The 93475-nt window shown below is 64.9% G+C and carries 95 protein-coding genes, 2 tRNA genes, 1 other RNA gene and 1 pseudogene; 48 read left to right on the top strand and 51 right to left on the bottom strand.

Features of this window, described 5'->3' with window-relative positions; all coding sequences use genetic code 11:
* Positions 1-101 precede the first annotated feature (101 nt).
* Together ACP16H_RS20340 and ACP16H_RS20335 are read right to left on the bottom strand one after the other, a co-directional pair.
* Positions 102-401, bottom strand: coding sequence for a GNAT family N-acetyltransferase (locus ACP16H_RS20340; protein ID WP_425072728.1), 300 nt, complete (start codon positions 399-401; stop codon positions 102-104).
* Between the two features lie 15 nt (positions 402-416).
* A complete protein-coding gene (locus ACP16H_RS20335) occupies positions 417-593 on the bottom strand; it encodes a hypothetical protein (protein ID WP_425072475.1) in 177 nt (58 codons plus the stop codon).
* Positions 594-670: 77 nt separating this feature from the next.
* On the opposite strand from ACP16H_RS20335, the gene ACP16H_RS20330 reads away from it, so the two are divergent.
* Positions 671-874, top strand: coding sequence for a DUF6324 family protein (locus ACP16H_RS20330; RefSeq protein ID WP_425072474.1), 204 nt, complete (start codon positions 671-673; stop codon positions 872-874).
* 423 nt (positions 875-1297) lie between these two features.
* On the opposite strand, the gene ACP16H_RS20325 is transcribed toward ACP16H_RS20330, so the two are convergent.
* Positions 1298-1744, bottom strand: a complete 447-nt coding sequence (locus ACP16H_RS20325; protein ID WP_425074071.1) for an MmcB family DNA repair protein — start codon at positions 1742-1744, stop codon at positions 1298-1300.
* Between the two features lie 140 nt (positions 1745-1884).
* On the opposite strand from ACP16H_RS20325, the gene ACP16H_RS20320 reads away from it, so the two are divergent.
* From ACP16H_RS20320 to ssrS, 3 genes are all read left to right on the top strand, one after another.
* Complete coding sequence (locus tag ACP16H_RS20320; protein ID WP_425074070.1) at positions 1885-3210, top strand: hypothetical protein; 1326 nt, start codon at positions 1885-1887, stop codon at positions 3208-3210.
* Between the two features lie 121 nt (positions 3211-3331).
* Positions 3332-4090, top strand: coding sequence for a hypothetical protein (locus ACP16H_RS20315; RefSeq protein ID WP_425074069.1), 759 nt, complete (start codon positions 3332-3334; stop codon positions 4088-4090).
* 43 nt (positions 4091-4133) lie between these two features.
* Positions 4134-4289, top strand: a non-coding RNA gene (ssrS, locus tag ACP16H_RS20310) — 6S RNA.
* Between the two features lie 263 nt (positions 4290-4552).
* Here the strand turns inward: ssrS and ACP16H_RS20305 are convergent.
* The 8 genes from ACP16H_RS20305 to rlmB form a co-directional block, all read right to left on the bottom strand.
* A complete protein-coding gene (locus ACP16H_RS20305) occupies positions 4553-4873 on the bottom strand; it encodes a hypothetical protein (RefSeq protein ID WP_425074068.1) in 321 nt (106 codons plus the stop codon).
* 418 nt (positions 4874-5291) lie between these two features.
* The gene (nusB, locus tag ACP16H_RS20300) at positions 5292-5789 is read right to left on the bottom strand and encodes a transcription antitermination factor NusB (RefSeq protein WP_425074075.1); all 498 of its coding nucleotides are present in this window, start codon (positions 5787-5789) and stop codon (positions 5292-5294) included.
* Positions 5790-5803: 14 nt separating this feature from the next.
* Positions 5804-6352, bottom strand: coding sequence for a 6,7-dimethyl-8-ribityllumazine synthase (locus ACP16H_RS20295; protein WP_425074067.1), 549 nt, complete (start codon positions 6350-6352; stop codon positions 5804-5806).
* Positions 6352-7479 carry a 3,4-dihydroxy-2-butanone-4-phosphate synthase gene (gene ribB / locus ACP16H_RS20290; RefSeq protein WP_425074066.1) on the bottom strand — a complete coding sequence of 376 codons (1128 nt, stop codon included), beginning with the start codon at positions 7477-7479 and terminating at the stop codon, positions 6352-6354. The genes ACP16H_RS20295 and ribB overlap by 1 nt, the downstream gene beginning before the upstream one ends.
* A 120-nt stretch (positions 7480-7599) precedes the next feature.
* Entirely contained in the window at positions 7600-8421 is an 822-nt protein-coding gene (locus ACP16H_RS20285; RefSeq protein ID WP_425074065.1) for a hypothetical protein, read from the bottom strand.
* A gap of 90 nt (positions 8422-8511) precedes the next feature.
* Positions 8512-8976 (bottom strand): hypothetical protein, encoded by a 465-nt coding sequence (locus ACP16H_RS20280; protein WP_425074064.1) that lies wholly within the window; start codon positions 8974-8976, stop codon positions 8512-8514.
* Positions 8977-9105: 129 nt separating this feature from the next.
* Positions 9106-9408 (bottom strand): hypothetical protein, encoded by a 303-nt coding sequence (locus tag ACP16H_RS20275; protein WP_425074063.1) that lies wholly within the window; start codon positions 9406-9408, stop codon positions 9106-9108.
* 66 nt (positions 9409-9474) lie between these two features.
* The gene (rlmB, locus tag ACP16H_RS20270; protein WP_425074062.1) at positions 9475-10251 is read right to left on the bottom strand and encodes a 23S rRNA (guanosine(2251)-2'-O)-methyltransferase RlmB; all 777 of its coding nucleotides are present in this window, start codon (positions 10249-10251) and stop codon (positions 9475-9477) included.
* Positions 10252-10388: 137 nt separating this feature from the next.
* Between rlmB and ACP16H_RS20265 the strand changes: the two genes are divergently transcribed.
* Both ACP16H_RS20265 and ACP16H_RS20260 read left to right on the top strand, forming a co-directional pair.
* A tRNA-Tyr gene (locus tag ACP16H_RS20265) sits at positions 10389-10472 on the top strand.
* A 210-nt stretch (positions 10473-10682) separates the two neighbouring features.
* Positions 10683-11636: an MBL fold metallo-hydrolase gene (locus ACP16H_RS20260; protein ID WP_425074061.1), complete on the top strand. Its 954-nt coding sequence runs from the start codon at positions 10683-10685 to the stop codon at positions 11634-11636.
* Between the two features lie 16 nt (positions 11637-11652).
* Here ACP16H_RS20260 and ACP16H_RS20255 read toward each other — a convergent pair whose 3' ends face one another.
* The 3 genes from ACP16H_RS20255 to ACP16H_RS20245 are packed head-to-tail and all read right to left on the bottom strand — an operon-like array spanning position 11653 to position 13729.
* On the bottom strand, positions 11653-12441 hold the full coding sequence (locus tag ACP16H_RS20255) for a metal ABC transporter permease (RefSeq protein ID WP_425074060.1): 789 nt from the start codon (positions 12439-12441) through the stop codon (positions 11653-11655).
* Complete coding sequence (locus ACP16H_RS20250) at positions 12441-13253, bottom strand: ATP-binding cassette domain-containing protein (protein WP_425074059.1); 813 nt, start codon at positions 13251-13253, stop codon at positions 12441-12443. Before ACP16H_RS20250 ends, ACP16H_RS20255 begins: the two co-directional genes overlap by 1 nt.
* Entirely contained in the window at positions 13250-13729 is a 480-nt protein-coding gene (locus ACP16H_RS20245; RefSeq protein ID WP_425074058.1) for a Fur family transcriptional regulator, read from the bottom strand. Before ACP16H_RS20245 ends, ACP16H_RS20250 begins: the two co-directional genes overlap by 4 nt.
* A gap of 101 nt (positions 13730-13830) precedes the next feature.
* Here ACP16H_RS20245 and ACP16H_RS20240 point away from each other — a divergent pair, with 101 nt between their 5' ends.
* Positions 13831-14760: a zinc ABC transporter substrate-binding protein gene (locus ACP16H_RS20240; protein WP_425074057.1), complete on the top strand. Its 930-nt coding sequence runs from the start codon at positions 13831-13833 to the stop codon at positions 14758-14760.
* A 45-nt stretch (positions 14761-14805) separates the two neighbouring features.
* On the opposite strand, the gene ACP16H_RS20235 is transcribed toward ACP16H_RS20240, so the two are convergent.
* From ACP16H_RS20235 to ACP16H_RS20155, 17 genes are all read right to left on the bottom strand, one after another.
* Positions 14806-15582, bottom strand: coding sequence for a LamB/YcsF family protein (locus tag ACP16H_RS20235; protein WP_425074056.1), 777 nt, complete (start codon positions 15580-15582; stop codon positions 14806-14808).
* A complete protein-coding gene (locus ACP16H_RS20230; RefSeq protein ID WP_425074055.1) occupies positions 15579-16580 on the bottom strand; it encodes a biotin-dependent carboxyltransferase family protein in 1002 nt (333 codons plus the stop codon). The genes ACP16H_RS20235 and ACP16H_RS20230 overlap by 4 nt, the downstream gene beginning before the upstream one ends.
* Positions 16577-17299, bottom strand: coding sequence for a 5-oxoprolinase subunit B family protein (locus tag ACP16H_RS20225; protein ID WP_425074054.1), 723 nt, complete (start codon positions 17297-17299; stop codon positions 16577-16579). Before ACP16H_RS20225 ends, ACP16H_RS20230 begins: the two co-directional genes overlap by 4 nt.
* A gap of 70 nt (positions 17300-17369) precedes the next feature.
* Positions 17370-18614: an aminotransferase class V-fold PLP-dependent enzyme gene (locus tag ACP16H_RS20220; RefSeq protein WP_425074053.1), complete on the bottom strand. Its 1245-nt coding sequence runs from the start codon at positions 18612-18614 to the stop codon at positions 17370-17372.
* Positions 18615-18850: 236 nt separating this feature from the next.
* On the bottom strand, positions 18851-19045 hold the full coding sequence (locus ACP16H_RS20215) for a DNA gyrase inhibitor YacG (protein WP_425074052.1): 195 nt from the start codon (positions 19043-19045) through the stop codon (positions 18851-18853).
* Positions 19042-20073: a ribonuclease E/G gene (locus tag ACP16H_RS20210; protein ID WP_425074051.1), complete on the bottom strand. Its 1032-nt coding sequence runs from the start codon at positions 20071-20073 to the stop codon at positions 19042-19044. Before ACP16H_RS20210 ends, ACP16H_RS20215 begins: the two co-directional genes overlap by 4 nt.
* Positions 20070-20657 (bottom strand): Maf family protein, encoded by a 588-nt coding sequence (locus tag ACP16H_RS20205; protein ID WP_425074050.1) that lies wholly within the window; start codon positions 20655-20657, stop codon positions 20070-20072. Before ACP16H_RS20205 ends, ACP16H_RS20210 begins: the two co-directional genes overlap by 4 nt.
* A gap of 154 nt (positions 20658-20811) precedes the next feature.
* The gene (gene infA, locus ACP16H_RS20200; protein WP_005978431.1) at positions 20812-21030 is read right to left on the bottom strand and encodes a translation initiation factor IF-1; all 219 of its coding nucleotides are present in this window, start codon (positions 21028-21030) and stop codon (positions 20812-20814) included.
* A 93-nt stretch (positions 21031-21123) separates the two neighbouring features.
* Positions 21124-22005 (bottom strand): carbon-nitrogen hydrolase family protein, encoded by an 882-nt coding sequence (locus ACP16H_RS20195; protein ID WP_425074049.1) that lies wholly within the window; start codon positions 22003-22005, stop codon positions 21124-21126.
* A gap of 3 nt (positions 22006-22008) precedes the next feature.
* Positions 22009-22584 carry a GNAT family N-acetyltransferase gene (locus tag ACP16H_RS20190; protein WP_425074048.1) on the bottom strand — a complete coding sequence of 192 codons (576 nt, stop codon included), beginning with the start codon at positions 22582-22584 and terminating at the stop codon, positions 22009-22011.
* Positions 22581-22976 carry a ketosteroid isomerase-related protein gene (locus ACP16H_RS20185; protein ID WP_425074047.1) on the bottom strand — a complete coding sequence of 132 codons (396 nt, stop codon included), beginning with the start codon at positions 22974-22976 and terminating at the stop codon, positions 22581-22583. The genes ACP16H_RS20190 and ACP16H_RS20185 overlap by 4 nt, the downstream gene beginning before the upstream one ends.
* Before the next feature lie 91 nt (positions 22977-23067).
* Positions 23068-23511 (bottom strand): low molecular weight phosphatase family protein, encoded by a 444-nt coding sequence (locus ACP16H_RS20180; protein WP_425074046.1) that lies wholly within the window; start codon positions 23509-23511, stop codon positions 23068-23070.
* A gap of 1 nt (position 23512) precedes the next feature.
* Complete coding sequence (locus ACP16H_RS20175; RefSeq protein ID WP_425074045.1) at positions 23513-23992, bottom strand: UPF0262 family protein; 480 nt, start codon at positions 23990-23992, stop codon at positions 23513-23515.
* Between the two features lie 175 nt (positions 23993-24167).
* Positions 24168-25475 (bottom strand): histidinol dehydrogenase, encoded by a 1308-nt coding sequence (hisD, locus tag ACP16H_RS20170; RefSeq protein ID WP_425074044.1) that lies wholly within the window; start codon positions 25473-25475, stop codon positions 24168-24170.
* Positions 25476-25664: 189 nt separating this feature from the next.
* Positions 25665-26144, bottom strand: a complete 480-nt coding sequence (locus ACP16H_RS20165; RefSeq protein ID WP_425074043.1) for a DUF2948 family protein — start codon at positions 26142-26144, stop codon at positions 25665-25667.
* Positions 26141-27409, bottom strand: a complete 1269-nt coding sequence (gene murA, locus ACP16H_RS20160; protein ID WP_425074042.1) for a UDP-N-acetylglucosamine 1-carboxyvinyltransferase — start codon at positions 27407-27409, stop codon at positions 26141-26143. Before murA ends, ACP16H_RS20165 begins: the two co-directional genes overlap by 4 nt.
* A gap of 14 nt (positions 27410-27423) precedes the next feature.
* The gene (locus ACP16H_RS20155; RefSeq protein WP_425074041.1) at positions 27424-27630 is read right to left on the bottom strand and encodes a hypothetical protein; all 207 of its coding nucleotides are present in this window, start codon (positions 27628-27630) and stop codon (positions 27424-27426) included.
* A gap of 126 nt (positions 27631-27756) precedes the next feature.
* Between ACP16H_RS20155 and ACP16H_RS20150 the strand changes: the two genes are divergently transcribed.
* Both ACP16H_RS20150 and ACP16H_RS20145 read left to right on the top strand, forming a co-directional pair.
* Positions 27757-27831 (top strand) — tRNA-Thr (locus ACP16H_RS20150).
* A 540-nt stretch (positions 27832-28371) separates the two neighbouring features.
* The gene (locus ACP16H_RS20145) at positions 28372-30933 is read left to right on the top strand and encodes a M10 family metallopeptidase C-terminal domain-containing protein (protein WP_425074040.1); all 2562 of its coding nucleotides are present in this window, start codon (positions 28372-28374) and stop codon (positions 30931-30933) included.
* Between the two features lie 87 nt (positions 30934-31020).
* Here ACP16H_RS20145 and ACP16H_RS20140 read toward each other — a convergent pair whose 3' ends face one another.
* From ACP16H_RS20140 to ACP16H_RS20125, 4 genes are all read right to left on the bottom strand, one after another.
* Complete coding sequence (locus ACP16H_RS20140; protein WP_425074039.1) at positions 31021-32277, bottom strand: aspartate kinase; 1257 nt, start codon at positions 32275-32277, stop codon at positions 31021-31023.
* Positions 32278-32440: 163 nt separating this feature from the next.
* Positions 32441-33085 carry an SDR family NAD(P)-dependent oxidoreductase gene (locus ACP16H_RS20135; protein ID WP_425074038.1) on the bottom strand — a complete coding sequence of 215 codons (645 nt, stop codon included), beginning with the start codon at positions 33083-33085 and terminating at the stop codon, positions 32441-32443.
* Between the two features lie 53 nt (positions 33086-33138).
* Positions 33139-33570: a DUF1178 family protein gene (locus tag ACP16H_RS20130; RefSeq protein ID WP_425074037.1), complete on the bottom strand. Its 432-nt coding sequence runs from the start codon at positions 33568-33570 to the stop codon at positions 33139-33141.
* Between the two features lie 60 nt (positions 33571-33630).
* Positions 33631-34815 (bottom strand): 3-deoxy-D-manno-octulosonic acid transferase, encoded by a 1185-nt coding sequence (locus ACP16H_RS20125; protein ID WP_425074036.1) that lies wholly within the window; start codon positions 34813-34815, stop codon positions 33631-33633.
* A 623-nt stretch (positions 34816-35438) separates the two neighbouring features.
* On the opposite strand from ACP16H_RS20125, the gene ptsP reads away from it, so the two are divergent.
* Positions 35439-37679, top strand: coding sequence for a phosphoenolpyruvate--protein phosphotransferase (ptsP, locus tag ACP16H_RS20120; protein WP_425074035.1), 2241 nt, complete (start codon positions 35439-35441; stop codon positions 37677-37679).
* A gap of 405 nt (positions 37680-38084) precedes the next feature.
* Here ptsP and ACP16H_RS20115 read toward each other — a convergent pair whose 3' ends face one another.
* Positions 38085-38858, bottom strand: a complete 774-nt coding sequence (locus tag ACP16H_RS20115) for an EcsC family protein (RefSeq protein ID WP_425074034.1) — start codon at positions 38856-38858, stop codon at positions 38085-38087.
* Between the two features lie 44 nt (positions 38859-38902).
* Positions 38903-39388 (bottom strand): GNAT family N-acetyltransferase, encoded by a 486-nt coding sequence (locus tag ACP16H_RS20110; RefSeq protein WP_425074033.1) that lies wholly within the window; start codon positions 39386-39388, stop codon positions 38903-38905.
* A gap of 142 nt (positions 39389-39530) precedes the next feature.
* On the opposite strand from ACP16H_RS20110, the gene ACP16H_RS20105 reads away from it, so the two are divergent.
* The gene (locus tag ACP16H_RS20105) at positions 39531-40136 is read left to right on the top strand and encodes a flavin reductase family protein (protein ID WP_425074074.1); all 606 of its coding nucleotides are present in this window, start codon (positions 39531-39533) and stop codon (positions 40134-40136) included.
* 150 nt (positions 40137-40286) lie between these two features.
* Positions 40287-40937: a CatB-related O-acetyltransferase gene (locus ACP16H_RS20100; protein WP_425074032.1), complete on the top strand. Its 651-nt coding sequence runs from the start codon at positions 40287-40289 to the stop codon at positions 40935-40937.
* A 99-nt stretch (positions 40938-41036) separates the two neighbouring features.
* Here the strand turns inward: ACP16H_RS20100 and ACP16H_RS20095 are convergent, their stop codons facing one another.
* On the bottom strand, positions 41037-42641 hold the full coding sequence (locus ACP16H_RS20095) for a SulP family inorganic anion transporter (protein WP_425074031.1): 1605 nt from the start codon (positions 42639-42641) through the stop codon (positions 41037-41039).
* 162 nt (positions 42642-42803) lie between these two features.
* On the opposite strand from ACP16H_RS20095, the gene ACP16H_RS20090 reads away from it, so the two are divergent.
* The 5 genes from ACP16H_RS20090 (at position 42804) to ACP16H_RS20070 (ending at position 46005) form a co-directional block, all read left to right on the top strand.
* Positions 42804-43367 (top strand): hypothetical protein, encoded by a 564-nt coding sequence (locus tag ACP16H_RS20090; RefSeq protein WP_425074030.1) that lies wholly within the window; start codon positions 42804-42806, stop codon positions 43365-43367.
* 84 nt (positions 43368-43451) lie between these two features.
* The gene (locus ACP16H_RS20085) at positions 43452-44321 is read left to right on the top strand and encodes an S-methyl-5'-thioadenosine phosphorylase (RefSeq protein WP_425074029.1); all 870 of its coding nucleotides are present in this window, start codon (positions 43452-43454) and stop codon (positions 44319-44321) included.
* A 1-nt stretch (position 44322) separates the two neighbouring features.
* Positions 44323-44691 (top strand): 5'-methylthioadenosine phosphorylase, encoded by a 369-nt coding sequence (locus tag ACP16H_RS20080; protein ID WP_425074028.1) that lies wholly within the window; start codon positions 44323-44325, stop codon positions 44689-44691.
* Entirely contained in the window at positions 44688-45380 is a 693-nt protein-coding gene (locus tag ACP16H_RS20075) for a DUF2927 domain-containing protein (RefSeq protein WP_425074027.1), read from the top strand. Before ACP16H_RS20080 ends, ACP16H_RS20075 begins: the two co-directional genes overlap by 4 nt.
* A gap of 1 nt (position 45381) precedes the next feature.
* On the top strand, positions 45382-46005 hold the full coding sequence (locus tag ACP16H_RS20070; protein ID WP_425074026.1) for a LysE family translocator: 624 nt from the start codon (positions 45382-45384) through the stop codon (positions 46003-46005).
* A 37-nt stretch (positions 46006-46042) separates the two neighbouring features.
* Here the strand turns inward: ACP16H_RS20070 and ACP16H_RS20065 are convergent, their stop codons facing one another.
* Entirely contained in the window at positions 46043-46231 is a 189-nt protein-coding gene (locus tag ACP16H_RS20065; RefSeq protein ID WP_425074025.1) for a hypothetical protein, read from the bottom strand.
* Between the two features lie 287 nt (positions 46232-46518).
* On the opposite strand from ACP16H_RS20065, the gene ACP16H_RS20060 reads away from it, so the two are divergent.
* Positions 46519-47058, top strand: coding sequence for an adenine phosphoribosyltransferase (locus ACP16H_RS20060; RefSeq protein WP_425074024.1), 540 nt, complete (start codon positions 46519-46521; stop codon positions 47056-47058).
* Positions 47059-47196: 138 nt separating this feature from the next.
* Here ACP16H_RS20060 and ACP16H_RS20055 read toward each other — a convergent pair.
* Together ACP16H_RS20055 and phaZ are read right to left on the bottom strand one after the other, a co-directional pair.
* Positions 47197-48522 (bottom strand): annotated as a pseudogene (locus ACP16H_RS20055) (dicarboxylate/amino acid:cation symporter).
* 287 nt (positions 48523-48809) lie between these two features.
* Complete coding sequence (phaZ, locus tag ACP16H_RS20050; RefSeq protein ID WP_425074023.1) at positions 48810-50081, bottom strand: polyhydroxyalkanoate depolymerase; 1272 nt, start codon at positions 50079-50081, stop codon at positions 48810-48812.
* A 133-nt stretch (positions 50082-50214) separates the two neighbouring features.
* Here phaZ and ACP16H_RS20045 point away from each other — a divergent pair, with 133 nt between their 5' ends.
* On the top strand, positions 50215-52020 hold the full coding sequence (locus ACP16H_RS20045; RefSeq protein ID WP_425074022.1) for a PHA/PHB synthase family protein: 1806 nt from the start codon (positions 50215-50217) through the stop codon (positions 52018-52020).
* 143 nt (positions 52021-52163) lie between these two features.
* Positions 52164-52613, top strand: a complete 450-nt coding sequence (locus tag ACP16H_RS20040) for a phasin family protein (protein WP_425074021.1) — start codon at positions 52164-52166, stop codon at positions 52611-52613.
* A gap of 348 nt (positions 52614-52961) precedes the next feature.
* Here ACP16H_RS20040 and ACP16H_RS20035 read toward each other — a convergent pair whose 3' ends face one another.
* The 5 genes from ACP16H_RS20035 to topA form a co-directional block, all read right to left on the bottom strand.
* The gene (locus tag ACP16H_RS20035; protein ID WP_425074020.1) at positions 52962-55307 is read right to left on the bottom strand and encodes a mechanosensitive ion channel domain-containing protein; all 2346 of its coding nucleotides are present in this window, start codon (positions 55305-55307) and stop codon (positions 52962-52964) included.
* Between the two features lie 204 nt (positions 55308-55511).
* Positions 55512-56135: a CoA transferase subunit B gene (locus ACP16H_RS20030; RefSeq protein WP_425074019.1), complete on the bottom strand. Its 624-nt coding sequence runs from the start codon at positions 56133-56135 to the stop codon at positions 55512-55514.
* On the bottom strand, positions 56135-56839 hold the full coding sequence (locus ACP16H_RS20025) for a CoA transferase subunit A (RefSeq protein ID WP_425074018.1): 705 nt from the start codon (positions 56837-56839) through the stop codon (positions 56135-56137). The genes ACP16H_RS20030 and ACP16H_RS20025 overlap by 1 nt, the downstream gene beginning before the upstream one ends.
* 138 nt (positions 56840-56977) lie before the next feature.
* Positions 56978-57523, bottom strand: coding sequence for a L,D-transpeptidase (locus ACP16H_RS20020; protein ID WP_425074017.1), 546 nt, complete (start codon positions 57521-57523; stop codon positions 56978-56980).
* Between the two features lie 250 nt (positions 57524-57773).
* On the bottom strand, positions 57774-60443 hold the full coding sequence (topA, locus tag ACP16H_RS20015; RefSeq protein ID WP_425074016.1) for a type I DNA topoisomerase: 2670 nt from the start codon (positions 60441-60443) through the stop codon (positions 57774-57776).
* Between the two features lie 164 nt (positions 60444-60607).
* On the opposite strand from topA, the gene ACP16H_RS20010 reads away from it, so the two are divergent.
* On the top strand, positions 60608-61054 hold the full coding sequence (locus ACP16H_RS20010) for a hypothetical protein (protein WP_425074015.1): 447 nt from the start codon (positions 60608-60610) through the stop codon (positions 61052-61054).
* Here the strand turns inward: ACP16H_RS20010 and dprA are convergent.
* The 3 genes from dprA to tldD form a co-directional block, all read right to left on the bottom strand.
* Complete coding sequence (gene dprA, locus ACP16H_RS20005) at positions 61051-62232, bottom strand: DNA-processing protein DprA (protein ID WP_425074073.1); 1182 nt, start codon at positions 62230-62232, stop codon at positions 61051-61053. The genes ACP16H_RS20010 and dprA overlap by 4 nt on opposite strands.
* 177 nt (positions 62233-62409) lie before the next feature.
* Positions 62410-62844, bottom strand: coding sequence for a hypothetical protein (locus ACP16H_RS20000; RefSeq protein WP_425074014.1), 435 nt, complete (start codon positions 62842-62844; stop codon positions 62410-62412).
* Between the two features lie 177 nt (positions 62845-63021).
* Positions 63022-64443 carry a metalloprotease TldD gene (tldD, locus tag ACP16H_RS19995; RefSeq protein WP_425074013.1) on the bottom strand — a complete coding sequence of 474 codons (1422 nt, stop codon included), beginning with the start codon at positions 64441-64443 and terminating at the stop codon, positions 63022-63024.
* Positions 64444-64659: 216 nt separating this feature from the next.
* Here tldD and coxB point away from each other — a divergent pair, with 216 nt between their 5' ends.
* From coxB to ACP16H_RS19930, 13 genes are all read left to right on the top strand, one after another.
* On the top strand, positions 64660-65535 hold the full coding sequence (gene coxB, locus ACP16H_RS19990) for a cytochrome c oxidase subunit II (RefSeq protein ID WP_425074012.1): 876 nt from the start codon (positions 64660-64662) through the stop codon (positions 65533-65535).
* 141 nt (positions 65536-65676) lie between these two features.
* A complete protein-coding gene (gene cyoE / locus ACP16H_RS19985) occupies positions 65677-66609 on the top strand; it encodes a heme o synthase (protein WP_425074011.1) in 933 nt (310 codons plus the stop codon).
* Positions 66609-66806, top strand: a complete 198-nt coding sequence (locus ACP16H_RS19980; RefSeq protein WP_425074010.1) for a hypothetical protein — start codon at positions 66609-66611, stop codon at positions 66804-66806. The genes cyoE and ACP16H_RS19980 overlap by 1 nt, the downstream gene beginning before the upstream one ends.
* Entirely contained in the window at positions 66796-67407 is a 612-nt protein-coding gene (locus ACP16H_RS19975; protein ID WP_425074009.1) for a cytochrome c oxidase assembly protein, read from the top strand. Before ACP16H_RS19980 ends, ACP16H_RS19975 begins: the two co-directional genes overlap by 11 nt.
* Before the next feature lie 21 nt (positions 67408-67428).
* Complete coding sequence (locus tag ACP16H_RS19970) at positions 67429-68265, top strand: cytochrome c oxidase subunit 3 (RefSeq protein WP_425074008.1); 837 nt, start codon at positions 67429-67431, stop codon at positions 68263-68265.
* Between the two features lie 165 nt (positions 68266-68430).
* On the top strand, positions 68431-69204 hold the full coding sequence (locus ACP16H_RS19965) for a DUF4272 domain-containing protein (RefSeq protein WP_425074007.1): 774 nt from the start codon (positions 68431-68433) through the stop codon (positions 69202-69204).
* A gap of 9 nt (positions 69205-69213) precedes the next feature.
* Positions 69214-69891, top strand: a complete 678-nt coding sequence (locus ACP16H_RS19960) for an SURF1 family protein (protein WP_425074006.1) — start codon at positions 69214-69216, stop codon at positions 69889-69891.
* Positions 69891-71279: a threonine synthase gene (thrC, locus tag ACP16H_RS19955; RefSeq protein ID WP_425074005.1), complete on the top strand. Its 1389-nt coding sequence runs from the start codon at positions 69891-69893 to the stop codon at positions 71277-71279. The genes ACP16H_RS19960 and thrC overlap by 1 nt, the downstream gene beginning before the upstream one ends.
* On the top strand, positions 71276-72538 hold the full coding sequence (locus ACP16H_RS19950; protein ID WP_425074004.1) for a M16 family metallopeptidase: 1263 nt from the start codon (positions 71276-71278) through the stop codon (positions 72536-72538). The genes thrC and ACP16H_RS19950 overlap by 4 nt, the downstream gene beginning before the upstream one ends.
* The gene (locus ACP16H_RS19945) at positions 72538-73122 is read left to right on the top strand and encodes a GNAT family N-acetyltransferase (protein WP_425074003.1); all 585 of its coding nucleotides are present in this window, start codon (positions 72538-72540) and stop codon (positions 73120-73122) included. The genes ACP16H_RS19950 and ACP16H_RS19945 overlap by 1 nt, the downstream gene beginning before the upstream one ends.
* Positions 73123-73350: 228 nt before the next feature.
* A complete protein-coding gene (locus tag ACP16H_RS19940; protein WP_425074002.1) occupies positions 73351-74502 on the top strand; it encodes an acyl-CoA dehydrogenase family protein in 1152 nt (383 codons plus the stop codon).
* Between the two features lie 147 nt (positions 74503-74649).
* The gene (locus ACP16H_RS19935) at positions 74650-75474 is read left to right on the top strand and encodes an MBL fold metallo-hydrolase (RefSeq protein ID WP_425074001.1); all 825 of its coding nucleotides are present in this window, start codon (positions 74650-74652) and stop codon (positions 75472-75474) included.
* Positions 75475-75528: 54 nt separating this feature from the next.
* Complete coding sequence (locus ACP16H_RS19930) at positions 75529-76941, top strand: FAD-binding oxidoreductase (protein ID WP_425074000.1); 1413 nt, start codon at positions 75529-75531, stop codon at positions 76939-76941.
* A gap of 148 nt (positions 76942-77089) precedes the next feature.
* On the opposite strand, the gene ACP16H_RS19925 is transcribed toward ACP16H_RS19930, so the two are convergent.
* Positions 77090-77920 carry a lytic transglycosylase domain-containing protein gene (locus ACP16H_RS19925; RefSeq protein ID WP_425074072.1) on the bottom strand — a complete coding sequence of 277 codons (831 nt, stop codon included), beginning with the start codon at positions 77918-77920 and terminating at the stop codon, positions 77090-77092.
* 375 nt (positions 77921-78295) lie between these two features.
* On the opposite strand from ACP16H_RS19925, the gene ACP16H_RS19920 reads away from it, so the two are divergent.
* The 13 genes from ACP16H_RS19920 to ACP16H_RS19860 all read left to right on the top strand — a co-directional run bounded on the left by ACP16H_RS19920 (position 78296) and on the right by ACP16H_RS19860 (position 90998).
* Positions 78296-78538 carry a Flp family type IVb pilin gene (locus ACP16H_RS19920; protein ID WP_425073999.1) on the top strand — a complete coding sequence of 81 codons (243 nt, stop codon included), beginning with the start codon at positions 78296-78298 and terminating at the stop codon, positions 78536-78538.
* 142 nt (positions 78539-78680) lie between these two features.
* A complete protein-coding gene (locus ACP16H_RS19915; protein WP_425073998.1) occupies positions 78681-78887 on the top strand; it encodes a hypothetical protein in 207 nt (68 codons plus the stop codon).
* A 152-nt stretch (positions 78888-79039) separates the two neighbouring features.
* Positions 79040-79894 carry a Flp pilus assembly protein CpaB gene (gene cpaB, locus ACP16H_RS19910; RefSeq protein ID WP_425073997.1) on the top strand — a complete coding sequence of 285 codons (855 nt, stop codon included), beginning with the start codon at positions 79040-79042 and terminating at the stop codon, positions 79892-79894.
* 222 nt (positions 79895-80116) lie between these two features.
* Positions 80117-81541 carry a type II and III secretion system protein family protein gene (locus ACP16H_RS19905; protein WP_425073996.1) on the top strand — a complete coding sequence of 475 codons (1425 nt, stop codon included), beginning with the start codon at positions 80117-80119 and terminating at the stop codon, positions 81539-81541.
* An 8-nt stretch (positions 81542-81549) separates the two neighbouring features.
* Positions 81550-82212, top strand: a complete 663-nt coding sequence (locus ACP16H_RS19900) for an OmpA family protein (protein ID WP_425073995.1) — start codon at positions 81550-81552, stop codon at positions 82210-82212.
* 291 nt (positions 82213-82503) lie between these two features.
* Positions 82504-83754 carry an AAA family ATPase gene (locus ACP16H_RS19895; RefSeq protein WP_425073994.1) on the top strand — a complete coding sequence of 417 codons (1251 nt, stop codon included), beginning with the start codon at positions 82504-82506 and terminating at the stop codon, positions 83752-83754.
* Positions 83755-83774: 20 nt separating this feature from the next.
* Entirely contained in the window at positions 83775-85226 is a 1452-nt protein-coding gene (locus ACP16H_RS19890) for a CpaF family protein (protein WP_425073993.1), read from the top strand.
* A 14-nt stretch (positions 85227-85240) separates the two neighbouring features.
* The gene (locus ACP16H_RS19885; RefSeq protein ID WP_425073992.1) at positions 85241-86206 is read left to right on the top strand and encodes a type II secretion system F family protein; all 966 of its coding nucleotides are present in this window, start codon (positions 85241-85243) and stop codon (positions 86204-86206) included.
* 18 nt (positions 86207-86224) lie between these two features.
* Positions 86225-87199, top strand: a complete 975-nt coding sequence (locus ACP16H_RS19880) for a type II secretion system F family protein (RefSeq protein WP_425073991.1) — start codon at positions 86225-86227, stop codon at positions 87197-87199.
* 156 nt (positions 87200-87355) lie between these two features.
* Positions 87356-87931 carry a tetratricopeptide repeat protein gene (locus ACP16H_RS19875; RefSeq protein WP_425073990.1) on the top strand — a complete coding sequence of 192 codons (576 nt, stop codon included), beginning with the start codon at positions 87356-87358 and terminating at the stop codon, positions 87929-87931.
* A 146-nt stretch (positions 87932-88077) separates the two neighbouring features.
* The gene (locus ACP16H_RS19870) at positions 88078-88932 is read left to right on the top strand and encodes a tetratricopeptide repeat protein (RefSeq protein WP_425073989.1); all 855 of its coding nucleotides are present in this window, start codon (positions 88078-88080) and stop codon (positions 88930-88932) included.
* 6 nt (positions 88933-88938) lie between these two features.
* Positions 88939-89442 (top strand): prepilin peptidase, encoded by a 504-nt coding sequence (locus tag ACP16H_RS19865; RefSeq protein ID WP_425073988.1) that lies wholly within the window; start codon positions 88939-88941, stop codon positions 89440-89442.
* 242 nt (positions 89443-89684) lie between these two features.
* Entirely contained in the window at positions 89685-90998 is a 1314-nt protein-coding gene (locus ACP16H_RS19860; RefSeq protein ID WP_425073987.1) for an ATPase, read from the top strand.
* Positions 90999-91172: 174 nt separating this feature from the next.
* On the opposite strand, the gene ACP16H_RS19855 is transcribed toward ACP16H_RS19860, so the two are convergent.
* Positions 91173-92210, bottom strand: coding sequence for an alpha/beta hydrolase family protein (locus tag ACP16H_RS19855; RefSeq protein WP_425073986.1), 1038 nt, complete (start codon positions 92208-92210; stop codon positions 91173-91175).
* A gap of 177 nt (positions 92211-92387) precedes the next feature.
* On the opposite strand from ACP16H_RS19855, the gene ACP16H_RS19850 reads away from it, so the two are divergent.
* Positions 92388-93422, top strand: coding sequence for a helix-turn-helix domain-containing protein (locus ACP16H_RS19850; RefSeq protein ID WP_425073985.1), 1035 nt, complete (start codon positions 92388-92390; stop codon positions 93420-93422).
* The last annotated feature ends 53 nt before the right edge of the window (positions 93423-93475 follow it).

Below are 93475 nucleotides of genomic sequence, written 5' to 3'. Positions count from 1 at the left end.
CTGATCCACAATCAGGCGCTCTAACCAACTGAGCTAAGGCGGCACTGGCGGCGATTTACAAACTGCGCCGCGGGATTGCAAGCCGTTACATCGGAATTTTTTCACTCCGCCGGGAACAAGTCAAGCTCCCAGCCCTGCTCCACCACCGGCACGCCGAAACTGACCTTCGGTTCGCTGCGCACCAGCTGCCAGCCGGTCGCCTTGTACAGGGCGCAGGCGGCGCGGTGGCTCTCGTGCGTCCACAGCTCCATCCGCCGATAGCCCGCCGCCCGCGCGAATCCCGTGCACTCGGACAACAGCCGCCTGCCCAGCCCCTTGCCCCGCGCCTCGGGCACCAGGAAGAACAGCCGCAGCTTCGCCACCTCCGGCGCGCCGCCCCTGACGCAGAACACCGACCCCAGCCGCTGCCCGTCCTCTCAGGCGATGAAGGACCGCTCGCAGGCCGGGTCATGCCCCGCCGCGAAGCCTTCGAGAATCTCCCGCACCAAGGCGCCGAAACTGGCGTCGAACCCCTCGTCGCGGGCGTAGTCCAGCGCATGGCGGTCCACAAGCCAGTCCAGATCCCCCGGCGCCATCTGCCTGATCGTGATCATCCGCCCTCCGCTTGCAAAACCCTGTCGCCCCGGATACCCCTGCAGGCCATATCCCCGCAAGCATCGGACCAATCGCCATGGGCATCAACGACGAACAGGACATCGAGGCCAACCTGCAAATCGGCCCCACCGACCAAGGCATGGTGCGGCTGTTCATCTTTGCGGGCGACCTGGAAATCCCGATGGACTTCGACCCCGAGGAAGCCGACGACATCGCCGAGGAACTCCGCGCCGCCGCCGAAACCGCGCGCAACATGTCCCAGGGCAAGAAAAAGCGCTGACCGAATTCGCCTGCCTGCGGCAGGTGACCCGTTCGAGGTATGTCGCCCGCCGGCGGCACCCCCCCGTGTGTTTTTTTTCGGTGGCCGGGGCCACGCCACCGGCGCGCGGGCTGCGCCCGCGCGCAATGCCCCCACGGTATCGGCAACCGCCATGCCCTCCGGGGCTGCGGCCGACCAATGCCTTACAGTCACCGTGCAAAACCGCCCGATGCTCAACGGAAGCTTGCCACGCTATGCGCGACGGCGCAGCGCTGCCCCACACCCACCTTTGGTTTTGTCATGCCTTGCATGACAGCGGGGGCTCTGCCCCCACACCCCCGAGGGTATTTGGATCAAGATGAAGGGCAGGAACGCGCCCTGCTTCATCTTGATCCAAATACCCTCGGGGTCCGGGGCAGCGCCCCGGTCCGGCCCTGTCGTGTCTCACCCCCAGTGAAGGCCCGCGCCCGGGTCCCGCAAGGCCTGCAACCGGCGAGCGGCGTGAACGGCGAATTTCTGCAGCATCTTCTTGCGCCGCGCGGGCGTGAGCTTTGTCTCGGGCGACATGCGCAGGATTTCCGCGTCATAGCTGTCGGCGATGATCAGCCCCGTGCCCTCGGGCAGCAGATCTGTCGGAAAGGCCTCGTCCACCGCCCAGAAATAGCGGTCGCACCATTCTAGGTAGCCCTGCCACTTGGCATCGCCCAAGAAATCCGCGCGCGAGGACTTGCATTCGACGACCCACAGCTCGCCCTTGGGTCCCAGCGCCATGACGTCCACCCGCAAACCCCTGTCCGGCACGAATTCCTCGATCACCGCGAACCCGTGCGAGGCAAGGTGACGACAGACGCCCCGCGCAAGCAGCTGGCCGGGCAGAAGCGTGGGGTCCATTGGGGCAACGGGGGGGGCAACGGGCAAATCCATGCTTATTAGTTATGAACGTTACGTGAACAAATGCAACCAGCCCCCCGCGACGGTTGCAAAAACCTGCCGAGACCGCATCTTTCAACAACTGCCATTGCGGAGACACGATGCCATCCGATCCCCTGTACCCGTCCCGTGACGAGTCGCTCGACAGCGCCCGTCAGAACGCCCGCGGCGTGCGTTATGCCCGTGAGCTTGAAGGCCATATCACTTGGCTCGACACCTTCTCCGGCACCGCGCTGGGGGTCCTGTCGGTGGCCTCGGGCATCTACACCTACCTCGGTGTGTCCTCGCTCCTGGACGAGAATGGCGCCATGTCGGTCTTTGCCGCCATCGCCTATTCCACCGCTGTCTCGGTGGGCATCTTCGTCTTCTGGTCCTACCTCATGCGCCTCTTTCCCGCCGTCCGCACCAACCGCGCACGCGGTGGATTGCTGGCCGCCATGGGGCTGGGTTCGCTGGCCATCGTCGCCATGTCGTCGTGGCTGAACGCTGCCGCGCTGGCCGGATCGGCAGCGGTGGAACAGCACCTCGCCAAGACCGTGCAGGACTATCAGGTCGCTTTGGAGCGCGCCCACGAGATCGCCCTGACGGGCCAAGCGCTGGAGCGCGACGTTTCCCGCACCCGCCAGTCCTTCGAGGATCTGTCTCAGCAGGAGGCCGAAGGCTCGCTCTCCGGTCTTGCCGGGCGCGGGGCCGTCTTCCGCGTGCTGCGCCAGAAAGCCGCCGAACTGACCGCGCTGGAAACCCAGATCGCCGCCCAGACGCCGCTGGTCGAGAATGCCTTTACCGAGGGCAACACCATCCTGTCGCGGATGCGTGCCCTCACCGTCGAACCGGGCAATGTCGAGGCGCGCTCGGTCGAATTCTCCGAGGCCGCCGTACGCCTGCAAGGCCTCATCACCCAGTTGCGCCAACTGTCGGTGGCGCCCTTGGTGGAACGCGCCGCGCAGGATCTGGCGGAATCCGTGGTGCTGCCGGAACTGGACAGCTCCACCGCCGCCGGGCGGGCGGACCAGTCGGCGACCATCACCTCTGTGCTCGAAGTCTTGGGCCAACGCGCCGCAACGCTGGAACGCGCTGCGCAGGCCGTGCAATCGCTGGAGCAGCCGACCGACGTGACCTACACGCCGGTCTCCTCTGCCGACGCCGTCATCCTTTATGCACGCAACTTCGTGCCCTCCTGGGCCGGGGCCATCGCCATCGACCTGCTGCCCGCCGTTCTAGTTTTCATCCTCGCGATCACCCATGGCGCGATCCGCAACGGACGCGACGGCAGCGGCATCGAGGACACCATGACGCTGGCCGAACTGCGCGCCGCCGTGGTCGCCCTGCGCGATGTCGAGGGGCTGGCGCACCTGCCGCCCGCCGCCCCCCGCCCGACCATGGACCCGCCCCAAGAGCCCGCGACGCGCCGGGAGGCGGCCGAATGAGGACGTCCGAGGCCTGCACAGAGGGGGCTCTGCCCCCATCGCGCTGGCGCGCGACTCCCCCGCGGTATTTTCGTCAAGATGAAGCCAGGGGCCGCGGCGCCCCGGACCGGCGGAGCGTTGCATGAGCGCGGGTGACCAGAGCGCGCGGCCAATCGCCCGCACCCTCTCTGCCGTCCTGATCTTTCAACTGGGGATCGGCGCGCTGCTGATCCTCGGCGACATGCGCGCCGGGTCGCTGTCGCTGCCCTTCTCCTCCCCCGACGCGCCGCGCCTGTCCGAACCCGTCCGCCCCGGCGACCAGCGCCGCCTCTACCAGCCGACGCGCGACCGCCCGACCGTGCAGCCCGCCCGCGACCCGGGCGATCTGCCCGACCGCCTGACCCTGACCTTCGAGGACGCGCAATGGCGGCTCGAAGGCGCGATCACCCCCGGCGACGCCGCCCGCCTGATCCCGCAGATCGACCGCGCCGATCCGCCCGTGGATACCCTGCTGCTGCAATCCCCCGGAGGCTCCGTCCAGGACGCGCTCGACCTCGGTCGCCACCTGCGCGACCGCGGCATCGCCACCTCCGTGCTCGCGGGCGAGATCTGCTACTCCGCCTGCCCCTACCTCTTTGCCGGCGGCACGACCCGCAGCGCCGAACCCGGCGCCTCCATCGGCGTCCACCAGCATTCCTTCGGCGAGAACACCCTCCTGCCCGCCTTCACCGCCATCGACGACATCCAGCGCGGGCAGGCCGAGGTCATGACCTACCTCGACGACATGGGCCTCGACGTGCGCCTCATGCGCCACGCCCTCGCCACTCCTGCCGACGAAATCTACATCCTCCTCCCCGAAGAACTCGAGCGATACAAATTCGTCACGAAACCCGACAGCTGACCCCTTGCCAGCCGCCCCTGCCCGCCTTACCTCACTCCACGGCGGGTTTCTGTCCTTCGCGTGAACAGGGTACATTCCGGTGGCCTTAAGCAAATCCGAGGGAGCTGGCTCTGACTTGGCCCTGGCCCTGTTACCTGGCGCCCACCTGTATATACAGGTCCTCGGGAATGCAGTCCCACACGGTTGCGATGGTTCCCGCCGCTAAAGCCTGCAGGGCTTTAGCGGCAGCCGGAAAAGTGGCCTTTCCACAGGAAAGGCTCACGACCGGCACCTCTCCATTTCAGAACACGTCTTCAGAACACATCCACCAACTGCACGCCAAAGGGTCGGTGGGGTGAGCACTGGTCCGCCTCAGGCGGCTGACTGTCCGGGGGACAGTCAGAAGTGCGAACGGGCGAAGCCCCGAGCACTTGGCCGCAGGCCAACACTCCAGACCCCGGCCCGACCACGACCCGCCCAAATTCAAACCTTCCGCAGAACGTCTCGCTTCACGGCCTCCGCCGTCACCCGCACCGGCTCCCCGGTCACGCGCGGCTGACGCTTGCCGCCACCCGGAGTGTCATCCTCCGCCATCCGCATGATGGAAATCGCGAACTGCACGCCTGCAAAGACGATCCCGTTGGCAAAGAACAGCATCGCTACCGCGATCCACCCCACGGGCGAGGTGCTCACGAGATGCCAGAGGTTCGCCACGTTGTAGAACAACAGCGCCCCGACAAAGAGCGCCGACAAACCGAACCCGGCCAGCACCTGCACGATGTACAAACGGATCAACTGCGGCATCTCACGCCCTCCATACATTCACCATTCAAGATACATCGCCCCGCACCAAAGACAACCCCGCGCCTTGCCGCACCCGACGGTACACACCTTACCCTAACGAAAGCCAAAGGCGATCCCGTAGGGTGCGTGCTCTGCACGCACCGCGCCCGCGCAAAACCTGCGCGTTAACCGAAACTGACGCAACGTCATCCGAAACAGGTTAACAACCGGCCGGTTTACCCCCGGTTTCCGGCCGGTTCTGCCCTTAACACCCGTTCACACAGCTTGCTGTCCCGGTAACCCGTTGTGCCGAACCCGAAGCCAAAATCTACATCCGGGGCCCCAAAGCAGAGCGCGCGGCGGGTTAACCCCACCGCGCGCTGCGTTAAACCTGCGATCTGTTAACCCAAGGGTTAAAACGCCTCGGGTCTTGCCTCGCTCAGAAAGCTTCCGGCTTCGCCTCTCTGGCCATATGATCCAGCACCGCATTGACGAATTTCGCCTCTTTCCCGTCCGGGAAAAAGGCGCCTGCCACGTCGACATATTCCACGATCACCACCTTCGGCGGCGTGTCCGTCGCGACGAATTCCGCCCCCGCCGCGCGGAACAGCGCGCGCAGAACCGGGTCGATGCGCGCTATGGGCCACTTCGCCACAAGGGCGCGGTCGGTCATCTGGTCGACCTTCGCCTGCCAGCGCACGGCCTCTTCCAACACCTTGGAAAACAACTCCAAATCGCCGTCGATGTATTCGTCGCCCTCTTCGGTCACCATGCCGAAACGGTGGTTGACGAACTCGGCCCGGACCTTGTCCAACCCCTGTTCGCCCACTTCCATCTGGTACAGCGCCTGCACCGCATAGAGCCGCGAGGCCGAGCGCATCTTGCGCTTCTGGTTGCCCGAAAGCACCTTCGGCGACCGCGGTGCCGCGTCTTCCATTCCTGTTTCTTCGGTCATGCAACCGATCCCTTTCCCTCACCGGCCATGAGCGTGTCGTCGCCCATCGGCTTGAAGCCCACGCCCTTGCGTTGGCTTCCGAATTTCCGTGCGATTGCAATCAGATGCAGGGCCGCAGCCGCCGCGCCGCCGCCCTTGTTCTGACCGTCCGAATCGGCGCGCACCGCCGCCTGATCGTAGTTTTCCACCGTGAGGATGCCGTTACCGATGCACAGCCCCTGCAATCCCAACATGGTCAACGCCCGCGACGAGTCATTGCAGACCGTGTCGTAATGCGTTGTTTCTCCACGAATAACGCAGCCCAAGGCGACGTATCCGTCAAAGTTCGACAGCCGCTCGGCGATGCCGATGGCGGTCGGGACCTCCAGCGCGCCGGGCACTTCGATGATCTCGTGCCAACCGCCCACGGCCTCGACCTCGGCGATTGCGCCCTTGACCAGCTGGTCAGCGATGTCCTTGTAGTAGGGCGCGACCACGATGGCGATCTTCACCGGCTTGTCGAATTCGGCACGCGGCAGCGTGTAATGCGTCTCGTTCGATGCCATCAGCCCAGCTCCGATATCTTGCGGGTTTCAACGATTTCAAGGCCATAAGCCTCGAGCCCCACCACCTTGGGCTTGGGCGAATTGGTCAGCAGCACGAGCTGCGACACGCCCAGAGACGACAGGATCTGCGCCCCCAAACCGTATTGCCGCAGGGTCTGCGGTGACACGTCCGCCCCCACGTTCAGCCGCGCCGAGGTGTCGCGCAGCAGCACCACCACGCCGCGCCCTTCGTCGGCCACAGCCTGCATGGCCAAGCGAAATTCATCCGCGCGCCCCTTGGCGCCAGTACCCACAACATCGAGCATCGGGTCCAGCGCGTGCATCCGCACCAGCACCGGGGAGTCACCGGAAACATCGCCTTTTATCAGTACGATATGCTCGTCGCCATGGGTCTCGTCGGTGTAGATCCGCATGGTCCATTCACCGCCGAACTCGGACTGGATGACCTCTTCGGTGCGCACCTTCACGAGGTTGTCGTGCCGGCGGCGATACTTGATGAGGTCGGAAATCGTGCCGATTTTCAGCCCATGCTTCTGGCCAAAGGCGATCAGCTCCGGCAGGCGGGCCATCGTGCCATCGTCGTTAATGACTTCGCAAATGACCCCCGAAGGGTTCAACCCCGCCAACCGCGACACATCCACCGCCGCCTCCGTATGCCCCGCGCGCACCAGCACGCCGCCCCGCTTGGCGCGCAGCGGGAACACATGCCCTGGCGTCGCGATGTCCTGCGGCCCCTTCGAAGCGTCGATGGCCACTTGCACCGTCCGCGCCCGGTCGGCGGCCGAGATGCCCGTGGTCACCCCCTCGCGCGCCTCGATCGAGGTGGTAAAGGCCGTTTCATGACGCGACGAGTTGTTCGTCGACATCAGGGAAAGCCCAAGCTCTTCAATACGTTCCGGCGCCAAAGCCAGGCAGATCAAGCCACGCCCGTACAAAGCCATGAAGTTGATCACATCCGGGGTCGCCCATTGCGCCGGGATCACCAGGTCGCCCTCGTTCTCGCGGTCCTCGTGGTCGACAAGGATGAACATGCGCCCATTGCGGGCATCGTCGACGATCTCCTCGACCGAGGAAATCGCGTCGCGCCAGTTGCGTTCCACCTGGCCTGGGTTCTCGTAATCGATCATGGCGCCTCGCCTCTGTGTCATTCGGCGGGATACGCCAGAGCGGCGGCAAAGGCCAGAGCCTCGACCGCCGCCGTCAACGCGGGCCACGATTTTTCGCAGAAAAATCGCGCCCCCGCGCGATCAGAACAGCACCACGGCCCCTTCGCGGCCCGCATCGGTCGCCGTGTAGGTGCAACTTTGCGCCAGCACCCCGTCCGGACGGTGCAGGGTGATCGTGCCACCTCGGTTGCGCAGCACTCCGTCGTTGCGCGGCACGGTAAAGCGGAACACCTCTCCCGGCGCAACATCGCGCGCCGCCAGGGTAAAGCGCGTGCCGTTGGGTGCCGTCACGGTCCACCCCAGCAGGTTCCAGGTCTGGTCCGAGGTGTTGATGATCTGCAGGAACTCGCGCCCGCCCTCCGGGTTCACCGGGTTGATCATGGCCGCGATGATGTGGAACGGCTCGAGCGCCAGCACATCCCGTCCATCCCCGCCATGCAGGATGTCGGACCCACCCGGGCCGACCAGCGTCTCCTGCAGCTCGCCTGGCAAAAGCGTATCCTGCACGCCCCCCGGCGTCAGGGTGTCCCCGCCGATATCGATGGTGTCCTCGCCGCCTTCGACGATGTCGATCACATGCGCCTTCACGAAGCGCGGAAAGAACGTCCGGATGCCGCGCGCATGGTCCAGCCGGTGCAGGTCCAGCTGATATTCCGCCCCGTTGATCACCGCCATCTTGCCGCTTTCCGTCAGCGCACGGATCAGCCCCAGCGCCATCAGCCCCTCCGGCGAGCAGCCGACGAAGAACCCGCCGATGGGCTTTGTCAGGGTCCGCCCCTGTCCGCCATCGCCGCCCGGCGCGTCCCATTCCATCGACAGCGTCACCACCTCGGGGATCAGAACGCCCTCATGAGGGCGCTCCGCCCTGCCGTAGCGCGGCCCGAGATACAGCAACCGATCCATCCCCGGCACGCCCCCGATCACCGCGCCGCCATCGTCGATCCAGTACTTGTGCCAGTAATGATAGCCGCCGATCTTCGTCGCCCCCGAGGCCTACTCGCCGACAAAGACATGCTCGAAGCCCGACGCCTCCTCCTGTCCGCCCGAGCGCCCGATCTCGAACCAGCATTCCCGGATCTTTGCCGCCATGAACGCGCGCGGCACCGGCACGCCGCCGCGCGTCTCAAGCACCTGCCGCGCCAGTTCCATCACCGGCGTGTCCAGCGCGGCCTCGATGAACCGCGTCTCTTCCTCCAGCTCCTGCGGTCGCAGCACCTCGCGGGCGCGGCGTTCCAGTGCGTAGTTGTTCAGCAACTCATTGCACAGCCGGTAGGTCTGCGCTTTGTGCTCGGGGATGACCACCTCGGCCAGTACCCTGAAATCGCGCGACACCGGGCCGTCCGGCTCATTGACCACGACATAGCCGCGCTTGGGGTCCTTAGGCTCGCCGGGCCGCAGCGCGGGCAGGCCATTGCCCGCCATGTCCGCATCCCAGATCTGTTGATAGACGATATCCACTTTGCAAAACCTCCGGCTGAAAAACCATTTTCGACAACACCGGAAGTATAACGCGACTCACCCCAAGCGCCCAAGCGCTGCCCCGCCTGTCACGAAAGTTTCACAGGCGGCGCCGTCACACCTGCAACGTCAGTCGAATATATCCTCGATCAGGTCGAAGGCCTCGGCCCACAGGTCCTTCTTGCGCTTCTTGCGTTTGCGCAAGGTCGCCTCCAGATGGTCGAGCGGCGAATGCACCGCCCGCCGCTTGCCCTTCTTGCCCTCGCGCACGGGCTGGTGCGCGGCGCGGTCCACCGCATCGTTGCGCAGGTTCTTCAGATCATGCAGCGGCGCGCCACAGGCAGAGCAGGCAAGCTCGTGCCTTGCCTTGTCCAGAACCAGCGCGGCGCGGGTGCCGCAATAACAACAGGTGGCGATTTTCGTGTTTGGCATATGTCCCAAATAGGCGTTCCAACCCGACAATTTCAACCGATGGCACGGGCATTTGCGTAGCCCCCATCAGCCCCGTATGGCGTAAAGCCCCACAGCCGCCGCGTTCGACACGTTGAGCGACCCGAAATCCCGCGCAAAGGGGATCTTCACCAGCAGGTCCACCGTCTCGCGCGTCTTTTCCCGCAGACCCGGCCCCTCGGCCCCCAGCACCAGCGCAATCGGCAGGTGGCGCTTGCCCTCGATCGCCTCGTCGATGGTCACCTCCGCCTCGCCATCCAGACCCAGCACCAGATACCCCATCCCCTGCAAGGCCACGATGGTATCCGCGAGGTTCCTCTCGCGCAGGTAGGGCTGGCGTTCCAGCGCGCCGCTGGCGGTCTTGGCCAGCGCGCCCGTCTCGGGCGCCGAATGGTGCCGCGTCCCGATCACCGCCTGCGCGCCGAACACCTCGGCCGAGCGCAGGATCGCCCCCACGTTATGCGGATCGGTCACGCGGTCCAGCAGCACCAGCCGCAGCGCGCCCTCGCCCGCGATCGCCACGTCATCCAGCCGCCCCCAGTCCAGCGGCTTCACCTCCAGCGCGGCGCCCTGGTGTACCGACTGCGGGTCCAGCGGCGCGGCAAACCGGCGCGGGTCGCTGATCTCGGGCTCGATCCCTGCCTCTGCCACCGCATCGGCCAGTTTCTCGGCGGCATTCGGCGTCAGGATCAGCCGCAGCTTTTCGCGTCGCGGGTTCAGCAGCGCGTCGCGCACGGCGTGATGGCCGAACAGCCAGACGGTCTCTGCCGACGAGGCCTTGCGCGCCTGTTCCTTCTCCACCACCCACTTCGGTTTCTTCGCCATTTGCGGCCCCTTTTGCTCTGGCCCCCCTCTTGCCTGCGACCAGATCGGATTCCAAGAATTTTTCTTGTTGACGCCCCCCGAGGGCGGCTGTAATCAGCGCCCCACGCTCCGAGGCAACACGCTTCGGAACGCACGGTGGGCGACAGGCCGCAAGGTGTGGCAGGGGACTGTAACTCCCTCGCGGAGACGCACGCCTGGTTCGATTCCAGGGTCGCCCACCATCTTCTCTCAGCTTTCAGACTGACTGCAACGATGGTGCTGCCGTGCCTGCCGTTCCCCTGACGCCGACCGCCCTGCGGTTCGCGGAACCACTGTCAGAATCCGTCAGGACAAGCGCCGATGCACATGCCACATGCACAATTGTAGATTGTGAGGGCGCGCGAATCCCGCCACGACTGCCTTCAGGACATGATCCGCAAAAGGAGTCTCTCATGAACAGACGCGCATTCCTCTCCTCCTCCCTTCTGGCCACGCTTGGCGCGGCCTCCGGCCTCCGGGTCGCCCCTGCGCTGGCGCAATCCGGTACGCCGGGCCTTGCCGTCGCGCAAAGCTTCCCCGTCGGTGCCGCCACCGTCACCGCCTTTTCCGACGGCTTCCTGCCGATCACGGCAGATGCGCTGGCAGGCATCACCCCCGAGGACTTCAAGGCCCTCCTTCAGGCCGCCTACATCGACGGCGCTTCAAACCCCACCGGGGTGAACGCCTACATGATCGAGTTGGGCGACCAGCGGGTCATGATCGACACCGGCACCGGCAGCCTGATGGGGCCGGGTTTGGGTCAGCTGGGCGCGAACATGGCGGCCTTTGGCGTCGATCCCGCCAGCATCACCCGCGTCATCGCCACGCACCTGCACCCCGACCATATCGGCGGCGTGTTGATGCCCGATGGCAATCCCTTTGCGCAGGCCGGTCTGGTGGTCAGCCAGCCCGAGATCGACTTCTGGCAGAGTGACGACATGATGAACGGCGCGCCCGAGCAGTTCCGCCCCTTCTTCCAGCAGGCGCGCGACGCGGTCACGGCCTTTGGCGAGCGGGTCGAGGTGGTGGCCGAAGGCGCCGACCTTGGCCAAGGCCTGTCCTTGGTGCCTCTGCCGGGGCACACGATGGGCCACAGCGGTGTGCGGCTGGAATCCGAGGGCCAGAGTCTGCTGATCTGGGGCGACATCGTGCATGTCGCGCCGGTGCAGTTCGCCCGCCCTGACGTGACCATCATGTTCGACGCCGTGCCCGAGATGGCCGCCGAAAGCCGCGCGCGCATCATGGCCGAAGTGGCCGAGGACCGCACCATGGTCGCCGGGATGCACCTGTCCTTCCCGGGCTATGGACACGTCGAGGCCGCGACCGAAGGTTACCGCTTCGTGCCCGCGGCCTATCCCTACGGCTGAATTGGTCGCGCGGGGGTCAGCCCCCGCGCCGCCCCGTCACGACGCTGACGGCAAAGAGCACGGCCGCCGCGCAGACGACGCTTGGCCCGGCGGGCGTGTCCAACACCCAGGCGGCCCAAAGCCCGCCCAGCGCCGCCAGCACACCCAGCGCCGCCGTGCCCGCCAGCATCCCCTCGGGCGTGCGCGACCATGGCCGCGCCGCCGCTGCCGGGATGATCAGGAGCGCACCGATCAGCAGCGCACCCACCACCTTCAGCGCCACGGCCACCACCAGCGCCAAGGCCAGCATCAGGATCAGCCGTTCGCGCCTTGGGTCGATGCCTGCGGCCCATGCCAGATCCTCGGACACGGTGGACGTCACCAGCGCCTGCCAGCGCGACAGGATCAGCGCCGCCACCACCGCGCCGCCGCCCCAGATCACCACAAGGTCCGCCTTGGTCACCGCGAGGATATCGCCGAACAAATAGGTTTCGAGGTCCAGCCGCGGCCCCTGCACAAAGCTCACCGCCACGAGTCCAAAGGCCAGCGCTCCATGCGCCGCCACACCCAGCACCATGTCCGCCCCATGACCACGCCCGGCAAGTCGCGCCACCACCAGCGCCATGACCAGCGCCACCACCAGCGTCCCGGCAAAGATCGGCACCGAGGCGGCCAGCGCCAGCGCCACGCCCAGCACGGCGGCATGGGCCGTGGCATCGCCGAAATAGGCCATCCGCCGCCAGACGACGAACACGCCCAAGGGCGCGGCGGCAAGCGCCGCACCGACCGCTGCCAGCACCGCCCGGACAAGGAAATCATCCAGCATCAGGCGGTCTCCTCATGCTGGTGGTCATGCTGGTGATCGTGCGCGTGGTCATGATCGCAGCCCGCGTCATGCCCCATGTCGTGCCCCGTATCATGCCTGTGCGAATGCTCGTGACGATACAGCGCCAGCGCGCCCCCCGTCCCGGTGCCGAACAGCGCGCGGTATTCCTCCGCCTGCGCCACCACCTCAGGGTGCCCCTCACAGCAGATATGCCCGTTCACACAGACCACCCGGTCCGAGGCGCTCATCACCACATGCAACTCGTGGCTCACCATCAGCACCGCACAGCCAAGGTGGTTCCGCACCTCCTCCAGCCGCTGGTAGAACGCCGCCTGCCCCGGCTGGTCCAGCCCGGTGGTCGGTTCGTCGAGGATCAACAACTCAGGCCGGTCCAGCAACGCCCGCGCCAGAAGCACCCGCTGGAACTGCCCGCCGGACAGCGCCGTCAGCGGACGCTCCTCCAACCCCTCCGCCCCGGCCTCGGCCAGCGCCATATGCCGCGCATCAGCGGACACCCGGCGCGGCAGGTTCAGGAACCGCCCCACGCTCATAGGCATCGACGGGTCCAGCCGCAGCCCCTGCGGCACATAGCCCAACCGTAGCCCCGCCTTGCGCCGCACCCCGCCAGACCGTGCGGGCAAGGCCCCGATCAGCGCCTTCAGCAGCGTCGACTTGCCCGACCCGTTCGGGCCGACCACCGTCACAATCTCGCCCGCCGTGATCGAGAAATCCACGTCGCGCAACACGACCCGCTCACCTTGCGCGACCGTCAGCCCCTGCGCCGCGATCAGCGCCCCGGACGCTGTCGTCACGCGGCGGTGTCCTGGCACGCCGGGCACAGCCCCTCGGCCTCGATCGCCACGCGCTCCACCTCGAACCCCACCTCGCTGGCGATGTTGCGCAGCACGCGTCCGGCACGCCAGGCCGGCGTCTCGGCCACGGTCGAACACTTGCGGCAGATCAGGAAGGTCGGCGCGTGGTCCTCGGTCGGCGCGGCGCAGGCGATGAAGGCATTCAGCCGCTCGATGCGATGCGCAAAGCCATTGGTCACAAGGAAATCCAGCGCCCGGTACGCCACCGGCGGCTGCGATCCCAGCCCTTCCGAGCGCAGAACATCCAGCACCTCGTAGGCCCCCATGGCGCGATGCCGGTCCAGCAGGATCTCCAGCACGCGACGCCGCACCGGCGTCAGCTGCAAACCCTTCTCGCTGCACAGCGTCACCGCCGCCTCGATGCCCTCGTTGATGCACGTCCCGTGATCGTGCGCCTCGAACCCCTTGATCTCCATGCGTGACCGCTCCGTCTTTTTCGACTTGATATGTTATCCTGTAACCCAATACAAGCCCGTAACCAGTTCCAAGACCTGTACACGACCCAAAGGAAACCGCCATGTCCCTGCCGACCCGCGCTGCAACGCTTGCCTGTGCCACCCTCCTCCTTGCCCGCCCCCTGTTCGCCGAGGGCCCGGCCGTGGTGACGGACATTCCTCCGGTGGCGAGCCTTGTGTCAATGGTCGCAGGCGTACAGGACGCCTCCACCGTGCTGCTGCCGCCGGGCACATCGCCCCACGCGCTGTCCCTGAAACCCAGCCAGGCGCGCAGCCTGGCCGAGGCCGCGCTGGTCATCTGGATCGGACCGGAACTCACCCCCGGGCTCGAACACCAGATCGAGGCGCTGGCGCCCGACGCGCAAAGCATCGCGCTGGACGCGGCCCCCGGCACCCTGCGCCTGAACTTCCGCGAAGGCGGGCTGATCGAAAGCGACGACCACGATCATGACCCCGGGCACGAGCACGACGAGGAACCGCCCTTCGACCCGCATCTCTGGCTTGCCCCGGACAATGCCGTGCTCTGGCTCGACGTGATCGCCAGCGCCCTCGCAGAGCGTGACCCGGAAAACGCCGCCACCTACCGCCAGAACGCGACGGACGGTGCCGCGCGCATCCGCACCGCCGAGGAGGCCGCCCGCAGCACCCTCGCCCCGGCGCGGGGCAAGCCGCTCGGCGTGTCGCATGATGCGTTCCAATACGTCGAGCACAGCTTCGGTCTGTCGGTCATCGGCGCCCTGTCGGATGGCGACGATGCCGCCCCCGGTGCCGCGCGCGTCGCGGAACTGCACGACCACTTCGCAGAGGCGACGCCCGCCTGCATCCTCATCGAACCCGGCACCGACCCGGACCTGCTGGCCACCGTGGCAGACCCGTCGATCCCGCGCGCCGAGATCGACGTGCTGGGCAGCGCGCTGCCGCAGGGGGCCGACCTCTACCCGGCCCTGATCGAGGACATTGCAACCCGCATCGCGGCCTGCGTCGGCAACTGAGCAACCCAGGGCACCGCCCCGGTGCCCTTACCCCTCCCCGAACTGTCAGGCGAACACCCCGCGCCGCCCGTCAAAGCGCGCGACGGTGATCCCCGCCGCCTCCAGCCCGGCGCGCACGGCGCGGGCGATCTCCAGCGCCGTCGCGCCGTCGCCGTGCAGGCAGATTGTGTCCACCGCCGCCGGTATCGGCGCGCCACTCTCGGGCAGGATCGCGCCCCCCTGCACCATGCCGACGATGCGCTTCGCGGCGAACTCGGCGTCATGGATCACCGCCCCGGGCAGGGAACGATCCACCAGCGTGGCATCGGCATTATACGCCCGGTCGGCGAATATCTCGCCCGCCCAAAGGCACCCCAGACGCTCCGCCACTCGCTGTTGCGCCGTGGCGGCCAGCACCATGACGATGATCTCCGGCGCGACCTCCAGTGCCGCGCCGTAGCAGGCCTCGGCCAGCGCCTCGTCCTCAGCAGCCATGTTGGCCAGCGCGCCGTGCAGCTTCAGGTGCCGCACCTCGGCTCCAACCGCCCGCGCCATGCCCAGCGCCGCGCCCAACTGGTACTGCACAAGGTGGCGCAGGGTCTTCTCCGGCAGGTGCATCCGCCTGCGGCCAAAGCCCTGAAGGTCGGCAAACCCCGGATGCGCCCCGATGCCAACCCCCTTGTCCGTGGCCAGCCGCATGGTCGTCGCCATCACGTCGGGGTCGCCCGCGTGCATCCCGCAGGCCACGTTGGCCGAGGAGATCACCTCCAACAGCGCCGCGTCCTGCCCCATGACCCATGGGCCAAAGCTTTCGCCCATGTCGGCGTTCAGATCGACCTTCATCGCATCACCTCTCCATCGGTCACGCCGCAGACCAGATCATGGGCCAGCAGGTTCATGTCGCGCGGGTCGCGCACCAGCGGCTGCACCCGCCCCGGAAGGGCCGCGATCTCGGCCCGCATCCCGCGTTCTGCCGCCAGCGCCTCGTCCCGCGTGACGAACCGAAACCGCAGCTCCACCCCCGGCCCCGCCTGCGTCACGCGCGGCAAGTCCGCCGGGATCACCGTGCCGATGCGCGGATAGCCCCCCGTGGTCTGGCATTCCGCCAGCAACACGTAGGGCGCGCCATCGCCGGGGATCTGGATATCGCCGGGCGTGATGACCTCCGACAGGATACGGCCCCCGGCCTCGAGGCCATAGCCCTCCCCCGGTGGCAGCAACCTGACACCCATCCGATTGCCACGCGTGTCGCGCCGGAAGGTTTCCGCGCAGAACCGCGCACGTATCGCCTCGGGGAACACCTCGGTCTGCAAGGACGGCAACACCCGCAGCGTTCCACCGCCAAAGCGGTCGTTGACCTCCAGTCCCATCCCGGTGGCCGCGCCACGATCCTCACCCAGCGCCAGCCTATCCCCAACGGCCAAGGCTCGCCCGATCCCCGCCGCCAGATGGGCACTTTGCGCGCCCAGCACCTCGGGCACATCGAGGCCGCCGCCAAAGGTTACATATCCATAGACGCCACGCGTCGCCCCGCCGATCTCCAGCACCGCGCCCTCGGGCAACAGGTGCGAGGCATTCCAGCGCAGCGCCGCGCCATCGACCGACGCCTGCATCGGAGCGCCCGTCAGCGCCACCCGCGTGGCGCGCCCCATCCGGAACCTCCCGCCCATGCCCGCCATTTCCAGCGCGGCCCCAACGGGCTGCGCCAGCAACGCCGCCCCCTCGGCCAACGCCAGCCGATCCGCCGCGCCCCCGCGTGAGACGCCTTCAGCCAGCAGACCCGGTCGCCCCATGTCCTGCACGGTCACACCGGGGCCCACGTTCAGCACCTCGACGCTCATCCCAGCGCCTCCACCGTCACGCCATCGCCCGGCATCGCCTCATAGGCCTCCCGCGTCACCGAAGGAAAGCGCACCTCGTCCCCCGCCCGCAACAGGAACGGCTCCGCCGCCTCGGGCCGGAACAGCCGCGCCTTGGTCTGTCCCACATGCCGCCAGCCCGTGGGCGTCGTGACCGAGAACAGCACCAGCTGCCGGATCGCCACCACCAGCGCCCCCACCGGCACCTGCGGCGTCAGCGCAGTCTGGCGCGGGATGTCCCAAGCCTCGGACAAGGTTCCCAGATAAGGCTGACCCGGCGCAAAGCCGATGGTCGTCACCCGCACCCGCGCTGTGGACAAGGACTCTGTGGCAGCCTCACAACTCATCCCGGCGGCGGCGGCGGCTTCTGCCAATTGCGGCGCAAGGTCGGTGCCGTAGACTGTCGGGATGGTGACCAGTCGGCGTCCCTCCGGCAGGGCAGCCGCATACCAATCTGCTCCGGCAAGCCGTTGCGCCAATTGGGCGCGCAAGTCCTCGAGCGCCACGCCCAGGGGATCGAACCGGACGTAGGTGGACACCAGCGAAGTCGCACATTCCTCCACCCCGGACGGGCAATCGCGGTCCAGAGCGGCAGCAAAGGCCAGCGCCGCCCGGTTCGCACTCTCCGAGAGGCTGTCACCGAACCGCACCAACAGGCCGTCCAGCCCGACATCGTCTATTCGGGGAAATCCGGATGTCATGACCCGAAAGTGACCACGGTGCGCGCTCCCTGTCCAGTGTCGCGATATTTCGCGAAAAAATCGCGCCCGGTCAGCCCAGCAGCCCCTGTATCACCGACAGGAAACGACGCACTTCGCCGAGGCTGTTGTAATGCGCAAGGCTGACGCGGACACAGCTGCCCTGCCCCAAAGGCGACAGGATATTGCCCGAGTAGTGATCCGCCTTCCGCGTGTGGGTCCGTATGCCTTCGGCGTTCAGCGCGGACACGATGTCGGCGGCGGGCATTGCCTCGGCCCAGAAGCTGACGAGCCCCTCGCGGGCCGGATTGTCCGTGCCGCCCACGATGGTGACACCGGCCAATGCGGCCAGCCCCGGCAGATTGTCCGTGCCATGAATCATGGCACGCGTCAGCGCCGCCTCATGGTCATGGATCGCCCGTCCAGCAGCTTCGATCTGCGCGCGCGGATCGCTTTCACCGCTGACCTGTGCTCCCAGCCACTCGAAATAGCGCACCACATCGGAAAAGGTCGCGTAGGCTCCGGTGTCTCGCGTCCCCAACTCCCAGTGTCCCGAGGGCCCACCGACCAGAGAATCATGCGCCAAAGCCGTCAGTCGATCCGACGCCCAGGCCACGCCGTAGCCATGCCGCGAAAACACCTTGTACGGAGAGATCACGTAGCCATCGACACCGGCGGCAGCCAGATCGATGCCTCCGTGGCAGGCATGCTGGATGCCATCGGCGATGATGTAGGCCTCCGGCGCGACGGCCCGTACCGCCCCGACGATGGCCGGCAGATCCATGCTCATGCCCGTGACGGGAGAAGTGTGCAAAATGGTCACCACAGCCGTCTCCGGGGTGACATTTTGGGCATAGGCCTCGGCCGAGACACGTCCGGTCGCGTCCTCATGCGGGATCAGGACATGCTCGCGTCCCGAGACCTCAGCCCACCGCGCGGCTGCGCTGCGCGAGGCCGGGTGCTCGACAGTGGAGCCAAGGACGTTTCCAGCACCAGCCCCCAGGCACGCATCGCGAATCAGTCGGAACAACAGCTCGGTGCCGCTTTCGCCGAAGACGACCGCGCCGCCTTGGGCATTGAAGAACCGACGCACATCCGCCCGCGCCGTGTCGATCACCTTCACCAGCGCTTGGCTGGCGGGGTTGTCGCGCCCCTGGTTGTCGGGAATGGCGGCAAAGCGCGCCGACGTCTCGACCACGCTCCTCAGCGTCAGGGCGCCGCCGGCGTTTTCAAAGAAGATGCGCGGCCCGGTAAAGGGACAGTCGTCCACATGGGCAAAGCGCGCGCGGATGGCGGAGAGGAGCGTGTCGTCGATCATGAGACGATGCGTATCCTCGCGGCGTTGTCGTGGAAAGAGGCTTTGCGACGAAGATCGGAGCCGACTGCGCATACGGTCATGCCTTGCGGAGCCGTCATCCGAATGCCCTGCGGGAGTTCAGTCGGACGCCCTGCGGGCGTGAGGGGGCGCTGCCCCCGGGCCTTCGGCCCTCCCCCGCGGTATTTGGATCAAGATGAAAGGCAAGGGACGCGCAGCCTTTGCCGCGCGCCACAAGGTCAATGTGGTTTGCGCATCACCTCTTCGAATGCGTCCGCTGCAGCCTGAGCGGCCTCTTCGATGTCGTCCGGATCATCGGACGGGATGGCGTAGCCGCCGCCAAGCCATTTCGCGAGATCGACGTCGGCGCATCGCTTGGAGCAGAAGGGGCGGTATTCCCTGTCGCTCTTGCGCTGGCAGATCGGGCAGCTCACAGTAGCCCCTTGACCGGCACCCGGTCGCGCTTGCGCTGCAGTTCCAGCATCCCGAGGTTGGTCCAGCCGACCACGATCGTCTCCACCCGGTCCTTCTTGAGCGCGGCCTTCAAAGCCTGCTCCACCTGGCGGCGGTCCTTCTTGGGCATGGGTGCCGGGTCCACCACCACCACCCCGCCAAGGCCCCGCAGCCGCAACTGGCGCGGCAGGTCGCGAAACGCGTTCAGCGTCGCCTTCAGCCCCGCCGCAGGCGAGGTATCGTTGCCGGTGTTCACATCCACCGCCACCAGCGCGGTGGTCGGCTCGATCACCATGGATGCGCCGTTGCCCAAGGGAACCACGGGCGATTTCAGCGCCTCCAGCATCTCGTCCACGCCGTGGCGGGCAAAGCTGCCCGGCTGGTCGTCGATCTCTGCCGGGTCGGACCACTCGCGCCAGGCCAGCCCATGCGGCCCCTCGCCATCCACCAGCAGCTCGGCCGCGCCGGTCATATCCGCCAGCACGGCCTTTGACAGTTCTGCCATGGCGATGATGTCCTCGGCGATCTCGTCCTCGGAGGCTCCCGCGCACGACGACCGCAGGATCAGCCCCGCGCCCTCGGGCAGTGCGACCTCGCCCAGCGTGTCATGCACCAGTTCCAGCAGGCTTTCGCGCAGGTCGTCATCCTTGATCTGGCGCGAGACGTTCAGCCCCGGCGCCTCGGGCGTGACGATGGCATAGCGCGACTTGAACAGCAGCTTTGCCGTGACCGGAATCGCCTTGCCCGGTTCGGCAAAGCCCGTCACCTGCACCAGCATCGGCTGGCCGGGGCTGAGGCCCTTGACCTGCCGCAGAAAGGCGCTGCCGTCCGGCGTGTCGAGGAACATGCCGCCCTGCCCCTTCATCGGGCGCTGCGCGATGGCGCGGTACAGGTTGCCCGGACGCGGCTGATCGTCCTCGATGAACAGGTCCTCGAGCCTGCCGTCCACGATCAGCGCGGCGGCCTCGCGGCCATTCCAGGTGTCCAGTGCAATCGTCGAGCCCTTCATGGCGTGTCCTTGTACAGCGGGTAGCCCGCGGCTGTCAGCAAATGCGCGGTCTCGGCCAGCGGCAGGCCGACCACGGCGGTGAATGATCCGGAAATCCACGGAATGAATGCCCCGGCAGGCCCCTGGATGGCATAGCCCCCGGCCTTGCCGCGCCAGTCGCCGCTGGCGAGATAGGCGTTCAGTTCCTCGTTGGACAGCATCTTCATCTTGACCTGGGTGACCACGTCACGTTCCCAGAGCTTGTCGCCCCTTCTGACCGCGACGGCGGTCACGACCCGGTGGCGCCTGCCGGACAGGGCCGTCAGGAAGGCGGCGGCCTCCTTCTCGTCCTCCGGCTTGCCAAGGATGCGGCGGCCCAGCGCCACGGTGGTGTCCGCCGACAGCACGATCTCGTCGTCGCTGGCGGGGATTGCCAGCGCCTTTTCCCGGGCGAGTCGCACGCAATAGGGGCGCGGCAACTCGCCTTTCCGCGGGTCCTCATCGATGTCGGGCGGGCGGATGTCGTCGGCCTCCAGCCCGAGCTGGGCCAGCAATTCGCGGCGGCGCGGGCTGCCGGAACCAAGGATGAGGCGAGGTTTCGTCATGGTCTGCCTTGATCAAGGGGGAGTCGGGGCTCAACCCCGACCTACGCAAAAACGCGCGGATCGAAAAGCCTTTGGCGGGCTCCGGATGCGAAACGTGGACGCCCCGGCCATTCACGGCCAGGGCATCCACGCCAATCCCTTTACGGGGAACCGCTTACTTGAAGCGGTAGTTGATGCGGCCCTTCGTCAGGTCGTAGGGCGTCATCTCGACTTGAACCTTGTCGCCAGCCAGAACACGGATGCGGTTCTTGCGCATCTTGCCTGCCGTATGTGCGATGATCTCATGGCCGTTTTCAAGCTCGACCCGGAACGTCGCATTGGGCAGGAGTTCCTTCACGACACCGGGAAATTCGAGCGTATCTTCCTTGGCCATGGTCTCTCCTTCATTGTCCGCCCCCGCACCGGGGGCAAGGCGAGCTACGATATGGTCCCATCCACCAAGATTTTCAAGTCACATCTTGACAGGTCAGGTTTTCATTTCAGTTAACGGCGCTTTGCCGTCCCGCCCCGCCTGCTCCGCCCAGTGCAGCCGGTTCAGCACGACACCATCGCGCCGCACCTCCTCGACCGCCGCCAGATCGACCTCAGCATAGGTCCAGCCGGGCGCGTTCAGAACGCCCTCCGCGATCACCCCAGTCGACGGAAACCCCCTGTCCGGCGGGCAGAACACGCCGCCCGCGCCGCAATTCGTGTCCACCGCCTCGGACCAATCACAAGCCCCGACGGTGGACGCCATGGCCACCACGCACTGGCTCTCCAACGCCCGCGCCATGGACCCGATGCGCACCCGCCAATAACCTGCCAAAGCCTCCGTACAGGACGGCACCAACAGCAACTGCGCATCCGACACGGCCCGCCCCAGCAGCGGAAACTCCGAATCATAACAGATCAGCACCCCGATCCGCCCCAGCTCTGTCTCCAGCACCCGCAGCGGATCGCCACCGCGCACGCCCCAGTCCTCGCGCTCGAAGCGGGTCATGATCTGCTTGTCCATGACCTCCATCCGCCCGCCCGGCGCAAAGAAGCGCGCCCGGTTCACCGGCAGCCCCTTGCCCACATCGACCGGCGCCGATGCCGCAAGGATATGCACCCCGTAGCGCTCCGCCAACTGCCCGTGCAACGAATCCACATCCCCGATCCGCTCCGACACCGCGCGGATCGAGCCCTGCAAGTCCAGCGCCACCGCGCGCCCGGCCAGCGTCGCCAGCTCCATAGCGCCATACTCCGGGAACACCAGCAACTGCGCGCCCTCGCCCGCCGCCGTGCTGACCCATGACTCGAGCTTTGCCGCGTAAGCCTGCCAATCCGGCAGGAAATCCATGTTATACCCAGCCGTCGCGATCTTCATGGATCAAAGCTCCCGTATCCACGCCTGCAACACATGCGGCGTTTCCTCCGCATCCCCCAAATCGGTCCAGTGAAACACCGCCGTCACGCCCTCGGCCTTCTCATAGCCGCGCTTGCGCCAGAACCCGTCCAGCGGCTGATACCCTTCGGGCCGCAAGGGATGATCCGCAGGCCGCACCACCCCGCAGAACAAGGTATAGCGGAACCCCTGCGCCCGCGCCTCCGCCTCGCGCTGGTCAAAGAACGCATGCCCCAAGCCATGCCCGCGATACTCCGGCAAAAGCACGCTTTCGGCACAGTAGAACACCTGATCCACAGGCGGCAAAACCCCGGTCAGCTGGCTGGCATCCGCATGAGCGGCCAGGGGCATCCCCGTCGCCGCCCCCACGATCCGATCCCCATCGCGCGCGGCGATCAACACCGCGTCGGGGTTCTCGGCATAGCTGCGCAGGTAATTTTCCTCGTACGCGAGATCCCCATCATAAAGATACGGAAACGCCCGAAAAACCGTGATGCGCAGGCGGGCAAGGTCGGGAAGCGCCGCGTCCAGCGCGGCGCCTTGCAGGCGCTCGACCTTCACGAGACCTGCCGGATCCAGTCGGCGAGGTTGTAATAGGTCACGACCCGCGTGATATGCCCGTCCTTCAACGAGAAAAACGACCCCGCAGGCAGGCGGTATGTCTGGCCGCGCGCCTCGGGCAGGCCCGAATCCGTCGCCTTGTAGGTGCCGTTCACGATGAACTCGGCCGCGCCACGGGTGCCTTCGTCGTTGACGAAAACCACCATGTCGGTCAGCTGCTCGCTATAGCAATGATCCATATGTGCAAGGAATTCCCCGAACTTCACCTTGCCCACGCGAATCTGGCCCTCGTTCACGTGATGCTCCACGTCCGGCGACAGGCAGGCCAGCATGGCCTCCGTATCGCCCGCGTTGAAAGCCGCGAAATACCGCTCGATCACCTCTCGTGCCATGGCACCCTCCGTCTGTGTCTGCCCTCCCTTAACCCAAGGAAGGGACAGCCGAAACACCGCCAATGATCGGTATCCGGTCAGCCGTTGCCAGTCAGTCCGTGAACGTGTCCTTCAACCGCTTCACCAGCTGGTCGCGGGTCTGGCGGTAGGCGTTCAGCTTCTGCTCGCGTGTCTCGCCGATGCCCGTGGGGTCCATGATCGGCCAATACTCGATCTTGATGTGGTAATAGCGCGTCAGTTCCAGCGCGCGGCGCTGCGACGCAGGCGAGAGCGTCACCACCAGGTCGAACCCCGACAGCATCTCGCCCATTTCTTCCATTTCTTCGAAGGACCGCGAGCGATGCCGCTCCAGCTCGACTCCGATCTCCTTGCAGGCGGCGATGGCGAATCCGTCGATCTCAAGGTCGTTCATGACGCCCACCGACTGCACGTAGGTCTCGGTCCCGTAGAGCCGCTTCATGATGCCTTCGGCCATGGGGGACCGGACCGCGTTGTGATCGCAGGCAAACAGGATCGATTGCGGCAGTTGGGTCAAGTCATCCCCCGAAGTGGAGCACACAGACCAAGGTGAATAGCCGACGCGCCGTGGCGTCGTCCACCTCTACCTTGCCTTCGAGCCTTTCCTGCAGGATGCGCGCGCCTTCGTTGTGGATGCCCCGGCGGGCCATGTCGATGGTCTCGATCTGGCTGGGGGGCAGTGTTTTCACCGCATCGAAGTAGCTTTTGCAGATTTGAAAGTAGTCCTTCACCACCTGGCGGAAGGGCGACAGCGACAGGTGAAACTCCGCCGCTTTTTCATGACCTTCGGTCGTTACGTCGAACACCAGCCGTTTGTCGCGAATCGACAGGCCCACGTTGTAGGGCCCGGGCGGCACCGTCCGGTCGTCGCGCGCCGGCAGGGTAAAGCTGTTCTCTTCCATCAGGTCGAACATGGCAACGCGCCGTTCCTGCTCGATTTCCGGGGTCGGAGGCGGCAGGTTTGCGTCATCCAGGTCGATATGCGCGATACGTGTCATGGGCGGCCTTTCGCAGCTGCAGCAAAAGTTAACCTTTCGTTAGCAGACTTGGCAAGCATGACGCACGGTACTTTAGGATTGGTATACCGAAGGAGGGGCATGGCGTCGCAACCGCACGGATTGTGCGCGCCATGCTGCACCCGGAAGCGTTGCCGCAACGCAGCAACACCCTGCCTCAGCCCTCGCGATTGAGCTTTTCGAGCCGCGCCGTGACCGACAGCCCGTGGGCCTCGAGGCTTTCGGATTTCGCCAGCACCTCCGCCGCCGGGCCGATGGCCTTCAGCGCCTCGGGCGACATCTTGGCCATGGTGGTGCGCTTGAGGAAATCCATGACGCTCAGGCCCGAGGAGAACCGCGCCGAGCGTGCCGTGGGCAGCACGTGGTTCGGCCCGCCGACGTAGTCGCCGATGGCCTCGGGCGTCCAGCCGCCAAGGAAGATCGCCCCGGCATGCACGCATTTTTCCGCCAGTTCCTCGGGGTTTGCAACGCAAAGTTCGAGGTGCTCGGGCGCAATGCGGTTCGACAGTGTGGCCGCCTCGTCGAGGTCCTTCACCGTGATGATCGACCCGAAATCCCGCCACGACGCCCCCGCGATGGCACGGCGTTCGAGGGTTTCGAGACGCTTGTCCACGGCCTCGGCCACGGCCTTGCCGAAGGCGGCGTCAGTGGTGATCAGGAGGGACTGGGCGCTTTCGTCGTGCTCCGCCTGGCTCATCAGGTCCAGCGCGATCCAGTCGGGATCGTTGTCCGCGTCGGCGATCACGAGGATTTCCGAGGGGCCCGCGATCATGTCGATGCCGACCTTGCCAAAGACCCGGCGCTTCGCGGCGGCGACAAAGGCATTGCCCGGGCCGGTGATCTTGTCCACGGGGGCGATGGTTTCGGTGCCATAGGCCAGAGCGGCAATCGCCTGCGCGCCGCCGATCCGGTAAACCTCGTCCACGCCGGCGATTTTCGCGGCCATCAGGACCAGCGGATTGACCACTCCGTCGGGGGTCGGGACGCAGATCGCCAGACGCCCTACCCCGGCAACCTTGGCCGGGATGGCGTTCATCAGGACCGACGACGGGTAGCTCGCCAGCCCGCCCGGAACGTAGAGGCCTGCGGCGGAGACGGCGGTCCAGCGCCAGCCGAGGGTTGCGCCATCCGGGTCGGTCCAAGAGGCGCCCTCGGGCATCTGGCGGACGTGGTAGGCGCGGATGCGCTCGGCGGCCTGTTCAAGGGCGCGGGCCTCTTCGGCAGGGACGCGGGCGCATTCGGCGTCGATTTCGGCCTCGGAGAAGCGCATGGTGTCGGGGGTCAGCGCCAGGCGGTCGAACTTGGCCGTCAGGGCCAGAACGGCGGCGTCGCCCTTTTCTCGGACGTCCGAAATGATCCCGGCCACCACGTGATCCACGTCCGGGCTGTCCTCGCGCTTGGCGGTCAGGAGGGCGCGGAAATGGGGTTCGAAATCGGCAGAGGCGGTGTCGAGGAAAACGGGCATGGCGGGTCTCCGGTACGGTCGAGGGGTACTTAGCCCGACCGGGGGCGGCGCTCAACCGGGGTTGTGGAGGGATTTAGTCTCGATTCAGGGATTGCCCACAATTAACCCTTACGCGAGGATAACGCGGCAAGGCACAGCCGCACAACCATAACCCCTTGGTTATCCACAGCCCACCCTTGGCGACCCGGCTCAGGCGTCGTGATCCGGCAGCTTGCGCGATGGGGCGACGTAGGGGCGGGTCACGTCGCGCAGACCGACCTCCAGCGCCTCGACCTCGGCGCGCAAAGCGCCGTCCCCGGCCAGCGTCAGGACGACGAAACCGTCCGCGTCATCGCCCGCTTCCCAGCTGACGGCGAGGATTTGCAGCACCGTATTCTTGTCGGACCGGTCCACACCCTGGCTGGAAACTCCCAGCACGTTGTCCACCACCAGCACCGATTGCACGCGCTCGACGGGACGGCCCGAGCGTTTCGCCGCGTCGACGTCTTCCCAGCGGACCCGGTTCACCAGCAGGCCAAGGCGACGTTGCGCCGCCTGCCAGCGGATTTCAGTCACCGGAAGCACCGCGTCCTGCACCAGTGCCGAGATCACCTGCAAATCCTCGGCGTCCAGTGCGCCGAGGTTCAGCGGGCGTTCACCGCCGTCTTCGAAACGGGCATCTTCGGTCATTGGCCCTGAATCCGTTCGATCTTTGCGCCCAGCGCCGAGAGCTTCTGTTCGACGTTCTCGTAGCCGCGATCCAAATGATAGACGCGGTTGACGATGGTTTCGCCCTCGGCGGCGAGGCCTGCGAGGATCAGCGAGACCGACGCCCGCAGGTCCGTCGCCATCACGGGCGCGCCCTTGAGCCGCTCGACGCCATGCACAGTGGCATGACCGCCGTGCACGTCGATACGCGCGCCCATGCGGGTCAGTTCCGGGGCGTGCATGAAGCGGTTTTCAAAGATCTTTTCCTCGAGAACCGAGGTGCCTTCGGCAGTGCACATCAGCGCCATCATCTGCGCCTGCAGGTCGGTGGGGAAGCCCGGGAAGGGTTCGGTCACCACGTCCACCGCTTTTACCCGGCCATTCTTGCGCGCGACGGTCAGGCCGCGCTCGTTTTCCGTCACGGAAATCCCGGCGGCGTCGAGTTTCTCGCAGAAGGCAGCCAGCAGGTCGATGCGGCCGCCAAGGCAGGTCACTTCACCGCCACAGATCGCCGGGGCCAGCATGTAGGTGCCCAGCTCGATGCGGTCAGTCACGACGCCATGGGTCGCGCCGCCGAGACGGTCGACGCCCTGGATGGTGATGGTCGGGGTCCCCTCGCCCTCGATCTGCGCGCCCATGCGGCGCAGGCAGTGGACGAGATCGACGATTTCCGGCTCGCGCGCGGCGTTCTTCAATACAGTCGTGCCCTTGGCCAGCGAGGCGGCCATCAGCGCGTTTTCCGTCGCGCCGACAGAGACGAAGGGGAATTCGAAGGTGCCGCCCTTCAGCCCGCCCGGGGCCTTGGCGTGCACGTAGCCGTCGCGCAGGTCCATTTCCGCGCCCATGGCTTCCATCACCTTCAGGTGCAGGTCGACGGGGCGCGCGCCAATGGCGCAGCCGCCGGGCAGCGAAACCTCGGCATGGCCGTAGCGCGCCAGAAGCGGACCCAGCACGAGGATGGAGGCGCGCATCTTGCGCACGATGTCATATTCGGCGCGCTGCGAGGTCAGGGCGTGCGACGACATGGCGATGACCTTGCCGTCCTGCAACGAGGAGACTTCGCAGCCCAGCGATTGCAGCAGCAGCGTCATTGTGCGGATGTCCGACAGGCGCGGCGCATTGGTCAGCGTCAGCGGTTCCTCGGACAGGAGCGTCGCGGGCATGAGGGTGAGGCAGGCGTTCTTTGCACCTGCGATGTGAATGTCACCGTTCAGCGGGCCGTTGCCCGTCACCAGAATCGAATCCATGCCTGTCCTGCTCCTTACGTCTTGTCGTCACGCGTCCCCGTCGGCCCCGCATCGGATTCGCGGCCAGTCTCGATGGCGGAATCATCTGCGGTTTCACCTCCGGCTGAACGCGCCTTGGCCTGCGCCTTGCGTCGGGCGAGATTCGCCTTCAGCGCGGCTTTGAGCCGGTCTTCGCGTGCGTCGGAAGTGTCCTTTGTGGTCTTGCGGGTGCCTTTGTTCATTGGGCGGATGTACCCTGTTCGGGGGTAGCGGTCCAGTGCATCACAAGAGAGTCGCAGGACAGGAGAATTTTTTCGCCAAACCCCTCTTGCGCCCCCCGAAGTTAGACTCTAGAAGCCCCCCACGGCGCTGCTGTAGCTCAGTGGTAGAGCACTCCCTTGGTAAGGGAGAGGTCGACAGTTCAATCCTGTCCAGCAGCACCATCACCCCCTGAAAGCAAGCAGAATTTCCCCGCGCGGCTGGTAATCTTCCGGTATGCTCCGCGCATTTTGTGTCAAAAACTGTGTCAGAAGTCCTGCTGGCAACCCGTGCCGAGGGTGTGTCACGAAGGTCGGCGGATCACCCCGGATTTCGACGGGGCAGTCCCGCCCGCTCCGTCATGGCAAACGCGCCGGGGTCGGGCTGTTTTGGCTCTGCGGCGGGGTCTCGACGAAAAGCGCAAATTTCGTAGAAGTTTAGCGATTTCGGGGAACGAAAGCGGAAACAGCGCGAACGGGGTGGGAACAGTGTCGCGCGTTGCGAGGCAATGCCACGGAGAGACCGTTTTGTGGTCCTACCTTGCGCGGATTTCACAGCCAATTCGTTGAGCGTCGGCGGCCCTCGCAGCCGCGACCGGTGATGCAAAGCACCCGTGCCGGCACAGGATGTGCCATGCCAGACGATCAGAAGGATCGCAAAGCCCCCTCCCCCTGAGGTGCGCCCCCAAGAGGGGCCTGCGCCGCCCAGCGACAAAGAGCTTCTGCATGTGCCTTCTCTGCCAATCCCGCGATCCGAATGTGACGACTTATGACACGCACCTCGATACCGGGAGCGGATCGGCGGACAGCGTGTCGGCCACCCTGCCGAGTTATTCGCTGGACCAGGTGGGCGAGCAGCTGACGCATGGCTATTGGCAATCCACGGGCCGCGACTGGCGCAAGTTCGATGCGTCTTATGGCGATACGCTGACCTATGACATTTCCGGGCTGGATGCGACGGGGCGGTCCACGGCCTTGCAGGCGTTCGAGGCTTGGAGTGCTGCGACGGGATTGAATTTCGTGGCGAACACATTCGGTTTCGCAGATTTCGTTTTCACCGATCATGACAGCGGGGCGTATTCGTATTCATACCTGCTGGGTCACACCATCACGCAGAGTTACGTGAACGTGCATACGGGGTGGCAGGCGTACGGCGGGTATTACCTGCAAACCTATATCCACGAGATCGGCCATGCCTTGGGATTGGGCCATGGTGGCAATTACAACGGTGCGGCGGATTGGGCGACGGATGCGCATTACCAGCAGGATGGCTGGCATTACACGATCATGTCGTATTTCGCGCAGTGGGAGAACACGTACACCAATGCGACGTACAACTATGTCGGTTCGGCGCAGCTGGGGGACATGGTGGCGATGCATTGGCTGTATGGCACGCCGGACAACGTCAATACCGGGGACACGGTCTATGGCGATGGGACGAACCTGTCGCAGACCGGCATGGACCTGAACACCAGCTGGGCGGTGACGATCTTTGACAGCGCGGGGGTGGATACGATCAACCTGGCCAGTCGCGGGAATGCGCAGCGGCTGGATTTGCGGGGCGAGCAGTTCTCGGACATCAACGGCGAGGTGGGGAACCTGGCGATCATGCGCGGGGCGGTGATCGAGAATGCGTTCACCGGGAATGGGAATGACACGATCACCGGGAACGAGGGGGACAACCACATCGCGTCCGGCGGGGGGAACGACGTGCTGGTGGCGTCCCTGGGGAATGACACGCTGGATGGCGGCGCGGGCGTCGACACGGTACAGCTGGCGGGCAACCACTCCGACTACAGCTTTGGTTTGTCAGGGCAAATCCGATTGTCAGCTGGCAATTCCACCATTGACCTGCTGTCGATCGAGACCCTGAGCTTTGCCGATGGCACGGCCACGCTGGGCTCCTCGGCCGACGGAGCCACCTACAGCTTTACCGCCATTGGTGCTGGCTATATCTCGACCGTGGTGACCTTTGACACGGGCGGCTTGGGCAGCTGGGCGACGCTGACCGACACCTTCGATGCGGGCGGCACTCTACTCACACGGGTCACCCTGCGCGACGATGGCACGAGCGTGACCGAGGATTTCACCGGAAGCGGGTCCGTCGTCGAACTGACCGACGATCAGGGCATCTACGACTGGTCGACCTACAGCCGCACCTATGACGCTTCGGGAGCCTTGGTCAGCAGCACCATGTTGATGGACAACGGGGTAGAGCTGGTGACCAGCTACGCGGACGGCCTGCGGACACAGGTGGTCGCGACGGACACTGCCGACGTGAATGGCTGGGCCAGCTACACCGACACCTACACGGGTGGCCAGCGCACGGCGCAAAGCATGACCTGGGACGACGGGCGCGTGCTGGACACGCTCTACAACAACGGCGTGCGGGTCTCGGCCACCATGACGGATGCCGCAGGGGATTACGCGTGGTCGTCCTATACCGACAGCTTCGACGCTTCGGGCGCACGGACGGGGCAGTCCATGACCATGGACAACGGCCTTGTCATCGAGACCACTTACAGCGGGACAAGCAAGTCGTCGGTCAGCGTCACTGACGGGGCAAACAGCTTCAACTGGGCAAGCTACACGGATAATTTCGACGCGAGCGGCACGCGTACCAGCCAGATCATGACGCTGGACAACGGGCTGGAGATAACCACCCAGTTCACCGCAGGGCAGCGCACGCAGGTGGCCGTCTCGGACGAGGCTGACCTGTTCAGCTGGGCAAGCTACACCGACACCTACGACGCCAGTGGCGCGCGCACGGGGCAATCCATGCTGCTGGACAGCGGTTTACAGATCGACACGGGGTTCGTGGACGGACAGCGCCGGACCGTCAGCATGACGGACACCACCGACAGTTTTGTGTGGCAGAGCACCTCGACCAGCTTCGACGCCACGGGCGCGGTGATCCAACAGGGGTTGCTGCTGGATGACGGCCGTCAGATCATAACTGATTTCAACGCTGGACAGCGCACCCAGACCAGCGTGACCGATACGGCTGATGTCTTCGGTTGGGACAGCTACTCCGACCACTTCGATTTCAACGGAGCGCGAGTGCAGCAGGTTCTGACCCTGGATAGCGGGATGGAGATCGACACCCATTACTACGCGACAGGCATACGTAGCTCGGTCACCGTTACCGATGGCGGCGAGGATTTCTTCTGGTCCAGCTACACGACCAGCTATGATACCTCTGGTCATGCGACGCAACGCGTGCTGGTGCTGGACAATGGATCGGAGATCACGACCCATTACGCCGAACCGGACTACGGGCTGATCTGACACCTATCAGCCGATCAGAAATGAAAAAGGCGGCCTTTGAGGGCCGCCCTTGTCGTTCCGCCAAGTCATTCCGCCAGTCTGAAAGGCTTATGCCTTGTCGAGCTCGAAGGCATCGTGCAGCGCCTGCACCGCCAGTTCCATGTACTTGCGTTCGATCAGGACCGAGATCTTGATTTCCGAGGTGGTGATGACCTGAATGTTGATGTTCTCGTCCGACAGGACCTTGAACATCTTGGCCGCAACACCGGCAGCCGAACGCATACCGATGCCAACCACGGACACCTTGGCCACGTTGGTTTCAGCGGCGAGGCTGTCGTACTTCAGCACGCCCGCTTCCTGCGCGTCGGCCAGCGCCTTCTCGGCGCGTTTCACCTGGTTCACCGGGCAAGAGAACGTCATGTCGGTGACGCCGCCCGCGTGGCCCTTGTAGTTTTCCTCGGACACGTTCTGCACGATCATGTCGACGTTCACGCCCGCATCCGCCAGCGTGCCAAAGATCGCCGCGGCGATGCCGGGGCGGTCCTCGATGGTGACGAGGGTCATCTTGGCCTCGTCCCGCGAATAGGCCACACCGGCCACAACCTTGGATTCCATGATATCCTCCTCGTCGCAGACCAGCGTGCCGGCCTCGTCGGATTGTTCCTCAAAGCTGGACAGGACGCGCAGCTTCACCTTGTAACGCATGGCCAGCTCGACCGAGCGGGTCTGCAGCACCTTGGCCCCCAGCGAGGCCAGTTCCAGCATTTCCTCGAAGGAGATGCGGTCCAGCTTGCGCGCCTTGTCACAGATGCGCGGGTCGGTGGTGTAGACCCCGTCCACATCCGTGTAGATGTCGCAGCGCTCGGCCCCGAAGGCTGCGGCAAAGGCCACGGCGGTGGTGTCGGAGCCGCCCCGGCCCAGCGTGGTGATGCGGCCCTCGGGCGAGATGCCCTGAAAGCCCGCGACCACCGCGACGCGCATGCCCTCACCGAATTTGGCGGTGATGTTCTCGGTCGGGATTTCCTCGATGCGGGCATTGGCGTGGGCGCCGGTGGTGATCAGCGGCACCTGCCAGCCCTGCCAGCTGCGCGCAGGCACGTCCATTTCCTGAAGCGTCAGCGCCATGAGGCCCGCGGTCACGTTCTCGCCCGACGACACCACGGCGTCATATTCGCGGGCGTCGAACAGCGGCGAGGTTTCCTCGACGAAGCCGACGAGCTTGTTGGTTTCCCCGGACATGGCCGAGACGATGACGATGACGTCATAGCCCTTCGCCACCTCGACACCGACGCGCTTTGCGGCGCGACGGATGCGGTCCAGCGTGGCGACGGACGTGCCGCCGAATTTCATCACGAGAACGGGCATGATTTGCCTTTCCTTGGGTCGCGTGCGCCTTTACGCCGCTGGATGCGCTTGCGCAAGGGTCATTGCGGATGGCTCGCGGGTTTCGCGTGGCCTGTGGCGACGCGACGGACCGAGGGCTTCATCCACAGAGCCTCGGAACCGCTTTCGCAAGGAAAAGCGGCGTTCAGAACGGATGAGGGCGACCATCCCACGTCAGGAAACACCCGGTCGTATCCAGCGAAAGCTCGTCGATGCGCTGCATCAATCCCCGTGCGGCTTCGACCGGCGTGATCTCGGCGGCTTGCCCGCCCATGTCAGTTTGGACCCACCCCGGATGATAAACGCCTACGGCGATGCCCAGCCCCTTGAGATCAGCGGCAAGGTTGCGACCGAGGTTCAGCGCCGCCGCCTTGGATGCACGATAGATATAGCTACCGCCCGGCGCGCGTTCGTCCGACGCCATCTGGGAGCTGATGATCGCGATGCGTGGAGCGTCGGACAGTTGCAAATTGGGCAGCAGGCTCTGCACGGTGAGGAAAACCCCGGTGACGTTGACCGCGAAGCTGTCCGCCCACATCTGCATCGGGTAGCCGTCGGCGAGGCTCTGCCCTTTGTCGAGGTAGACACCGGCGTTGCAGACCACCGCATCCAGCGCCTGCCCCTCCAGTCGTAACGCCAAGGCACGGTGCGACGCCGGATCGGTGACCTCCAGTTCGGCATATTCCGGGTGGTTGCGGGCGGTGGCGGTCACCTCGTCCCCGCGGGTGCGGAATGCCTTGTCCATGGCCGCGCCAACGCCCCGGTTTGCTCCGGTGATGAGTACCCTCATGATCTGTCTCCCTGTTGCAGGGGACTATAGGCGCTGATGCCTGAAGGGAAAGGTCAGTTGCTTTTGCGCGTGGGTGTGAAAGGCAAGGGAGCGATGGGAATGCCGTCCTCGACAAGCGCCTTCGCCTCTTCGACCTTGGCTTCGCCCCAAATGGACCGCTCGGGTGCTTCGCCCAGATGCATCTTGCGCGCTTCCTGCGCAAAATTACCGCCGACGTAGTCCGAATTCTTCTCGACGTGCTCCTTGAGCGCCGCGAGGGCCTGCTCTGCCGGGTGTCTGGGCGTCTCTGTCAGCGGACGCGAGCGTGGCGCGTCAACGTCCCCATGGCTCACACGCGGAGCCATCAATGCCTTCTCGACCGTGGTCGAGCCGCAAACGACGCAGGCCACATGCCCTGCGGACTGCAGCTTGTCGTAGGCCGAGGCCGATTGGAACCAACTGTCGAACGTGTGGCCTTCGGCGCATTTCAAGGCGTATTGGATCATCCCCACCCCTTTGGAAGATCACTGTAGAATAAGCATATTAACGGCCCGTTCAAGCGGTGCTCAGCCTTTGTCGAGCACGCGCAGCACCGCGTCGCACACGGCATCCAGATTGGTGTCGGGCCGCAGAACGGCCTGTGCCGTCCGGCCCGCCTGAACCTGCCGGGTCTCGTCCGCGAGCGCAGACAGTGCGCCCGCAAGGCTTGCGGCATCGGCAATGCAGAGGGCAGCGTCAGCCTGTTCGAGCCGCGCATAGGCCGCGCGAAAGTTCCGCACATCCGGCCCATGAATGAGCGAGGCACCGTACGCCGCTGGCTCATATGGTGTGTGACCGCCGCGATCGGTCAGCGTTCCGCCGACAAAAACACGGCCGCAGGCGGCGTACCAAAGCGGCATTTCCCCCATGGTGTCCGCCAGATAGACCTCGCCCCGGTCCGGGCTATCTCCGGCGCTGCGCTGACCGACCTCAAGGCCCGCGGCCTCGATCATGGCCCGCACCTCTGCCGCGCGCCGCGGATGCCTCGGCGCCAGGATCAGCCGCAGCCCCGGCTCTGCTTTCCGCGCCGCGATGTGGGCGGCAATGACGGTTTGCTCTTCGCCTTCATGTGTAGACGCGGCGAGCCACGTTTTTGCCCGATGGATGCCAGACGGGATTTTGATTGGCTGCGCGTCATAGAACGCTTTCAAATCGACCACCGGACCAAGCGCGCGGTCACTCAGCCCAAGATCAAGCAAGCGCTGCGCTGACCCTTGATCCTGTGCAGACGCAAAGGCCACGCGGCTCAGCGCCCTGCCCGCCAGACCGCCAAGCCTCGCCCAACCGCGCGCCGTGCCATCGCTCATGCGTGCGCCGAGAAGGATGACCGGTCCCGGACAGGATAGGACGCGGTGCGGCCAAAGCTCGGCCTCAAGGGTCACATGCGCCGTAACATTTCTTGCGCGTAGGGTCTTCCGCGTCAACCAGGACAGGTCCACCGGCGCCAGATGCGCATCGACCTTCGGCAAGGTCCAGCCACGCACCATGTCTCGCCCGGTCTCGGTATTTGCCGTGACAAGCCAATGCAGGTCGGGGCGCCGGGCAATCAATTTTTCCAGCAAGGGACGCACGGAGGCCAGCTCGCCGTTCGATGCCCCGTGCACCCAGATGTGGTCTTGCGTCGATGCGCTCGGCGCAACGAGGCGTCCTCGACCATGGCGCAGCAAAACGACGCTGGCCAGGAGGCTTATCAGGACACGGTAGCGCCACATCTCCGGGAAACCCTTCAGGAACTGGGCCTTGGACCGCTTTCGTCATCCAAGCACCCGCGCGATTGATGTTACGCATGTGGCTGCAGCTGGTCGAAATGGCAAGCCACGCCATAAGACGATCAAAGGTGCGACGGGGCGTCTTGGCGGCCCTCGCCGTCGCGATAGCACCCCTCCAAGAAAAATGCTCGCTAAACAAAGCATTGAGTAAATCTTCGAGTTGCGCGAAAAGCATCCCCAGAGATTTCCACACGCTAGGCTCGGCAGTTCCGCATCCGGTTACCCCATATATTCGTCACATAAACTCGTTGAAAGCTGCAAAAAGTATCATTTTTACGATCAATCCACAAACTCACCCCCAATTTGCCAATTCTGGTGGCACGGACCACCTCGCGGCTGTGGGCAACTTTGTGTGTAACTCTGAAATCGCCGTGATCTCTGCTCGCTAGACGGGTCTTTTGATGCGCTGGCTAGACACCCGAATTCCAAGAAAACCACGCCTCATTTTTCCGCCAGATTTCCCGCATAACGGGAAATTTAACCGTTTCTAAACGAAAAGGCATTTCCCAAGCCTGACGCGATGCTCTATCCCTCGTCCGACAGTCCAAGGAATGCCCGTAAAGACCATGGCCCCCAGTACAGAATCGGAAAGCCGCAAGCTTCTTGGTCGGCTCAGGGATACGATGGCCGAAGACGCTGCCGGTCAGGCGCGGCTGGACAAGATCACGCATTTGACCGCCGACAGCATGGGCAGCGAGGTCTGCTCCATCTACCTGTTCCGCGATCCGGTCACTCTGGAGCTTTGCGCGTCACAGGGCCTGAACGCCGAGGCTGTGCATCAGACACGCATGAAGCTGGGTGAAGGCCTTGTGGGGCGCGTGGCCAAGTCCGGAAAACTGGTAAACACCGCCAATGCTCCCGCCGAGCGCGGGTTCCGGTACATGCCGGAGACCGGCGAAGAGATCTACTCTTCTTTCCTCGGCATCCCGATCCAGCGGCTGGGCGAGAAGCTTGGCGTTCTGGTCGTCCAGTCCAAGGAAGCGCGCGAGTTCTCGGAGGACGAAGTCTACGCCCTCGAAGTGGTCGCCATGGTTCTGGCTGAAATGGCCGAACTGGGCGCCTTCGTCGGCGAAGGGGCCGCGCTGAAGAAACGCCATACGCAGGCAGTGCTGTTCCGGGGAGCGACGGGGCAGGAAGGCACGGCCATGGGCCAGGCCTGGCTGCATGAACCGCGCGTGGTGGTGACGAACCTCGTCACCGATGATCCGGAAACAGAGCGCAAGCGCCTGCAGGATGCGGTCGACCAGCTGCGGGTCTCTGTCGACGAACTGGTGGCGGGGGCCTCGGGCGATCAGGACCAGGTCGACGTGCTCGAGGCCTACCGGATGTTCGCCAATTCCAAGGGCTGGCTGAAGCGGATGGAAGAGGACATCGACCTTGGCCTGTCGGCCGAGGCGGCGGTGGAGAAGGAACAGTCTCAGGCGCGCGCGCGCATGGCGCAGGTCACCGACGGCTACCTACGTGAACGTCTGCACGACCTTGACGACCTGTCGAACCGCCTGCTGCGCATCCTGACGGGTCAGGGCAAGGAGACCGGTGCGCAGATGCCGGATAACCCGATCCTGATCGCGCGCAACATCGGGCCCGGCGAGCTGCTGGAATATGGACGCAGCCTCAAGGGCGTGGTGCTGGAGGAAGGCTCTGTCGGCTCCCACGCGGCCATCGTCGCCCGCGCCCTCGCGATCCCCCTGGTCATCCACGCTGAGCGCGTCACAAACGAAGCGCTGAATGGCGACCTTGTTCTCGTCGATGGCGATCAGGGTATCGTGCACCTGCGTCCGGACGACACTGTCGTCAGCGCCTTCCGCGACAAGATGGCCATGCAGGCCAAGGCGATGGAGCGCTATTCCGTCCTGCGCGACAAGCCCTGCATCACCGCGGACAACAGGCACGTGCACCTGCACATGAACGCAGGGCTCATGGCCGACCTGCCCTCGCTGGAAAGCTCCGGCGCCGAGGGCGTGGGCCTGTTCCGCACGGAACTGCAATTCCTCGTGCGCAACCAGATGCCGCGTCGGATGGAACTGGCCTCGCTCTATGCCCGCGTGCTGGACGCGGCACAGGACAAGCGCGTGGTCTTCCGCACGCTGGACATCGGGTCGGACAAGGTCCTGCCCTACATGAAGCCGCAGGAGGAGCCGAACCCGGCACTGGGCTGGCGCGCAATCCGCGTGGCGCTGGACCGCCCCGGCGTGATGCGCATGCAGTTGCAGGCGCTGTTCCGCGCCGCCAACGGGCGCCCGCTGTCGATCATGTTCCCCTTCATCGCCCAGTACGAGGAATACGCCCGCGCCCGCGCCGAGGTGGACACGGTGATGGCGCGCGAAAAACGTCTGGGCCACGCGGTGCCGTCGAAACTGGAAATCGGCTGCATGCTGGAAACGCCCTCGCTGGCCTTCGCGTCGGACCGGTTCTTTCGCGAGGTGGAATTCCTGTCCATCGGCGGCAACGACCTGAAACAGTTCTTCTTTGCAGCCGATCGCGAGAACGAACGCGTGCGCCGCCGTTACGACTCGCTCAACACCTCGTTCCTGACCTTCCTCGAAAACATCGTGAAACGCTGCGAGGCCACAGGCACGGCGCTCAGCTTCTGCGGCGAAGACGCAGGACGCCCGGTCGAGGCACTCTGCCTCGCCGCCATCGGCATCCGTACGCTTTCCATGCGCCCGGCCTCCATCGGCCCGGTCAAGGCACTGCTGATGCGCTACTCGCTGACCGAAGTCCGCGACGTCATCGAAGAGGCGAAACTGCGCGGCGAACAATCGGTGCGGCAAGCCGTCATGGAATACCTGCGCGACTCGTCCTGAGACTGAGACACGGCAAGCTCGCCTCCAACCCCGGACAGGCCAATTCGGACGGCTCGTGCCGAAGCGCTTCGCGACCGAAGGATACGCCCATCGTCCGGGTGACGCCCGAGCGACACGGCCCACCCGAGCCTACAAAACGAAAAAGCGCTCCGGTTTGGGCGTTTTGCACCAAACCGGAGCGCGTTAGGCCGTGACGTCTCTCATCCGCTCTCTACCATTCTGGCCAAGAGCCCTGCCCCGCTTCTGCGCGACAGAAACCCAATTCCACCCGCAGGTTCTGCCCATTGTTCGAGGGCGCCTGACACTAGGGATCTGGACGGGCGTTTCTCACGAGGCTTTCTGCACCCCGGATGCCCATCAACATAGTCTCCGGTTCTTAAGACGAAGTTACCGAAAATCTTAAATTCAGTTTCTACGAATACGAGGCGGTTCCAGTTCGTCCTTCAGTGCCGCCAGAAGCTCTGCCCGCGAAACTCCACTGGTTTCTGCCAGCCGCAAAAGCCCAAAATGCACATGCGCCATTTCCTGATAATAGGACGTGTAGGCATAGTTGACCGCTGCTCCGGCAGCCGCGCCAAGTACGGGCACAGTTTGCGCCGCCAGCTTTTGCCCCAGGACCGTCGCAACCTTCGGCGCAACCTTGGCGATCAGCGCATTGACGCTGGCCCCCGTGATCGACACACGCGCCGCCAGAAATCCCAGATCGGCCCCGTCATCCTCAGACAAGGGCCCTGCCGAGGCGAAGACCGCCAGACATTCCTTCATCACCTCGGGACTGTCCGGATCATAGCCATGCTCCGCTGCAATCGCCAGCATGGCGCGCATCAGCACGGTGACAGTGACGGGCATCTCGGCCATGGCAGAGGGCAAGCCGCCCAATCCGCCCGCAGCCCCCATCGCCGTGGTGATCGCCGTGTTCAGCCAGCCCTTCTGGTCCGGGACAACCCCGCGCGACCGGTTCGCCGCGCTCAGCGCCGTGGTCAGGGCCCGCTCCGCCACCAGTTCGAGCCGGTCCTTCACGTTGTCGGGCAGCTTTTCCATGAGGTTCTCTGCCTGCCCACCAACGAGGTTCAGCAATTGCATGCCGACGGAATTCGCCGACTTGTAGCGTTTCGCCAAGGTGCGGATCTCGGTTTCGGTCTCCGCGACAGCGACAGGAACAGGCAGGTTTTGAGTCATTTACGATCCTCCTGCCCCAAGAGATGGCACCGAAACGGGCGCGTTCAAGCCGCGCGCACCACCTCGCCGCGCACGCCGTCCCAGGAGCCGGGCTTCAGTTCCAGCCCCTGCACACGCGCCGGGTTGGTCGGTGGCGGCATGATGACCCCGTCCAGATGGAAGAACCCGAAGCGCATGTAATAGGGCGGATCGCCGACCAGCAGAACGCGCTCGAACCCCAGTTCGGCCGCCGTGGCCAGGGACTCGCGGATCAAGCGCCCACCGAGACCCGCGCCCTGCGTCACCGGATGCACCGCCACCGGCCCCAAAAGCAACACGTCGAAGCCGTCTATCTTCACGGGCCAGTAGCGGATCGCGGCAACCAGTGTCCCCGCCTCGTCCCGCGCAAGACGGCACAGCGGCGCAACCGGCGGCACACCATCGCGCAGACGATAGGAGGACAGCGCCGTACGACCCGGCGCAAAGGCCATGTCGTAGAGTTCTTCGACCTCATCGAGATCCTCGGGCCGCTCCACCGCCGTCGTGTACAAGGCTCAAAGCCCCCCGTGATCCGTTTCCCTGCCCCACATAGCGACGCGCACGTCCCGTGCAAGGACGCAAAACCATCCCGCGTGCACTTTCCGTACAAACGGCCTATCACTCGGACCAATCGCCTGCAAACAGGAGCGCATGATGTTCTACCGCCCCGAGGACGGCCACGGCCTGCCCCACAATCCCTTCAACGCCATCGTCACGCCACGCCCTATCGGCTGGATCTCGACGCGCGGCGCTGATGGGCATGACAACCTTGCGCCCTACTCGTTCTTCAACGCTTGCGCCTACGTGCCACCGCAGGTCATGTTCTGCTCGACCGGGTCGAAGGAGGATCGCGGCGACACCAAGGACAGCGTCACCCAGATCCGCGAGACCGGGGTGTTCTGCGTCAACATCGTGGAATACGCGGCGCGGGATGCGATGAACGCCACCTCGGAATGGTTCGGCAAGGAGGTGGACGAATTCGCCGCCGCCGGGATCGAGAAGGCCGAATGTGACACCATCGCTTGCGCCCGCGTGCTCTCCGCACCGGCGAACCTCGAATGCCGGTTGACGCAGATCGTGCCGCTGGAGGGCAAGTCGAACTTTGCCGTCTTTGGCGAGGTGACGGGGATCCATATCCGGGACAATTGCCTTGTGGATGGGGTGTTCGACGTGCTGGCCTTCAACCCGCTGTCGCGTATGGGCTACCGCGATTACACGGTGGTGCGCGAGAAGTTCGAACTGAAGCGGCCCGGCGAGTGATGTTCTGATCCGTGTGGGGCCGAAGCCTTTTCGACGAAAAGGCTGCCCTCCCCACGCGATCCATGCTATGGACATGCATCGCCGATGGAGGGAGCCATGGACCAGCACCTCTGAACCCCTGAACGTTCACGGATTTCAAAGGAGGTTTCCATGCCTGCTCCCTTCGCGCTGCCCGATGCGCAGCAAACCCATCCCATCACCCTGCCCGATGGCACGCCCCACGCGGGCACCGTCCACCTGAAGGCGGTCGTCGATCATCCCCGCCTGTTTGTGGGCGAGTACACCTATGCCAGCGACTTCGACCCGCCGCAGGACTGGGCGGCGCGGCTGGCACCCTACCTGTTCCCGTTCAGCCAAGACTGCCTGCGCATCGGCAAGTTCTGCCAGATCGCACATGGCGTGCGCTTCATCGGGGCCTCGGCCAATCACGCGATGGATGGGCTGACGACCTATCCCTTCGCGGTGTTCGCCCCCGAGACCATGGCAGGCTACCAGCCCGACACGCGCGACACCGTCGTCGGCCATGACGTCTGGCTGGGCTATGGTGCCATGGTCCTGCCCGGCGTGCGGATCGGCAACGGGGTCATTGTCGGCGCCGGGGCGGTCGTGCGGGGGACGATCCCGGATTACGCGGTCGTGACCGGCAACCCGGCGCGGGTCGTGCGGATGCGGTTCAGCGAGGACCAGATCGCGCGCCTGAAAGCCCTCGCCTGGTGGGACTGGCCGCCCGAGGCCATCGCCAAAGCGCGCCAGGCTCTCGAAACCGCAGACATCGACGCGCTTGCTGCTCTGCGCCTCTGAGAGCACACGAAACAGGGCCGGTCTAATGACCGACCCTGCCTTCATCTTGATCCAAATACCCTCGGGGTCCGGGGCAGCGCCCCGGTCCGACCGCGCAACTCAGTGCCCACCCAGAATGCCCGTCCGCACGCCGTAATCCACCGCGACCTCGTAATCCGGATCATCGTCGGAATCGATCATCAGGTGACCGGCCTTGGACAAGAGCCGGTGACAGTCGCGCGACAGGTGGCGCAGTTGCACCTGCTTGCCCAGCGCGTCGTATTTCGCGGCCACGGCCTCGATCGCCTGAAGAGCGGATTGGTCCACCACGCGGCTGTCGGCGAAGTCGACCACCACCAGCGAGGGATCGTCTTCGACCTGGAACAGTTCGATAAAACCGTCCGATGAGCCGAAGAACAGCGGGCCCTGCACCTGGTAGACCTTGGCGCCCTCGGGGGTGGTGTAGGTCTTGGCGTGGATGCGGCGCGCGTTGTTCCAGGCGTAGGCCAGCGCGGACACGATCACACCCACGACCACGGCGACCGCGAGGTCCTCATACACGGTCACCACCGTCACCAGCACGATAACGAAGGCGTCGGTCAGCGGCACCTTGAAGAGGATGCGCAGCGAGTTCCACGCGAATGTGCCGATCACCACCATGAACATCACGCCGACCAGCGCCGCCAGCGGGATCAGTTCGATCAGCGGCGAAGCGACGAGGATGAAGGACAGAAGGAACATCGCCGCGACGATCCCGGCGATGCGGGTGCGGCCACCGGATTTCACGTTGATCATCGACTGGCCGATCATGGCGCAGCCGCCCATGCCGCCAAAGAAGCCGGTCAGCACGTTGGCCGCGCCCTGCGCCATGCATTCCTGCGAGGCCCCGCCGCGCTGGCCGGTCATCTCGCCGACAAGGTTCAGCGTCAGCAGCGATTCGATCAGGCCGATGGCGGCGAGGATCACAGCGTAGGGCAGGATGATCTGGAGCGTTTCCATATCGAAGGGCACCGCCGGGATGTGGAACGCCGGAAAGCCGCCCTCGATCGAGGCCATGTCGCCGACGCGCGGCGTATCGAGGCCAAAGAGGATCACCACCACCGCCGTCACGGCGATGCCTGCCAGCGGCGCGGGAACGATTTTCGTCAGCTTGGGCAGGCCCCAGATCACCAGCATGGTCAGGGCCACCAGCCCCAGCATCAGCCACAGGTCCATGCCGCCGAGGTAGGCGCCGGTGGCGCTCTCGGGGTCCTTGAACTGGGTCAGCTGCGCGAGGAAGATCACGATGGCGAGGCCATTGACGAAGCCCAGCATCACCGGGTGCGGCACCAGCCGGATGAACTTGCCCCAGTGCAAGGCGCCCGCGATCAGTTGCAGGATACCCATCAGCACCACGGTCGCGAACAGGTATTCCACGCCGTGTTCCGCCACCAGCGCCACCATGACCACCGCCAGAGCGCCTGTTGCGCCCGAGATCATGCCGGGACGGCCGCCAAAGATCGCCGTCACCAGCCCCACGAGGAAGGCGGCGTACAACCCCACCAGCGGATGCACCCCCGCGACGAAGGCAAAGGCCACCGCCTCGGGCACCAGCGCCAGCGCCACGGTCAGGCCGGACAGCACGTCGGTCTTGATCTGTCCCTGCGTCAGCCGCGCGGTCGGAGAGACCCGCAGATCGGGCATGGTGATGCTGTCGGCATAGCGCGCCAAGGCGTTTCGCTTCATCTCGGGTCCTTTCGTTCGCGTGCGCCTGTTAGCGCCAATCGCCCTGAAAGGCCACCCTCGCCGCAATGCGGCGTCCTCACGTCCCGCTCACCGGGTGTTTGCTTGGCCGTGATCTCCTTCGCGTGGCACGCCGGTCTGGCAACACGACCCTGGGGGACATCCATGAAACACTTCCTGCCGCTGATTTTGGCGCTATCCGCCTTGCCTGTTCACGCCCAAAGCCTCGATGGCGAGGACCGCGCCAGCAACTGGCGGGTGGTGCACTCAGAGCGCTTTGGCCTGTGGGAAAGCATGTGCGACGAGCGCGAAGAGCCCGCCGGGCTGCACCAGCGCTGCTATATCCGGCACGTCGACGTCTTCTCGCCCGCGCCGCAGTTCGGCGCGATATTCACCTTCGTGCATTACGACGACAAGGCACTGACGGTGGAGTTCGGGATCGAGCCGGGGACGCTGTTCGGGCCGAACGGTTTTCGCATCGAACGCGGCGCGGACATGACGTGGCGCACCCACAGCCCCGGTTGCCTGACCGGGGTCAGCTGCACGTTTACCGGGCAGGATGCGGGCGAGCTGGTGGAGGCCATGGCAGAGGGCGGTGCGTTTCGTCTGGGCTTTCGGGACCGGCACGGGAAGACGCAGGACCTGACCTGGCCGCTGGAGGGCTTTGCCGAGGCGCATGCCGACCTTATGCGCAACAGCGGGGCGCGGGGGCTGTTGCCCTCCGGGTAATCCTGCCAGCCCCATGCCTTGAACTTGCACGGGGGGCGTGGCTAACTGCCCGCAAAGCCAAAGCGCCAGCAGCAGGGATCCCACATGACCGAAACGATGATCGCCGTGATCGGCGGCTCCGGCATCTATGACATCGACGGCCTTGAGGGCGCGCAGTGGACGGCGGTCGAGACGCCTTGGGGGGCGCCGTCCGACGAGATCCTGACCGGGTCGCTGGACGGGGTGAAGATGGCCTTTCTGCCGCGTCACGGGCGCGGCCACGTGCATTCCCCCACCACCGTGCCCTATCGCGCCAATATCGACGCGCTGAAACGGCTGGGGGTGACAGACGTGATTTCCGTCTCGGCCTGCGGGTCGTTCCGCGAGGAGATGGCACCGGGGCATTTCGTGGTGGTGGATGATTTCATCGACCGGACCTTTGCGCGCGAAAAGTCGTTCTTTGGCACCGGCTGCGTGGCACATGTGTCGGTCGCGCATCCCACCTGCCCGCGCCTGTCAGAGGCCTGTTTCACCGCCGCGCAGGACGCGGGCATTACCGTGCACAAGGGCGGGACGTATCTGGCGATGGAGGGGCCGCAGTTCTCCTCCATGGCGGAATCGAAGATGTACCGCAGCTGGGGCTGTGACGTGATCGGCATGACCAACATGCCGGAGGCGAAGCTCGCCCGCGAGGCGGAGCTGTGTTACGCCTCGGTCGCCATGGTCACGGATTACGACAGCTGGCACCCGGACCACGGCGCGGTGGACATCAACGAGATCATCAAGGTGCTGACCGGCAACGCCGACAAGGGGCGCGAGATGGTGCGCCGCCTTCCCGCCCTATTGGGGCCCGAGCGCGCGCCCTGCCCGCATCATTGCGACCGTGCGCTGGAATACGCAATCATGACCGCGCCTGAGAAACGCGATCCGGCCCTGCTGGCAAAGCTCGATGCCGTGGCGGGACGCGTTCTCTGAGATGGTTGGTCGCCTGTCCCTGTCTGCCCTTCTGACCCTGACCTACCTTGCCCAAGGCGCGGGGGCGCAGCAGGGGGCGGTGATCGAGGACAGCTTCTTCATGGGGGCCGGGGTCTGGACCTGCGCCGATGTGCTCGCCGCGCGCGAAGCCAAGGACGTCAGCCGGAATGCGCAGGCGGCGGGCTGGATCCTTGGTGCGTGGAGCATGGCGACAACGCAGCGCGAGAAAGGGTTTACCGACATCGTGGAAAAGGTCGGCGGTGCGGGGCTGTTCGAGCTGACCCTCAAGCAATGCGCCACCGCGCCCGAGACCCAGCTGTACCGCGTCGTCTATTCCATGATCGCCAACACCAACCCGGGGCGCGAATGACCCGCTGGCCGCTTCTGGCCCTGTTGGCAGGGCTTGCGGTGCCCTTGGCGGTCCCGCTGGCCGCCGCGCAGGACCGCGATTTCATTGAGACCGAGGGGTTGCTGTCCGACGATGACTTCTACCGGCTGGTGGCCTGCGCCGCGCCGCCGGGGGAGCCGTGTGCCAAGCCCTTGCTACATTGGCCGACGGACCGCGCCCTGACGGTGCGCATTGCCTCGATGGACCGGGCTTTCCTGGGGGGCAAGCGCAAACGGGCGCAGGCGGCGCTGGAGCGGGCGGTGCAGTATCTGAATGCTGCCGGGATGGGGCTGCGCCTGCGCCCGGTGGCCGAGGCTCCCGCCGATATCGAAATCCATTTCCTGGATACGGACGGGCGCACACCGGTGCAGGGGTCGGGCATCGAGGGCGCGGATGGCGTCACGGTGACCGGCGCCCGCGTCATCACCTTTTCGCGGCAGGACACGCACCGGATCCTCCGGGCGACGATCCTGTTTGGCACGCGGCTGCACATCAGCCACTACGAATCCGCCATGCTGGAGGAACTGACCCAGTCGCTGGGCCTGATGACCGACATCCGCAACCCGGTTTACGAGGGCGTGTCGATCTTCAGCCAGGACAGCAACGATACCAAGCAATTCGGCGAGCAGGACCTGATGGTGCTGCGTCGTCATTATCCAGTGGAGAAGTGATATGGACCTGACGACCTGGCTGACTTTCGTGGCCGCCTCAACCGCGCTTTTGATGATCCCCGGACCCACCATCCTGCTGGTGCTGTCCTACGCGCTGTCCAAGGGGCGGTCAGTGGCCGTGGCCTCGGCCGCCGGAGTGGCGACAGGAGATTTCGTCGCCATGTCGGCGTCGCTGGCCGGCCTCGGGGCGCTGGTGGCGACCTCGGCGGCACTGTTCACCGCGCTGAAATGGGTGGGTGCGGTGTACCTGGTGTACCTTGGGGTGAAACTGATCCGCTCGGCACCGCGCGACGGGTTGACCCTGCCCGAGGGCGCGGATGTGACGGCGCGGGGCGTGTTTGCGCATAACGCGGCGGTGACGGCGCTGAACCCCAAGAGCATCGCGTTTTTCGTAGCCTTCGTCCCGCAGTTCATCGACCAGGAGGCGGCGCTGATGCCGCAGTTCGTGGTGCTGGTGGCGACCTTCGTGACCCTGGCGACGCTGAACGCGCTGCTGTACGCGCTGGCGGCGGACCGGCTGCGCGGCTGGATCGCGCGGCCCTCGGCGCTGGCCTGGATCACGCGGGCCGGAGGTGCAACGCTGATCGGCATGGGCGTGCTGACGGCGACGTTGCGGCGCGTTTGAGCGGGCAAGGCGGGGATAACCCCGCCCTACGCGGGATTCATCCGTGGCGTTTCAGGAAGTCGCGGATGAACCGGCGCACCTCGCGCGAGGCGGTGGTGTCCATGTCCTTGCACAGGGCAACGAATGCGTCGCGGTCTTCGCGGTCGAGGCGCAGGATCAGCTGGGAATCCTTGCCCTCTTTCTTCTTTTTCTCGTTCTTAACCAACTCTTCACCAATTCGGCGCATCTTGATTTTTGGCGATACGTTGTATATACAAAGTATCGCAGTCATTCATACAAAGAGAGTTAACACATGTCCCCCTTCTTCGCAAAGTCCCTGTTCCTGACCGACCGGCTGGACGGCAATCGGCCACGGCTGTCCTGGGTGAAACGCGCGCTGTATGGCTTTGGCCGCCGCCGCTGATTGGTCAAGGTCTGCACAGCGCGGCCCCGACCTTGCACAGGAACCGCCCACAAGCTACCGCTTGGGGCGGTTTTTCCTTGGCCGTCCCGCAACCAGACCGGAGCCCCGACATGACCCGCCGCCCCGAGATCCAGGACTATATCCGCACCATCCCACCCTTCCCGCACGAGGGCATCCTGTTTCGCGACGTGACCACGCTGTTTTCCGATCCGCGCGGGTTCCGCATGGCGATCGACCAGTTGCTGCACCCCTACGCGGGCGTGCGGTTCGACAAGGTGGTGGGGCTGGAAGCGCGCGGCTTCATCCTGGGCGGCGCGGTGGCGCACCAGTTGTCGGCGGGCTTCGTTCCCGTGCGCAAGAAGGGCAAGCTGCCCGGCAAGACCATCGAGCAGAGCTACAAGCTGGAATACGGCGAGGCCACGGTGGAGGTGCACGACGACGCCATCCTGCCGGGGGAAAAGGTGCTGCTGGTGGATGACCTGCTGGCGACGGGCGGCACGGCGGAGGCCGGGATTTCCCTGATCGAACGGCTGGGCGGCGAGGTCATCGGCTGCGCCTTTGTCGTAGACTTGCCGGACCTCGGCGGACGCAAGCGGCTGGAGGCCCTTGGCATGGAAGTGCATGCGCTGGTGGCCTACGAGGGGCTTTGAGGGGCGCTGTCCTCGTGCCGTGACGCGTGAGGTGGGGGGCTCTGCCCCCATCGCTCCCTTGGAGCGATTCCCCCGAGGGTACTTGTGAAACCAAAGAAGCGGGGGCGCGGCGCATGGGATGGGCCGCGCCCCTTGGTATTACTCCGCCGGGCGGTGGGCGGCTTCGGCGAGGATGGCTTCGTCGGCCTCGTCGATGTGCAGGTCGTCGCCGGTCATGATCCCTGCGTCGGGGTTGTTAAAGGTCTCCATGTCGACCTGGCCTTCGCCCTTGGCGACGATGGTGGAGACCACGGCGTCACCGGTGATGTTCACCACGGTGCGGATCATGTCCATAAGGCGGTCGACGCCGAGGATCAGGGCGATGCCCTCGATCGGCAGACCGACCTGGCCCAGCACCATGGTCAGCATCACGAGGCCCACGCCCGGCACGCCCGCCGTCCCGATGGAGGCCAGCACCGCCATGGCGATGACCGTCAGGTAGCCGCCCAGCCCGAGGTCGATGCCGTAGACATTGGCGAGGAAGACCGTGGCCACCCCTTGCATGATCGCCGTGCCGTCCATGTTGATCGTGGCACCAAAGGGCACGGTGAAGGAGGCCACCGAGTTGTTCACCCCGATGCGTTCGGTGACGCAGCGGAGGGTGACAGGGATCGTCGCGTTCGACGAGGCGGTGGAGAAGGCGAAGATCTGCGCCGGGCGAATCTTTTGCAGGAAGGTGACGGGGCTGAGGCCGGAGAAGAGTTTCAGGTAGAGCATCAGCGTGCCGAAGAGGTGCAGGAGCAGCGCGCCCACCAGCACCAGCACGTAGGTCAGCACCGGCATGAAGAGGCCGAGGCCCTGTTCGGCAAAGGTCTTGGCGATCAGGCAGAATACGCCGTAGGGCGCGAAGGCCATGACGATCTGCACGACCTTCATCATGACCTCGTTCATGTACTCGCAGGCCTCGACGAAGGGTTTGGAGCGCGCGCCCATCATCAGGACGGCGACGCCCAGCACGATGGTCTAGAAAATGATCTGCAGCATCTCGCCATTCGCGAAGGCCGCGACGGGGTTGCGCGGGATGACGCTGGCGAAGGTGTCCCAGACGCTGGGGGCGTCCTTGCCCGTGACCGAGGAGGTGTCGAAGCCGTCCATGACGAAGCCCTGCCCCGGCCCCACGACCAGTGCGATCAGGATCGCCACGGCGATGGCGGTCGCGGTGGTGGCGATATAGAGCGCAAAGCTCTTGCCACCGACGCGGCCGAGGATGCGCACGTCGCCGATGCCCGCCACGCCGCAGATCAGCGAGAAGAACACCAGCGGGACGACGAGCATTTGCAGCGCGTTCACGAACATCCGGCCGATCATGTAGAACAGGCCGCCGACGATGTGGGTGTCGATGAGTTCGGAATCGATGCTGTTGAAGATCACGCCGACGATCAGGCCCAGCCCCATGGCCAGCATGATTTTCGTCGTGAGTGACATCTTTCCTGTGCTTCGCGTCTGCGTTGCCGTCATGTCAGCCCCCTTGGTTCCAGTTTCCAGACCCTCAGTCTGTGCGAAGCCCCCTGCGCGCAGCCAAGGATTTGTCGGCCGACATTACAGTTTTCGCGTGTGATATTAAATTTACGCACAATTTTGAGGCAAAAATCAAGGTTTTAGCCGCATCTTTTCCGATGCCGGGAAAAGAAAATGCGCGGCCCGGGTGGGCCACGCATCGCTTGTCTTATCAACCATTTAGGGCGCAGATCACCTTGGCGCGGTCGAGCGCGTCAGACGAGGCTGACCACCTTGCCGTCCGACTTCTTGGCGCCGCGCTGGTTGGCGTCGATGAACTCCAACACCAGCGGGCGGATGTTGTTGCGCCAGCTCTTGCCCGCAAAGATGCCGTAGTGACCGGCGCCGGGTTCGACATGGCTGGCCTTCATCGAATCCGGCAGGCCGGTGCACAGGCCCAGCGCCGCGATGCACTGGCCGGGTGCGGTGATGTCGTCCTTGTCGCCCTCAACGGTCTTGACCGCGACATTGGTGATCTTGCCCATATCGACCTTGTGGCCGTTCACCACGAATTCGTTCTTGGCGATCTCGCACTTCTTGAAGATGCGCTCGACCGTCGAGAGGTAGAATTCCGCGGGCATGTCCATGACGGCGAGGTATTCGTCGTAGAAACGGTTGTGCGCGTCATGATCCGACGCCTCGCCACGCGAGACGCGCATGATCTGGTCCTGAAACGCCTTGCCGTGGCGGTCGGAGTTCATCGACATGAAGGAGGCCAGCTGCAGCAGGCCCGGGTAGACCATGCGGCCCACGCCCTTGTACTTGAAGCCGACGCGCTGGATCATGGTTTCCTCGAGCTGGCCCATGGTCACGCGCGCGCCGAAGTCGGTCACGTCGGTGGGCACGGCGTCGGGGTTGATCGGGCCGCCGATCAGCGTCAGGGTCGAGGGCTGCGCGTCGGGTTCCAGTTCGGCCAGGTAGGCCGTCGCGGCCAGCGTCAGCGGCGCGGGCTGGCACACGGCGATCACGTTCACTTCGGGGCCGAGGTGCTTCATGAAGTCCATCAGGTAGAGGGTGTAATCCTCGACGTCGAACTTGCCTGCCGAGACGGGGATGTCACGCGCATTGTGCCAGTCGGTGATGTAGACCTCGGAGTTGACGATCAGCGATTTCACCGTCGAGCGCAGCAGCGTGGCGTAGTGGCCGGACATGGGCGCGACCAGCAGGATCTTGCGCGGCTGTTCCTCGCGGCCCATGACGTCGAAGTGGATGAGGTCGCCGAAGGGCTTTTCCACCACGGTCTTGATATCGACGAGGTGGTCCTTGCCATCCTCGCAGGTGAAGGTGCGAATCCCCCAATCGGGCTTGACCACCATGCGTTCGAAGGTGCGTTCCGTCACCTCGCCCCATGCCGCCATCCATTGCAGGGCCGGGTTCGGCATGACCGAGAACACCGGGTACGATGCCATGGTCCGGGCGGTCGCACCCAGCCATTGGTTGGTGTTCCGCATCGTTTCCATCAGATCGTACGTCGCCATGTAGCGCATGACAGCTACTCCTATTATCATGGGGTCGTTGCACCGTTTCCGGCGTGTCGGACCAGAGCCAATTCGTCGCTTTGCCCCCCGACCCCGGCGACGTTAATTCTGCAACTGCGAAGCATAGGGGGGGAAAAGTTAAATGACAACAAATACGGTTGTCGCAGGGGAAAACCGCGAGAAGCTCGAGGCGAACCTGAAGCGGGTCGAGGAATTGTCGCAGCGGCTGGTGCAGGCCCTGACGAAACGCCACCCGACGCCGCAGGCGCTGAACGGGCCGGACAGCGCGCTGTATACCAAGGCGGCGCAGGCCTACATGCAGGAATGGGTCACGAATCCCGCCAAGCTGATCGAGCAGCAGGTGGGGTTCTGGGGCAAGACCGTCACGCATTTCGTTGAGGCGCAGCAGGCGCTGGCCTCGGGCAAGTTCACAGCACCTGCGCCGAAGAGCCAGACCACCGACAAGCGGTTCAAGAACCCGTTGTGGGACAGCCACCCCTATTTCAACTACGTCAAGGAACAGTACCTCATCAACGCCGACGCGGTGCGCCAGGCGGTGGAAGCGATCGACGATCTGGACGAGGTAGAAAAGCGCCGGTTGCGCTACTTCAGCCAGCAGATCATCGACATGTTCGCGCCGACGAACTTCCTTGCCACGAATCCCGACGCCCTGATGAAGGCGGTGGAAACCGAGGGTGAGAGCCTCGTGCGCGGGCTGGAGAACCTCGTCAGCGACCTGGAGGCCAACAACGGCGAGATGCTGGTGCGGCTGGTGGACGAAGGTGCCTTCGAGGTCGGCGGCAACATCGCCACGGCGCAGGGCGAAGTGGTCTATCGCAACCGCATGATGGAGCTGATCCAGTATTCGCCCACCACGGAACAGGTGCACGAGACCCCCATCGTGCTGTTCCCGCCGTGGATCAACAAGTTCTACATCCTCGACCTGAAGCCGCAGAACTCGCTGATCCGCTGGGTGGTGGATCAGGGCTACACCCTCTTCGTGGTCAGCTGGATCAACCCCGATCCGAAGTACCGCGACGTGGGCATGGAGGATTACGTCGAAGAGGGCTTCCTGAAGGCCGTCGAGGTGGCCAAGGACATCTGCAAGGTCAAGCAGGTCAACGCCGTGGGCTACTGCATCGCCGGAACCACGCTGTCGATCACCCTGTCGCTGATGAAGAAGCGCAAGGACAAGTCGATCAAGTCGGCCACCTTCTTTACCGCGCTCACGGATTTCAGCGACCAAGGGGAATTCACGCCCTTCCTGCAGGAGGATTTTGCCGACGGGATCGAGCAGGAGATCGACCAGGAAGGCATCCTGCCGCATTTCATCATGGCGCGGACGTTCTCGTTCCTGCGGTCCAACGACCTGATCTATGGACCGGCGATCAAGAGCTACATGATGGGCGAGACGCCCCCTGCCTTTGACCTGCTGTACTGGAACGGCGACGGGGCGAACCTGCCGGGCAAGATGTTCATCGAGTACCTGCGCGCCCTGTGCCAGCGCAATGAATTCGCCAAAGGCACCTACAAGCTGTTCGGAGAGACTCTGTCGGTCAAGGACGTGGACGTACCGCTGATGTCCATCGCCACCGAGACGGACCACATCGCCGCCGCCCGCGACGTCTATCGCGGGGTGCAGATGATGGGGTCGAAGTCGAAGGAGTTCGTGCTGGGCCAGTCAGGCCACATCGCGGGGATCGTCAATCCTCCGGGCAAACCCAAGTACGGGCATTATCTGAACGACGACCTGTCCCTGCCCTTCGACCAGTGGAAGGCCAAGGGCACGCATCACGAGGGGTCGTGGTGGCCGCATTGGGAAGAGTGGCTGAAGGCGCGGTCCGGCAAGATGATTACGGCTCGCGCTCCGGGTGATTCGGAGCATCCGTCGCTCGCCCCGGCTCCGGGAACTTACGTGAAGTTAAAGGCCGCCAAACAATTTCAATGACTTGTTACGTGCCCTCGACATTTTTTGCTGCAGCGCAGAATTTCACTTGAAATGCTGCGCTGCAGCATGCATATTGTTTGCAGCTGCAGAGAATACGGGGTGGGCCCGCTGAGCAGCGGAACAGAGATACGAGGAATTACGAAATGGCACAGACGCAAGACTTCACCGCGATGATGAAAGACATGATGGGCGCGTTCCCGGTCGACACCAAAGCAATGGAAGACGCTTTCAAGACCACCGCGACCATGAACGAGAAGCTCTCGGCTGTCGCTCTGGAAGCCGCCGAGAAGTCGACCGAGCTGTCGGCCGCCTGGACCAAGGACACCCTGACCAAGCTGTCCGCCATGACCAGCGCCAAGTCCGAGCCGGCTGACTATGCCAAGGCGATGACCGACTTCGCTTCGGCTCAGGCAGAAACCGCAGCCGAGAACATGGCCGCTTTCGCCGAGATCGCCAAGAAGGTCCAGATGGACACCGTCGAGCTGCTGATGGCGGCTGGCAAGGACTTCTCGGAAGACATGACCGCTGCCGCCAAGAAGGCATCGGACGAGATGACCGCAGCGGCCAAGAAGGTTTCTGAGGCAGCGAAGTAATTCGCACGGGTTTCCCGCGCCCCTTCGGGGGTAACGGGTAAGGCTTTTGCGCCCTCTCCTCCCATTTGGCGCAAAATCCTGGGGGTGGGTTCCGTCTGGAACTCACCCCCTTCCTTTTTGAGCGGCGGGTGCCCTGTGGCGCCCGCCGTTTTTCTTTACGCGGCTGTTATCCCGTGGTGCGCCTGCGGCGCGCTGGGTGTCTCGGCCTGTCGCCTGCGGCTCGGGCCTCGAGGGGCCTCCGGCGGAGGTATTTGGGAAACCAAAGAAGCAGGGGCTGGCGCAATCGTTGGACATGGAAAAGGGCGGCACCCAGATGGGGCCGCCCTTATTGCGTTGCAGTGACGGAGGTCAGCGCGGACTGGCGTCGCCCTCTGCCTCGCCATCGTCGAAGGTGGCGTCCTTGTCCGGGCTTGCCTTGGGCTTTTCGGCCTTGGCCTCGAGGGTCTGCGCGTCCTCGGTGTCGTGGATCAGGCGGATCGGGGCGGCGGGTGCCTTGCCCTGCTTGTCCTCGCCAAAGTAGATCGTCTGGTGCGGGAACGGGATCTCGATCCCGCGTTCGTCGAAGATGCGTTTGACGATCTCGTTGTAGGCCCGGCCTACGCCCCATTGCTGGCCCGCGACGCATTTGATGCGCGCGCGGACGACCACATCGGAGGCACCGAAGCTGTTCAGGCCGAACCATTGCAGGTCTTCGAGGATGTGCGGCGCGAAATCCTCGTTGGCGCGCAGTTCGTCGAAGGCGTCGTGCATGGCCTGTTTCGCGTCCGAAACGTTCTCGCGGTAGGCGATGCCCATGTCTGCCACGTAGAATCCGTAGTCGCGCATGAAGTTCGACACCATGTCCACCGAGGAGAATGGGATGATGTGGAAGACGCCCTGCACGTCGCGGAGAGAGACGGAGCGGATGGTGAGGCGCTCCACCGTGCCCGTGGTGCCGCCGACGGTCACCACGTCGCCCACGTTCATGGCGTTCTCCAGTTGGATGAAGACGCCGGTGATGATGTCCTGCACCAGTTTCTGCGCGCCGAAACCAATGGCGAGGCCCAGCACCCCGGCAGAGGCGATCAGCGGCGCGATGTCGATGCCGACCTCGGAGAGGACGAACATCAACGTGATGACGATCAGCACGATGCTGACCGCGTTTCGCAGAAGTGTCAGCAGCGTCTGTTCCCGCGCCGTGGGGCGGCTGCCGTAGGACGGGTTCAGGCGGAAGTCGATCCAGCTGTTCACTGCCAGCCAGGCGAGGAACGAGAACATGAGGATCAGGAAGATCGACACGATCATGCCGGTCATCCGCACGCCCACCTGGCTTTCCAGCCAGCCCTGCGCGTCGAGGATGCCCATGGTGTTCAGGGTAAAGAAAACGACGGCGGCAAAGATCGCCAGTCGGAAGACCGTCAGCACGCGCGGAACGAAGGCGTTCAGGCGACGCTCGAGCAGCGGCAGGCGCTCCGAGATGCTCTCGGGCACCTTGACGCCGCGCATGATGAGCCGCCCCATCAGGTTCGACGCGATGGCGCCCAGCACGATCGCCCCCAGCACCTTGGCCGAGGCATAGAGCATCGGGAAGAGCACTCCGCCCGGACGCGCCAGCACCACCGCCAGCAGCACCACCAGGTAGACCAGCGCCGCCACGTACCAGTTGCGCGCAAGGAAGCGGATCGCGCTGCCCCAGTCATGCAGGCGGCTTCCCATCAGCCAATCGGCGACCGTCTTACGCCAGCGCACCACCAGCACCATCACGATCAGGATCGCCAAGGCCGAGATCACGGTCGAGACGCCGCGCCCGGTGGCGTAGTTGACGTTCTGGTTGATGATCGGCACCACCAGCAGCTGGCCGTAGCCCAGCAGACTTGTGATGAAGGCGATCCAGCGGTTGAGGTAGACCGCGCCCCGGTCGGGGATGTTCATCGTCCGCAGGTCCGGCGTGGTGGGTGACAGGATCGCGCGCACAACGACCTTGACCATCTCGACGATCAGGAAGGCATTCAGGTAGAGCGTCTGGCGGATGCCGATCTCTCCGGTCGTGCCAAAGGCCATGAGCGCCAGCAGATATCCCGCACCCCAGGCGATGGCGACCACGGCCACGTCGATCAAGACCGAGGCCAGGATGATCAGCCCGGTTTGCAGCGGCCCGCGTTCATGCGCGGCGTCTCCCATGCGGCGAAAGATGCGTTTCGCCACCAGACGCAGCACGTTGTAGATCACAACGGTGGCGGCGATCACCAGCGCCAGTTCGCGGATGGCGTCCCAGATCACGCCCGGGTCGACGTTCAGCACCGAGTCGATGGCATCCGGCGCGCGGGTCAGCGCCGCGCCAAAGGTTGTCAGCGTGCTGCCCACTGTCTCGGCCGCGTTTTGTGTCGCCTGTGCGACGCGGCGGCCCAGCGAGACCTCCTCGGGCTGGGTGGTTGCCGCCGCCGCGGCGGGATCGGCCGACCCCGTGTCCACCGGCACCTCGCCCACCTTGTTCAGCGCATCGACCAGCGCGCCGCGCGTCGCGTCGTTGCTGAGGAGGTCAGCCAGGGCCTTGGCCTGTTCCGGGGTCAGTTGCTCGACCGCCGTGGGGGTCGGCGCGCCGCTGCCCACCGTTGTCTGTGCCAGCGACGGCAGTGCCGCCATGATGAGGGAAATGGCGAAAGTGCAGGCCACCAGCGCCTGCCGGAGCACTCTGCCCCCGGTCGTGAAACTCATGCGAGCCCCTTTGTCTTGTCCAGTCCTGCCCCGGGGGCGGTGTCCCCCACCCGCCCGAAGCCTTCGCCCGCGCCTCTTGCGCGGTGTGCGTCCAGTCACCAGCTAGGGCGCGGGGGGACATTTCAAGGCGCGGATGTGCAAGCGCAGCAATGCAAAACGGCGGCCCACGCGGGACCGCCGTTGCGTTTTCACCTTGAGGGTGTATCAGACCAGCGTCGCTTGCGTCGCCGCGCGCAGCTCGTCCTCGGTCACGCCCTCCGCGCATTCCACGATCTTCAGCCCGCCGTCGACCACGTCCAGCACGCCGAGGTTGGTGATGATGCGATCCACCACGCCCTTGCCGGTCAGCGGCAGGGTGCATTCCTTCAGCACCTTGGACTCGCCGTGCTTGTTGGTGTGGTCCATGACGACGATGACGCGGCCCACGCCCGCCACGAGGTCCATGGCGCCGCCCATGCCCTTGACCAGCTTGCCCGGGATCATCCAGTTCGCCAAGTCGCCGTTCTCCGCCACTTCCATGGCACCAAGGATCGCCGCAGCGATCTTGCCGCCGCGGATCATGCCGAAAGACGTGGCCGAGTCGAAATAGGCTGTGCGCGGCAGTTCGGTGATCGTCTGCTTGCCGGCGTTGATGAGGTCCGGGTCCTCGTCGCCCTCATAGGGGAACGGACCCATGCCCAGCATGCCGTTCTCGGACTGGAGCGTGATGTCCTTGTCGCCGACGTAGTTCGCCACCAGCGTCGGGATGCCAATGCCGAGGTTGACGTACATGCCGTCTTCGAGTTCCTGCGCGGCGCGTGCCGCCATCTGATTACGGTCCCAGGCCATTATGCTTCCTCACGCTTGCGCACGGTGCGCTGTTCGATGCGCTTCTCGTGCTCGCCCTTGATGATGCGATGCACGTAGATGCCCGGCAGGTGGATGTGATCGGGGTCGAGCGCGCCCGGCTCGACGATCTCCTCGACCTCCAGCACGCAGACCTTGCCGCACATGGCCGCAGGAGGGTTGAAGTTGCGCGCGGTCTTGCGGAAGACGCAGTTGCCCGTGGTGTCGGCTTTCCAAGCCTTCACGATGGCGAGGTCGGCAAAGATCCCCTCTTCGAGGATATATTCCTTGCCGTTGAACACCTTGACCTCCTTGCCCTCGGCAATCTGCGTGCCTACGCCGGTCTGGGTGTAGAAGCCGGGGATGCCCGCGCCACCGGCGCGCATCCGCTCCGCCAGGGTGCCCTGGGGGTTGAATTCCAGCTCCAGCTCGCCCGAGAGGTACTGACGCATGAATTCCGCGTTCTCGCCCACGTAGGACGACATCATCTTCTTGATCTGGCGGGTGGCCAGAAGCTTGCCAAGGCCGAAATCATCGACGCCCGCGTTGTTCGACGCGACGGTCAGGTTCTTGACCCCGGACGCCACGATGGCGTCGATCAGCAGTTCCGGAATACCGCAAAGGCCAAAGCCCCCGGCGGCGATCAGCATGCCGTCGCTCAACAGGCCGTCCAGCGCCTCGGACGCCGAACCGTATACCTTCTTCATGAAACACCCCTCCTGTGTGTGCCCTCGCATGCGGTTTTCGCCGCTCTGCAGCACGGAGTCAACGCGGGCGGCACGGCCCCGCCGCCCCGCCCGCAGCCGTTACCGCAAACGGCGTCAGATCAGGCGCACCTGCTTTGCTTAAATGAGGCGAACCTGCGTTCCGATAGGGGTGATCTCGAACAGCTCCGCGATCTTCTCGTTGTACAGACCGATACAGCCATCGGACGAAGGCCGCCCGATCTTGCGCGTGTCATGGGTGCCGTGGATCAGGTAGGCGGGCCAGCTGAGGTACATGGCGTGCGTTCCCAGCGGGTTGTCCTCTGCGCCACCCGCAACCGGACGCCAGTCGGGGAAACGCTCCATCTGGCTGGCGGTAGGCGTCCAGGACGGGCCGACCTTCTTGCGCACGATCTCGGTATAGCCGCGCTTGGTCAACTCATCGGTCTTCGGCACCGAGGTCGGGTAGACCCGGTAATCGCTGCCATCGGCCGACCAGTAATGCAGCGCGCGGCTTTCTGTATCACAAACGATGCACCCCTTGCCCAGGCTATCGAAATGATCGCGCCAGTCCTGGCTCGCAAAGCTGGAAACATTGCGCCGCCCCTCGGCAGCACGCGCCGTGGCAGGCACCACCAGCGCAGCGGCACCGGCAATCATCAGGGAACGTCGGGTCAGAAGTGTCATCTCAGGCCTCTCTGCTCGAAAACATGCCAGTTACATGCATGTCTCTCACACCAAAGGCCAATCACACATCCTTTACCACGAATGTGAGGTCATTTCGGCAACAGGTCCGCAAGGCTCGCCCGCTCGCCTGCTTCTTTGGTTTCCAAAATACCTCGGGGGACCGCGCGGCACGCGCGTGGGGGCAGAGCCCCCATCCCGGCAGGCGCGAAGCGCCTGCTCCCCTGCGCGCGCGCCAGCGCGCTCCGCCGGATCACTCCTTCTTGGCGGCCTTCTTCGCGGGCGCCTTCTTTGCCGCCGGTTTCTTCGCCGCAGGCTTCTTGGCCGCCGCCTTCTTCGCGGGCTTCTTCTTCGACTTCGCCGCGATCAGTTCCAGCGCCTGCTCCATGGTCAGGTCCGCAGGTTCGACGTCCTTCGGCAGGGTCGCGTTGACCTTCTCCCACTTCACGTAAGGACCGAACTTGCCCTCCATGATGGCAATCTTGCCGCCGTCCGGGTGGTCCCCCATCTCGCGCAGCGCCTTGGCGGCCTGACGACCGCGCCCCGGGTTCGCCCGCTTCTGTGCAAGCAGCTCCACCGCATGGTTCATGCCGATCTCGAAAACCTCCTGGAATTCCTTGAGGTTGACGTAGACGGGTTTCTCCTCGTCGGGAAGCTGGTGCATGATGTAGGGTCCGAACCGACCGAGGTTCGCACTCACTACGCCACCCTCGGGGTGCATCCCGATCTCGCGCGGCATGGTCAGCAGGGTCAGCGCCTTTTCCAGCGTCATCCCCTCGGGCTCCCAACCCGGCAGGTAGGCCCCGCCCTTCTTCGGCAGCGAGGCACGCGGCGGCTTCTTGTTCTCGGGCGTCGGTTCGCCGCGCTGCACGTAGGGGCCAAAGCGACCGGCTTTCAGCCAGATCTCGTCGCCACCATCCATGCCGAGCAGCTTTTCCTCGCCATCCGCGCCCTCACCTGCGATGGGCCGAGTGTAGGTACACTCGGGGTAATTACCACAGCCGACGAAACCACCGGTCCTCGACGTTTTCAGGTGCAAGCGCCCCGCCCCGCATTTCGGACAGATGCGCGGATCAGTACCATCCTCGCGCGGCGGGTAAAGCTGCGGGGCCAAGGCCTCGTCCAGCACGTCCAGCACCTCGGAGATCCGCAGGTCCGAGGTCTCGGCAATGGCAGCCGAGAAATCGCGCCAGAACTTCGCCAGCAGCGCCTTGTAGTCTTCCTCGCCCGCCGAGACCAGATCCAGCTCGTTCTCCAGCGCGGCGGTGAAATCGTATTCCACGTAACGCTTGAAGAAATTCAGCAGGAAGATCGTCACGATCCGGCCCTTGTCCTCGGGGAACAGGCGGTTCTGCTCCTTGCGGACGTATTCGCGGTCCTGGATCGTCGTGATGACAGAGGCGTAGGTCGACGGGCGGCCGATCCCCAGCTCTTCCATCTTCTTGACGAGGGTCGCCTCGGTGTAGCGCGGCGGCGGGTTGGTGAAGCTCTGGGTCGCCAGCGTCGCGGCATCACCCGACATGACCGCATTCTTCGCGCCGGTCGACTTCTCAACCATCTTCGCGTGCTCGGAGGCCAGCGCGCCGCCTGCGAACTTCGCCGGTTCGCCGTTCATGATCTGCGGCAGGCGGCCATCGTCCTCGTCCACCACGTCGTCGCGGCCTTCCTCGTAGACCGCCATGAAGCCGTCGAACAGCACGACCTGCCCGGTCGCGCGCAGGCCGACCTGAACGTCCTCGCTGCCGATCTCCACGGTCGTGCGTTCCAGCCGCGCGGCTTCCATCTGGCAGGCCAGCGTGCGCTTCCAGATCAGGTCGTACAGACGGCGCTGGTCACCGTCCGTCAGGCGCAGTGCCTCGGCGTCCTTGGTCATGTCGGTGGGGCGAATGCACTCGTGCGCTTCCTGCGCGTTCTTGGCCTTGTTTTTATAGACGCGCGGGCTGGAGGGCACGTATTTCGCGCCGAAGCGGTCCGCGATCGCGGCACGGCAAGCCTGCACGGCCTCGGGGGCCATGTCGATGCCGTCGGTTCGCATGTAGGTGATGTGCCCCGCCTCGTAGAGGCGCTGCGCCGCGTTCATGGTGGCCTTGGCCCCCATGCCGAACTTGCGCGACGCCTCCTGTTGCAAGGTCGAGGTCATGAAGGGGGCCGACGGGTTACGCGACGCCGGTTTCGCCTCGACCGACTGGACCTTCAGCGCGCGCTTTTCCACCGCGGACACGGCCATCTCGGCATCGGTCACATTGGCCAAGTCGTAGCGGTCCAGCTTCTTGCCCGCCAGCGACACCAGCCGCGCCTCGAACGTCTGGCCGCGCGGCGTGGTCAGCGCCGCCTTCACCTGCCAGTATTCACGGGCGCGGAACGCCTCGATCTCCATCTCGCGCTCGACGATCAACCGCAGGCAGACCGACTGCACCCGCCCCGCCGAGCGCGCGCCCGGCAGCTTGCGCCACAGCACCGGCGACAGGTTGAAACCCACGAGGTAATCCAGCGCGCGGCGGGCGAGATAGGCCTCCACCAGCGGCGCGTCGATCTCGCGCGGGTTCTGCATGGCCTCGGTCACGGCCTGCTTGGTGATCGCGTTGAAGGTCACGCGGCTGACATGGGTGTCCTTCTTGATGGACCGCCGCTTGGTCAGCGCCTCCTTGAGGTGCCACGAAATCGCCTCGCCTTCGCGATCGGGGTCGGTTGCGAGGATCAGCGCATTGTCGCTTTTCAGCGCCTCGGCGATGGCGGCGACATGCTTTTTCGAATCGTTCGCGATCTCCCAGGTCATGTCGAAATCGTTCTCGGTATCGACCGAACCGTCCTTCGCAGGCAGGTCGCGGACGTGTCCGTAAGAGGCCAGAACCGTGTAGTCGGATCCCAGATACTTGTTGATTGTCTTGGCCTTGGCCGGGGATTCGACGACAACGACGGGCATCTGGCTCTGTGACCTCTCTCTACAATAACTGCGATCTTCTGGGGCGGCGTATCGCGGCGCTAGATGTGGGTTGCAAGGGGGAATTGTCAATGTGGGCGGATCGGCCGCGTTTCCTGTGGCGCGTTCCGGCGCTAGACCTCAGGGCGTTAACAGGAGCTTAAATCATGCGCCATTTCCTGCGTGCCGCTGCCCTTTCGACCTCGCTTGTCACGCTGCTTGCGGCCCCGCTCGCCGCTTGGGAAACGCCCCAACGCGGCAGCCAGACGCGGTCTGACCTGATGGACGCCATGCGCCCGCATGTGGAGTGGATCTTTGGTGCGCCCCTGCTGTTCCGCGTCGATGACCTGCGGGTGCAGGGCGACGTGGCCTTTGCCATGCTGGAGCCGATCCGGCCCGATGGCAGCACGATGCACCGCGGTGACCTGATGCTCGGGCGCGGGGCCGATGACATATTCGAGTTCGGCGGGCCCTCAGTGCAGGTGCTGTACCAGCGTTCCGGCAACACGTGGGTCGCCGTCCATTGGGAAATCGGGGCGAGCGACGCCTGGTGGTATTGGCCTGAGCTTTGCCCGACATGGTGGTCGGTCATCCCCGAAGCCTGCGCGGGCTAATCCTTCGGCACCGAGGACAGGAAACCGCCGGGCTGGCGGCGCACCTGCCCGTCAAGCTCGAGGTCCGTCAGGGCCGAGCTGACATGCTCCGCCCCCTGCCCCAGATCCCGAACCAGCTGATCCTCCGCCGTGGGCGATGGGCCGAGCCGCGCAAGGATCTGCCGGTGCAGGTCGGCCACGCGCCGCAGGTTCATGCGGGGCGGACGCGCCTCGGACAGGCCGCGATAGCCCTGCGGCGGCTGCTCCAGCGCCAGTTCCGTTTGCACAGGGGTGTCTGCCTCCATAGGCGGCAGTGCTTCGAGGATGTCGTCCACGCCACGCACCAGCCGTGCGCCGTCGCGGATCAGCATGTTGCAGCCCGAGGCGCGCGCATCCAGCGGATGGCCCGGCACCGCCAGCACCTCCCGCCCCTGATCCAGCGCGCCGCGTGCCGTGATGAGCGAACCCGACTTGGCCGCCGCCTCGACCACGACCACGGCCCGCGCCAGTCCGGACACGATCCGGTTGCGCGTCGGGAAATGCCGCGCCATGGGTTGCATCCCCATCGGCTGCTCCGACACCCGCGCGCCGCCCTTTTCCACGATCTGTTCTGCCAGCCGCGCGTTTTCCGCCGGATAAAGCACGTCGACCCCGCCCGCCAGCACCGCCACGGTGCCGGTGTCGAGTGACGCGACATGCGCGGCGGCATCGATGCCCCGCGCCAGCCCGGACACAACCGTATAACCCGCCTGCCCCAGTCCCTCGGCAAGATTGCGGGCCATGCGCAGCCCCAGCGACGAGGCATTGCGCGCGCCAACCAGTGCCACCATGGGCCTGCGCAGCGCGCGCGGATCACCCACCACCCAGAGGATCGGCGGCGCGTCGCTCAGGTCCGCCAGATCGGGCGGATAGTCCTCCATCCCTCGACACACCATGCGCGCCCGCTTCAGCCGCGCGGCCTTCATCTCGGCGAGGACGACGCCCTCGGGGCAGACCTCGTAGCGGTCAACGCCTGCGGCGCGCGCCACCTCTGGCAGGACTGCCAGGGCGGTGCGCGCGTCACCATGTTCGTTCAGCAATTTCCAGAAGGTCGTCGCTCCCACGCGACGTGAGCGCAAGAGGCGGAGCCAGTCCACACGAGCATCTTCCGTGGTGGGTGGGAGTGGGGGGTGAGTGGAAGAGTAGCTGTCGTCGCGCATCCTGTCCCCGCCGTCTTGCGGGATCATCTATAGCGCGAAATTAGTTAACCATAGGTAAACTACAGGCTGCACCGGGCCGATACATGCCATCGGCAGGTATAAGGCCATGATTCATCGAAACTTTTATTTTCGTCCCGAGGGCAGGTGCACGAGCCGCCTCCGCGCCAGCACCGCGACTCACCCGCTGGCACGGCTTCGATTGGCCACCACCAGCCTCAGGGCCACCAGTTGCAACAGCGCCAGCATGGGCGCCATGACGATCCCGAGTCCCCCCAGCACCTGCGCCAGCACCGCGCCCACCAGCAGTCCGGCCAGGGCAACCACCGCCCATCCGGCCCAGCCCCGGGCGAACAGCGCCTGCAGGACCAGCGCCCCGGCAAGGTGTCCGATCCAAGAGAACATCACGGAGAAGGTCATAAGGATTCCCAACAGGCTGAGCATCATGCGCAGGCCACTGCCCTCGGGATTGCCCAGCAAGGACAAGAGGCGCCCGATGACCACCGTGGCCACGAGGCTCAGCACGATGGCGATGGCCTGCTCTCCCCAAGTCGGGGCGATCACGGCGCTGCGAAGTGGATGGGAACGGCCCGGGGCGGGCAAATCATCGGACATCAACGGCTCTCTGGCAAATCGTCGGGTCAGGATGCCGCGCCCCTCCGGGCCTGGCAACCCGCCAGAGCGTCAAAGACGCCCGCCAGCCAAGCCCCGCGCGGTATCTCCGAAAACAAGGCAGGCGGGGCGGACCGATGCCGTTCGCCCCGACCGCAAAACATCAGCCCTTGTACAGCGTCAAACGCCCGCGCCGCCCACGGTCAGCCCTTGGATCATCACCGTCGGCTGGCCGACGCCCACCGGGACCCACTGGCCCTGCTTGCCGCAGTTGCCCATGCCGGGGTCCAGCGCCATGTCGTTGCCAAGGGCGCGGATGCCCATCAGCGCCGTCGCCCCGTCACCGATCAGGGTCGCGCCCTTCACCGGCGCGCCGACCTTGCCGTTCTTCACCCGGTAGGCCTCGGTGCAACTGAACACGAACTTGCCGTTCGTCGTATCCACCTGCCCGCCGCCAAAGCCCACGGCCCAGATGCCGTCCTTCAGGTCGGCGACGATGTCGCCCGGCTCGACGTCACCGCCCATCATGTAGGTGTTGGTCATGCGCGGCATCGGGATATGCGCATAGCTCTCGCGCCGCCCGTTGCCTGTAGGTTTCACCCCCATCAGCCGCGCGTTTTGGCGGTCCTGCATGAAGCCCACCAACTTGCCGTCCTCGATCAGTACGTTCTTGCCCGAGGGCGTGCCCTCGTCATCCACGGTGATCGAGCCGCGCCGGTCGGGGATGGTGCCGTCGTCCAGCACCGTGACGCCTTTCGAGGCCACCTGCTGCCCCATCAGACCGGCGAAAACGGACGTGCCTTTGCGGTTCGCATCCCCTTCCAGCCCATGACCGATGGCCTCGTGCAGCAGGATGCCCGGCCAGCCCGGGCCGAGGACAATGTCCATCACGCCCGCAGGCGCCGGTTCCGCGTCGAGGTTCACCAGCGCGATGCGCAGCGCCTCGCGCGCCTTCGACTGCCAGTCCACCGGGTCGAGCAGCCCGTCGAGCGAGACGCGCCCGCCCCCGCCCGCCGTCCCGGCCTCGCGGCGGCCGTCCTGTTCCACGATGACCGAGACATTGACCCGCGTCATGGGGCGCACGTCCATCACCAGCCCGCCCTCGGGGCGCAGGATCGTCACCTCCTGCAACGAGGCCGCGATGGTCGCCGTCACCTGCACCACGCGGCGGTCCAGCCCGCGGGCATAGGCGTCGATCTCCTTCAGCACCTCGACCTTCACTGGAAAGCTCGCCCCGGCGATGGGATCGGCGTCCGTATAAAGGTGACGATTCGTCCCCGGAGGCGGCGGGGCCAGCACGCCACCGCCCTCTCCGACCGCCAGCCGGGCGGTTTCAGACATGCGTTTCAACGATTGTTCGGAAATTTCCGTGGCATGGGCATAGCCCGCCACCTCGCCCCGGACGGCGCGCAGCCCGAATCCCTCGGAGGCGTCATAAGAGGCCGTCTTTACCCGACCATCGTCCAATACCAGCGATTCCGAGCGCCTGCGCTCCAGGAACAGCTCGCCATCCTCCGCCCCTGCAAGGGTTTCACGCAGCTGGGCAAGGGTGCGATCCAGGTCGAGATGCGTCTCGAAAGGGCGAAAATTTTGATCTGACATCTGGACCTCGGAGTTGATCTGGATCAAGAAAGCGGCGCTTTGCCGCGGACACCATGCTTCCACGGGTGGACAGAATATGGTTTCTAGTCCGGCAGAACGCAACGGTATGCCGTGAGGGAGGAGCAGGGCGACAGAACTGCGCTCCCTCTCTGTATATCCATTGGAATTTCCGGGTCGGCGGGCCCGTGTGCAACTCGAATCGATCAGGGTAGACAGATGAACCTCAAGACGATCATGACGGGCCTCGCGGGTGCCCTCTTTGCCGCGCCGGCCATGGCGCAGGACCTGGAAATCGTGGGCCGTCCCCACCAGGGCGGCATCGGCTTCCAGCCCGCGGCCACCGAACTGGCGCGCGACCTGCAGTGGCTCGACGGCATGATCAACGTGATCATCATTGCCATCTGCCTCTTCGTGATCGCCCTGCTGGCCTTCGTCTTCGTGCGCTACAACGCCAAGGCCAACAAGACCCCGGCGTCGTTCACCCACAACACCCCGATCGAGGTGGCATGGACCATCGTGCCGATCGTCATCCTGATCTTCATCGGTGCCTTCTCGCTGCCGACGCTGTTCAAGCAGCAGGAAATCCCCGAGGCCGACATCACGATCAAGGCGACCGGCTACCAGTGGTACTGGGGCTACGAGTACGTGGGCGAGGACCTGGCCTATGACGGCAACATGATCGGCGCGCCCGCCACCGATGGCGACTACCGCAAGACCGACGACGTCATCGCGCAGTTGCAGGAAGCCGGCTACTCCGAGGACGAATGGCTGCTGGCCACCGACACCGCCGTCGTCGTGCCCGTGGGCAAGACCATCGTGGTTCAGGTCACCGGTGCGGACGTGATCCACTCCTGGACCATCCCGGCCTTCGGCGTGAAGCAGGACGCCGTCCCCGGCCGCCTCGCAGAACTGTGGTTCAAGCCGGAGCGTGAAGGCGTCTACTTCGGCCAGTGCTCCAAGCTCTGCGGCATCGCCCACGCCTACATGCCGATCACCGTGAAGGTGGTCAGCCAGGAAGCCTACGACGCATGGCTCGCCGCGTCGAAGGACGAGGGCGGCTACACCGACGTCCGCGCCGTCCTGACGAACTGAGGCAGCGGTGGGTTACAAACCCACCCTACCCCTTGATACATCCCTGGAACCCCGCCGTAGGGTGGGTTTCCAACCCACCACCCGGACCGAACTGGCGCGACCATAGCGCCCCGACCGAACCGCAAGGACATGAGACCCGCGATGAGCGACGCAAGCTTCGACACCCGCGCAGACACGCAAGAGGCCCAGTTCGGCGACTACTTCGCCCTGCTGAAGCCGCGCGTCATGACGCTCGTCGTCTTCACCGCCTTCGTCGGCCTGCTGGCGGCCCCGGTTCCGGTACACCCCTTCCTCGGCTTCTGTGCCGTGCTCTTCATCGCCCTTGGCGGCGGCGCATCCGGCGCCCTGAACATGTGGTACGACAGCGACATCGACGCCGTCATGAAGCGCACCGCAAAGCGGCCCATCCCCGCAGGCAAGGTCACTCGTGAAGAGGCCTTTGCCATCGGCATGACACTGTCGGTCTTTGCCTGCATCTTCCTTGCCTTTGCCACCAACTGGCTGGCAGGTGGCCTGCTGGCGTTCACGATCTTCTTCTACGTGGTGATCTACACCATGTGGCTGAAGCGCGCGACGCCGCAGAACATCGTCATCGGTGGCGCGGCAGGTGCCTTCCCCCCGATGATCGGCTGGGCCGCCGCGACGGGCGAGATCTCCACCGCCTCGGTGCTGATGTTCTGCCTGACCTTCCTGTGGACCCCGCCGCACTTCTGGGCGCTCGCGCTGTTCGTCCGCATGGATTACGACAATGCCACCGTGCCGATGCTGACCGTGACCCACGGCCGCAAGGCAACGCGCACGCATATCCTCGTCTACACGATCCTGCTGGCGGCCTTCGCCATCGGCCTTGGCTTTACCCAAGTCGGCGGCCCGATCTACCTCGCCACCGCGCTGGTGCTGAACGCGCTGTTCCTCAAGGGAGCGTTCGACATCTGGCGCCGGGACGAGGCCGCTTCCGAAGCGGACAACTTCAAAACCGAAAAGAGCTTCTTCAAGCTCTCGCTGCTCTACCTTTTCGCACATTTCGGCGCGATCCTGGTCGAGGCAGGCGTGACCAAGCTGGGGCTTTTCTGATGGGCATCGCACACGAACACGAACTGCACAAACGCCGCCGCTCGCGCAATGTCGGGCTGGGTTTGGTGCTGGGCACCTTCATCCTGATCGTCTTCGGCATGACCATCGCCAAGGTGAACCGTGGCGATTTCGTCATGGACCCCCAGCCGGGCGCGGCGACCCAGACCACCGGAAACGGAGGAACGAATGGCTCTTGATCCAAAGACGAAAACCCTCGCCCAGACGCTTGGCGTCGTGGTGACCATGGGCGCGCTGGCCTGGGCCTCCGTGCCCGCCTACAACTGGTTCTGCTCCGTCACCGGCTTTGGCGGCACCCCGCTTGTGGCCGAGGAAGGCACCCAGCGCGCGATCCTCGACAAGACCATCAAGGTGAAGTTCGACGCCTCGAAAGAGCGTGACATGCCGTGGGAATTCAAACCCATGCAGACCGAGATGACCGTCCGCATCGGCGAAGAGGGCCTGGCCTTCTACGAGGCCTACAACCCCACCGACCGCCCCGTCGCCGGTCAGGCCGCCTACAACGTCGCCCCCTTCCAGGCGGGTGGCTTCTTCAACAAGATCGAATGCTTCTGCTTCACCGAGCAGGTGCTGCAACCGGGCGAGCGCGTGCAGATGCCCGTCAGCTTCTTCGTCGATCCCGAGATCGTCGATGACCCGGACGCGAAGTACACCAAGCACATCACGCTCTCCTACACCTTCTACGAGATCGACCTGCCCGAAGACCAGCAGGCCGCCCTCGACACCGGGGCCGTCACTGGCCCTGCAAATCAAAACGATGCGAAGGCATCGGTGAACTAACGCCTGAACTGAGGGAACCCCATGGCGCATGCAAAAAACCACGACTACCACATCCTGAGCCCCTCCATCTGGCCGCTGCTTGGCGCGCTGTTCGGGTTCATCATGCTGTTCGGTGCCGTTGCCTGGATGTCGGGCGGCGCAATGACCATCCTGTTCGAATCGATCACGCTGGAAGGCCCCTGGCTGTTCCTGATCGGCTTCGTCGGCGTGCTCTACACGATGTTCGGCTGGTGGGGCGAAACGATCAAGGAAAACGGCATCGGTGACCACACGCCCGTCGTCCTGATCGGCCTGCGCTACGGCTTCATCCTGTTCATCATGTCCGAAGTGATGTTCTTCTTCGCGTGGTTCTGGTCCTTCTTCAAGCACGCCCTCTACCCGATGGGCCCGGACAGCCCGAAGATCGACGGCGTCTTCCCGCCTGCAGGCATCGAGACCTTCGACCCCTGGCACCTGCCGCTGATCAACACGCTGATCCTGCTGTGCTCCGGTGCGGCGGCGACCTGGGCGCACCACGCGCTGGTGCACGGCAACAAGCGTGACGAGATCAAGCAGGGTCTGACCATCGCGATCCTGCTGGGCCTGCTGTTCACCGTGCTGCAAGCCTACGAATACTCGCACGCCGCCTTCGGCTTTGCCGGGAACATCTACGGCGCGAACTTCTTCATGGCGACCGGCTTCCACGGCGCGCACGTGATCATCGGGACCATCTTCCTGTTCATCTGCCTGCTGCGTGTCTACAAGGGTCACTTCACCCCGGAAAACCACCTCGGGTTCGAAGCCGCCGCATGGTACTGGCACTTCGTGGACGTGGTCTGGCTCTTCCTGTTCGCCTCGATCTACGTCTGGGGCCAATAAGCACACCGCTAGGGTTTGAAATCAGGGGCGCGTCCGACAGGCCGCGCCCCTTTTCATTGCGCGGCGCCTCTGCACGACAGGTTGAATTCGCCGCCATATCCGACTACCGAAGCAGCCATTCGACGGGCGCGCCTTGCGCCCGGCCACCACTGTCAGGGAGGGATCATGCGGCCAGTCACGGCAACTGTTCTTGCAGCGCTCTGCATGGCCGGGCTGCCTTTCGGCGCTGTCGGTCAGTCTCCCTCGGCCGCAGATCTGGACCGCAAGGCGCGGATCGAAGCAACCGCCGCCGTTCCCACGCAGGCGCAACTGGACCGCAAGGCGCGCTCTATCGCGCGTTTGCAGGCCGAAGGCGTACCCACGGTCGCTCACCTGCCGGCGATCTCGAGCGAGGCCGACAGCCTGCGCCGCACGACGGACGCCGTGGCGCAGCGGGCCATCGGTCTGATGATCCATGCCGTTCTGGGCGAGACCGGCGATCAGGAGCTGATCGCCAACCTCCTGGACCAATTCGACGCACATGATTTCCTGACCCCGGCCGAGCGGGCATTGCTTGACGTCGATCCTCTGTCACAGCGACAACGCACGGACGCCGCATGGCGCTACGAAGGGGTCGAGGTGCTGCTCTGGGCCGTCGGATTGCTCGATGATCTCAGCCCCGCTGACACGATCACCGATGTCCCGGCGCTGGCCACGCTGTTCCGCGAAGAGGGCACCGAAGGTGTTCTCGCCCGCGCGCGCCTGCGTCCGCAATCCGAAATCCTCGATGCCGCCGACTATGTCTATCGCCTGCATTGGGCTGTGACCGAAGCCCGCCTGAACGGCACACCGTCCCCGGACAATGTCGATCCCAGCGTGGTCTACGAACGCCATTACGCCCTGAACTGGCTGATCGGCTACGCGGGGCTGTCGTGGGACAACATGGCCACCGACACCTGAAAGACCACCATGAACAAACGCCTCATCGCCCCTGCCCTCATCGGCCTTCTCGGCGCCGCCACGCTGGCCTACCTCGGCACCTGGCAGGTGCAGCGCCTGTCGTGGAAGCAGGACATCCTCACGCAGATCGACGCGACCATCGCGGGCGATCCGCAACCGCTGCCAGTGATGATCGACCCGACCGAACAGAAATACATGCCGCTTGCCCTCTCCGGCACCATCGAGGAGGGCGCGCTTTACGTCCTCGTATCGGCCAAGTTCGTGGGTGCCGGCTGGCGCGTCGTGTCCCCCTTCCAGACGGAAGATGGCCGCCGGGTGCTGCTGGACCGGGGCTTCATCCCCGACGACCGCAAGTCCGCGCCGCTCTACGCGGGTCCCGCCGAGGTCACCGGCAACCTGCACTGGCCGGACGAACGCACCTCTTCGACCCCGGACAACGACGTGGCCAAGAACACGTGGTTCGCCCGCGACATTGCCGCCATGTCCGACCAACTGAACACCGAACCGCTGCTGGTCGTCGCCCGCGCCATCGACCCGGCGGACGAGGGGTTCACCCTGATGCCGGTGGACAGTTCCGGCATTCCGAACGATCACCTGAATTACGCCATCACCTGGTATTCGCTGGGCATCGTATGGCTCCTGATGACCGGCGTCTGGATGCGCCGTATCGCGAAAGGCACTGACTGATGCGTTACATCTCCACCCGTGGGCAGGCCCCTGCCCTGACCTTCGAAGACGCGATGCTCTCCGGTCTCGCCCGTGACGGCGGCCTCTACGTGCCCGAAACGATCCCGCAGATGTCCGCCGACGACATTCGCGCCCTGAACGGCCTGTCGTACGAGGAAATCGCCTTTCGCGTGATGCGGCCCTATGTCGGCGACGGCTTCACCGACGAGGTCTTTGCCGACCTGATCGCCAAGGCTTATGCCGGGTTCGGCCACAACGCCCGAGCGCCGCTGGTACAGCTGGCGCCGAACCACTTCCTGCTGGAGCTGTTCCACGGCCCGACACTGGCGTTCAAGGACTTCGCGATGCAGCTGATCGGTCAGCTGTTCCAGGAGGCGCTGGAGCGGCGCGGCGAGCGCGTGACCATCGTCGGCGCCACCTCCGGCGACACCGGATCGGCCGCCATCGAGGCCTTCAAGGGCTTGGACAATGTCGACGTCTTCATCCTCTTCCCGCATGGCCGCGTGTCCGAGGTGCAGCGCCGCCAGATGACCACGCCGTCCGAGTCAAACGTGCACGCGCTGGCCGTAGATGGCCATTTCGACGACTGCCAGGCGCGGCTGAAAGACATGTTCAACCACTTCGAGTTCCGCGACAGCGTGCGCCTCGCCGGGGTGAACTCGATCAACTGGGCACGCGTTTTGGCCCAGGTGGTCTACTACTTCTCCTCCGCCGTCAGCCTCGGCGCACCGGACCGCAAGGTCTCCTTCACCGTGCCAACCGGCAACTTCGGCGATATCTTCGCAGGCTACATTGCGAAAAAGATGGGCTTGCCCATCGACCGCCTGATCGTCGCCACCAACCAGAACGACATCCTGCACCGCTGCCTGTCGTCGGGCGATTACCACACCTCCGAGGTGCACCCGTCGATCTCGCCGTCGATGGACATCCAGGTCAGCTCGAATTTCGAACGCGCGCTGTTCGACGCCTATGACCGCGACGGCGCGGCGGTGGCGCAGCTGATGGACGAGTTGAAACAGGGCGGTTTCTCCGTCTCCCAAGGCGCGTTGCAGGCCCTGCGTGAACACTTCGACTCCGGAGCCGTGACCGAGGCGCAGACCCTCGACACCATCCTGCTGGCGAACACCACCATGGGTGAACTGCTGTGTCCGCATTCCGCCGTGGGCGTCCGCGTGGGCGAAGCCCTGCGCAAGCCCGAAGTGCCGATGATCACGCTCGCCACGGCGCATCCGGCGAAATTCCCCGACGCCGTCGAGAAGGCCAGCGGCATCCGCCCGCCCCTTCCCAACCGCATGGCAGACCTGTATGAGCGACCGGAACGCGTGACCCGGGTCGCCAACGACCTCGCCGCGCTGGAATCCCTCGTGCAGGAGCGTATCAACAAGTGACCGTCCAACTCTCCACGCTCTCCAACGGCCTGCGGGTCGTCACCGAACACATGCCCTCGATGGAATCCGCCGCCCTCGGGCTGTGGATCACCGCAGGCGGACGGCACGAGCGTGCAGAGCAGAACGGCATCGCCCATTTCCTCGAACACATGGCGTTCAAGGGCACGACCTCGCGGACGGCCCTGCAGATCGCCGAACAGATCGAGGACGTGGGCGGCTACATCAACGCCTATACCTCGCGCGAGGTGACCGCCTATTACGCCCGCGTGCTGAAGGCGGACACGGCGCTGGCGGTGGACGTGCTGTCGGACATCCTGCTGAATCCGATCTTCGACCAGAAGGAGATCGAGACCGAGCGCCACGTAATCCTGCAGGAAATCGGCCAGGCGCATGACACGCCCGACGACGTGATCTTTGACTGGTTGCAGGAAAAGGCCTACCCGGATCAGCCCATCGGCCGCACCATCCTGGGCGAGGCCGCGCGGGTGAAATCCTTTGGCCGCAGCGACCTGCAAACCTTTGTCGAGGAACATTACGGCCCCGGGCAGATGATCCTGTCGGCGGCGGGTGCCGTGGATCACGACGCGCTGGTCGCTCAGGCGGAACGGCTCTTCGGCGACCGCCCGGCCCGCCCCTCGCACGCCGCAAGTGCCGCCAGCTTTCACGGCGGCGAGGCGCGCAAGGTCAAGGACCTCGAACAGGCGCATATGGCGCTGGCCTTCGAGGCCCCCGGCTACCGCGACCCCGCCTTCTACACGGCGCAGATTTACGCGATTGCGCTGGGGGGCGGCATGTCCTCGCGCCTCTTCCAGGAAATCCGCGAGAAACGTGGCCTCTGCTACACGATCTTCGCCCAGTCCGGGGCCTATGCCGACACCGGCATGACGACGATCTACGCCGGCACCTCGGGCGAGGAACTGGCGGACCTCACGACGCTGACCATCGACGAGATGAAGCGCGCCGCCGAGGACATGTCCGACGCCGAGATCGAGCGCGCCCGCGCCCAGATGAAGGCGGGTCTGCTGATGGGTCTCGAAAGCCCGTCGAGCCGCGCCGAGCGCATGGCCCGCATGATCCAGATCTGGGGCAAGGTTCCCGCCATCGAAGAAACCGTCGCCCGCATCGACGCCGTCACCCGCGCCGACGTGCTGGGTTTTGCCGAACAGCAGGCATCGACCTCCGCCGCCGCGCTGGCGCTGTACGGTCCCGTCTCCGCCGCGCCCTCGCTCGAGGAGATCGCTGCCCGGCGGGCCGCCTGATGCTGGCTTTCCGGCGCAAGCTGCGGATCGAGACCGACCGCCTGACCCTGCGCCCGCCGCTGCATTCGGACTTCAACGCCTGGGTCTCGATCCGCGATGAAAGCCGCGACTACCTGACCCCTTGGGAACCAACCTGGTCCCCGGACCACCTGTCGCGCAAGGCGTTTACCAACCGCGTCACTTGGGCCACTCGCTCGATCCACGGCGGCACGGCGGTGCCGCTGTTCCTTGTGCGACGCGCCGATGACGCGCTGATCGGGGCGATCACGCTGGACAACATCCGCCGAGGTCCGGCTCAGGCGGGAACGCTGGGCTACTGGACCGGACAACGCTACGCCCGCAACGGCTACATGGCCGAAGCCATCGCCGCCGTGACCCACCACGCCTTCGAAAAACTGGGGCTGTCACGCTTGGAGGCCGCCTGCCTGCCGGAAAACGCCGCCTCGCGCGGGCTGCTGGAACGCTCCGGCTTCAAATATGAAGGTGTGGCGCAAAGCTACCTGCAGATCAACGGCCGCTGGCGCACCCACGTCCTTTACGCCTGCCTGCGCTTGGACCGCCGCGGCCGCACCGACGCGGGCTGAGCACGCAAATCCAACTCGCATGGGGGCTCTGCCCCCGTCTCCTTCGGAGACTCCCCCGAGGGTATTTGGAAAACCAAAGAAGCAGGGGCAAGCGCGTTTCTTCTTTGGTTTCGTAAATACCCTCGGGGGAGGCCGCAGGCCGGGGGCAGCGCCCCCTCTGTCCTTGACATGGGCACGGCACCGTCAAACTGTTCTCCCAAGGCGCGCAGCCGCCACGGGAGGACACAGATGACACAACTCGACCGGATGGGTTTTCCCATCCCCGACGACGCGCGCGAGTTGCGCGAGATGATGCTGCGCTTCGGCGCAGAGGAATGCGCCCCCGGTGCGGCCGAACGCGACCGGACCCACGCTTTTCCGGCTAAGCAGATCGACGCCCTCGCACGCCTCGGGGCCATGGCGATGAAAACGCCCGAGGAGGATTTCGGCCCCGGCGTCTCGAACCTCGGCTATGCCCTCGCCATCGAGGCGCTGGCCCGCCATGATGCCTCCATCTGCGTCGTCACAGTGGCCTCGAACCTCGCGGGAGCGATTCTGGCGCAGCAGTGCACGTCGGAGCAGAAACGACGCTACCTGCATCCGGCCGCAAAGGGCGAGTTCGGCGCGCTCAGCTTTGCCCTGACCGAGCCGGGCGCCGGGTCGGATGCCGCCAACATAAAGACAACGGCACGCCGCACCGCCGCCGGCTGGTCCCTCACCGGGACCAAGCAATGGATCACCGGGGCATCCAACGCCAAGCTGTTCCTCGTCTTCGCCCGGATCCCAGACGAGGGCGACCGCGCTATCGGCTGTTTCGCTGTCGAGGCGGGCACGCCCGGCTTCTCCCTCGGTCGGATCGAGGACAAGATGGGCCTCACCTCCTCCGGCACCGCCATGCTGCACTTCGATGGCGTCGAAATCCCCGAACATGCGCTGATCGGCGCGCCCGGCGCGGGGTTGAAGGTAGCGCTGTCCGCCATCGCTCCCTCCCGCGTCGCCATCGCCGCCGAATCCATCGGCATCGCCGAACGCGCTTTTGAGCTGGGCCGCGACTATGCGCGCGAAAGACAGGCCTTTGGCCAGCCCCTCGCCGGGTTCCAGAACACCCGATTCATCCTCGCCGACGCCCGCACCCAGCTGGATCAGGCTTGGCTGCTGATGCTGCGCGCCGCCACCATGCTGGATCAGGGCGTGCCGATCCGCGCCGAGGCCAGCATGGCCAAGCTCGCCGCCTCCGAGACCTGTGGCCGCGTCGTGGACGCCATGCTCCAGCTGCACGGCGGCAACGGCTATGCCCGCGACTACGAGATCGAGCGCCTTTATCGCGACGCCCGCGTGATGCGCATCTTCGAAGGCACCTCCGAGGTGCAGCGCGACGTCATCGCCCGCGACATCCTGTGAAAATGCGTAGGGCGGGGTTCTCCCCGCCTTCCCCTGCCTGAAACGCGCGCGCTCACCGCATCGTGAGAAACCGCCGTGCAGGCATCGCTTTGGCAGATGCGCCGCCCTTGCTACGCTCGGACGCAACACAACAAGGAGCCGGACGCCATGCAGACGTTACTTCGCCTCGCCGCGCTGCTCACCCTTGCAGCCACCGCTGCTACCGCACAGGACCGCCGACCGTCCCACTGCATCGCCATCGCTGACGCGGCCCCCGGCCTAGAATACCTGCACAAGGCCGCGTGGTCCGCCCCCGTCCCCGACTTCACCGTGCGCCTTCATTATATCAGCCACGCCAGCTTCCTGCTGCAAACCCCCGGGGGCATGAACGCCGTCACGGATTTCACTGGCTTCATCGGCAACGTCGACCTGATCCCCGACGTGGTCACCATGAACCACGCCCATGACACCCACTGGACCGCTGCGCCCGACCCAGCCATTCCGCATCCGCTGAAAGGATGGGGAGAGCCCTTCGGCACCGGCATCGACCACCACCTCGACCTGGGCGAGATGCTGGTGCGCAATGTCTCCACCGACATCCGCTCGCCCTATGGCGGGACGGAACCCAAGGGCAATTCCATCTTCGTCTTCGAGGTCGAGGGCCTCTGCATCGGCCACCTCGGGCACCTGCACCACATCCCGACCGATGACCAATACGCCGCGCTCGGGCGGCTCGACGTGGTCATGGTCGCCGTCGACGGTGGCATGACGCTGCCGATCCGCGACGTGGTCACCATGCTGGAACGGCTGCGCTCCTCCGTGGTGATCCCGATGCACTGGTTCTCGGATTACGGGCTGTCCACCTTCCTCGCGCAGATCGGCGAGAGCTTCGAGATCGACCGCCGCGACGAGTCGTCCCTCGAAATCTCCCTCCGCACCCTGCCAAAACGCCCCACCGTGGTCGTGCTGCAACCGCGCTACCTGCGCGACTGACCTTCCCAAAACCACGCCTCTGCCCTATCCCCTGCGGGACAGGAGGACCCGCGCATGACCCTTTCCCCCGCCACCGACGCCTTTGCCGAGAGCCTCGCGGCGCAACTGCCCGCCGACACCCTGCGTCGCCCGGAGCCGCGCCACCTCGAGGAACCGCGCGGCAAGTGGCAAGGCTCGTCCACATGGCTCGCCCTGCCCCGTACCACGCAGGACGTCGCCACCATCCTGCGCGCCTGCAACGCCGCCCGCGTGGGCCTGATCCCCTATGGTGGCGGCACCGGCCTCGTCGGCGGACAACTCGCTCCCGAGGGCGCGCCCCTTCTGCTCTCCATCGAACGCATGACCGCCATCCGTGACCGCCACCCCGATGAAAATACCCTCACGGCCGAGGCCGGCGCGATCCTCGATGACATCCATACAGCCGCCGAAGCCGTGAACCGCCTGTTTCCGCTATCATTGGCCTCGCAAGGATCGGCGCGCATCGGAGGGCTGCTCTCGACGAACGCGGGCGGCATCAACACCTTGCGCTACGGCAATGCGCGTGACCTCGTGCTGGGCCTCGAAGCGGTGCTGCCCGACGGCCAGATCTGGAACGGCCTCAAGCGCCTGCGCAAGGACAACACCGGCTACGACCTGCGCCACCTGCTGATCGGCGCCGAAGGCACGCTCGGCGTCATCACCGCCGCCAGCCTGAAGCTGTTTCCGCGCCCCGCCGCCACCGGCACGGCCTTCTTCGCCACGCCAACCCCGGACGCCGCCCTGAAACTTCTCTCCCTCGCCCGCGACCTGCTCGGCGACACCATTCAGGCCTTCGAACTGATCCACCGCCAAGGCCTCGACTTCCTCGCCGAAACCCTGCCCGACATCCGCCGCCCGTGGGACAGCCCGCCCGACTGGTCCGTCCTGATCGAGATCGGCACCGGACCCGACACCGACCCGACACGCGCGCTCGAATCCCTCTTCGAGGCTGCGCTCGACGCGGGCCTCTCCGACGACGGCCTCATCGCCCAGTCACAGCAACAACGCATGGACTTCTGGAACGTGCGCGAACACATCCCCGAGGCCAACCGCCGCATCGGCGCCATCGCCAGCCACGACATTGCGCTGCCCCTCTCCGCCATTCCCGCCTTCATCCCCGAAGCCAAGGCCCAACTCTCCGCGATAGGCGCCTTCCGCATCAACTGCTTCGGCCACATGGGTGACGGCAACCTGCACTTCAACGTCTTCCCCCTGCCCGGCCACACCCGCGCAGATTACAAACACCAGGCCACGGCCATCACCACCTGCGTGCACGATCTGACACACGCCATGGGAGGCTCCGTCAGTGCAGAGCACGGCATCGGACGCCTCAAGACCGCCGATCTCACCCGCTACGGTGATCCGGCAAAACTCAGCGCCATGCACGCGATCAAGCAGGCGCTCGACCCGAACGGCATCATGAACCCGGGCGCTGTCCTGCCAGCGTGACCACCCGGATCGGGCCCCTCCCCTTCATCTTGATGAAAATACCTCGGAGGCGTGGAGGCAGCGCCTCCGCAGCGCCCGGTACGGGCGCTTTTCGCGGCCGCAGGCCGCGCCGATCGCCGCGCGCCAGCGCGGCGAAACCGACGCCACATCACTGCGTCACCCGGAACACGCAACCATCAGACACCAACTCCGGCGGTGTCAGGCACAGGCCTCGCGCCACCTCGAAGGCCGCCAGCACCTTCGGCACGTAATCGCGCGTCTCTGCATAGTCCGGCACGCCGCCATGCGCGCCGATGGAATTTTCTCCGGCATTGTAGCCCGCCAGCACGAGGATCGGGTCGCCGTCGAACTTCTCCATCAGGAAATCGAGGAAGCGGATGCCACCGCGCATATTATCCAGCGGATCCAACGCATCGGTCACACCGAACCGCTCCGCCGTCGCGGGCATCAGCTGCATCAGCCCCTGCGCCCCGGCCTTGCTCAGGGCATCCGTGCGCCCGCCCGATTCCACTGTTATCACCGCCAGCGCCAGCGCGGGCGAAACACGTGTCCCCACCGTCTCGCGCAGCAGGTCCAACCCATGCCGTGCCGCGATATCCTGCACGTCCTGCAAACGCGGCGCGGCGACCCGTGCGCCACCCGGCCCCTTGCCCAGGGTCTGCAACGCAGGCATCAGCCGCCCCGGCGTGCTTGCCTCGGCGGCCGGCGACACCGCATCCCAGAACCAAGCATAGGCAGCGGTCGGACGGACCTGCGGTGCGACCGCCACCGCATCCGTCACATCACCCGTCACGTCACCGGTCGGGGCCTTGGCCACGGGCAGCGGCGGCACGGATGGATTCGCACGCGGCGCCACCTGCACCGTTATGCGTTTTTCGCCCGGTTTGGGCGGTTTGATCCGACGTGCGGAAAAGTCGGTAAATCCCTGCTGTGCCTCGACAGAACAAGGCAAACCAAGCGTGGCGACCAGAATCGCCATCATCCAAAACCGGGGTCCCATGGGCTGCTCGATCCCTCTGCGGGTTATCTTTACGGGCAATCTCGCACAAAACCGGTAAAAATGCCATCTCTGTCGCCCGCGCTGCAACAATGCCGCCTCATTACCCTGCCCAAAAGCATAAGCGGAATCTCTCGAAAGGATCTGGAAACCAAGCCCCGCCCTTAAAAACAAGCACTTACAGGCCGCGTTAAAGAAAATAACCCGACCGTGAAAACAAACCAATCCGGCCAAACTCTCGCCCCAAACCGGGGGCTATATAGGGTCATACCAACGAGGGACAGGGCAAAGAGAGAGGCCCGCTACCGACCCCAAGCTGGTGAACGTGAGCAACACAGATACCTACGGAGAGAGACCATGATGAACTTCCTCAAGAACTTCCGCGCAGACGAATCCGGCGCAGTGACCGTTGACTGGGTCGTGCTGACCGCAGCCGTCGTTGGCCTGGCAATCGCCGCATACTCGACCATCCGCAACCAGGCGTTCACGCTGATCGAAAACGCCGCAGCAGTGGTTGGCACCGAATCCACCACCCTGACGTCCATCGACACCGGCATCGACCGTTCGCTGAGCACCGTGACCACCGGCGGCAACCCGTAATTCGGCACCGCGCTCGCCGATTTGGGCGTGTGAGGGCGCGGCTGAAACATGCCGCGCCCTTTAGTCATCCGGGCCGCTCCCCAAATGGGTCGGCCTGGACAAGCTGAATTCATGGCTGCCCTGTCAGCCGAAAGGTCTGGCGATGAAAATCAAGACGATCAAGGGTTTCGTTTCCAGTGAAGATGGCGCAGTCACGGTAGACTGGGTGGTGTTGACGGCGGCGCTCGTCGGCTTGGCGATTGCCGCCATGGCATTGTACCGCACCAGCACCTTTTCCCTGGCATCGAACGTCAGTTCCGTGCTGGTCACGGAAAGCCAGAACCTGACCACGATTGCCGACAGTTACTGAGGAACCCGTCAAGTCTTCGCGTCGGTGACCAGAATGGTGACCGGCACGTTGGACCGCCACGGGATCGCCACGATCTCAGCCAATATTTACCATCTTCCCATGCAATCCTGGCCGGGAAGACCGGGTGAACACCCAGGACAGGAGAATTGGTTATGCGACTCGTATTCGGACTCGTACTGCTGGTGGGCGTCGGCCTGGCCGGTTTCGCGGTCTACATGGCACAGAACTACATCGGCGCCTATGAATCCGCCCTGACCGAGGCACGCTCCAAGACAGTGGACAGCACTCCGGTCAAGATGATTTACGTCTCCAGCAAGCCGATCGCCTATGGCCAGGAAATCAAGGCCGAGGATGTCCGCCTTGCCCCGTGGCCTCAGGAAATCCTGCCGGAGGGCGTCTTTACCGAGGAAAATCCGCTGCTGGGTCCGAATATCGACCGTCGTGTTGCGCTGCGTGCCATCGACCCATTCGAGGCCATGCTACCGACCAAGGTTTCGGAACCCGGCGGCGCCGCTGGCCTCACCTCCTACCTGCGCGCAGGCGAAAGCGCCTTTGCGATCAAGGTTGACGTGGCCTCTGGCGTCTCCGGCTTCCTGCGTCCCTCGGACCATGTCGACGTCTACTGGACCGGTCGTGTAGACACCAATGGGCGCGGTAGTGGCGAGGTCACGAAGCTTATTCAGACCGGCATCCGCCTGATCGCCATCGACCAGAACTCGGATTCGGAAACGACCTCGGCCACCATTGCACGGACCGTGACGGTTGCCGCAACCCGCGAACAGGTTGCCGCCCTGACCCATGCGCAGTCCACCGGCAAACTGACGCTGTCCCTGATCGGCACGAACGACACCACCATCGTCGACGAACCGGTCGAGGTGGATCAGCTCTCCATGCTGGGCATCGAACGTCAGGCAGCGCCCGCCCCGGCGGCCCAACAGCAAACCTGCGCGACCCGCGTGCGTCGCGGTGCAGAAGTGGTCAGCATTCCGATCCCCTGCACCAACTGATTACGGGCCACCGCGGTTCATCAGGCCTCGCCCCTCGGGCGGGGCCTCTGCCATGCTCGGTTGCCATTCATGACAGGCACAATTCCGGCCTGTGACCTGTTATCCACAGAAAGAGCCCCGCAAAACCTCTTGATTCTTGCAATAAAAGTTAACTTGCCGCACAGTAGCGCCAAATGCAGGCGACAAGACCTGCTTCCGAGGCGTGATCGAAAGGCAGGTCACATGCAAATTGACGGTTTTCTGAAGGCGGCCCTGCTTGGGCTGACTCTCGGCGTTGCGACTGTGTCGGCGCCAGCGCATGCGGAAACTCTCCGCGTCGTGCGCACCGGGACCGAATCGGTTCTGAGTGTGCCCATGAACCGCGCGGTGGTGGTCGAAAGCGACACGCCCTTCGCGGAACTTTCCATTGCAAACCCGGCCATTGCGGATATTTCCTCGCTCTCGGATCGCACGATCTACGTCCTGGGCAAGGCACCGGGGACAACGACCCTGACGATCCTCGATCCGCAGGGGCAGCTGATTACCAACGTCGATGTGCGCGTCGCCGCCGACGTCACGGAATTCAAGGAACGTCTCCGCCAGATCCTCCCCGACGAGACCATCGAAGTCCGCACCGCCAATGACGGCATCGTCCTGTCTGGCACCGTGTCCTCGATCGCGCGCATGGAACGCGCCCTTGACCTCGCCCAGCGTTACGCGCCGGAACGCGTGTCGAACCTGATGGTGGTCGGCGGCATCCAGCAGGTCATGCTCAAGGTCCGCTTCGCCGAAATGCGCCGCTCCGTTTCCAAGGCCATGCGCACCTCGCTGGCCACCGGGGGCAGCGTCCTGGGCGGGGATCTCGGCCTCGAACTCGGCACGAACAACGCAGCGTCGAATGCGGCGGTGGATGCGGTCGCGGACAAGCTGTCACCGGCTGGCGGGGACATCAACGGTGCCGTGCTCTTCGGCTTCAATGCCGGTGGCCTTGAAGTCGGCGTGCTGCTGGAAGCCATGGAATCCAAGGGCATGGTCCGCACCCTCGCGGAACCGAACCTGACGTCCCTCTCCGGGCAGGAAGCCAGTTTCCTTGCGGGCGGCGAATATCCTGTGCCCGTCGGCACCGGCGATGGCACCGTGACCGTGGAATTCAAACCCTTCGGCGTCGAACTTGCCTTCATCCCCCGTGTCATCGACGGCGATCTGATCAACCTCGAACTCAATGCGGCGGTCTCCTCGCTGGATCCCAGCAGCAGCGTGACGTTTGGCGGCGTGAGCGTCGCGGGCTTTGCCCGCCGCGAGACCAAGACCACGGTCGAGCTGCGCGACGGCGAGAGCTTTGCCATTGCCGGTCTGTTGCAGGAAAACTTCTCCGACCTGAATTCGCAGGTGCCGTGGCTGGGCGACGTGCCTGTGCTCGGCGCGCTTTTCCGGTCTGCCGACTACCAGCGCGACCAGTCCGAACTGGTCATCATCGTCACCCCGCACCTCGTGACCCCGACGCGCGGCGAGGCCCTTGCCCTGCCGACCGACCGGGTCGTCCTGCCCACCGAGCGTGAACTCTTCCTCGGCGGCAAGATCGGCGGCACCAAGACCCCGCGCAAAGGCGCCGCTGCCGAAGTCGCAAAGCAGGACTTCAGCGGCTCCTACGGCTACGTGATGGATTGAGAATGACCATGGCAAACAGACCCCTCCTCCGCATTGTTTCGACGGGACTGGCCATGGGGCTGCTCGTGGCCGGCTGTTCACGGGAAAGCGCGATGACCGCCGGTTTCAACAACGAGATCGGCATGAACGTCGATACCGGTGATTTCGGCAACGCCACGATGAACAACCACCAGTACATGACCGGCGAAAAGCAATACGTCTACGATCTGTCGCAGCGCTTTGCCTCCGAAGTCATGACCACGGTGAACTTCGCCTTCAATTCCTCTGCACTGGACGCCGGCGCGATCGACACGCTGCGTGAACAGGCGAACTGGATCCGCCAGTTCCCCGAGGTCCGCTTCCGCGTCTACGGTCACACCGACAAGGTGGGCGGCGACAGCTTCAACAAGCGACTTGGCATGGCCCGTGCAAACGCCGTGGTCAACTACCTCGTCAGCCAGGGCATCTCCCGGTCCCGCCTCGAGGCTGTGGTCTCCTACGGCGAAACCCAGCCGCTGATCGTGACGGACGGGCGCGAGCGCCGCAACCGCCGCACCGTGACCGAGGTGTCGGGCTTTGTTTCCAGTCACCCAATGGTGCTCGAAGGCAAGTATGCCGCCGTGATTTACCGCGAATATATCGACAGCGCCAAATCTGCCCCAGGCGTCGGAAGCGCAGGCGGAGACGGCTAACACACTGTCAGTACAACGCTTTATACAGGCCGCCCCGCTCAGGAGCGGCCTTTTTTCGTTGCGCATCACAGCCCCGCGACGTGGCCTCCTTTTGGTGAAAATTCGTCCGATCCGGGCGCGAGCGTCCAGAAACTCCGTACAATTTCGAAATTTTGGCCCAAATGTTGCCTCCTTTGCGGGTGACTTTGCCAGAGAACCCAAGTGCGCCGGGATGACTCGGTGCTCACATGTTCGGAAGGCCGACAGAAAGTCGCGCTCAGGTCCGGGCATGTGCAACGAAGGACGAGAGGCATGACGAGTACACCCGCAGATCCCGCCCCGATCGTGGCCTGCACCATCAGCCGGGACGTACAGAATTTCGACCTGCTGATCGAAGACATGGAAACCCTGCTTGGCGAGGCTTGGGGAGACCTGGGATTCGACGAGGCGCTGGCTTTCATGACCCAACCCGAGGCCGAAAGCCTCGAATTCGTCGCCATGGCCATCGACGCCATCGACGAAGGCGAGGTCGCGCAGCTGGCGCATATCATCAAGGGCACCAAATCCCACGGAATCAAGGTGATCCTGATCGCCGAGGACGTGACGCCCGCGTCGCTTCACCAGTTGTTGCGCACAGGCGCCGATGAATTCATCCCCTACCCCCTCCCGGAGGGAGAATTGGCCGCGGCGGTGGAACGCCTCCGCATGCCGGAACCCGACCCCGTGGCAGACACCGGCGTCCCGCAGAACCTGCCCGCCAAAACGAAGAAACTTGCCGAAGGCGGCAATGGTGTCCTGATCGCCGTTCAGGGATTGTCCGGCGGCTGCGGCGCCACCACGCTCTCGGTCAATCTGGCCTACGAACTCGCGACCCATGTCTCGGGCAGCAAGACGCCCAAGGTCTGCCTGATCGACCTCGGCCTGCAATTCGGATCAGTGTCGACCTATCTCGACCTGCCCCGCCGCGAGGCGGTGTTCGAAACGCTCAGCGACATCGAATCGATGGATGGCGACAGTTTTGGCCAGGCGCTTGTCTCCTTCGAGGACAAGATCCAGGTCTTCACCTCTCCCGCCGACATCCTGCCATTGGACATCATCGGCCCCGCCGAGGTGTCAAAGCTTCTGGCCGTGGCGCGCAGCCATTTCGACTATGTCGTCGTGGATATGCCGGGCTCGCTGGTGCAATGGACCGAAACCGTCCTGAACGACGCGCAGATTTTCCTTGCCATGGTCGAACTCGACATGCGCTCGGCGCAGAACACGTTGCGGCTGAAGCGGATGCTCCAGTCCGAGGAGCTGCCGTTCGACAAGATCCGCTTTGCACTGAACCGCGCGCCCAAATTCACCGATCTGCAGGGCAAAAGCCGGGTCAAGCGCATGGCCGACAGCCTCGGCATCTCGCTCGACCTGCAATTGCCGGACGGGGGCCGCGCCGTGATGCAGGCTTGCGACCATGGTCTGCCGCTGGCCAGCCATGCGGCGAAGAACCCGCTGCGCAAGGAAATTCTCAAGCTTGCAGAGCAGCTTAACGCCATCGGCGCCGACGACGCCGAGGCTGCATGATGAACGTAGGGGGTCGCTGAATGTTTTCGCGTTACAAGAAACCCGGTGCAAAGACCGCTGCGCCTGTACCTCAGCCCGCAGAAGTCGACACCGCGCCGGAGAAAGCCGCCGAAGCGCGGCAACCTTCGGCCACGCGGCGCAAGGCCCCCACTTCGGCGGCCCCCGCGCAGGTTGCCTCCGGGGACAAGGAAAAGAAACGCAAGGAGCGTCTGGGCGAGATCAAGCTCGAACTGCATCGCGCGCTTCTGGAGAACCTGAACCTCGCCGCGCTGGACCAGGCATCGGAAAGCGAGTTGCGCGAGGAAATCTCGGACATCGCGACCGAGTCGTTGCAGGAAAAAGCCATCGTGCTGAACCGCGAAGAGCGGCGCGCGATGATGAACGACCTCTACGACGAGGTGAAGGGCCTCGGCCCCCTCGAGGCGCTGCTGAAGGACGAGACCGTTTCCGATATCCTCGTGAACGGCCCGCACCAGATCTTTGTCGAACGCTCGGGCAAGCTGCAGATCTCCGACATCACCTTCAAGGATGAGAAGCACCTGATGCGGATCATCGACAAGATCGTCTCCGCCGTGGGTCGTCGCGTCGATGAATCGAACCCTTATGTCGACGCCCGTCTGTCCGACGGCTCGCGTTTCAACGCCATGGTGCCGCCGATCGCCATCGACGGCTCGCTGGTGTCGATTCGTAAATTCAAGAAGGACAAGCTGGGGATCGACGATCTGGTCCGTTTCGGTGCCTTCACCGAGGAAATGGCCGTCTACCTCCAGGCCGCCGTGGCGACCCGCCTGAACATCATCGTCTCGGGCGGTACTGGTTCCGGTAAAACGACCACGCTCAACGCCTTGTCCTCCTTCATCGACGACAGCGAACGCATCCTCACCATCGAGGACACCGCCGAACTCCAACTGCAGCAGACCCACGTGGGCCGCATGGAATCCCGTCCCCCGAACGTCGAGGGCAAGGGGGCCGTCACGCCACGAGATTGCCTGAAAAACGCCCTTCGGATGCGCCCCGACCGGATCATCGTGGGGGAAACCCGCGGTGAGGAAGTCATCGACATGTTGCAGGCCATGAACACCGGTCACGATGGTTCGATGACCACGATCCACGCGAACTCTGCCCGCGACGGTGTGGCGCGTCTGGAAAACATGATCGCCATGGCGGGCATCGACATGCCGCTGAAGGCCATGCGCTCGCAGATTTCCTCGGCTGTGAACCTCATCGTGCAGGCCTCGCGTCTTCAGGACGGCTCGCGCCGCATGACCTCCATCACAGAGATCACCGGGATGGAAGGTGATGTTATCTCGATGCAGGAGGTCTTCCGCTTCCAGCGCGTCGGCCTGACCCCTGAAAACAAGATCATCGGCCACTTCACCGCCACCGGCGTGCGGTCGGCCTATTCCGAGCGTTTCCGGATGTGGGGCTACGACATCCCCTCCTCCATCTACGAGCCCTTCCGGCCCGAATAAGAGCGAGTACACCCATGCTTTCCGCAGCACCCATCATCTACGGCATGATCTTCCTGGGCGTCGTCGTTCTGGTGAACGGCGTCTACCTGGTCGCTTTCGGCAAATCCATCTCGCTTTCGAACAAGGTCAACCGCCGGCTGGAGATGCTGGAAAAAGGCGACCGCCGCGAGGACGTGCTGGCCAAGCTCCGCAAGGAGATGGACCAGCACATGGAAAGCAAGGGCCTGCCGATCTACTCCCTTCTCGCCGAAAAGGCGCAGAAGGCGGCCATCGCCTTTACCCCGCAACAGCTTATCATGATCATGGTCGGCGCCTCGGTCTTTGCCTTCCTCGGCCTCAGCGTGGCCACCGCCACATCACTGCCGATCCGCCTCGTGGTTTCCGTGGTGATGGGCGTCGGCGGCGTCTACATGTGGGTCAGTTCCAAGGCCAGCAAGCGCCTGAAAATGATCGAGGAACAGCTTCCCGATGCGGTCGAGCTTATGGTCCGCTCGCTTCGTGTCGGCCACCCGTTCAGCTCGGCCATTTCCATCGTGTCAAAGGAAATCAAGGACCCGCTGGCCACCGAATTCGGCATCATCGCCGATGAAAACGCCTATGGCCGCGATATCGGCGAGGCCCTGAAACACATGGCCGAACGCCTCGACATGCAGGACATGCGCTTTCTCGCCGTGGCCGTGACCATCCAGCAGCAGGCCGGGGGCAACCTTGCCGAGATCCTCGAAGGTCTGGCCAAGGTGATCCGCGCCCGCTTCCGCCTGTTCCGCCGGGTGAAGGCCATCACCGCCGAGGCGCAATGGTCGGGCAAGTTCCTTTCCATGTTCCCGGTCGGCGCGCTGATCGTGATCCAGGTGGCGAAACCCGACTACTACGACAACGTTCTGGACCACCCGTGGTTCATCCCGGCCTGCTTCGTCGTGGGCATCATGCTGGCCATCAACATGGTCGTCATGCGCTGGCTCGTGAACATCAAGGTCTGATCGAAGGAAACGCCGAACATGCTCGACTCCCTCAATACCTTCATCACCGACCTGCTCGGACCCGCTGGCCCCCTGTTGGTGGTCGCCGGTCTCGCCGTCCTTCTGATCGTCGCCACCATCCCCATGATGCTGGCACAAAAGCCCGATCCGATGGACAAGCTGCGCGAGACCGCGCAGAAAAAGATGGACGCCGATGCACGCGCCGTCCTGCGCGACCGCAAGCGCAACGAGAAACTGAACAAATACGCGCAGTTCCTCGAACCGCAGGACGCCAAGGAGCTCTCAGAGGTCAAGCTGAAGCTGCTGCAGGCGGGCTACCGTACGAAGGATGCGGTGCAGCTGTTCTACTTCATGCAGTTTGCCATGGGCCTCGGCATGCTGGCACTCGGCACGCTGTACTACCTTCTCATGGTCAATCCCGACGAAGCCACCATGGTGACGAAGGTCATGACCATCCTCGGCCCGGGCGCATTGGGGTATGTCGCGCCCAAGTTCTGGGTGAACAAGCGCATGGCCGCGCGACAGGAACAGATCCAGCAGGGCTTTCCCGACGCGCTCGACATGATGCTCGTCTGCGTCGAGGCAGGTCAGTCCATGGAACAGTCCATCCTGCGCGTGGCCAAGGAAATCCGCTCTGCCTTCCCGGCACTCGGCGATGAATTCGAGATCATCAGCCACGAGATGAAGGCCGGCAAGGACCGCTCCATGGTGCTCAACGACATGTCGGAACGCTGCGGGTCCCAGGACGTCACCAGCTTTGTGACCGTTCTGAACCAGGCTCAGACCTTCGGCACCTCGATCTCTGACGCGCTGCGTGTCTACGCGGGTGAAATGCGGGACAAGCGCGTCATGCGCGCCGAGGAAGCCGCCAACAAGCTGCCGACCAAGATGACCCTGACCACCATGATGCTGACGGTCCCGCCGCTGCTCATCATCCTCGTCGGCCCCTCGGTCGTTGGCGTGATGAACATGGGCGCAGGGCTGCCGCAGTAAACACGAGATACAATAACATCTCAGCGCGCGCCCCCTGTCCCTCCGACACCGGGCGCGCTGTCGCCTTTCCGCCACCCTGTCCACGCAGCCCGGTTGCAACCGCGCGGCCTTTCCGGCACCATCGGCACCGAGCAGATAACAAGAACCGGTGTGGCAATGCCCTCCCTCCCCTCCATGATCCGGGCGTTGGCCATGGCCGCTCTGGCTATTACGCTGTCAGGGTGCCTTGGCGCCAAACCTGACGCGCCGGACAATCCCTTTGCCCCGACACTGGACCCGCGCGGCGAAGCGGTGGACGGCCTTGTCGTCGGCCACCGCCTGATGGAAGCGCATGAATACCAGCTGGCGCTGGAGGCTTACACCCGCGCCGCCGGAGAGAAGGGCCTGACCGGCGAAGTGCTGGTCGCGCTTGGCTCCGCCAATCTTGCGCTCGGTCGCCTGAACCAGTCGGAAAAGCTCCTGCGCCGCGCCGTTGTGGCCGAACCGGACTGGCCCGAAGCCTGGAACAACCTCGGCGTCGTGCTGATGGAACGGGGCAAGACTGCCGAGGCCTCGAAGATCTTCGAAAAGGCCTATGCGCTGGACAATGGCGAAAACGACTCAATCCGGGACAATCTTCGCTTGGCACTCGCAAAACTTGACAATACCGTCTATGATGACCGGCAGGATCATCAATTCCAGCTGGTGCGACGTGGCAGCAGTGACTACCTGATCCGATCCGACGACGTCTGAGGACGCTTCTACCCGCCCTGAAAGGGGCGCAACAACCAGCCCGAAACGGGCAGACGAATGCCGCGAACCCGCCGTCAGATGCGGGTCCGGTTTGAACCGCCATCAAAAGGCGGAAAGAGGCAGAGCAGTAAGAGGACGCAGGCAACATGCGCCATCCCATCCTTGTTTCCCTTTGCGTGGTCTCCGTGGCCGCGCTTTCCGCCTGTGAAAAGGGCATCGACAAGGCCGAGGTGGATCGCGCCTTCCAGGGCGTCAACGTCATCGACGAAAGCAACCTCAACGAGGTCATGCTCTCCGTGGGCGACCCGAACGAGGCCGTCTCCTACTTCCAGCGCGCCTCCGCAAATGATCCCGACCGCATCGACCTGATGCGGGGTCTGGCCCTGTCGCTGATCCGGGCCAAGCGTGTCCCCGAGGCGAAAACCGCCTGGGCGCGCGTGGTCGACCACAAGGACTCGACCAGCGAAGACAAGGTGAACTTCGCCGACGCCCTGATCCGCGCCAATGACTGGGATCAGGCCGCCACGGTCCTGAACACCGTCCCTCCCACCCACGAGACCTTCAAACGCTACCGGCTCGAGGCGATGATCGCCGACTCCAAGAAAGACTGGAAGAAAGCCGACAGCTTCTACGAGACCGCCGTGGGCCTGACCACGACGCCGGCCTCCGTGCTGAACAACTGGGGCTACTCGAAACTGACACGCGGTGACTTCAAGGAGGCCGAACGCCTCTTTGCCGAGGCGATCCGCGCCGATGAAACCGTCTTCACCGCCAAGAACAACCTCGTCATGGCACGCGGCGCGCAGGGGTCCTACACCCTGCCCGTCTTCCCCATGACCCAGGTCGAACGCGCGGAACTGCTCTACACCATGGGCCTTGCGGCGGTGAAACGCGGCGACGTCCAGATCGGCAAGGGCCTGCTGCGCGAGGCGGTGGAAACCCACCCCCAGCATTTCGAGGCAGCCTCCCGCGCGCTGACCGCGCTGGAAAACGGCGCCTGACGGCCCATGATGTCCATCACGACCCACGCCGCCCTCTGGTTCCTCCCCTTCGCGGCGCCGATCTGCCTCTATATCATGTTCACCGACCTCAAGAGCATGAAGATCCCGAACCACGCCGTGATCGCGCTGTTTGCCGTCTTCGTGGTGATCGGCCTCGTGGCCCTGCCGCTACAGGAATACCTGTGGCGTTACGTCTATTTCGGCGTGGCGCTCGTGGCGGGCATGGCCCTCACCGCGGCGCGCGCCATGGGCGCGGGCGATGCCAAGTGGATCGCCGCCATGGCCCCCTTCATCCATCTGGGCGACCTAAGCCTCGTGATGATCCTCCTGGCCGTCATGCTGGTCGTCGCCTACGCCGGTCACCGCATCGCCAAGCACACGCCGATCCGCAACCTCGCCCCCACCTGGGAAAGCTGGCACGCCGGAAACAAGTTCCCCATGGGACTCGCCCTCGGCTCCACTCTCGCACTCTACCTGCTGATGGGCATCCTCTACGGCCAGCCCGCCTGAGGAAGCGAGCCTGTGTCCCCCCCCCCCGGCGCGGCCCACGCCCGGACGCCGCCCTACACAGACCGCAGAGCGCGCCCCTCCCCTTCATCTTGATGAAAATACCGCGATGGGGGTTCGGGGGAAGCAGCGCTTCCCCCGCGGCCAGACCGCGCCAAAGCCCCCCAACTTCCCCGCTCCCGCCCCGTTCCCGCCACATTGCCCGATCATTTTGGCAACCAAAGAGTCCGGGCAGGAACACCATCATGAACATGCAGTCGAGCGCCATCATGGCGCCCCCCGCGCCGCGCACCATCGACGACATGAAACTGTCGCCGGTGATGATGCGCGACATCGTGCTGAAAACGCTTTTCCGCAAGAACACAAACAAGGTGACTCATCTGGCGCGCGCCGTCTGCCTGCCGGTGCCGGTCTGCCAGGAAATCATCGACATGGCCCGCGGTCAGGGCCTGCTCGAGGCGATGGGCACCCTAGGTGCCGCAGGGCAGGTCTCGAACGAAATGCCCTACCAGCTGACCGACAGCGGCAAGGCCCGCGCGCTCGACGCGCTGGCGCAATCCGAATATTTCGGCCCCATGCCCGTCCCGCTCGAGGGCTACCGCGAACAGGTCGCCCGCCAGTCGATCCGCAACATCCAGATCACCCGCGACCAGCTGACCTCGGCCATGGGCCACCTCATCCTGCCCGAGGACCTGATTTCCAATCTCGGCCCCGCCGTGGGGTCCGGCCGCTCCATCCTGATGTACGGCCCGCCGGGGAACGGCAAATCCTCCATCTCCAACGGCATCCGCGACGCCATGGGCGACAAGATCTACGTACCCTACGCGCTGGAATATGCCGGTCAGATCATCTCGATGTACGACCCCATCGTGCATTCAAAGGCCGCGGAGGACGCCGAGGACACCACCTCCCTGCGCCGCACCGCGCGCTTCGACCGGCGCTACGTGCTTTGCCAGCGCCCGACCGTCATCACCGGCGGTGAACTCTCGCTCGACATGCTCGACCTCGTCTACAACCCCACGGCGCGCACCTATCAGGCGCCGCTACAGCTGAAATCCTCCGGCGGCATCTTCATCGTCGACGACCTTGGCCGCCAGGCCGAACCGCCGCAGAAGCTGGTCAACCGCTGGATCGTTCCGCTCGAGGAAAGCAAGGACATCCTCGCCCTGCAATCGGGCGAAAAGTTCGAGGTCCCCTTCGACACCCTGGTCATCTTCTCGACGAACTTCCACCCGAATGAGATCTTCGACCAGGCCGCGCTCCGCCGGATCTTCTTCAAGATCAAGATCGACGGCCCGAACCAGGAAAACTTCCTGAAAATCTTCGCCCTCGTCGCCCGCAAGAAGAAAATGCAACTGGACGAGGCCTCCCTCGTCCACCTGCTGAAAACGAAATACCCGACAATCAACAACATTTACGCCAACTACCAGCCGGTCTTCCTCATCGACCAGATGATCGCCGTCTGCGACTTCGAGGGCCTGCCCTACAAGATGACCCCGGAGCTGATCGACCGCGCCTGGAGCAACATGTTTGTGAAGGACGAGAAGATCGTGAAATAACAGCGCCACGCGCTGTCATTTCGGCGCGAGGCAGGGCTTGCCCAAGGCAAGCCCGTTCGCGCACTCCCGATCCCGCGTACGCCCTCACCAAACCGTAGGTCGGGGCTATTGCCCCGACTCCCCAGCGCGTTCTCCAGTCCGTAGGTCGGGGCTACGCCCCGACTCCCCCGGCCCTCAGTGCCCCGACGCCTCCAGCCCCAGGAACGCCGCCAACGCCTCGATCACCTGCGCGTGCACCACCGCCCGGTCTGCGCCCAGCGGATCGTCGCAGATCGGGTCTTCACCCTCCTCTTCCAGCAGCGCCGCCGCGTCCTCCTGACACTCCGGCAGGGCGGTGAAATGGCTGGCCGGCGCGAACTCGCGGTAATCCACCCGCGCCAGCCGCGCCGCGAACCCGCTGCCCCCCGGACCCACGTCCGACGCCCCCAGCCGCGCATCCTCGCCCAGGTTCACCAGCATCACCGGCAGGTCCATCGCCGCCATGCTGTCCTCCGTCGCCACCCAGGTGAATCCCGGATCGATCGCCGCCACGGCGGTCACCCGCCCGTCGCGCCCATCGGCCGAGAACCCTTCCGGCAGACGCGCAAAATCCACGCCGCCCTTGTCGAAAAACGCGCAATCCGCCCGCGCGGCATCCTGCGCGCAATAAGGCGCATAGCGCGTCGCATCGAAGCGCACCCCGCCAAGGTTCAGCGCCGTCGCCCCGCCCAGCGAGAAGCCCAGCGACGTCACACGGTCCAGATCCACATGGTCGGCAAAGGCCGGTTCCGCCAGCAGCACGTCCAGCGCCGCGCTCAAATCCTGCGCCCGCGCGCCCAGCTCCATCGACCGGCGCGGCGAGCTGTCACCGCTGGTCGATCCGGGATGGTTCACCGCCAGCACCATGGCCCCCCTCTGCGCCAGCCCCGACAAGAGCCACCCCATGTTGTCCATGTTGCCCCCCGATCCGTGCGAGAACAGCACCAACGGGTGTTTGCCCCCGGCCACCTTCGGCCCCATCAACACGCGCTCGCCGTGAAAGATCGGGTTGTCCCCCACGTTCCCCACGTAGGTCCGCGTCCCCGCCGGATACCAGACCGAGGCCTGCACCTTCCAGGCGCGGTGCGGGCTGGCGACCTCCATCCGGTCATAACCGGGCAAGCCCTGCGCCAGCACCGGCGCCGCCCCGGCAGCACCCACCATCGTCATCAGTCCAAGGATCACTCCGCGCATCTCGTCTCTCCTGCAATGCGGTTTCGATGCCCCGACCAAACCCGCCCGACGACTGAAAAGCGTCCTCGATCCGGTTTCAGGACGTGCAGAACCGGTTTCAGGACCCCGAAGCCTGTTTGACCCCGGCCCGAAACCCCGTCACACCTGCCCTCGATTGCCCCAACCCGTGCGCCCGTGATGATTGCCCTGCCCCTGCCGCTGATCTTTGCCGCCGTGATCGCCTACCTGCTGCTGGCCGACCTGCGCAGCGGGCGGCCCCTGCGTATCTTCCACGCCCTGCTGGCACTCTGCGCACTGCAATCGGCGCTGAACGCACTGGCGCATTACTACGGCCTGCCGCTCGGGCCGCTGATGCCCGTCACCGCCTGCGCCCTGCCGCCGCTGGCCTGGCTCGCCTTTCGCGACGCCCTGATCGAAGACGTCACCCCCGCCCGCGCCCTTCCCCATGCCGCCGCGCCCGTGCTGGCCTTGTTGGCCCGTCTCGCCGCCCCGGCGGTGCTCGACGCGCTGGTCCCCCTGACCTTCGCCGCCTATGCGCTGGCGATTCTCTGGGCGCTCAGGGCCGACAGCCCGCTGCCCCGCGCCCGCCTCGACGCCGGGCCCATGCCCGCCCACACATGGCGCGCGCTGGCCTTTGCGCTGCTGCTCTCGACGCTGGGGGATATCGCCATCTCCGTGGGCTACGTCACAGGCCACCCCGAATGGCACGGCCCCATCGTCAGCCTCGTGACCTCGGCCTCGCTTCTGCTGATCGCGCTTCTGTCTCTCGACCGAAACGCACAAGGCGTGCCCGAAGCCGAACCGGACGCGCAGCCCGCTACTTCGATGCCAGCCGACAGTGCCGGAAACGGGGCCACAAACGGGGCCGCCGACGACGCGGCGGACAAAGCCGAGGACAGCGCCCTGCTCGCCCGCCTCGACGCGCTGATGACTGACGAAAAGCTTTTCCTCGAACCGGACCTGACGCTCGCCCGGCTCGCCCGCCGCCTGCGCGTTCCCGCCAAGCGCCTGTCCACCGCGATCAACCGCGCCCATGGCGAAAACGTCTCGCGCTACGTCAACGGCTTCCGCATCCGCCACGCCTGCGACCTGCTGACGGACGGCGCCAACGTGACCGACGCCATCTACGCCAGCGGCTTCAACACCAAGTCCAACTTCAACCGCGAATTCCTGCGGGTCACCGGCAAGGCACCGTCCGCCTGGGTCGGATGAGGTTTCGCCTTGCGTGCCGCAAGGCGACCGGCGCCCTTCGGGCGCCCCCGGGG

The organism is Sagittula sp. S175 (genome assembly GCF_049800975.1).
GTDB lineage: Bacteria > Pseudomonadota > Alphaproteobacteria > Rhodobacterales > Rhodobacteraceae > Sagittula.
The sequence above is the reverse complement of the archived record's forward strand: the minus strand, read 5'-3'. Positions and strand labels throughout refer to the sequence as shown.

Coding starts and splice junctions, on each gene's coding strand:
- ACP16H_RS20335 (WP_425072475.1), bottom strand. CDS start 593: ATGATCACGATCAGGCAGATGGCGCCGGGGGATCTGGACTGGCTTGTG.
- ACP16H_RS20330 (WP_425072474.1), top strand. CDS start 671: ATGGGCATCAACGACGAACAGGACATCGAGGCCAACCTGCAAATCGGC.
- ACP16H_RS20325 (WP_425074071.1), bottom strand. CDS start 1,744: ATGGACCCCACGCTTCTGCCCGGCCAGCTGCTTGCGCGGGGCGTCTGT.
- ACP16H_RS20320 (WP_425074070.1), top strand. CDS start 1,885: ATGCCATCCGATCCCCTGTACCCGTCCCGTGACGAGTCGCTCGACAGC.
- ACP16H_RS20315 (WP_425074069.1), top strand. CDS start 3,332: ATGAGCGCGGGTGACCAGAGCGCGCGGCCAATCGCCCGCACCCTCTCT.
- ACP16H_RS20305 (WP_425074068.1), bottom strand. CDS start 4,873: ATGCCGCAGTTGATCCGTTTGTACATCGTGCAGGTGCTGGCCGGGTTC.
- nusB (WP_425074075.1), bottom strand. CDS start 5,789: ATGGAAGACGCGGCACCGCGGTCGCCGAAGGTGCTTTCGGGCAACCAG.
- ACP16H_RS20295 (WP_425074067.1), bottom strand. CDS start 6,352: ATGGCATCGAACGAGACGCATTACACGCTGCCGCGTGCCGAATTCGAC.
- ribB (WP_425074066.1), bottom strand. CDS start 7,479: ATGATCGATTACGAGAACCCAGGCCAGGTGGAACGCAACTGGCGCGAC.
- ACP16H_RS20285 (WP_425074065.1), bottom strand. CDS start 8,421: ATGGATCGGTTGCTGTATCTCGGGCCGCGCTACGGCAGGGCGGAGCGC.
- ACP16H_RS20275 (WP_425074063.1), bottom strand. CDS start 9,408: ATGCCAAACACGAAAATCGCCACCTGTTGTTATTGCGGCACCCGCGCC.
- rlmB (WP_425074062.1), bottom strand. CDS start 10,251: ATGGCGAAGAAACCGAAGTGGGTGGTGGAGAAGGAACAGGCGCGCAAG.
- ACP16H_RS20260 (WP_425074061.1), top strand. CDS start 10,683: ATGAACAGACGCGCATTCCTCTCCTCCTCCCTTCTGGCCACGCTTGGC.
- ACP16H_RS20255 (WP_425074060.1), bottom strand. CDS start 12,441: ATGCTGGATGATTTCCTTGTCCGGGCGGTGCTGGCAGCGGTCGGTGCG.
- ACP16H_RS20245 (WP_425074058.1), bottom strand. CDS start 13,729: ATGGAGATCAAGGGGTTCGAGGCGCACGATCACGGGACGTGCATCAAC.
- ACP16H_RS20240 (WP_425074057.1), top strand. CDS start 13,831: ATGTCCCTGCCGACCCGCGCTGCAACGCTTGCCTGTGCCACCCTCCTC.
- ACP16H_RS20235 (WP_425074056.1), bottom strand. CDS start 15,582: ATGAAGGTCGATCTGAACGCCGACATGGGCGAAAGCTTTGGCCCATGG.
- ACP16H_RS20230 (WP_425074055.1), bottom strand. CDS start 16,580: ATGAGCGTCGAGGTGCTGAACGTGGGCCCCGGTGTGACCGTGCAGGAC.
- ACP16H_RS20225 (WP_425074054.1), bottom strand. CDS start 17,299: ATGACATCCGGATTTCCCCGAATAGACGATGTCGGGCTGGACGGCCTG.
- ACP16H_RS20220 (WP_425074053.1), bottom strand. CDS start 18,614: ATGATCGACGACACGCTCCTCTCCGCCATCCGCGCGCGCTTTGCCCAT.
- ACP16H_RS20210 (WP_425074051.1), bottom strand. CDS start 20,073: ATGAAGGGCTCGACGATTGCACTGGACACCTGGAATGGCCGCGAGGCC.
- ACP16H_RS20205 (WP_425074050.1), bottom strand. CDS start 20,657: ATGACGAAACCTCGCCTCATCCTTGGTTCCGGCAGCCCGCGCCGCCGC.
- infA (WP_005978431.1), bottom strand. CDS start 21,030: ATGGCCAAGGAAGATACGCTCGAATTTCCCGGTGTCGTGAAGGAACTC.
- ACP16H_RS20195 (WP_425074049.1), bottom strand. CDS start 22,005: ATGAAGATCGCGACGGCTGGGTATAACATGGATTTCCTGCCGGATTGG.
- ACP16H_RS20185 (WP_425074047.1), bottom strand. CDS start 22,976: ATGGCACGAGAGGTGATCGAGCGGTATTTCGCGGCTTTCAACGCGGGC.
- ACP16H_RS20175 (WP_425074045.1), bottom strand. CDS start 23,992: ATGACACGTATCGCGCATATCGACCTGGATGACGCAAACCTGCCGCCT.
- hisD (WP_425074044.1), bottom strand. CDS start 25,475: ATGCCCGTTTTCCTCGACACCGCCTCTGCCGATTTCGAACCCCATTTC.
- ACP16H_RS20165 (WP_425074043.1), bottom strand. CDS start 26,144: ATGACCGAAGATGCCCGTTTCGAAGACGGCGGTGAACGCCCGCTGAAC.
- murA (WP_425074042.1), bottom strand. CDS start 27,409: ATGGATTCGATTCTGGTGACGGGCAACGGCCCGCTGAACGGTGACATT.
- ACP16H_RS20155 (WP_425074041.1), bottom strand. CDS start 27,630: ATGAACAAAGGCACCCGCAAGACCACAAAGGACACTTCCGACGCACGC.
- ACP16H_RS20145 (WP_425074040.1), top strand. CDS start 28,372: ATGTGCCTTCTCTGCCAATCCCGCGATCCGAATGTGACGACTTATGAC.
- ACP16H_RS20140 (WP_425074039.1), bottom strand. CDS start 32,277: ATGCCCGTTCTCGTGATGAAATTCGGCGGCACGTCCGTCGCCACGCTG.
- ACP16H_RS20135 (WP_425074038.1), bottom strand. CDS start 33,085: ATGAGGGTACTCATCACCGGAGCAAACCGGGGCGTTGGCGCGGCCATG.
- ACP16H_RS20130 (WP_425074037.1), bottom strand. CDS start 33,570: ATGATCCAATACGCCTTGAAATGCGCCGAAGGCCACACGTTCGACAGT.
- ACP16H_RS20125 (WP_425074036.1), bottom strand. CDS start 34,815: ATGTGGCGCTACCGTGTCCTGATAAGCCTCCTGGCCAGCGTCGTTTTG.
- ptsP (WP_425074035.1), top strand. CDS start 35,439: ATGGCCCCCAGTACAGAATCGGAAAGCCGCAAGCTTCTTGGTCGGCTC.
- ACP16H_RS20115 (WP_425074034.1), bottom strand. CDS start 38,858: ATGACTCAAAACCTGCCTGTTCCTGTCGCTGTCGCGGAGACCGAAACC.
- ACP16H_RS20105 (WP_425074074.1), top strand. CDS start 39,531: ATGTTCTACCGCCCCGAGGACGGCCACGGCCTGCCCCACAATCCCTTC.
- ACP16H_RS20100 (WP_425074032.1), top strand. CDS start 40,287: ATGCCTGCTCCCTTCGCGCTGCCCGATGCGCAGCAAACCCATCCCATC.
- ACP16H_RS20095 (WP_425074031.1), bottom strand. CDS start 42,641: ATGAAGCGAAACGCCTTGGCGCGCTATGCCGACAGCATCACCATGCCC.
- ACP16H_RS20090 (WP_425074030.1), top strand. CDS start 42,804: ATGAAACACTTCCTGCCGCTGATTTTGGCGCTATCCGCCTTGCCTGTT.
- ACP16H_RS20085 (WP_425074029.1), top strand. CDS start 43,452: ATGACCGAAACGATGATCGCCGTGATCGGCGGCTCCGGCATCTATGAC.
- ACP16H_RS20080 (WP_425074028.1), top strand. CDS start 44,323: ATGGTTGGTCGCCTGTCCCTGTCTGCCCTTCTGACCCTGACCTACCTT.
- ACP16H_RS20075 (WP_425074027.1), top strand. CDS start 44,688: ATGACCCGCTGGCCGCTTCTGGCCCTGTTGGCAGGGCTTGCGGTGCCC.
- ACP16H_RS20070 (WP_425074026.1), top strand. CDS start 45,382: ATGGACCTGACGACCTGGCTGACTTTCGTGGCCGCCTCAACCGCGCTT.
- ACP16H_RS20065 (WP_425074025.1), bottom strand. CDS start 46,231: ATGCGCCGAATTGGTGAAGAGTTGGTTAAGAACGAGAAAAAGAAGAAA.
- ACP16H_RS20060 (WP_425074024.1), top strand. CDS start 46,519: ATGACCCGCCGCCCCGAGATCCAGGACTATATCCGCACCATCCCACCC.
- phaZ (WP_425074023.1), bottom strand. CDS start 50,081: ATGCGCTACATGGCGACGTACGATCTGATGGAAACGATGCGGAACACC.
- ACP16H_RS20045 (WP_425074022.1), top strand. CDS start 50,215: ATGACAACAAATACGGTTGTCGCAGGGGAAAACCGCGAGAAGCTCGAG.
- ACP16H_RS20040 (WP_425074021.1), top strand. CDS start 52,164: ATGGCACAGACGCAAGACTTCACCGCGATGATGAAAGACATGATGGGC.
- ACP16H_RS20035 (WP_425074020.1), bottom strand. CDS start 55,307: ATGAGTTTCACGACCGGGGGCAGAGTGCTCCGGCAGGCGCTGGTGGCC.
- ACP16H_RS20030 (WP_425074019.1), bottom strand. CDS start 56,135: ATGGCCTGGGACCGTAATCAGATGGCGGCACGCGCCGCGCAGGAACTC.
- ACP16H_RS20025 (WP_425074018.1), bottom strand. CDS start 56,839: ATGAAGAAGGTATACGGTTCGGCGTCCGAGGCGCTGGACGGCCTGTTG.
- ACP16H_RS20020 (WP_425074017.1), bottom strand. CDS start 57,523: ATGACACTTCTGACCCGACGTTCCCTGATGATTGCCGGTGCCGCTGCG.
- topA (WP_425074016.1), bottom strand. CDS start 60,443: ATGCCCGTCGTTGTCGTCGAATCCCCGGCCAAGGCCAAGACAATCAAC.
- ACP16H_RS20010 (WP_425074015.1), top strand. CDS start 60,608: ATGCGCCATTTCCTGCGTGCCGCTGCCCTTTCGACCTCGCTTGTCACG.
- dprA (WP_425074073.1), bottom strand. CDS start 62,232: ATGCGCGACGACAGCTACTCTTCCACTCACCCCCCACTCCCACCCACC.
- ACP16H_RS20000 (WP_425074014.1), bottom strand. CDS start 62,844: ATGTCCGATGATTTGCCCGCCCCGGGCCGTTCCCATCCACTTCGCAGC.
- tldD (WP_425074013.1), bottom strand. CDS start 64,443: ATGTCAGATCAAAATTTTCGCCCTTTCGAGACGCATCTCGACCTGGAT.
- coxB (WP_425074012.1), top strand. CDS start 64,660: ATGAACCTCAAGACGATCATGACGGGCCTCGCGGGTGCCCTCTTTGCC.
- cyoE (WP_425074011.1), top strand. CDS start 65,677: ATGAGCGACGCAAGCTTCGACACCCGCGCAGACACGCAAGAGGCCCAG.
- ACP16H_RS19980 (WP_425074010.1), top strand. CDS start 66,609: ATGGGCATCGCACACGAACACGAACTGCACAAACGCCGCCGCTCGCGC.
- ACP16H_RS19975 (WP_425074009.1), top strand. CDS start 66,796: ATGGCTCTTGATCCAAAGACGAAAACCCTCGCCCAGACGCTTGGCGTC.
- ACP16H_RS19970 (WP_425074008.1), top strand. CDS start 67,429: ATGGCGCATGCAAAAAACCACGACTACCACATCCTGAGCCCCTCCATC.
- ACP16H_RS19965 (WP_425074007.1), top strand. CDS start 68,431: ATGCGGCCAGTCACGGCAACTGTTCTTGCAGCGCTCTGCATGGCCGGG.
- ACP16H_RS19960 (WP_425074006.1), top strand. CDS start 69,214: ATGAACAAACGCCTCATCGCCCCTGCCCTCATCGGCCTTCTCGGCGCC.
- thrC (WP_425074005.1), top strand. CDS start 69,891: ATGCGTTACATCTCCACCCGTGGGCAGGCCCCTGCCCTGACCTTCGAA.
- ACP16H_RS19945 (WP_425074003.1), top strand. CDS start 72,538: ATGCTGGCTTTCCGGCGCAAGCTGCGGATCGAGACCGACCGCCTGACC.
- ACP16H_RS19940 (WP_425074002.1), top strand. CDS start 73,351: ATGACACAACTCGACCGGATGGGTTTTCCCATCCCCGACGACGCGCGC.
- ACP16H_RS19935 (WP_425074001.1), top strand. CDS start 74,650: ATGCAGACGTTACTTCGCCTCGCCGCGCTGCTCACCCTTGCAGCCACC.
- ACP16H_RS19930 (WP_425074000.1), top strand. CDS start 75,529: ATGACCCTTTCCCCCGCCACCGACGCCTTTGCCGAGAGCCTCGCGGCG.
- ACP16H_RS19925 (WP_425074072.1), bottom strand. CDS start 77,920: ATGGCGATTCTGGTCGCCACGCTTGGTTTGCCTTGTTCTGTCGAGGCA.
- ACP16H_RS19920 (WP_425073999.1), top strand. CDS start 78,296: ATGATGAACTTCCTCAAGAACTTCCGCGCAGACGAATCCGGCGCAGTG.
- ACP16H_RS19915 (WP_425073998.1), top strand. CDS start 78,681: ATGAAAATCAAGACGATCAAGGGTTTCGTTTCCAGTGAAGATGGCGCA.
- cpaB (WP_425073997.1), top strand. CDS start 79,040: ATGCGACTCGTATTCGGACTCGTACTGCTGGTGGGCGTCGGCCTGGCC.
- ACP16H_RS19905 (WP_425073996.1), top strand. CDS start 80,117: ATGCAAATTGACGGTTTTCTGAAGGCGGCCCTGCTTGGGCTGACTCTC.
- ACP16H_RS19900 (WP_425073995.1), top strand. CDS start 81,550: ATGGCAAACAGACCCCTCCTCCGCATTGTTTCGACGGGACTGGCCATG.
- ACP16H_RS19895 (WP_425073994.1), top strand. CDS start 82,504: ATGACGAGTACACCCGCAGATCCCGCCCCGATCGTGGCCTGCACCATC.
- ACP16H_RS19890 (WP_425073993.1), top strand. CDS start 83,775: ATGTTTTCGCGTTACAAGAAACCCGGTGCAAAGACCGCTGCGCCTGTA.
- ACP16H_RS19885 (WP_425073992.1), top strand. CDS start 85,241: ATGCTTTCCGCAGCACCCATCATCTACGGCATGATCTTCCTGGGCGTC.
- ACP16H_RS19880 (WP_425073991.1), top strand. CDS start 86,225: ATGCTCGACTCCCTCAATACCTTCATCACCGACCTGCTCGGACCCGCT.
- ACP16H_RS19875 (WP_425073990.1), top strand. CDS start 87,356: ATGCCCTCCCTCCCCTCCATGATCCGGGCGTTGGCCATGGCCGCTCTG.
- ACP16H_RS19870 (WP_425073989.1), top strand. CDS start 88,078: ATGCGCCATCCCATCCTTGTTTCCCTTTGCGTGGTCTCCGTGGCCGCG.
- ACP16H_RS19865 (WP_425073988.1), top strand. CDS start 88,939: ATGATGTCCATCACGACCCACGCCGCCCTCTGGTTCCTCCCCTTCGCG.
- ACP16H_RS19860 (WP_425073987.1), top strand. CDS start 89,685: ATGAACATGCAGTCGAGCGCCATCATGGCGCCCCCCGCGCCGCGCACC.
- ACP16H_RS19855 (WP_425073986.1), bottom strand. CDS start 92,210: ATGCGCGGAGTGATCCTTGGACTGATGACGATGGTGGGTGCTGCCGGG.
- ACP16H_RS19850 (WP_425073985.1), top strand. CDS start 92,388: ATGATTGCCCTGCCCCTGCCGCTGATCTTTGCCGCCGTGATCGCCTAC.